General features: G+C 73.3%; 102 protein-coding genes, 3 tRNA genes, 1 other RNA gene and 2 pseudogenes (2 of these 108 cut by a window edge). 49 read left to right on the forward strand and 59 right to left on the reverse strand.

The window, feature by feature from the left end; genetic code table 11:
* A protein-coding gene (locus ACGF07_RS10575) for an aldo/keto reductase (protein ID WP_392897213.1) crosses the window boundary here: on the reverse strand, positions 1–783 show its 5' portion. Its footprint begins 171 nt before the window's first position; the window shows 783 of its 954 coding nt (coding positions 1–783); its start codon is at positions 781–783; its stop codon lies beyond the left edge, outside the window.
* Positions 784–926: 143 nt separating this feature from the next.
* Between ACGF07_RS10575 and ACGF07_RS10580 the strand changes: the two genes are divergently transcribed.
* Positions 927–1,127 carry a hypothetical protein gene (locus ACGF07_RS10580; RefSeq protein ID WP_350745392.1) on the forward strand — a complete coding sequence of 67 codons (201 nt, stop codon included), beginning with the start codon at positions 927–929 and terminating at the stop codon, positions 1,125–1,127.
* 66 nt (positions 1,128–1,193) lie between these two features.
* On the opposite strand, the gene ACGF07_RS10585 is transcribed toward ACGF07_RS10580, so the two are convergent.
* The 8 genes and pseudogenes from ACGF07_RS10585 to ACGF07_RS10620 all read right to left on the reverse strand — a co-directional run bounded on the left by ACGF07_RS10585 (position 1,194) and on the right by ACGF07_RS10620 (position 11,497).
* Positions 1,194–2,183: an endo alpha-1,4 polygalactosaminidase gene (locus ACGF07_RS10585; RefSeq protein WP_350745395.1), complete on the reverse strand. Its 990-nt coding sequence runs from the start codon at positions 2,181–2,183 to the stop codon at positions 1,194–1,196.
* Positions 2,184–2,204: 21 nt separating this feature from the next.
* Positions 2,205–2,900: a spherulation-specific family 4 protein gene (locus ACGF07_RS10590; protein ID WP_392897215.1), complete on the reverse strand. Its 696-nt coding sequence runs from the start codon at positions 2,898–2,900 to the stop codon at positions 2,205–2,207.
* The gene (locus ACGF07_RS10595) at positions 2,897–3,814 is read right to left on the reverse strand and encodes an NAD-dependent epimerase/dehydratase family protein (RefSeq protein ID WP_392897217.1); all 918 of its coding nucleotides are present in this window, start codon (positions 3,812–3,814) and stop codon (positions 2,897–2,899) included. Before ACGF07_RS10595 ends, ACGF07_RS10590 begins: the two co-directional genes overlap by 4 nt.
* A gap of 134 nt (positions 3,815–3,948) precedes the next feature.
* Positions 3,949–4,650, reverse strand: a pseudogene (locus ACGF07_RS10600) (NDP-sugar synthase); the annotation flags it as partial.
* A gap of 73 nt (positions 4,651–4,723) precedes the next feature.
* Positions 4,724–5,716, reverse strand: a complete 993-nt coding sequence (locus ACGF07_RS10605; protein ID WP_392897219.1) for an SDR family NAD(P)-dependent oxidoreductase — start codon at positions 5,714–5,716, stop codon at positions 4,724–4,726.
* An 83-nt stretch (positions 5,717–5,799) separates the two neighbouring features.
* Positions 5,800–7,356, reverse strand: coding sequence for a hypothetical protein (locus tag ACGF07_RS10610; RefSeq protein WP_392897221.1), 1,557 nt, complete (start codon positions 7,354–7,356; stop codon positions 5,800–5,802).
* Positions 7,357–7,429: 73 nt separating this feature from the next.
* The gene (pelF, locus tag ACGF07_RS10615) at positions 7,430–8,944 is read right to left on the reverse strand and encodes a GT4 family glycosyltransferase PelF (protein WP_392897223.1); all 1,515 of its coding nucleotides are present in this window, start codon (positions 8,942–8,944) and stop codon (positions 7,430–7,432) included.
* 198 nt (positions 8,945–9,142) lie between these two features.
* Positions 9,143–11,497 carry a hypothetical protein gene (locus ACGF07_RS10620; RefSeq protein ID WP_350744567.1) on the reverse strand — a complete coding sequence of 785 codons (2,355 nt, stop codon included), beginning with the start codon at positions 11,495–11,497 and terminating at the stop codon, positions 9,143–9,145.
* A gap of 417 nt (positions 11,498–11,914) precedes the next feature.
* Here ACGF07_RS10620 and ACGF07_RS10625 point away from each other — a divergent pair, with 417 nt between their 5' ends.
* Positions 11,915–12,802, forward strand: coding sequence for a tyrosine-protein phosphatase (locus ACGF07_RS10625; protein WP_392897224.1), 888 nt, complete (start codon positions 11,915–11,917; stop codon positions 12,800–12,802).
* A gap of 92 nt (positions 12,803–12,894) precedes the next feature.
* On the opposite strand, the gene ACGF07_RS10630 is transcribed toward ACGF07_RS10625, so the two are convergent.
* From ACGF07_RS10630 to ACGF07_RS10665, 8 genes are all read right to left on the reverse strand, one after another.
* Entirely contained in the window at positions 12,895–13,800 is a 906-nt protein-coding gene (locus tag ACGF07_RS10630) for an RNA polymerase sigma factor SigF (protein WP_350744571.1), read from the reverse strand.
* Positions 13,801–13,944: 144 nt separating this feature from the next.
* Positions 13,945–14,700 carry an RNA polymerase sigma factor SigF gene (locus ACGF07_RS10635; RefSeq protein ID WP_350744590.1) on the reverse strand — a complete coding sequence of 252 codons (756 nt, stop codon included), beginning with the start codon at positions 14,698–14,700 and terminating at the stop codon, positions 13,945–13,947.
* A gap of 358 nt (positions 14,701–15,058) precedes the next feature.
* On the reverse strand, positions 15,059–15,352 hold the full coding sequence (locus tag ACGF07_RS10640) for a Dabb family protein (RefSeq protein ID WP_392897226.1): 294 nt from the start codon (positions 15,350–15,352) through the stop codon (positions 15,059–15,061).
* Between the two features lie 95 nt (positions 15,353–15,447).
* Positions 15,448–15,612, reverse strand: a complete 165-nt coding sequence (locus ACGF07_RS10645; protein ID WP_167344920.1) for a hypothetical protein — start codon at positions 15,610–15,612, stop codon at positions 15,448–15,450.
* 452 nt (positions 15,613–16,064) lie between these two features.
* Positions 16,065–16,151: transfer RNA gene (locus ACGF07_RS10650), tRNA-Ser, on the reverse strand.
* Positions 16,152–16,216: 65 nt separating this feature from the next.
* On the reverse strand, positions 16,217–16,744 hold the full coding sequence (gene tadA, locus ACGF07_RS10655) for a tRNA adenosine(34) deaminase TadA (RefSeq protein WP_392897228.1): 528 nt from the start codon (positions 16,742–16,744) through the stop codon (positions 16,217–16,219).
* A gap of 26 nt (positions 16,745–16,770) precedes the next feature.
* Positions 16,771–17,328 (reverse strand): tRNA adenosine deaminase-associated protein, encoded by a 558-nt coding sequence (locus ACGF07_RS10660; protein ID WP_350744576.1) that lies wholly within the window; start codon positions 17,326–17,328, stop codon positions 16,771–16,773.
* A 301-nt stretch (positions 17,329–17,629) separates the two neighbouring features.
* On the reverse strand, positions 17,630–17,866 hold the full coding sequence (locus tag ACGF07_RS10665) for a hypothetical protein (protein ID WP_392897230.1): 237 nt from the start codon (positions 17,864–17,866) through the stop codon (positions 17,630–17,632).
* Between the two features lie 163 nt (positions 17,867–18,029).
* On the opposite strand from ACGF07_RS10665, the gene upp reads away from it, so the two are divergent.
* Entirely contained in the window at positions 18,030–18,665 is a 636-nt protein-coding gene (upp, locus tag ACGF07_RS10670) for a uracil phosphoribosyltransferase (RefSeq protein WP_350506235.1), read from the forward strand.
* A gap of 97 nt (positions 18,666–18,762) precedes the next feature.
* On the opposite strand, the gene ACGF07_RS10675 is transcribed toward upp, so the two are convergent.
* A complete protein-coding gene (locus ACGF07_RS10675; RefSeq protein ID WP_350744592.1) occupies positions 18,763–19,446 on the reverse strand; it encodes a LytR C-terminal domain-containing protein in 684 nt (227 codons plus the stop codon).
* 284 nt (positions 19,447–19,730) lie between these two features.
* Entirely contained in the window at positions 19,731–20,027 is a 297-nt protein-coding gene (locus ACGF07_RS10680) for a type II toxin-antitoxin system VapB family antitoxin (RefSeq protein WP_030273186.1), read from the reverse strand.
* Between the two features lie 193 nt (positions 20,028–20,220).
* Here ACGF07_RS10680 and ACGF07_RS10685 point away from each other — a divergent pair, with 193 nt between their 5' ends.
* Positions 20,221–21,819 (forward strand): helicase HerA-like domain-containing protein, encoded by a 1,599-nt coding sequence (locus ACGF07_RS10685; protein ID WP_392897233.1) that lies wholly within the window; start codon positions 20,221–20,223, stop codon positions 21,817–21,819.
* A 119-nt stretch (positions 21,820–21,938) separates the two neighbouring features.
* Here ACGF07_RS10685 and ACGF07_RS10690 read toward each other — a convergent pair whose 3' ends face one another.
* Both ACGF07_RS10690 and ACGF07_RS10695 read right to left on the reverse strand, forming a co-directional pair.
* The gene (locus ACGF07_RS10690) at positions 21,939–23,105 is read right to left on the reverse strand and encodes a hypothetical protein (protein ID WP_392897234.1); all 1,167 of its coding nucleotides are present in this window, start codon (positions 23,103–23,105) and stop codon (positions 21,939–21,941) included.
* An 86-nt stretch (positions 23,106–23,191) separates the two neighbouring features.
* The gene (locus ACGF07_RS10695) at positions 23,192–23,848 is read right to left on the reverse strand and encodes a rhomboid family intramembrane serine protease (protein WP_392897236.1); all 657 of its coding nucleotides are present in this window, start codon (positions 23,846–23,848) and stop codon (positions 23,192–23,194) included.
* Between the two features lie 106 nt (positions 23,849–23,954).
* On the opposite strand from ACGF07_RS10695, the gene ACGF07_RS10700 reads away from it, so the two are divergent.
* Positions 23,955–24,479, forward strand: coding sequence for a YbhB/YbcL family Raf kinase inhibitor-like protein (locus ACGF07_RS10700; protein ID WP_350744586.1), 525 nt, complete (start codon positions 23,955–23,957; stop codon positions 24,477–24,479).
* Here ACGF07_RS10700 and ACGF07_RS10705 read toward each other — a convergent pair.
* Positions 24,476–25,480 (reverse strand): YafY family protein, encoded by a 1,005-nt coding sequence (locus ACGF07_RS10705; RefSeq protein ID WP_350744588.1) that lies wholly within the window; start codon positions 25,478–25,480, stop codon positions 24,476–24,478. The two genes, ACGF07_RS10700 and ACGF07_RS10705, sit on opposite strands and share 4 nt — an antisense overlap.
* A gap of 114 nt (positions 25,481–25,594) precedes the next feature.
* Between ACGF07_RS10705 and ACGF07_RS10710 the strand changes: the two genes are divergently transcribed.
* Both ACGF07_RS10710 and ACGF07_RS10715 read left to right on the forward strand, forming a co-directional pair.
* Positions 25,595–27,073, forward strand: a complete 1,479-nt coding sequence (locus tag ACGF07_RS10710; RefSeq protein ID WP_392897424.1) for an MFS transporter — start codon at positions 25,595–25,597, stop codon at positions 27,071–27,073.
* An 86-nt stretch (positions 27,074–27,159) separates the two neighbouring features.
* Positions 27,160–27,381 carry a KTSC domain-containing protein gene (locus tag ACGF07_RS10715; RefSeq protein WP_392897239.1) on the forward strand — a complete coding sequence of 74 codons (222 nt, stop codon included), beginning with the start codon at positions 27,160–27,162 and terminating at the stop codon, positions 27,379–27,381.
* Here ACGF07_RS10715 and ACGF07_RS10720 read toward each other — a convergent pair.
* Together ACGF07_RS10720 and ACGF07_RS10725 are read right to left on the reverse strand one after the other, a co-directional pair.
* The gene (locus tag ACGF07_RS10720; protein ID WP_392897241.1) at positions 27,354–27,641 is read right to left on the reverse strand and encodes a DUF2087 domain-containing protein; all 288 of its coding nucleotides are present in this window, start codon (positions 27,639–27,641) and stop codon (positions 27,354–27,356) included. The two genes, ACGF07_RS10715 and ACGF07_RS10720, sit on opposite strands and share 28 nt — an antisense overlap.
* A 97-nt stretch (positions 27,642–27,738) precedes the next feature.
* Positions 27,739–28,380 (reverse strand): HhH-GPD-type base excision DNA repair protein, encoded by a 642-nt coding sequence (locus ACGF07_RS10725; RefSeq protein WP_392897243.1) that lies wholly within the window; start codon positions 28,378–28,380, stop codon positions 27,739–27,741.
* A gap of 502 nt (positions 28,381–28,882) precedes the next feature.
* On the opposite strand from ACGF07_RS10725, the gene ACGF07_RS10730 reads away from it, so the two are divergent.
* The 3 genes from ACGF07_RS10730 to ACGF07_RS10740 all read left to right on the forward strand — a co-directional run bounded on the left by ACGF07_RS10730 (position 28,883) and on the right by ACGF07_RS10740 (position 32,902).
* Positions 28,883–31,378, forward strand: a complete 2,496-nt coding sequence (locus tag ACGF07_RS10730; protein WP_392897245.1) for a germacradienol/geosmin synthase — start codon at positions 28,883–28,885, stop codon at positions 31,376–31,378.
* Between the two features lie 241 nt (positions 31,379–31,619).
* Entirely contained in the window at positions 31,620–32,417 is a 798-nt protein-coding gene (locus tag ACGF07_RS10735; RefSeq protein ID WP_350742700.1) for a VOC family protein, read from the forward strand.
* Complete coding sequence (locus tag ACGF07_RS10740) at positions 32,417–32,902, forward strand: DinB family protein (protein ID WP_392897247.1); 486 nt, start codon at positions 32,417–32,419, stop codon at positions 32,900–32,902. Before ACGF07_RS10735 ends, ACGF07_RS10740 begins: the two co-directional genes overlap by 1 nt.
* Before the next feature lie 45 nt (positions 32,903–32,947).
* On the opposite strand, the gene ACGF07_RS10745 is transcribed toward ACGF07_RS10740, so the two are convergent.
* The gene (locus ACGF07_RS10745; protein ID WP_392897248.1) at positions 32,948–33,733 is read right to left on the reverse strand and encodes a TetR/AcrR family transcriptional regulator; all 786 of its coding nucleotides are present in this window, start codon (positions 33,731–33,733) and stop codon (positions 32,948–32,950) included.
* Between the two features lie 261 nt (positions 33,734–33,994).
* Between ACGF07_RS10745 and ACGF07_RS10750 the strand changes: the two genes are divergently transcribed.
* From ACGF07_RS10750 to ACGF07_RS10760, 3 genes are all read left to right on the forward strand, one after another.
* Positions 33,995–35,554, forward strand: coding sequence for an MFS transporter (locus ACGF07_RS10750; protein ID WP_392897426.1), 1,560 nt, complete (start codon positions 33,995–33,997; stop codon positions 35,552–35,554).
* Positions 35,555–35,756: 202 nt separating this feature from the next.
* The gene (locus ACGF07_RS10755; RefSeq protein ID WP_392897250.1) at positions 35,757–36,176 is read left to right on the forward strand and encodes a GrpB family protein; all 420 of its coding nucleotides are present in this window, start codon (positions 35,757–35,759) and stop codon (positions 36,174–36,176) included.
* A gap of 189 nt (positions 36,177–36,365) precedes the next feature.
* Entirely contained in the window at positions 36,366–37,307 is a 942-nt protein-coding gene (locus ACGF07_RS10760) for a molybdopterin-dependent oxidoreductase (RefSeq protein WP_392897252.1), read from the forward strand.
* Between the two features lie 112 nt (positions 37,308–37,419).
* On the opposite strand, the gene ACGF07_RS10765 is transcribed toward ACGF07_RS10760, so the two are convergent.
* The 6 genes from ACGF07_RS10765 to ACGF07_RS10790 form a co-directional block, all read right to left on the reverse strand.
* Positions 37,420–38,040: a helix-turn-helix domain-containing protein gene (locus tag ACGF07_RS10765; RefSeq protein ID WP_392897254.1), complete on the reverse strand. Its 621-nt coding sequence runs from the start codon at positions 38,038–38,040 to the stop codon at positions 37,420–37,422.
* Positions 38,037–39,545: an MFS transporter gene (locus tag ACGF07_RS10770; protein WP_392897256.1), complete on the reverse strand. Its 1,509-nt coding sequence runs from the start codon at positions 39,543–39,545 to the stop codon at positions 38,037–38,039. The genes ACGF07_RS10765 and ACGF07_RS10770 overlap by 4 nt, the downstream gene beginning before the upstream one ends.
* 346 nt (positions 39,546–39,891) lie before the next feature.
* Entirely contained in the window at positions 39,892–40,689 is a 798-nt protein-coding gene (locus ACGF07_RS10775) for a transglycosylase family protein (protein ID WP_392897258.1), read from the reverse strand.
* 204 nt (positions 40,690–40,893) lie between these two features.
* Positions 40,894–42,099: a hypothetical protein gene (locus ACGF07_RS10780; RefSeq protein WP_392897260.1), complete on the reverse strand. Its 1,206-nt coding sequence runs from the start codon at positions 42,097–42,099 to the stop codon at positions 40,894–40,896.
* A gap of 92 nt (positions 42,100–42,191) precedes the next feature.
* The gene (locus ACGF07_RS10785) at positions 42,192–42,950 is read right to left on the reverse strand and encodes a DUF72 domain-containing protein (RefSeq protein WP_392897261.1); all 759 of its coding nucleotides are present in this window, start codon (positions 42,948–42,950) and stop codon (positions 42,192–42,194) included.
* Positions 42,951–43,291: 341 nt separating this feature from the next.
* Positions 43,292–44,773: an MFS transporter gene (locus ACGF07_RS10790; protein WP_392897263.1), complete on the reverse strand. Its 1,482-nt coding sequence runs from the start codon at positions 44,771–44,773 to the stop codon at positions 43,292–43,294.
* Between the two features lie 76 nt (positions 44,774–44,849).
* Here ACGF07_RS10790 and ACGF07_RS10795 point away from each other — a divergent pair, with 76 nt between their 5' ends.
* Positions 44,850–45,245 carry a MarR family winged helix-turn-helix transcriptional regulator gene (locus ACGF07_RS10795; RefSeq protein ID WP_392897265.1) on the forward strand — a complete coding sequence of 132 codons (396 nt, stop codon included), beginning with the start codon at positions 44,850–44,852 and terminating at the stop codon, positions 45,243–45,245.
* 16 nt (positions 45,246–45,261) lie between these two features.
* Here ACGF07_RS10795 and ACGF07_RS10800 read toward each other — a convergent pair whose 3' ends face one another.
* From ACGF07_RS10800 to ACGF07_RS10820, 5 genes are all read right to left on the reverse strand, one after another.
* The gene (locus ACGF07_RS10800) at positions 45,262–46,332 is read right to left on the reverse strand and encodes a TauD/TfdA family dioxygenase (RefSeq protein ID WP_392897267.1); all 1,071 of its coding nucleotides are present in this window, start codon (positions 46,330–46,332) and stop codon (positions 45,262–45,264) included.
* Positions 46,322–47,326 carry a HesA/MoeB/ThiF family protein gene (locus tag ACGF07_RS10805; protein WP_392897269.1) on the reverse strand — a complete coding sequence of 335 codons (1,005 nt, stop codon included), beginning with the start codon at positions 47,324–47,326 and terminating at the stop codon, positions 46,322–46,324. The genes ACGF07_RS10800 and ACGF07_RS10805 overlap by 11 nt, the downstream gene beginning before the upstream one ends.
* A complete protein-coding gene (locus ACGF07_RS10810) occupies positions 47,323–48,201 on the reverse strand; it encodes a hypothetical protein (RefSeq protein WP_392897271.1) in 879 nt (292 codons plus the stop codon). The genes ACGF07_RS10805 and ACGF07_RS10810 overlap by 4 nt, the downstream gene beginning before the upstream one ends.
* Positions 48,198–49,409: an acyl-CoA dehydrogenase family protein gene (locus ACGF07_RS10815; RefSeq protein WP_392897272.1), complete on the reverse strand. Its 1,212-nt coding sequence runs from the start codon at positions 49,407–49,409 to the stop codon at positions 48,198–48,200. Before ACGF07_RS10815 ends, ACGF07_RS10810 begins: the two co-directional genes overlap by 4 nt.
* A 68-nt stretch (positions 49,410–49,477) precedes the next feature.
* On the reverse strand, positions 49,478–49,798 hold the full coding sequence (locus tag ACGF07_RS10820; RefSeq protein WP_392897274.1) for a hypothetical protein: 321 nt from the start codon (positions 49,796–49,798) through the stop codon (positions 49,478–49,480).
* A 135-nt stretch (positions 49,799–49,933) separates the two neighbouring features.
* Between ACGF07_RS10820 and ACGF07_RS10825 the strand changes: the two genes are divergently transcribed.
* Positions 49,934–50,290 (forward strand): winged helix-turn-helix transcriptional regulator, encoded by a 357-nt coding sequence (locus ACGF07_RS10825; RefSeq protein WP_392897276.1) that lies wholly within the window; start codon positions 49,934–49,936, stop codon positions 50,288–50,290.
* Between the two features lie 842 nt (positions 50,291–51,132).
* Here ACGF07_RS10825 and ACGF07_RS10830 read toward each other — a convergent pair.
* Positions 51,133–51,217, reverse strand: a tRNA-Ser gene (locus tag ACGF07_RS10830).
* A 111-nt stretch (positions 51,218–51,328) separates the two neighbouring features.
* Here ACGF07_RS10830 and ffs point away from each other — a divergent pair.
* The 10 genes from ffs to ACGF07_RS10880 all read left to right on the forward strand — a co-directional run bounded on the left by ffs (position 51,329) and on the right by ACGF07_RS10880 (position 61,696).
* Positions 51,329–51,419: signal recognition particle sRNA small type (gene ffs, locus ACGF07_RS10835), an RNA gene on the forward strand.
* 80 nt (positions 51,420–51,499) lie between these two features.
* Positions 51,500–53,659: a DNA polymerase III subunit gamma and tau gene (locus ACGF07_RS10840; RefSeq protein ID WP_392897277.1), complete on the forward strand. Its 2,160-nt coding sequence runs from the start codon at positions 51,500–51,502 to the stop codon at positions 53,657–53,659.
* Positions 53,660–53,732: 73 nt separating this feature from the next.
* On the forward strand, positions 53,733–54,071 hold the full coding sequence (locus ACGF07_RS10845) for a YbaB/EbfC family nucleoid-associated protein (protein ID WP_350742434.1): 339 nt from the start codon (positions 53,733–53,735) through the stop codon (positions 54,069–54,071).
* A 343-nt stretch (positions 54,072–54,414) separates the two neighbouring features.
* Positions 54,415–55,014, forward strand: a complete 600-nt coding sequence (gene recR, locus ACGF07_RS10850) for a recombination mediator RecR (protein ID WP_350742436.1) — start codon at positions 54,415–54,417, stop codon at positions 55,012–55,014.
* Entirely contained in the window at positions 55,007–55,699 is a 693-nt protein-coding gene (locus ACGF07_RS10855; RefSeq protein ID WP_350742438.1) for a DUF5063 domain-containing protein, read from the forward strand. The genes recR and ACGF07_RS10855 overlap by 8 nt, the downstream gene beginning before the upstream one ends.
* A 432-nt stretch (positions 55,700–56,131) precedes the next feature.
* Positions 56,132–57,412: an aspartate kinase gene (locus tag ACGF07_RS10860; protein ID WP_350742440.1), complete on the forward strand. Its 1,281-nt coding sequence runs from the start codon at positions 56,132–56,134 to the stop codon at positions 57,410–57,412.
* Between the two features lie 180 nt (positions 57,413–57,592).
* The gene (locus tag ACGF07_RS10865; protein ID WP_392897281.1) at positions 57,593–58,669 is read left to right on the forward strand and encodes an aspartate-semialdehyde dehydrogenase; all 1,077 of its coding nucleotides are present in this window, start codon (positions 57,593–57,595) and stop codon (positions 58,667–58,669) included.
* A gap of 306 nt (positions 58,670–58,975) precedes the next feature.
* The gene (locus tag ACGF07_RS10870) at positions 58,976–59,521 is read left to right on the forward strand and encodes a SigE family RNA polymerase sigma factor (RefSeq protein WP_392897283.1); all 546 of its coding nucleotides are present in this window, start codon (positions 58,976–58,978) and stop codon (positions 59,519–59,521) included.
* The gene (locus tag ACGF07_RS10875; protein WP_392897284.1) at positions 59,514–60,680 is read left to right on the forward strand and encodes a hypothetical protein; all 1,167 of its coding nucleotides are present in this window, start codon (positions 59,514–59,516) and stop codon (positions 60,678–60,680) included. Before ACGF07_RS10870 ends, ACGF07_RS10875 begins: the two co-directional genes overlap by 8 nt.
* A gap of 230 nt (positions 60,681–60,910) precedes the next feature.
* A complete protein-coding gene (locus tag ACGF07_RS10880) occupies positions 60,911–61,696 on the forward strand; it encodes an SURF1 family protein (protein ID WP_350742448.1) in 786 nt (261 codons plus the stop codon).
* Between the two features lie 33 nt (positions 61,697–61,729).
* On the opposite strand, the gene ACGF07_RS10885 is transcribed toward ACGF07_RS10880, so the two are convergent.
* The 4 genes from ACGF07_RS10885 to ACGF07_RS10900 all read right to left on the reverse strand — a co-directional run bounded on the left by ACGF07_RS10885 (position 61,730) and on the right by ACGF07_RS10900 (position 66,738).
* Positions 61,730–62,467, reverse strand: coding sequence for a hypothetical protein (locus ACGF07_RS10885; RefSeq protein ID WP_392897286.1), 738 nt, complete (start codon positions 62,465–62,467; stop codon positions 61,730–61,732).
* Entirely contained in the window at positions 62,464–64,320 is a 1,857-nt protein-coding gene (locus ACGF07_RS10890; protein WP_392897288.1) for a S9 family peptidase, read from the reverse strand. The genes ACGF07_RS10885 and ACGF07_RS10890 overlap by 4 nt, the downstream gene beginning before the upstream one ends.
* A 215-nt stretch (positions 64,321–64,535) precedes the next feature.
* Entirely contained in the window at positions 64,536–66,128 is a 1,593-nt protein-coding gene (locus ACGF07_RS10895) for an MFS transporter (protein ID WP_392897290.1), read from the reverse strand.
* 232 nt (positions 66,129–66,360) lie between these two features.
* Positions 66,361–66,738: a nuclear transport factor 2 family protein gene (locus tag ACGF07_RS10900; RefSeq protein ID WP_392897292.1), complete on the reverse strand. Its 378-nt coding sequence runs from the start codon at positions 66,736–66,738 to the stop codon at positions 66,361–66,363.
* Positions 66,739–66,896: 158 nt separating this feature from the next.
* Here ACGF07_RS10900 and ACGF07_RS10905 point away from each other — a divergent pair, with 158 nt between their 5' ends.
* A complete protein-coding gene (locus ACGF07_RS10905; RefSeq protein WP_392897294.1) occupies positions 66,897–69,617 on the forward strand; it encodes an AAA family ATPase in 2,721 nt (906 codons plus the stop codon).
* A 313-nt stretch (positions 69,618–69,930) separates the two neighbouring features.
* Here ACGF07_RS10905 and ACGF07_RS10910 read toward each other — a convergent pair.
* The 3 genes from ACGF07_RS10910 to ACGF07_RS10920 all read right to left on the reverse strand — a co-directional run bounded on the left by ACGF07_RS10910 (position 69,931) and on the right by ACGF07_RS10920 (position 71,790).
* Positions 69,931–70,004 (reverse strand) — tRNA-Pro (locus ACGF07_RS10910).
* A gap of 100 nt (positions 70,005–70,104) precedes the next feature.
* Positions 70,105–71,049 (reverse strand): metallophosphoesterase, encoded by a 945-nt coding sequence (locus ACGF07_RS10915; protein ID WP_392897296.1) that lies wholly within the window; start codon positions 71,047–71,049, stop codon positions 70,105–70,107.
* Positions 71,050–71,073: 24 nt separating this feature from the next.
* A complete protein-coding gene (locus ACGF07_RS10920) occupies positions 71,074–71,790 on the reverse strand; it encodes a CGNR zinc finger domain-containing protein (protein WP_392897298.1) in 717 nt (238 codons plus the stop codon).
* Between the two features lie 168 nt (positions 71,791–71,958).
* Here ACGF07_RS10920 and ACGF07_RS10925 point away from each other — a divergent pair, with 168 nt between their 5' ends.
* Positions 71,959–72,411 (forward strand): GatB/YqeY domain-containing protein, encoded by a 453-nt coding sequence (locus tag ACGF07_RS10925; RefSeq protein WP_350742462.1) that lies wholly within the window; start codon positions 71,959–71,961, stop codon positions 72,409–72,411.
* 178 nt (positions 72,412–72,589) lie between these two features.
* Here ACGF07_RS10925 and ACGF07_RS10930 read toward each other — a convergent pair whose 3' ends face one another.
* On the reverse strand, positions 72,590–74,914 hold the full coding sequence (locus tag ACGF07_RS10930; RefSeq protein WP_392897300.1) for a transglycosylase domain-containing protein: 2,325 nt from the start codon (positions 74,912–74,914) through the stop codon (positions 72,590–72,592).
* A 423-nt stretch (positions 74,915–75,337) separates the two neighbouring features.
* Here ACGF07_RS10930 and ACGF07_RS10935 point away from each other — a divergent pair, with 423 nt between their 5' ends.
* On the forward strand, positions 75,338–75,661 hold the full coding sequence (locus ACGF07_RS10935) for a WhiB family transcriptional regulator (protein WP_030240986.1): 324 nt from the start codon (positions 75,338–75,340) through the stop codon (positions 75,659–75,661).
* A 128-nt stretch (positions 75,662–75,789) separates the two neighbouring features.
* On the opposite strand, the gene ACGF07_RS10940 is transcribed toward ACGF07_RS10935, so the two are convergent.
* The gene (locus ACGF07_RS10940; protein ID WP_392897301.1) at positions 75,790–76,917 is read right to left on the reverse strand and encodes an ArsA family ATPase; all 1,128 of its coding nucleotides are present in this window, start codon (positions 76,915–76,917) and stop codon (positions 75,790–75,792) included.
* 44 nt (positions 76,918–76,961) lie between these two features.
* Positions 76,962–78,032 carry an ArsA-related P-loop ATPase gene (locus ACGF07_RS10945; RefSeq protein WP_392897303.1) on the reverse strand — a complete coding sequence of 357 codons (1,071 nt, stop codon included), beginning with the start codon at positions 78,030–78,032 and terminating at the stop codon, positions 76,962–76,964.
* Positions 78,033–78,309: 277 nt separating this feature from the next.
* Between ACGF07_RS10945 and ACGF07_RS10950 the strand changes: the two genes are divergently transcribed.
* The 5 genes from ACGF07_RS10950 (at position 78,310) to ACGF07_RS10970 (ending at position 81,070) form a co-directional block, all read left to right on the forward strand.
* Positions 78,310–78,468, forward strand: coding sequence for a DUF4177 domain-containing protein (locus tag ACGF07_RS10950; protein WP_094743074.1), 159 nt, complete (start codon positions 78,310–78,312; stop codon positions 78,466–78,468).
* On the forward strand, positions 78,465–78,932 hold the full coding sequence (locus ACGF07_RS10955; RefSeq protein ID WP_392897305.1) for a RidA family protein: 468 nt from the start codon (positions 78,465–78,467) through the stop codon (positions 78,930–78,932). Before ACGF07_RS10950 ends, ACGF07_RS10955 begins: the two co-directional genes overlap by 4 nt.
* Before the next feature lie 63 nt (positions 78,933–78,995).
* Positions 78,996–79,919: an NUDIX hydrolase gene (locus ACGF07_RS10960; RefSeq protein ID WP_350737232.1), complete on the forward strand. Its 924-nt coding sequence runs from the start codon at positions 78,996–78,998 to the stop codon at positions 79,917–79,919.
* 147 nt (positions 79,920–80,066) lie between these two features.
* Positions 80,067–80,240, forward strand: a complete 174-nt coding sequence (locus ACGF07_RS10965; RefSeq protein ID WP_350737229.1) for a hypothetical protein — start codon at positions 80,067–80,069, stop codon at positions 80,238–80,240.
* Entirely contained in the window at positions 80,237–81,070 is an 834-nt protein-coding gene (locus ACGF07_RS10970) for an MBL fold metallo-hydrolase (RefSeq protein WP_350737226.1), read from the forward strand. Before ACGF07_RS10965 ends, ACGF07_RS10970 begins: the two co-directional genes overlap by 4 nt.
* 184 nt (positions 81,071–81,254) lie before the next feature.
* Here ACGF07_RS10970 and ACGF07_RS10975 read toward each other — a convergent pair whose 3' ends face one another.
* Complete coding sequence (locus ACGF07_RS10975; RefSeq protein WP_030288117.1) at positions 81,255–81,929, reverse strand: Crp/Fnr family transcriptional regulator; 675 nt, start codon at positions 81,927–81,929, stop codon at positions 81,255–81,257.
* A 272-nt stretch (positions 81,930–82,201) separates the two neighbouring features.
* Complete coding sequence (locus ACGF07_RS10980) at positions 82,202–83,239, reverse strand: winged helix-turn-helix domain-containing protein (RefSeq protein ID WP_392897307.1); 1,038 nt, start codon at positions 83,237–83,239, stop codon at positions 82,202–82,204.
* Between the two features lie 112 nt (positions 83,240–83,351).
* Between ACGF07_RS10980 and ACGF07_RS10985 the strand changes: the two genes are divergently transcribed.
* Complete coding sequence (locus tag ACGF07_RS10985; protein ID WP_392897309.1) at positions 83,352–84,170, forward strand: isocitrate lyase/phosphoenolpyruvate mutase family protein; 819 nt, start codon at positions 83,352–83,354, stop codon at positions 84,168–84,170.
* 201 nt (positions 84,171–84,371) lie between these two features.
* Here ACGF07_RS10985 and ACGF07_RS10990 read toward each other — a convergent pair whose 3' ends face one another.
* Complete coding sequence (locus tag ACGF07_RS10990) at positions 84,372–85,016, reverse strand: RraA family protein (protein ID WP_392897311.1); 645 nt, start codon at positions 85,014–85,016, stop codon at positions 84,372–84,374.
* Between the two features lie 196 nt (positions 85,017–85,212).
* Positions 85,213–86,004, reverse strand: coding sequence for an alpha/beta fold hydrolase (locus ACGF07_RS10995; RefSeq protein WP_392897313.1), 792 nt, complete (start codon positions 86,002–86,004; stop codon positions 85,213–85,215).
* Between the two features lie 120 nt (positions 86,005–86,124).
* Between ACGF07_RS10995 and ACGF07_RS11000 the strand changes: the two genes are divergently transcribed.
* The 6 genes from ACGF07_RS11000 (at position 86,125) to ACGF07_RS11025 (ending at position 92,479) form a co-directional block, all read left to right on the forward strand.
* Positions 86,125–87,753, forward strand: coding sequence for an FUSC family protein (locus tag ACGF07_RS11000; RefSeq protein WP_392897315.1), 1,629 nt, complete (start codon positions 86,125–86,127; stop codon positions 87,751–87,753).
* 41 nt (positions 87,754–87,794) lie between these two features.
* Positions 87,795–88,295, forward strand: coding sequence for a MarR family winged helix-turn-helix transcriptional regulator (locus ACGF07_RS11005; protein ID WP_392897316.1), 501 nt, complete (start codon positions 87,795–87,797; stop codon positions 88,293–88,295).
* 222 nt (positions 88,296–88,517) lie between these two features.
* Positions 88,518–89,573 (forward strand): endonuclease III, encoded by a 1,056-nt coding sequence (gene nth, locus ACGF07_RS11010; protein WP_392897318.1) that lies wholly within the window; start codon positions 88,518–88,520, stop codon positions 89,571–89,573.
* Entirely contained in the window at positions 89,573–90,304 is a 732-nt protein-coding gene (locus ACGF07_RS11015) for an NUDIX hydrolase (RefSeq protein ID WP_392897427.1), read from the forward strand. The genes nth and ACGF07_RS11015 overlap by 1 nt, the downstream gene beginning before the upstream one ends.
* A gap of 46 nt (positions 90,305–90,350) precedes the next feature.
* Entirely contained in the window at positions 90,351–91,535 is a 1,185-nt protein-coding gene (locus tag ACGF07_RS11020; protein WP_392897320.1) for a MarP family serine protease, read from the forward strand.
* A 242-nt stretch (positions 91,536–91,777) separates the two neighbouring features.
* Complete coding sequence (locus ACGF07_RS11025) at positions 91,778–92,479, forward strand: metal-dependent hydrolase (protein WP_350737196.1); 702 nt, start codon at positions 91,778–91,780, stop codon at positions 92,477–92,479.
* 36 nt (positions 92,480–92,515) lie between these two features.
* Here the strand turns inward: ACGF07_RS11025 and ACGF07_RS11030 are convergent, their stop codons facing one another.
* The 7 genes from ACGF07_RS11030 to ACGF07_RS11060 form a co-directional block, all read right to left on the reverse strand.
* Positions 92,516–92,725 (reverse strand): hypothetical protein, encoded by a 210-nt coding sequence (locus ACGF07_RS11030; protein WP_350737193.1) that lies wholly within the window; start codon positions 92,723–92,725, stop codon positions 92,516–92,518.
* A 144-nt stretch (positions 92,726–92,869) separates the two neighbouring features.
* Positions 92,870–93,760 (reverse strand): alpha/beta fold hydrolase, encoded by an 891-nt coding sequence (locus ACGF07_RS11035; RefSeq protein WP_392897429.1) that lies wholly within the window; start codon positions 93,758–93,760, stop codon positions 92,870–92,872.
* A 565-nt stretch (positions 93,761–94,325) separates the two neighbouring features.
* Positions 94,326–94,802, reverse strand: coding sequence for a phage holin family protein (locus ACGF07_RS11040; protein ID WP_350737190.1), 477 nt, complete (start codon positions 94,800–94,802; stop codon positions 94,326–94,328).
* 257 nt (positions 94,803–95,059) lie between these two features.
* Positions 95,060–96,496: a Na+/H+ antiporter NhaA gene (gene nhaA / locus ACGF07_RS11045; protein WP_392897322.1), complete on the reverse strand. Its 1,437-nt coding sequence runs from the start codon at positions 96,494–96,496 to the stop codon at positions 95,060–95,062.
* 462 nt (positions 96,497–96,958) lie between these two features.
* Positions 96,959–98,914, reverse strand: coding sequence for an acetate--CoA ligase (gene acs / locus ACGF07_RS11050; RefSeq protein ID WP_350737185.1), 1,956 nt, complete (start codon positions 98,912–98,914; stop codon positions 96,959–96,961).
* Between the two features lie 242 nt (positions 98,915–99,156).
* Positions 99,157–101,694: a SulP family inorganic anion transporter gene (locus tag ACGF07_RS11055; protein WP_392897324.1), complete on the reverse strand. Its 2,538-nt coding sequence runs from the start codon at positions 101,692–101,694 to the stop codon at positions 99,157–99,159.
* 418 nt (positions 101,695–102,112) lie between these two features.
* Positions 102,113–103,156 (reverse strand): ATP-binding protein, encoded by a 1,044-nt coding sequence (locus ACGF07_RS11060; RefSeq protein WP_392897325.1) that lies wholly within the window; start codon positions 103,154–103,156, stop codon positions 102,113–102,115.
* Positions 103,157–103,376: 220 nt separating this feature from the next.
* Between ACGF07_RS11060 and ACGF07_RS11065 the strand changes: the two genes are divergently transcribed.
* Positions 103,377–104,267, forward strand: coding sequence for an oxidoreductase (locus ACGF07_RS11065; RefSeq protein ID WP_392897327.1), 891 nt, complete (start codon positions 103,377–103,379; stop codon positions 104,265–104,267).
* Positions 104,268–104,665: 398 nt separating this feature from the next.
* Here ACGF07_RS11065 and ACGF07_RS11070 read toward each other — a convergent pair whose 3' ends face one another.
* The gene (locus ACGF07_RS11070; protein ID WP_392897431.1) at positions 104,666–105,490 is read right to left on the reverse strand and encodes an HAD family hydrolase; all 825 of its coding nucleotides are present in this window, start codon (positions 105,488–105,490) and stop codon (positions 104,666–104,668) included.
* Between the two features lie 800 nt (positions 105,491–106,290).
* Here ACGF07_RS11070 and ssd point away from each other — a divergent pair.
* From ssd to ACGF07_RS11110, 8 genes and pseudogenes are all read left to right on the forward strand, one after another.
* A complete protein-coding gene (ssd, locus tag ACGF07_RS11075) occupies positions 106,291–107,415 on the forward strand; it encodes a septum site-determining protein Ssd (protein WP_392897329.1) in 1,125 nt (374 codons plus the stop codon).
* A gap of 83 nt (positions 107,416–107,498) precedes the next feature.
* Positions 107,499–108,842, forward strand: a complete 1,344-nt coding sequence (locus tag ACGF07_RS11080; RefSeq protein WP_392897331.1) for a TadA family conjugal transfer-associated ATPase — start codon at positions 107,499–107,501, stop codon at positions 108,840–108,842.
* Entirely contained in the window at positions 108,839–108,991 is a 153-nt protein-coding gene (locus tag ACGF07_RS11085; RefSeq protein ID WP_392897333.1) for a hypothetical protein, read from the forward strand. Before ACGF07_RS11080 ends, ACGF07_RS11085 begins: the two co-directional genes overlap by 4 nt.
* 21 nt (positions 108,992–109,012) lie before the next feature.
* Positions 109,013–110,023: a type II secretion system F family protein gene (locus ACGF07_RS11090; RefSeq protein WP_392897335.1), complete on the forward strand. Its 1,011-nt coding sequence runs from the start codon at positions 109,013–109,015 to the stop codon at positions 110,021–110,023.
* Positions 110,024–110,292: 269 nt separating this feature from the next.
* Positions 110,293–110,892: a type II secretion system F family protein gene (locus tag ACGF07_RS11095; protein ID WP_392897336.1), complete on the forward strand. Its 600-nt coding sequence runs from the start codon at positions 110,293–110,295 to the stop codon at positions 110,890–110,892.
* Between the two features lie 57 nt (positions 110,893–110,949).
* Positions 110,950–111,222, forward strand: a complete 273-nt coding sequence (locus ACGF07_RS11100) for a DUF4244 domain-containing protein (RefSeq protein WP_392897338.1) — start codon at positions 110,950–110,952, stop codon at positions 111,220–111,222.
* Positions 111,212–111,646, forward strand: coding sequence for a TadE family type IV pilus minor pilin (locus ACGF07_RS11105; protein WP_392897340.1), 435 nt, complete (start codon positions 111,212–111,214; stop codon positions 111,644–111,646). The genes ACGF07_RS11100 and ACGF07_RS11105 overlap by 11 nt, the downstream gene beginning before the upstream one ends.
* Positions 111,647–111,803: 157 nt before the next feature.
* Positions 111,804–111,946, forward strand: a pseudogene (locus ACGF07_RS11110) (Rv3654c family TadE-like protein); its annotated part runs 274 nt beyond the window's last position; the annotation flags it as partial.

A 111,946-nucleotide genomic window follows, 5' to 3' on the forward strand; every position in this document is an offset into this window, starting at 1 on the left:
CTCGGCGGCGACCGTGTCCAGCGCCTCCAGCACCTTCGGGCCGCGCGGCTCGTCCAGGTAGCGGGCGGCGCCCTCGGCGCGGGCGCTGTCCACCTCCGGACCGCCGGGGCGGTACTTGCCGGTCAGGAAGCCCGAGGCGAGCGCGTAGTACGGGACGGTCGCGAGGCCGTGCTCGGCGACCACGTCGGCCAGCGGGCCCTCGAAGGTTCCACGGGAAACCAGGTTGTAGTGCGGCTGCACCGCGACGTACTTGGCCAAGCCCTCGCGCTCGGCGAAGGCCAGTGCCTCGGCCAGCCGTTCGGCGGAGATGTTGGAGGCGGCGACGGCCCGGACCTTGCCCTCGCGGACCAGCTCGTCCAGTGCGGTGACGAATTCCTCCACCGGGGTGTCGTCGTCCCGGTGGGTGTAGTACAGGTCGATCCGCTCCACGCCCAGGCGGCGCAGCGAGCCCTCCGCGGCGGCCTTGATGGTGGCCGCCCCCAGCCCCCGCGCCTCGGGGTGCATGCCGGCCTTGGTGGCGATCACCACGTCGTCGCGGTTGCCGCGGCTGCGCAGCCAGTTGCCGATGACGGTCTCGGACTCGCCGCCGGTGTTGCCCGGGGCCCACGCGGAGTAGACGTCGGCGGTGTCGACGAAGTTGCCGCCGGCGGCCGCGTAGGCGTCGAGGACGGCGAACGACTGCTGCTCGTCGGCCGTCCAGCCGAAGACGTTGCCGCCGAGGGCGAGGGGATAGACGGACAGGTCGGAGGTGCCGAGCGGGACTCGGCTGGGGTTTCCGGTCATGCCCGCAGTCAACCCGAAGGCGGGGCAGCGCATTCCGGGCGTTGCGAGCTGTTCACGGGACCGTCGCACGAGGGAGTGGTGTGCCCTCCGGAGGAGGGGTCCGGGGTGTGCCTGAGGTGGGCCGATTCGTTAGAGTCCGTGCCATGGCTGACAACGACTACGACCCCGCCGGTAGCACCCAGATGTTCCGGGCGTTCGTCGACGAGAGCCCGGCGCGTCAGGCACCGGGCTCCGTCTCCACCTACGGCAGCAGCAAGAGCGGCAGTCGGACCGGCGTGATCGCGCTGGTCGCGGTCGTCGCCCTGGTCGTGCTGGGCGCCGTCATCTGGCTCGCGGTCAAGTGACCCTCGCGCGGGTGGCCCCGCGCAGGGTCACCCGCGCGACGGGAAGCACCGCGCCCGGCGCTGGTCCTAGCAGGGCTTGCGCCAGGCGTTGAGGTCGAGCTTCTTCTGCATCGAACTGAATCCCAGCGCCTTGGTCTTGGCGCAGAACCGGTCCGTGTCGAGCTTGTACTCGACGTGGAACACCGCCTTGCCCGCCTTGATGAACGGCGAGACCCGGTCGCACTCGTCGAACTGCGAGCACTCCTCGTTGACCGCGAAGTCGAAGTCCGGCAGCAGCGCGGGGATCTGGTCCAGGTCGTTCTTCAGTCCGATGGCCAGGCCGCGGTCATGGGCGAGCTGCGCCAGCATCCGGTTGTACCGGAGCTGGTCGTCGGGGGTCAGCGGGAAGCCGCTGTTCTGGTTGTAGGCCTCGATGGTGTCGGGCTCGACGGCGTCGAAGCCCTTACTCCTGCACATGTCGAAGCGGGCCGCCATCAGCGGCTTCAGCTGGTCGAGCTTGCGGATGTCGAACCACTTCTCGCCCTTCCAGCCGGTGTCCGAGCCCTGCAGGGCCTTGGCGAAGGCGTTGGAGTCGGGGCGGAAGTCCTCCCAGGACCCGGCGTTGATGTAGCAGATGACCTTGCGGCCCTTGGCGTGCAGCGCGGCCACCACCGAGGCGTCGTTCTCGAAGCCGTCGATGTCGTAGACGGGCACGTCCACCGACTGGTCGACGGTGCCGCCGAGCTGCCACTGCCAGGCGAGGCCCGGGGTGGGCTGCCAGCGGGCGCCGGTCGGGGCCGGGGCGGTGGTCGCGGGCGGCGGCGTGCCGGGAGCGGTGGTGCCGCTCGGCGTGCCCGGGGCGGTGGTCGCACCGCCGGTGCCGGGAGCGCTCGGGGTGCCCGGGTCGGACGGGGTGCCGGGGGTGCTCGGCGCGGTGGCCGTGGGCTGGCTGCTCGGGCTGCCGTCGGCGGAGTCCTGGTCGTCCTCCGAACCCGAGCTGCTGCACGAGCTGACCAGCAGGGCGGTGGCGGTGGCGAGGGCCAGGGCGGCCGGCAGCAGCCGGGTACGACGGTTCACGGTGGTGGACTCCGGATCGGGTCAGGTCAGTTCGGCGGCGGTGAGGCCGTACGGCAGGGTGCGCCAGGGGTTCTCGCCGGCGCCCGGTACGGCACAGCCGACGCCGGCGCGCCGGGCGGCGATCAGTGCGGCGGCGTCCCGGGCGGCGTCGGCCGGGACGTCGTAGACCAGGTGGCAGAAGCGGGACGCCGCGTGGCGGCCGGTCCACAGCGGCAGCGTCATCCCGCGGTAGGTGTCCCAGTCGCCCTCGAAGGTGACCAGCAGGTCGGCCAGACCGACCTCGGCGTACCCCGGGTCGGGGTGCTCGCCGTGGCCGAACACCACGGTGGCGCAGCCGGCTGCCCGGGCGGCGGTGGCCAGCCGCCGGTAGTGGGCCAGTGCCCCGGGGTGGGTGGCGACCTGGTCGAGGTACACGCCGCTGATGCCGTGCCGCTGGCGGTACGTCAGGACGTCGGCGACCACGGCGGCGTGCGGTCGGCGGCCGTAGTCGGTGTCGGTGTAGCCGAGCAGCGGCAGGCCGGCCGCGCGCAGTTCGTCGGCGGCCTCGGCGAAGACGCTGTCCGGCACCTCGCCGGGACCGTCCGCGAGGTTGAGCACCACGGCGGCGATCCGGGCGGGGTCGGCGGCGGCGACCGCCTGCCAGGCCGCCGGGTCCACCGCGGGGTGGACGTACAGCGGCACCAGCAGGCGGCCGTCGGAGGTGGCCCCGGCGGTCATGCGACCACCGGGGTCCGGGCGGACTCGGCGGTGCTGAGCCACAGGTCGCGCAGGGTGTCGGCGAGGTCCGTCTCCGGGTGCCAGCCGAGTTCCCGGGCGGCGGCCGACACGTCGGCCTGCTGCCAGGAGACCGCGGCCGAGCGCTCGGAGCCCGCCCCGCTCTCGTCGATCCGGCCGGTGAACCCGGCCGCCGCGACCAGGCCGTCGGCGATCGCCCGGACCTGCCGGGCCCGCCCGGAGGCCAGGTTGAGCACCCGGGGCAGCGGACGGTCGGCGGTCACCGCGAGGCCGACGGCCCGGGCGACGTCCCGGGCGTCGACGAAGTCCCGATAGGCGGAGAGGTCCCCGACGGTGATCACGCCGTCGGAGCCCTCCGGCGCCACCCGGCGCAGCTCGGCGGCCAGCCGGCCGGGCAGCGAACCCGCCGGGGCACCCGGGCCGACGGGGTTGAACACCCGCAGCACCACCGCGTCCAGCGGCGAGCCGGCCACCGCGAGGGAGCCGGCCAGCTTGGTCGCGCCGTACACGCCGACCGGGCGGGCGTCGGCGTCCTCGGACAGCGAGCTGCCCTCGGCGCAGACGCCGTACTCGCCGGCCGATCCGATGTGCACCAGGCGGGCCTTCGGCGCGCCCAGGGACAGTGCCTCGCAGAGCACCGCCGGGCCGCGGGCGTTCACCTCGGCGAGCTTGACCGCGCTGCCGGCCACCGCGCCGGCGAAGTTGACCACCACGTCGGGGGCCAGTGCGGCCAGTTCCTCGCCGAGCGGGCCGGCCTGGGCGGTGCCCAGGTCCAGCCGGAGGTCGTGGGCGGGGCGCCGTCCGGCGGTCAGCACGGTGGCGCCGGGCAGCGACCGCAGGACGGCGGAGGCGTGACGGCCGAGGAAGCCGTCGCCGCCGAGCAGCAGGATCCTCACGCGGCCCGTCCGTCGCTCTCGGCGTCCGCCCCGGCGGACTCCCCGACCAGGTCGTCCGCGGCGGCGCGGGGGGTGCGGGCGGCCGGGACCGGCAGCTCCGCGACGCCCGGCACGGCGGCGGCCGACTCGAAGGGCATCAGCACCGGGCGGATGGCGGTGAACTCCGCGTTGGCCCGGTCGTAGTCGTCCGGGCGGCCGATGTCCAGCCAGTAGCCGCCGAAGTCGTACGCGGCCGGCGGGGTCTTCGCGGCCAGCAGGTCGAGCACCAGCTCGTCGAAGCCCAGCGGCAGGCCGGGGGTGTACTTGGCGAGCGCGGCGCGCGAGACGCCGTACACGCCCATCGACACCCGGTAGTCGATGCTGGGCTTCTCCTGGAAGCCGGTGATGGTGCCGGACTCGGTGGTCAGCACACCGAAGTCGATCTTCACCTGGCGGGCGTAGGTGGCGATGGTCAGCGGCGCCCCGGACGCCTCGTGGTGCCTGAGCACCCCGGCGAAGTCCAGGTCGGTGAGGATGTCGCCGTTCATCACCAGGAAGTGCTCCGGCAGGCGGTCCTGTATGGTGAGCAGCGGGCCCATGGTGCCGAGCGGGCTGTCCTCGACGGCGTAGCCCACCCGCAGGCCCCACTGGGAGCCGTTGCCGACGTAGGCGCGGATGATGTGGCCGAGGTGGCCGATGGCCAGGGTGACGGTCTTGAAGCCCGCGGCGGCGAGCTGGCGCATCACGATCTCCAGGATCGCGTGCTGGTCGCCGATCGGGACGAGCGGCTTGGGAAGCGCGGTGGTGTACGGGCGGAGGCGAACGCCCTTACCGCCGGCCAGGATCACTGCGTGCATGGTGTTTCCCCCACGGAAAGGATGTGTAGGTCACGAACCTCGGGTACCAGGACGGGCACGAGCGGTACGGCGGTCAGACGTTGTAGATGTCGGTCTTGTAGCGGGCCAGGTTGGCCGGGTCGCGGAAGAACTCGATGGTCTGCTCCAGGCCCTGCTCCAGGGTGAAGCGCGGCGCCCAGCCGGTCGCCTCGCGCAGCCGGGTCGCGTCCGCGACCAGGCGCATGACCTCGGAGTTGGCCGGACGGATGCGCTGCTCGTCCTCCTTCACCACCAGGTCCACGCCCATCAGCTTGCCGACCAGGGTGACCAGGTCGCCGACCGAGATCTCGCCGCCGGTGCCGGCGTTGAAGGTCCGGCCGACCACGGCCTCGGCGGGCGCGGTGCCCACCGTGCGGAAGGCGTGGGCGGTGTCCTTGACGAACATGAAGTCGCGGGTCGGGCGCAGGTCGCCGAGGGTGATCTCGGTCTGGCCGGCCGCGACCTGGGCGATCACGGTCGGGATGACGGCGCGCATCGACTGGCGCGGGCCGAAGGTGTTGAACGGGCGCAGGGTGACGACCGGGGTCTCGAAGCTGGCGTGGTAGCTGTCGGCCAGCCGGTCCCCGCCGGCCTTGGAGGCGGCGTACGGGGACTGGGTGTTGATCGGGTGGTCCTCGGTGATCGGCACGGTCTGCGCGGTGCCGTAGGTCTCACTGGTGGAGGTGTGCACCAGGCGCGGGATCTCCAGGTGGCGCACCGCCTCCAGCACGTTCAGGGTGCCGGTGACGTTGGTGTCCACGTACGAGTGGGGAGCGCGGTAGGAGTACGGGATCGCGATCAGGGCGGCCAGGTGGTACACCGCCTCGGTCCCCTTGACCAGGCCGTTGACCGAGCCCGGGTCCCGGACGTCGCCGAGGACGATCTCGACCGAGTCCAGCACCTCCTCGGACAGCGTCTCCAGCCAGCCGAAGGACGAGAAGGAGTTGTACTGGACCATCGCGCGGACGTGGTGCCCGTCGGCGACCAGGGTCTCGACGAGGTGGGAGCCGATGAAGCCTTCGGCTCCGGTAACCGCGACGCTGCTCATGCGGAATTCGCTTTCTCGATGTACGGGACGGCACGACGGTCTGTGCCGGCCGGCCGGTGGTGCCTCGGCTGAGGCGGACTTGTTCAGCGGTGTTGGGTGGTGCGGCCGAGCGCTGGCCCGGCGATGGCGGTGAGGACGATCGCGGCCGCCCCGCAGCCGATCAGCTGCAGGACGATCGGATCCGCACCGGTCAGCAGCCCGACGCTCTCGGCGGTCGCGGCGGCCAGACAGATGAGGGCGGTGCTCCAGCTGAAGCCGAAGGCGTTCAGCAGCAGCGCCAGCCAGAGCGAGCCGCCCAGGAGCAGCATCGCGCCGAGCTGCGGCACGCCGAGCGACGGGGCGCCCGGCCACAGCACGGTCGCGGCGGCGTCCAGCGCGGCCACGGTGGTGAGGTAGATGAACAGGCAGCCGAGCAGGATCCCGCCGGTGCGGCGGGTGAACTGCCCGGTGGTGTGGCTGGTGCGCAGCGCGGCCACGGCCATCGCCCGGTAGCGGAACAGCAGCCACTCGGCGAGGCCGAGACTGAGCGTCAGCGCGATCATGGCCGGGCCGGTGGGGGTGGCCTTCAGCTCCCGCCCGGCAACGGCGTGCGCGCCGCCGTGGGCGTGCACCGCGTGCGAGGCGGCGTGGACGGCCTGGTGGATGGTCTCGCCGAGGCCGGCGATCAGCGTCAGCGCGCCGCAGGCCAGGCCGAACAGCAGGTGCGGGACCTCCTGGCGGATCGGCAGCGCCGACCGGGTGCCGTCCCGTTCGCCGCCGCGCGCGGCGACCAGCAGCTCGCGGGTGCACAGGGCGACGGCCAGCGTCAGCGAGGCGAGCAGCACCACCGTACGGACCGCCTGCGGCACGTCCACCGCCAGCACGACGCCCGCACCGACCGAGGCCGGCGCCAGCGCCACCAGCAGGAACTTCTCCCGCCCGAGCACCAGCAGCGCGGTGGCCGCGCCCAGGTAGCAGGACTGCCCGGCGGCGAACCACAGCGCGTCGAGCGGGCCGCCGACCACGTACGCCGCCGCCGAGGCCAGCAGCGCGCCGACCGGTGCACCGACGGCCAGGCAGACGGCCGCCTCCCGGCGGCGCAGCCGGCCCAGCCAGCGGTACGCGCGGTGCGCCAGCGCCTGGTTGAAGCCCCAGCTGACCAGGGTGGCGACGGACAGCGCGGCCATGCCCGAGGGCAGGCCGAAACGCAACCGGGCGGTCGCGAAGAGGTTGGCGCCGAGCAGGTAGCCGAGCCCGGGCAGGGCGAACACCAGGCCGCGCACCACGCACCGCCAGGGATCGGCCCGCCAGGGGTTGGCGAACTCGGAGCTCTGGCCGGGGTAGCGGCGCTCGACCTTCTCGAACAGCTCCTCGGCGACGGTGAACGCGTCGGGGCGGCCGTACAGCAGGGCGGCCTGCTCGTCGGAGAGGCCGTCGGACTCCAGGAAGGCCGCGATCTCGTAGGGGTGGACGGCGTCTGCGCAGACGTCGTGCAGCCGCTCGGCGAGTTCGTCCAGCGGGTCGGCGGAGAGGCCGAGCTGTTCCGCGGGCTCGGGCTCGACGGGCGCGGCCGGGCGGCGGCGCTTCAGCGGCAGGGTGCGCAGCTGCATCGTCCGCTCGGCGCCGCCCTCGTCCGGCACGAGCCGGATCGGCCCACTCATGCGCCCACCTCGCTTCGCTCGGCGGCCGCTTCGCGGGACACGCACCTCTCGATGGTTCGCTCGCTCCGCTCGTTCACGCGCCCACCTCGCTCGGCTGGGCCGGGACGACGGTCAGCCGCTGGCCCCAGTCGGGGCTGGGCACCTCGTCGGTGACGGCCACCATGCCGCCGGGCATCCAGCGGGAGGTGCCGAGCAGCTCGGTGTAGATGCCCCGGAAGCCGTCGATGTTCTGGCGGAGCGTGAACTGCTCGATGACCCGCAGCCGCGCGCCCTCGCCGAGCCGGGCGCGCCGTTCGGGGTCGCGCAGCAGCTCGATCGCGGCGGCCGCCATCGGCTCGGGCTCGCGCGGGGGGACGACCAGGCCGGTGTCGCCGACGGCCTCGCGCACGCCGCCGACGTCCGTCGAGACGGTCGCGCGGCCGCAGGACATGGCCTCGATCAGGGTGAACGGGAAGCCCTCGCTGATGCTGGAGAGCATCACCACGTTGCCCGCCGCGTACGCGTCGGTGATGTCGGCGACGCGGCCTTCGAAGGCCACCGACTCGGCGACGCCGAGTTCGGCGGCCAGGGCTATGCAGCCGTCCCGGTACGCCTCGCCGCCCTTGGGAGTGCCGCCGAAGAGCCGCAGCCGCGCTTCGGGGATCTCACGCTGGACGATGGCGAAGGCCCGGATCAGCGTCTCCAGGTCCTTGATCGGGTCGACCCGGCCGGCCCAGCTGAGGGTGGGCGTCTCGGGTTCCGGTCCGGCCGGCGGGAAGGCGGCCGGGTCCACGCCGTTGTAGACGGTGCGGATGTGCGCGGACGGCGTGCCGCCGCGCTCCTCCCAGCGCCGGTTGTACCGGTTGCCGGGGGTGACGAGTGCGGCCTGCCGGTAGCTCTCCTCGGCGAGCATCCGGTAGAAGCCGAGCAGCAGCGCCTTGACCGGCCAGCGGTACGGGCCGGTGCGGTAGCCGAGGTAGCGCTCGCGCAGGTAGATGCCGTGCTCGGTGAGCAGAAACGGTACGCCGTACTGCTGGGCGGCGATCAGCCCGGGCAGGGTGGCCAGGCCGCCGCTGGCCGCGTGGGCGACGCCGTCGGTGGGCGGCTCGACCGAGAGCGGCCGCAGGGCGTGCTCCAGCAGGTCGGTGGCGTTCAGCGCGTCGTGCAGGGTGGGGCGGGAGGCGGCGGTGGGCAGGTAGTCGCGGGTCCACACCTGCTGGAGCGTGCGCAGGGCGCGCTCGCTGCGCAGCGCGGGGCTGAGCAGTCCCCGGCGGGCGAGGTCGGCGAAGCCGTACAGCTCGGTGCCGAAGTGGGTGGTGTAGACCGGGTCGAGGATGGAGTGCAGGAAGCGCTCGTACGCGTTGAGGAAGCGGCGCATCTCCTTGCCGCGCGGCGGTCGGGCGTCGGAGGCCGGGCCCCACAGCGGTGCGGTGGTGACCGACCGTACGTTGGCGGGCAGTTCCCAGGCCAGTGGTTCCTGGCCGGTTCCGGTGACGGCGATGACGTCGAAGTCGACGTCCGGCATGCCCTGGACGAGCTGGTCGCACCAGACGCTCACGCCGCCGTGCTGGTGCGGGTACGTCCCCTCGGTGAGCAGGGTGACGCGCATCTCCTGTCCCCCCTCCTGTTCTTGCGTCGGTTGCCCGGCCTGGGTGGCCGGAACGTCAGCCGTGGCGGGGGGGGGGGGGGGGGCCCGGCCCCCCCCCCCCCCCGGGGGGGGGGGGGGGGGGGGGGGGGGGGGGGTCGGGGCGGGGGGGGGGGGGGGGGGGGGGGCCCCCCCCCCCCCCCCGCCGACGGGTGGTGCGGGTTACCGGTTGCCGGAGCGTCCGGTGGTGGTGCCGTGCGAGGCCGTCCCCCCAGAGGCCTTGACGGACTGGTTGCCCTGGCCGTTCTTCGGGGCGCCGGCGCCGGTGACGACGCCCTTGCCGGGCACCGGGGTGCCGCTGCCGGGGACGAGGGACTTGGCGGGCTTGCGGGTGGTGTCGCCGGGACCGGCCGGGACCGGCGTGGCGACGCCCTGCGGCACGACCGTCTTGTCCGTCGGGGCCGGGGCCGGGACGGACTTGGCCGCGACGCTCGGCGCGACGGCGGCCGGGGCGGCCGGCGCGCTGCCGGCGGGCAGCTGCAGGACGACACCGCTCTGCAGGGCGCCCGGGGACACCCAGCCGGACAGCGTACCGGCGTAGGACGAACCGAAGGCGGTCGATCCGATGGACAGCTTCTGAGTGGTTCCGGTCGGCATGGTGGCCTGGACCTGAACACCGGCCGGCGCGTTGACCGTGACGGTGTTGCCGATCTTGTAGGCGGTCACCTGGCCGGCCGCGACGGCGTTGCTCCAGGCCGCCCGGCGCTGGAACTCCTGGCCGATCTCGCGCTCGCTGAGGTTCACGATCGGGGTGTTGTCGGCGTGCAGCGAGCGGTAGGTGCCGAGGATCTTCTCCAGCACCGGGTACAGGATGCGGTCCTCGGAGAGGTTCGACTGGTGCACGAAGTGCGGCCGCGGGTCGTTGCTCAGCACGTGGCCGAGGTCGATCCGGGCCTCCAGCGGCACGATGTACGACTGGTAGCCGGTGGTGGTGTCCAGCGGCTGCGACAGGCAGGTGGAGTTGGCGTTGTTCTCGCAGACGCCGCTGCCGCCGTTGGCCTTGCTGGTGTAGATCCAGTTGTACTCGTCGGTCTCCTCCTTCGCCGTGCCGGCGTTGTAGAAGACGTTCATCGGGTAGCGCGGCACGGTCAGCGTGGACGAGCCGACGGCCCGCTGAGCGGGCTCGCGGGAGGCGTCGCTGCCGGTGAACTTGATGCCGTTGGCGGCGAGCGCCGGCGCCAGGTTCGGGTTGTCGCTGGTCTCCTGCGGGGCGGTCAGCAGACCGGAGTGCTCGCCGGTGACGAGCGCCTGCGGGTCGGGCTTGAGGCCGTTCTTGGTGGCCCAGTCGAAGTTCTGCTTGATCTGGGTCGAGATGGTGTTCTGGTCGACCCAGACGGTGTTGCCCGAGGCGTCCTTGGTGCACTTCCACGGCACCACGCTGACGTCCTGCACGCAGCCCAGGTACGGGTGGGTGTAGGTGTGGTTCACCCAGCGGTAGCTGGTCTGGTCGGCGATCAGCTGGTTGGCGGTCGGGTCCACCGTGGTCTGGTGGTCGGACTTCCAGTCCTCGCTGCCGCCGCCGTTGAACACCATGTCCAGCGTGAAGTTGTTGGCGGCCTGCCACTGCTTGAGGTAGGTGGAGTCCTCCTGCGTCATCCGGATCGGGTTGGCGCTGTCCGGGGTGCCGGGCGGGCAGGTGACGTCGCCGGGGGTGCACTTGAGCACCGTGTCCCAGCGGTCGTCGGCGAGGAAGACGTCGTCCACGTGGGTGGCGAAGTAGTTGCGGTCGTAGCCGAGGTGGACGCCCTGGGTGATCCAGTCGACCATGCCGCGGGCCAGCAGCCGGTACTGCTGCTGGTACTGGTTGTACACGAAGGTGACGACCAGCTCCTTGCGGCCGTCGTGGGTGTACTCGCCGACCAGCGAGCCCCGGGAGGTCGAGCTCGGGATCGCCGCGTCGACCAGCGGCACGAAGGAGGCGCCGGACGGCAGGTTGGCGAGCGGGGTCGCCAGGTAGCCGTAGCTCTCACCCACGGTGGGGTCGTTGTCCTCGAACGGCACGCTGCCCTTGAGGTACCCGAACGGGCCCGAAGTTCCGGCGGTGGTGGTGGCGGCCTGGATTCCGTCGAGCGTGCCGACGAAACCGGGATTCTGCGCGTAGTTCAGGCCCACCGCGGGGCTGGCCCAGGTGTACGCGTCAATCTGCCGCACGTTGAAAGCGGCTTCGTACGTCGCGATCGCCGTCATCTCGGCGGCGCTGTTGGGGAAGGGGTTTTCGTTGGGCAGCACGATGCCCTGGTACTTCCCGCGGGGCTGCCCGTTCACCGTGTCGCTCAGGAAAGCGGCGTTGATCACGGGGCGATTGGTGTCATTGAGGCTGACGACCTTGTACGGCGTCCCCTGGCTCTTCAGCTCGGCGACGATCGCCGCGACGGACGGTCCGCCGTCGTCGACGACCAGGACGGTGAGGTCGATCCTGGGCGGCGTCGTGTCGCCGTGGGCCAGGGTGATCTGCAGGCCGCTGGCCAGCAGAACTGCCGCCGCGCACGCGGCGACTCTTCGGGTCGCTCGACCCATGGTTGATCCTCCCCTTGGGGCCGGCGCAGCGCTGCTCTGCGCTCGCCCGCCCGTGTAGCTGTTCGCGGGCAGCAGGCTGCCCGGCGCCCATCCTGGTCGAGGGTCGACCGTGCGAGGGACCAAAAGGGCGAGAGTGCAGCGAACCTGTTACCTACGTTCATGGCGAAGCCATGGCGGCGCTGATTGTGACCGTAACCGGACCGCTCACGCAAATAATGAATTGAAAATGAAGAAACGGAAGCCGAGTGCTACACCTGGTGACCGAGAGTGCGGCTCAGGGCGGTTCCGCGGGACACCTACACTGTCGTCGTCGCGCCTGACACTCTTGCACATCTTGCCGGGCCGACGGGCAGGTTCATGCAATATCGGGCACCCCTGTGCCATGTGACAGTCCGAATATGCAATGGAGGCGCGCGGGTGACCGATCGGCAGATCGAGTCCGAGCGAATCGGGGGCCCGCGGAATGCGCTCCCGGAACCGGACGGAACGGAGCTTGTCGGGCGCAGTCTCGGTCTGCGCGGTGCGCTGAACGCCCGGGATCTGGGTGGCTACCGGACGGCCGACGGGCGCGCGGTCCGCGGTGGGGCGGTCCTGCGCAGCGATGGCCTGAACCACCTCACCGCCGATGACCTCGGCCCGCTGGGCGCGCTCGGCCTGCGCCGGGTGGTGGACCTGCGCAGCGCCGAGGAGGTCCGCGAGGCCGGCCCGGACCGGCTGCCGGAGGGCGTGATCCTGCACCACGCACCGCTCTGGGCCGTTGACTTCGACATCCACCTGACGCTGCGCACCGCGCTGGCCGACCGCAGCGCGCGCAAGCAGCGCGCCCTGCTCGGCGACGGCCGGGCGGCCGCGATGATGACCGGCCTGTACCGCTGGTTCGTCACGGACGCCGGGGCCCGGGAGAGCTTCGCCGCCCTGCTGCGGCTGCTGGCCGCGCCGGACGGCGTGCCGCTGCTGTTCCACTGCTCGGCGGGCAAGGACCGCACCGGCTGGGCCGCGGCGCTGGTGCTGACCGCCCTCGGCGTGGACCGCGAGACCGTGCTCGCCGACTACCTGCTCACCAACGAGCGGTCCGCCCCGGCGGTGGCCCGGGTGCTGGAGGAGCTCGGCAGCCGCGGCCTGATGCGCGAGCCCGAGCTCCTCCTGCCGGTCTTCCGGGCGGACCGCGGCTACCTGGACGCGGCCTTCGCGGAGGTCGAGGCCGGCTGGAGCGGCTTCGACGCGTTCTGGCGGGAGGGGCTCGGGCTGGACGACGAGGTGTCGGACGGGCTGCGGGCCAACCTGCTGGACGGCCCGGCGGTCTGAGGGCCGTCCGGGGCCGGCGGGTCAGCCCGCGCCGATCGGTCTTCGCAGATCGGCCCTGCGCCGATCAGCCCTCGCTGATCGGCCTGCGCTGATCAGCCCTCGCTGATCAGCCCCTCGCGGAGCTGGGTGAGCGTCCTGGTGAGCAGGCGCGAGACGTGCATCTGGGAGATCCCGATCTCCTCGCCGATCTGCGACTGGGTGAGGTTGCCGAAGAACCGCAGCATGATGATCCGGCGCTCGCGCGGCGGCAGCTTGGCCAGCAGCGGCTTGAGCGACTCGCGGTACTCCACGCCCTCCAGCGCGAGGTCCTCGTAGCCGAGCCGCTCGGCCAGCGGCCCGTCGCTGTCCTCCTCGCCGGGGCTGGAGTCCAGGGAGCTCGCGGTGTACGCGTTGCCCACGGCGAGGCCCTCGACCACGTCCTCCTCGCTGACCCCGAGGCAGGCGGCCAGCTCGGCGACGGTGGGGGAGCGGTCCAGCCGCTGGGCCAGCTCGTCCCCGGCCTTGGTCAGCGCCAGCCGCAGCTCCTGGAGCCGCCGCGGCACCCGGACCGACCAGCTGGTGTCCCGGAAGAAGCGCTTGATCTCGCCGACCACGGTCGGCATCGCGAAGGTGGGGAACTCCACCCCGCGCTCCGGGTCGAAGCGGTCGATCGCCTTGATCAGGCCGATCGTGCCGACCTGGACGATGTCCTCCATCGGCTCGTTGCGGCTGCGGAAGCGCGCCGAGGCGTAGCGGACCAGCGGCAGGTTGAGCTCGATCAGGGTGTCGCGGACGTAGGTGTGCTCCCCGCTGCCCGGCTCCAGTGCGGCCAGCCGCAGGAAGAGCGAGCGGGAGAGCGTCCGGGTGTCCAGCCCGGAGCCGGGCGGCGTCTCGGACGGAGCTCCGGGACCGGGCGGCTCCGTGGAACCGGCCCGCTGGCGCGGGATCAGGTCCTGGGCCACCACCGTGGCCTCGGTCTGACCAGCGTGGATCTCCGCAGTGCCCAGCTCTCCGGACATGCACCCACCCCCTCGTGACTGACAGCTGAACGGGGGCCGACGCACGGAGGTTCCCGGCGGGGCCCAACCCCCTGCATACCGGAACACGGTGCACGGCAAACCCGAACGTCGCAAGATGTCACGCCGGGGTAACGCGCTGCAATCTCACTCTTCCCAGGAGTTGCCGGTGCGAAGCCTGGTCAGGATCCGCGAGAGCAGCCGGGAGACGTGCATCTGGGACATCCCCAGCTCGGTGCTGATCTGCGACTGGGTGAGGTTGGCGAAGAAGCGCAGCATGACGATCCGCCGTTCCCGCTCGGGGAGTTGGACCAGCAGGTGGCGGACCATGTCGCGGTGCTCGACCTCGGCCAGTGCGGAGTCCTCGTACCCGAGCCGGTCCAGCAGGGCGAGTCCGCCCTCGTGCTCCTGCGCGGCCTCCAGGGACGCCGCGTTGTAGGCCCGCCCGGCGTCCAGGCAGGCCCGGACGTCCTCCTCGGGGATCCGCAGGCTGGCGGCGATCTCGGGCACCTTGGGGGCCCGTCCGTGCAGCACCGTCAGTTCCTCCATGGCGCCGCTGACCTGGACCCACAGCTCCTGGAGCCGGCGCGGCACGTGCATGGTGCGGACGTTGTCCCGGAAGTAGCGCTTGATCTCGCCCAGGATGGTCGGCAGCGCGTAGGTGGGGAACTGGACGCCGCGGCTGGGGTCGAAGCGGTCGATCGCGTTGATCAGGCCGATGGTGCCGACCTGGACGACGTCCTCCATCGGCTCGCTGCGGCTGCGGAAGCGGGTGGCCGCGTAGCGGACCAGCGGGATGTTCACCTCGATCAGCGCGGCCCGGACCCGTTCCCGCTCGGGGGCGTCCGGCGGCAGTTCGGCGAGCCGCTCGAACAGCACCCGGGTCAGCGTCCGGACGTCCATGGCCGGGCGGCCGCCGGTGCCGCGCAGTCCGTCCGGGCGGAGCTCGCCGGCCGGGCTGATGATCGCAGCCAGAACGTCGTCCACGGACACGTCACCCCTCCATAGTCGACAACGGCGGGCCCTGCGGATCGGGTGTCGCGGCTGGGTCGTTCACCTCGCCATGTCCGGCAAAACCGGTCATAGCATCACAAGGTGGGCACAGGTCGGGCAAGCACCCGACGGAGGTGTGTTGGTGCGGTATTCGGCCGCTCCCGGCCCCGGCGGCGAGGCGCGGCACGGGTCGTTCCCGGGCGGAGCAGGACACCCCGCCCGGGGGCCGGGCGGGGCGAGGCGGGCCGTCCGGGGTACGGCCCGAGGATCAGACCTCGATGTCGGCGATCACCCAGGTGGCGAACTCGCGCCACTGGGACGCCGCGGCCTGGTGGGCCGGGTGGGTCAGGTAGGCCTGCAGGGACTCGCGGTCCTCGACCAGGCTGTTGATCGCGTAGTCGTACGCGATGTCCCGCTCGGTGGTGTTCCAGCCGCACTCCCACTCGCGCAGCTCGGGGATCAGCGCGCCGAGCCCGGCGAACGCCTCGGCGCCCGCGCGCACGCGCTCTTCGTCCTTGGTGACGCCTTCGTCGAGCTTGAACAGGACCAGGTGCCGGATCACGATTGCCGCTCCTCGCGGACGGGGGTAAAAGGTCCCGCACACCGTAGCCGGTGCGCCGGAGCCGGGCGCGGGCCGTCCGGTCCGTGGGTGGAGCGCTACTTGATCAGGCCTGTCATGAAGGTGCCGACGGCCTTGGCGGCGTTGGAGATGCCCTCGAAGCCGAGCTGGACGAGCTCCGCGGAGCGGGCGGGGGAAGTGATGATCGAGTAGAGCACGAAGATGAGCAGGAGGACCATGCCGATCTTCTTCGCCTGCGCCATCGCGACCTTCCTCCCTGCTGTGGGCCGCCGCCGTCCGGGTCCCCGAGCGGCCCCGCAGGGCAGCTTATCCACCGGACGGGCTATCAAGTGAGAGACGCGTTCGTCCGGCGGGACGAAGGTCCCCGCGAGTGGGGGCTTTCTCCGGGTGCCCGGACGGAGGCCGGGCGGCAGGATGGAAGGCGTACCGGGGATCTGGCAGGAATCGACCGGTACGTGGAACCGGAGCTCCCCGCTGTGGGACCGGTCGCCGCGGCTTCCCCCCCCCACGCGGCACCGGTTGTGGGACTCCGCCGGGGGAGCGGTGCGTCCCCCCGAGCCGCTCCCCCTCCTCGGGCTCCGCGGAGCCGGGCAACGGTGGTCGTCAGCCCGGGAACCCGGAGCCCTCCCGCGTCCGAGGGTGCGCGGAAACGCCGAGGGCCCGTCCGGATCGGACGGGCCCTCGGGCTTTCCAGCGGTAGCGGTGGGATTCGAACCCACGGTGGAGTTGCCCCCACACACGCTTTCGAGGCGTGCTCCTTTGGCCGCTCGGACACGCTACCGAGGGGAACTCTACCGGACGGGTGGCGCGGTCACGAAATCCGTGGCGGGCGGGCCGTCGCCGGGCTCAGCGGTGGGTGTCGAAGAAGGCGCGCAGCTGCTCGCCGCACTCCTCGGCGAGGACGCCCCAGATCACCTCGGGGCGGTGGTTGAGCCGGCGGTCGCGCATCACGTCGAAGAGCGAGCCGGCCGCACCGGCCTTCTCGTCGACGGCGCCGTAGACCACCCGGTCGATCCGGGACAGCACGATCGCGCCGGCGCACATCGTGCAGGGCTCCAGCGTGACCACCAGGGTGCAGCCGCTCAGCCGCCACTCCCCGACCTTCGCGGCCGCCTGTCGGATCGCGACCACCTCGGCGTGCGCGGTCGGGTCGCCGAGCGCCTCGCGCTCGTTGTGGCCGCGCCCGAGCACCTCGCCGTCCGGGCCCAGCACGAGGGCCCCGACCGGTACGTCACCGGTGGCCGGCGCCAGGGCGGCCTCGGCGATGGCGAGGCGCATCGGCGCCGCCCAGCGGTCACGGACCGGGTCGGGGCGGACGGGCGCGGGCAACGGGGGCACGTGCGGGACGACGAGCGGGGAGGACGCGGGCTGCATGGCATCCAGTGTCCGGCATCCGTGCGCTAGCGGACCGCCTCCAGGACCTCGCCGCAGCCCAGGGCCTCGGCGATCTCCTCCAGGGCGTCGCCGGGCACCGCGCCCTCGCCGCTGAGGGCGAGCAGCTCTTCGGAGGCCAGACCGAACTCGGTGAGCAGGTGGGCGTCGCCGAGCGGGCCGACCGGGACGCCGCCGAGGGCGTCGGCGTCCTCGTCGTCCTGCTCCTCCGTCTCCTCGGCCTCGTCCAGGAGGTGGTCCAGGTCACCGAACTCGCTCTCGCCGGCCTGGTCGACCAGTTCGTCGGTGAGGACGGAGCCGTAGGAGCTGCGGGCGGCGGCGGCACCGTCGGAGACGAAGATCCGCGGGTCCTCCTCGCCGTCCACCCGGACGATGGCGAACCAGGCGTCCTCCTGTTCGATGAAGATCAGGACGCTGTCGTCGTCCTGCGCCGAGCCGCGGGCCAGGTCGGCCAGATCGGCCAGCGTTTCGACGTCGTCGAGTTCCGTCTCGCTCACATCCCACCCGTCCTCGGTGCGAGCAAGCACTGCAGCGAAGTACGCCACCAGGGACACTCCCAAGATCATCGGTCTCGGCTGTCGGCGCGCCGGGCAACGCGGAAATCTGGCCGCCCCCGCGCCAGAGGCGGTCCGCCTGTTCGGACCGTCCCATCGGAATCGTGACAGAAAGCCCGCCCTTGCGGGGGGTGTTCGGCAGCGCGTCTTTGCAGGTCGTGTCGGAAGGACCGGGCGGCGTACGGCCGGGTCGGGCCGCGTCCCCTCCGGCGGCGGTCGAAAGTTGCTCCGAACGCCAGTCCGACGGGCGGGCCGAGCCGGGCCCCGCTTCAAACCCGGCCCAGACCCGGCCCAGACCCGGCTCGGATCCGTCTCAGATCCGGAACGTCCGCATCCGCGCCGCTTCGCGCATCCGGCGTTCCTTGGTCCGCCGGGGTTGGACCCGCTCCCTCAACTCGCGGGCCTCGGCGAGCTCACGGAGGAAGACGGCCCGCCGCTTGCGGCGCTCCGCCTCGGTCTCCGGAGGGTCGTGCGGCGGGCCGGCGCCGAGCGCCGCCCTGCCGACGGGCTCGTCCGCCGAGCCTTCCCCGGCTTTCGGGTTGCTCGTCATAAGACGTGACATTCCCAGAACGCGCGGGTTGATACCACAGCAGCCGGTTCCGTCCGGAGATCCGCGGCGCGTCACGGCGTGTCACGGTGGCGTCACCCGTGCTGGTGGGCGGCTGTGGCACGGCGTGTCGTACAGGCGTCCAGGACCGGGCTAACCTCGTTGCATGCGTCTCCACGTCGTCGACCACCCCCTGGTCGCCCACAAGCTCTCCACCCTGCGCGACGAGCGCACCGACTCGCCGACCTTCCGTCGCCTGACCGACGAGCTGGTGACCCTCCTCGCCTACGAGGCCACCCGGGACGTCCGCACCGACGAGGTGGAGATCACCACGCCCGTGGCGGTCACGCTCGGCACCCGGCTCAGCTACCCGCGCCCGCTGGTCGTGCCGATCCTGCGGGCCGGCCTCGGCATGCTGGACGGGATGACCCGGCTGCTGCCGACCGCCGAGGTGGGCTTCCTCGGCATGGTGCGCAACGAGGAGACCCTGGAGGCCTCCACGTACGCCACCCGGATGCCCGACGACCTCTCCGGCCGCCAGGTCTACGTGCTCGACCCGATGCTGGCCACCGGCGGCACCCTGGTCGCCGCGATCAAGATGCTGATCGAGCGCGGCGCCACCGACGTCACCGCCGTGGTGCTGCTGGCCGCGCCCGAGGGCGTCGAGGTGATGCGGCGTGAGCTGGCCGACCTGCCGGTCACCGTGGTCACCGCCGCCCTGGACGAGCGGCTGAACGAGAACGGCTACATCGTTCCCGGCCTGGGCGACGCGGGCGACCGGCTGTACGGCACCGCGGGCTGAGCCCCCGGCGTACGACCGGCCCCCGCGTACGCCCCCCGAACGCCCGAGAGCCCCCCGGCACCGTCTCGCCGGGGGGCTCCTGCGCGTCCGTCGGGCCTCAGCAGCTGCCGGGGGAGCTCGGGGTGGGGGACGGCTTGGTGGCCAGGGCCAGGGCGGCGGCCGCCTGGTTCTCGTCCAGCAGGGCGTTGTAGCTGTCGCCGATCACGAAGTCGACGGTGCCGTCGGTACGGGCGTCGGCGGTGACGGTGGCCCCGGCGATCTGGGAGCCGACCAGCGTGCCTGCCCCGGCGCCGGCCGGGCCCGCGATCACCTGGGCGGTGCCGGGCACCTTCTTGTCCAGCTCGGCCGGGGCGTTGCCGACCTTGCCGATGGTGAAGCCGCGCTTCTTGAGCTCCTCGGCGGTCCGCCCGGCCAGGCCGGCCTTGGTGGTGGCGTTGTAGACGTTCACCGTGACGGCCGAGGCCTGGGGGATGGCGTGCGGGTCGCCGGCGGGGGCGCCCGGGGTGCCGGAGGCCGCCGGGGCGCCCGGGCTCGCGCCCGGCGTCGGGGCGGCCAGCGGCTTGCCGGAGGGCGTCGCGCAGGCCTGGGCGGAGGCGTTGCGGCCCTTGCCGGTGAAGATGTCGTAGAGCTGCAGGCCGCCGAGCGCGATCAGGGCCAGCGCGAGCAGGCCGGCGAGGGCGGCGATCACCTTGCGGCTCTTCTTCGGGGGCCGGCCCAGCCGTGGATAGGCGTTGCCGGTGATGCGGTACTGCTTCCCCTTGAGGCCTTGGGGAGTCAACATGCTCACGGTTTGTCTCCCCCTCGTGCCGGGGCGGGGTCGGGATGACGGGTGGGCCGGGCGGGCCGGGTAGAGGTGCCCCCCACGTGCGGGCGGATCCCCTGGTCGCGGCCGTAGTCAGCAGATTAGTGCCGTACGGCTGCGAAGGTACTAAACGATCATCATCTGGAGTAGCCCGGCACCCGAAAGGAGGCACCCGGGTATGCGCGGACCGCCCTCCGCCGGGGGCGGACGGGCGGTCCGAGAGGTTTCGCAGGGCGCCCCGGGGCGTCCGGGGTGGGGCGCCGTCAGTCCATTTCGAGCACGCGGGCGTGCAGCACCTGGCGCTGCTGCAGCGCGGCCCGTACGGCCCGGTGCAGCCCGTCCTCCAGGTAGAGGTCGCCGTGCCACTTCACCACGTGGGCGAAGAGGTCCCCGTAGAAGGTCGAGTCCTCGGCCAGCAGGGTTTCCAGGTCGAGTTGGCCCTTGGTGGTCACCAGCTGGTCGAGCCGCACCGGACGCGGGGCGACGTCAGCCCACTGGCGGGTGCTCGTCCGGCCGTGATCCGGGTACGGCCGCCCATTGCCGATGCGCTTGAAGATCACACGGAAAGCCTACCGTTTGGGCGGCGGATGGCGCAGCAGCCGCGACGCCGCCACGCGCACGGGTGTGAACTGCGGATGGACGAATGCGGCTGTTTGATGGGAAATGTCGCGAACATCGGCCCGGTTCCGATCGGATCCCGGTCCGACCGTGACCCGAATCCGAAGCGTCCCGATCCGCCCAGGAGCGTGCACGATGTCCTCCGCCCCCACCCCGCCGACCGTCCGGGAGATCGCCGACGGGTACGCCTTCACCGGCCCGGCGCTCGACCTCGGAGCGGTGCTGCTGGACGGCACCGCCTACCCGGACGCCCCGGTGCGCATCCCGATCGGGGTGCTCAACCGGCACGGGCTGGTCGCCGGGGCCACCGGCACCGGGAAGACCAAGACCCTCCAGCTGATCGCCGAACAGCTCTCCGCCCAGGGCGTGCCGGTGTTCCTCGCCGACATCAAGGGGGACGTCTCCGGCGTCGCCGCGCCCGGCGCGCCGAGCGAACGCACCGCCGCCCGCGCCGCCGAGGTCGGCCAGCAGTGGACGCCGCAGGGCTGCCCCACGGAGTTCTACGCGCTCGGCGGGCAGGGCACCGGCATTCCCATCCGGGCCACCGTCACCAGCTTCGGGCCGCTGCTGCTGGCCAAGGTGCTGGACCTGAACGAGACCCAGGAGGCCTCGCTCAGCCTGGTGTTCCACTACGCCGACGGCAAGGGCCTGGAGCTGTACGACCTCAAGGACCTCACCGCGGTGATCGCCTTCCTCACCTCGCCCGAGGGGAAGGAGGAGCTGCGGACCATCGGCGGCCTCTCCGCGGCCACCGCCGGGGTGATCCTGCGGGCCCTCACCGTGCTCGAGAACGAGGGCGCCGGGGCGTTCTTCGGCGAACCCGAGTTCGACACCGCCGAACTGCTGCGGACCGCGCCGGACGGCAGGGGCGTCGTCTCGGTGCTGGAGCTGCCCGCCGTCCAGGACCGGCCGCGGCTGTTCTCCACCTTCCTGATGTGGCTGCTCGCCGACCTCTACCAGGAACTGCCAGAGGTCGGGGACCCGGACAAGCCCAAGCTGGTCTTCTTCTTCGACGAGGCGCACCTGCTGTTCCGCGGTGCGTCCAAGGCCTTCCTGGAGGCGATCACCCAGACCGTGCGGCTGATCCGCTCCAAGGGCGTCGGCATCTTCTTCGTGACCCAGACGCCGAAGGACGTCCCCTCCGAGGTGCTCGCCCAGCTGGGCAACCGGGTGCAGCACGCGCTGCGCGCCTTCACCCCCGACGACGCCAAGGCGCTCAAGGCGACCGTCTCGACCTTCCCGCGCTCCTCGTACGACCTCGGCGCGGTACTCACCTCGCTGGGCACCGGCGAGGCGGTGGTGACCGTGCTCTCCGAGAAGGGCGCGCCTACGCCGGTGGCGGTGACCAGGCTGCGGGCACCGCAGTCGCTGATGGGGCCGATCGAGCCGGCGGCGTTGCAGGCCGCCGTGGACGTCTCGGCGTTGACGGCGCGCTACCGGGACGCGGTCGACCGCGAATCGGCCTACGAGAAGCTGGCCGCGCGGGCGCCCCGGCCGGAGCCGCCGCCGGCCGACGCGGGGCAGGCCGACGCGGGGTCGGGTGCCTCCGGGCCCGCTGAGGGGCGGGGGCACGCGCCCCGGCGGGAGGCGGCGAAGGAGAAGGAGGGCGTGGGCGGGCTGCTGGGGTCGCTGCTCAGCAATCCGACCGTGAAGTCCTTCGCCCGCTCGGCCGGGAGGCAGCTCGGGCAGGAGATCTCGCGCAGCCTGTTCGGGACGTCCAAGCGGCGGCGGTGACCCGTCGGCCGACGCCGGTCCCGGCCGACACCGGTTCCGGCCGGCGTCCGGCCCCGGCCCCCGCCGTACCGGCGCGGCGGTGGGCCCCGGCCCCGCCGGCCGCCCTCGGCGGTGGTCCCTCAGCCGGTGAGGGCGGCGCCGATCCGGTCGAGCGAGGACAGCCTCATCAGCCCGTAGTGGTAGAACTCCACCTCAGGGACGCCGAGTTCGCGCAGGACGGTGAGCTTGGCGGCGAGGTTCTCCGGGCCGTCGCAGTCCGAGGCCATCGGTCGCAGGATCACCGCCATCCGGTCCGGACGGACCCCGTGCAGGGCGAAGGCGGCGAGCTTCTCCCGGACGGCCTCCGGGGTCCTCGCGTAGCCGAGGGTCTCGATCTGGTCGACGGCCTTCGCGAGGGCGGGCAGGTCGATGCCGGACAGCCAGCCCTTGCCGGGGCCGCCGCCGTCCATGAAGCTCAGCCGCATGCCGTGGTCGCGGGCGCGCCCGGCGAGGTCGGCGGCCAGCGCCGTGACGGTGGCGGCGGAGGCGTCCACGTAGGCGGCGAAGGCGCCGTCGGCGAGGGCGCTCAGGTCGGCGGGTTCGGCAGCCGCCCGCTGGTCGGCCAGCCGGTGGCGCAGCTCGGCCCGCACCGCTTCGGCGACCTCCTCGGCGGGGACTCCGGCGCCGGTGGCGGCGGCACGGCAGTGCGGGCAGAAGCAGACGCCGAGCAGGGCCTCGGCGGTCGGGCCCAGCTCCTCGAAGTAGCGCTCGTGGTGGTGGCCGTGGCGCAGGCCGTGGAAGTGCAGGGACTCGGCGCGGATCGCGTCCACGCCGTACCGGGCCAGCTCGTCGACCAGGGTCAGCGCGTAGTCGCGGACCTCCGGGGCGGCCGGGCAGAGTTCGGTGAGGTGGCGGTCGCCGAAGGCGTTGGCCGGTGCGCAGTCGGGGTGGAGGAAGCCGAGCCGGTCGTTGTGGCAGAACACCGTCCAGGCGTGCAGTTTCATGCCCCGCCGGCCGGCCTCGGCGGCGGCCTCGGCGAAGGGGTCCCGGTCGCCGATCGCGGTGGAGGGCAGGGGCGTCAGGCGGCGGCCCCGCCAGCGGGCCGGGTCGGGGCGGAAGTAGGCGGCGCCGGGCTCCAGGTAGCGGATCACCCGGCGCGGGTTGTGCGGGAAGACGTCGCGGGCCTCGTGGTAGACCGAGGCCAGGGTGACGCCGCCGACTCCGGCGCGGTCGGTGAGGTTGCCGAAGAAGGTGTCGGCGCCCTCGTCGAGCAGGTCGGTGGCGAAGGCGAGGACGGACGACTCCACGGCGCGGCTCCGGAGCTGGGGGCGGGTGCGCCGTTCACGCTAGCCGCAGGGGTCGGGAATGGTCTATACCGGGGCTCCCGGGTGGCCTACAGGCCGAGGTCGTCCAACTGCTGGAGCAGGGCCGCGTGGGAGCCGGTCGCGCCGGGGGCCGTCGGCACGGGCTCCGGTTGCGGCGGGTTGCGCAGCAGCACGGCGGCGGCCAGGCCGCCGATCAGGCCGCCGAGGTGGCCCAGCCAGCTGACACCCTGGGTCACCGGCAGTACCCCGATCAGCAGGCTGGAGTAGAGCGCGGCGACGGCGATGCCGACCGCGGCGTCCAGCACCCTGCGGTCGAGGACCCCGCGCAGCACCACGTAGCCGAGGTAGCCGTAGACCATGCCGCTGGCGCCGACCGTCACGGCCTCCGGGCGCTCCAGGAGCCAGACCAGCAGCCCGCCGGACACCATGATCACCAGGCTGGCCAGCAGGAACCTGCGCATGCCCCGGTAGGCGGCCAGGAAGCCGAGCACGAACAGCGGCCAGGAGTTGTTCGATATGTGCTCCCAACTCCCGTGCAAGAACGGCATGGTGAACATCTCCGGCAGGTCGTCGACGCGCTGGGAGCGCAGACCGTACTCCCGGGACAGCCCGTAGTCGTCCAGCCAGTTCACCACCTGCACGGACCAGATGACGGCCTGGAGGCCGAGCATGGTGACCAGGGCGCGGCGGGAATCCGCGAGCAGGCGGGTGAAGGAGGTGGCCATGACGTCGACTCTAGGGCCCGACGGATCGGACGTGCACCCCACTACAGTGATCGATGACGGCCGGGTTGGCGGCCGTCGACCGCCTGTCGAGAGGTGACTGACCCCCATGAGTGTTCGTCCGCCGCTGCCGTACGAGTTCCTGCCGCAGGTGCCGTCCTTCCCGCTGAGCAGCCGGGACTTCACCGAAGGCGCCACGCTGGGCGAGGAGTTCATCCACTCCGGCGGCAACCTGTCGCCGCACCTCGCCTGGTCGGGCGTGCCCGAGGCCACCAGGAGCATCGCCGTCACCTGCTACGACCCGGACGCCCCGACCGGCTCCGGCTGGTGGCACTGGCTCGCACTCAACCTGCCCGCCGACACCACCGAACTGCCGCGCGGGGCCGGGTCCTCGGACGGGAGCCTGCCGGGCGCGGCCTCCTTCCACGGCCGCAACGACTTCCCCGGCAACCAGTACGACGGCGCCGCCCCGCCGCCCGGCGCCCCGCACCGGTACGTGTTCGCGGTGCACGCCCTGGACGTCGAGAAGCTGGACGTCACCCCGGACACCCCGCCGGCCCAGGTGGGCTTCCACCTGACCTTCCACACCCTGGCCCGCGCGGTCCTCACCGGCGAGTACGGGGTCCCGGCTTAGGACGGGTCGGCCCGGGGCCGGTCGGGCCCGCTCCGGGCGGTCCCGTCCGCCGCCTGCGCGGCCCGCCGGGCGAGCGTGCGCAGGTGGTCGCGCAGCTCCGGCGGCTCGTGCACCTCGAAGGGGCAGTCCAGCAGCAGCAGCCCGGTCGCCAGCCACATCAGGGAGTCCGCCCGGGAGCGCAGGCGGCAGCTGTGCTCGTCGATCGGTTCGATCGTGTAGTCCCCGGTCCAGGGCATCCAGCCCTCCACCTCGGCGGCGGGCCGGTGGACGGTGGCCACCATGGTCTGCGTCGGCGCCTGGCCGCGCAGCCTGGTGGCCACGAACATCGCGGCGTCCTCCGCCGGGAGCGGGCGCGGGGCGAACCGGGCGCCGGTGGCGAAGGGCTCGCTCAGCCGGTCGATCCGGAACAGCCGCCAGTCCTCGCGGTCCAGGTCGTAGCCGATCAGGTACCAGCGGCGGCCGGTCGAGACGAGGCGCTCGGGCTCGACGTTGCGGCGGGTCTGTGCACCGTCCCGGGCCCGGTAGGAGAAGCGCAGGCGCTCGTGGTTGGTGACGGCGCCGGCGAGCACCGTGAGGTTCTCCGGATCGACGGTCGAGCCGTCCCCGGTGAGCAGCGGCACGGTGGCGGAGTTCAGCGTGCCCACCCGGTGCCGCAGCCGGCCCGGCAGCACCTGGAGCAGTTTGCCGAGGGCCCGTACCGAGGCCTCCTCGATGCCGACCACGGCGTGTCCGGCCGCCGCCCGGAGCCCGACCGCAATGGCCACCGCCTCGTCGTCGTCCAGCAGCAGCGGCGGCATCGCGGTGCCGGCGACCAGCCGGTAGCCGCCGTCCGCGCCCATGGTGGCCTGCACCGGGTAGCCGAGGTCGCGCAACCGGTCGATGTCGCGCCGGATGGTGCGGGGGCTGACGCCGAGCCGCTCGGCGAGTTCGCTGCCGGGCCATTCGCGCGGGGTCTGCAGCAGGGACAACAGGTTCAGCAGCCGGGCCGGGGTGTCGCTCATGCGGCCGCCTCGCTTCGCTCGCTCATGCCGTCCAGCATGCCCGACCAAGTGGGACAGATCCTGACCTACATCCCCCGTACCGTCGTGGACGTGCAGACGAGCGAGGAGTACGGAATGACCACGGCGGCAGCCGACCGGCGGAGGTGGATCGCGCTGGCGATCGTGATGGTCGCCTCCTTCATGGACCTGGTGGACGTGACCATCGTCAACATCGCCATCCCGAGCATCCAGCAGGACACCGGCGCCTCCTTCAGCGCCGTCCAGTGGGTCACCGGGGGCTATGCGCTGGCCTTCGCGATCGGCCTGATCACCGGCGGCCGGCTGGGCGACATCCACGGCCGCAAGCGGGTTTTCCTGCTCGGGATCGGGGGCTTCACCGTGGCCTCCGCGCTGTGCGGGCTCGCCTCCGGCCCGGAGATGCTGGTCGCGATGCGGCTGCTGCAGGGCGGAACGGCGGCGCTGATGGTGCCGCAGGTGCTGTCGATCATCCACGCGACCTTCCCGGCGGAGGAGCGCGGCAAGGTCTTCGGCATGTTCGGCGCGGTGGTCGGGCTGGGCGCGGTCTCCGGTCCGATGATCGGCGCGCTGCTCACCGAATGGGACCTGCTGGACCTGGCCTGGCGGCCGATCTTCCTGATCAACCTGCCGGTCGGGGTCGCCGGGCTGCTGCTCGGCCGCCGCTTCATCGACGAGTCCAGGGCCGAGCACGCGCTGAAGCTCGACCTGGTCGGCGTGGCCCTGGCCAGCCTCGGCCTGCTGATGCTGATCTACCCGCTGACCCACGGCCGGGAGGCCGGCTGGCCGCTCTGGGGCTACCTGTCGATGGCCGGGAGCCTGCCGGTGTTCGCGCTGTTCGTGGCGTACGAGCGGATCAAGACCCGGCGGGACGGCTCGCCGTTGGTGGAGCTGTCGCTGTTCGGGGTGAAGAGCTTCGCGGCCGGGATCTGCGTGCAGCTGGCCTTCGGGGTGGCGCTCGGCATCTTCTTCCTGGTCTGGACGCTGTACATGCAGGTCGGGCTGGGCTGGAGCCCGCTCAAGGCCGGCGCTACCGGCATCCCGTTCTCGCTCGCGGTCTCCACGGCGGCCGGGCTGTCGGTGCAGAAGCTGGTGCCGCGGTTCGGGCGGAAGGTGCTCCAGGCCGGCGCGCTGGTGATGGCGGCGGGCGTGGTCACCTACATCTGGGAGGCCGACCGCTACGGGACGGCGATCGCGCCCTGGCAGATGGCGCTGCCGCTGGTGGTGATGGGCCTCGGGATGGGCCTGATCGTCGCGCCGATCACCGACGCGGTGCTGTCCGAGGTGCCGCGCCGGCACGCCGGTTCGGCCTCGGGCCTGATCAACACCGTGCAGCAGGTGGGCAACGCACTCGGGCTCGGGCTGGTCTCGGTGGCCTTCTTCGGGGCGATGGACGACGTGGTCGCGCCGGACGCGGTCGGGACGGCCTTCGGCGGGGCGTTCACCCACGCGCTGTGGTGGGTCGCCGGGGTGCTGCTGGCGGTGTTCCTGCTGATGTTCGCGCTGCCGCGGAAGCGGGCGGCGGGGGCCGCGGCCACCGAGGACGCGGTGGCGGAGCGGGAGTCCGTCCTGGTCTGACGGCGTCCGTCCCCGGGACGCCCGGCTCCTGCGAGGGCCCCGGTCGCACTGCGCGGCCGGGGCCATCGGCGCACACTGGGATGACCATGGACCGGACGGCGGTGGTCTCCTCGGTGCTGCGCTCGGTCGGCTACGACCGGGCGCAGCGCGTGCTGGAGCTGGAGTTCCACGGCGGGCAGGTGTACCGGTACGCGGACGTCCCGGCGAGGGTGCACCGGGAGCTGATGGCGGCGGACAGCCACGGGCGGTACTTCGTCCGGCGGATCCGCGGCTGCTACGACTACCGGAGGATCCCGGCCCGCCGGTAGCTGCTGCCGTCCTTGGGGCGTGCCAGGTGCCCGGACTCGACCAGGTAGCGGCGCAGGGCCGGGGCGTCGTCGTGCACGGTGCGCAGCGCGTCGTTGACCTCCGCCTCGGTGTAGCTGCGGTCCGGCTCGAACAGGGTCTGCGCGAGGTGGGCCAGCAGCTGCTCCCGGCGGGCCGCCTTGCGGGGAACGCTGATCAGGCGGCCGTCGGAGGCGAAGAGCGCGGACACGCCCGGGGTGGCGGCAGGAACGGGTTGGGTCATGCCGGAAGCGTCGCCGGACGGCGCTCGGCGCGGCAACCGGTTTTCCGGCCCGCCGGCCCGATGGGTGTGACGTCGGCGCGCTGCGCTGCCCGTCGGTTCAACGGGCGCCGGTGACGACCTCGGTGGACGCCCGGCCCGTGGTGCGCGGCTTCGCGGCGGCCTTGGCCTCCTTCGCGGCGCGCTTCATCTCCTGCTTGAACTCCCGTACCAGAGCCAGTGATTCCGGGCCGGTGATGTCGGCGACGGAGCGGTGCGAACCCTCTTCGCCGTACACGCCGGCGGCCTCGCGCCAGCTCTCCGGCCGGACGCCGTACTGCTTGCCGAGCAGGGCCAGGAAGATCTGCGACTTCTGCTTGCCGAACCCGGGGAGGGCGTTGAGGCGGCTGAGCAGCTCCTTGCCGGAGCGGGCGTCCTTCCACAGCGCGGCGGCGTCGCCGTCGTACTGCGCGACGAGGAACTGGCACAGCTGCTGCACCCGTTTGGCCATCGCGGCCGGATAGCGGTGGACGGCCGGCTTGGCTGAGAGGAGCGCGACGAATTCCTCCGGGTTGTAGGTGGCGATCTCGTGGGCGTCGAGGTCTTTGCGGCCGAGGCGCTGGGCGATGATCAGCGGGCCGGTGAACGCCCATTCCATCGGGACCTGTTGGTCCAACAGCATGCCGACGAGCGCGGCGAGCGCACTTCGTCCGAGCAGTTCGTCGGCCTCGGGCTGCTGGGCGAGCCGGACGGTGACGTTCATGGGTGTGCCCTCCTCGGAGTTGCCGTCGGGTCGCGCCCAGTCTGGTCGAAACCGGCCGGAGTGGACATCGTCAACACGCCGTATTCGGGCAAGTCTTGGTGTTATCGGCCTTGTCGGGCGCGCATTGTTCGTTGGCGGAACGGTTATTGGGGGCCTTTCGGAGGGAACTCGGGAGAATTTTTGTCCGCCGCTCTACGGGGCTGCCGGCATTGGCGGTTGAGGTGTGGTCGGCGTGCGCCGGAGCTCGGGAAGGGGTGTGCGGCCGATGGTGCGCGCTCGGCCGCGCGGGTGGTTGTGGCGGGGTGGAGGAGGACGGAAACCGATGGTGGGAAGCGGGGTTTCGCGTGCCGGAGTCGGCTGCGGCCGAGCGCTCGGGCGGTAGTTCGAGTGAGGGTTCGAGCGGGTGGGTCATCTCATATGACTGTTCCTGTTGTGCCGGTGTGGCGACCTGACGGCACGTCATCCTTGGACCACCAGACGCGTCCAGAAAGGCTCGCCCGCCGTGACCCAGCCGTTCGAACTGCCGTCCTTCTACGTGCCGCACCCGGCACGGCTCAATCCCCATCTGGACGAGGCGCGGGCCCACTCCACCGGCTGGGCCCGGGAGATGGGAATGCTGGAGGGATCGGGCATCTGGGACCAGGCCGATCTGGAGGCCCACGACTACGGACTGCTCTGCGCCTACACCCATCCCGACGCCTCCGCCGAGGCGCTGTCGCTGGTGACCGACTGGTACGTGTGGGTCTTCTTCTTCGACGACCACTTCCTCGACATGTACAAGCGCACCAACGACCGCGAGGCCGGCAAGGCGCACCTCGACCGGCTGCCGCTGTTCATGCCGCCGCACCCGGGCACCCCGATGCCCGAGCCGGAGAACCCGGTCGAGGCGGGGCTGGCCGACCTGTGGCGGCGCACCGTCCCGGCGATGGGCGAGGACTGGCGGATCCGGTTCGCCGAGAGCACCCGCAACCTGCTCGACGAATCGCTGTGGGAACTCGCCAACATCAACGCCGGCCGGGTGGCCAACCCGGTCGAGTACATCGAGATGCGCCGCAAGGTCGGCGGTGCGCCGTGGTCCGCGCAACTGGTCGAGTACGCGGCCGACGCCGAGGTGCCCAAGGAGGTTTCGGGCTCGCGCGCGCTGCGGGTGCTGATGGACGCCTTCTCCGACGGGGTGCACCTGCGCAACGACATCTTCTCGTACCAGCGCGAGGTCGAGGACGAGGGCGAGCTGAGCAACGGCATCCTGGTGCTGGAGCGCTTCCTGGAGTGCTCCACCCAGGAGGCCGCCGACGCGGTCAACGACCTGCTCACCTCGCGGCTCCAGCAGTTCGAGAACACCGTGTTCACCGAACTGCCGGTGCTGTTCGCGGAGACGGGGCTCGGGCCGGAGGGCCGCGCCCGGGTGATGGCGTACGTCAAGGGCCTGCAGGACTGGCAGTCGGGCGGGCACGAGTGGCACATGCGTTCCAGTCGGTACATGAACGGCGGTGGCGCGGCGGCGGGTTCGGCCGGGCCGGTGGTGCCCGGGGCGGGCGGCGGGCCGGCCGGGTTGTCCGGGTCGGCCGGGGCGTCCGGAGCCGGGGCGTCCGGAGCCGGGGCGGGGCTGCCGGGGCTGCCCGCCGCCGGCAACTGGTGGGACCGGTACGCGATCGGCGGCATCGGCACCTCGGCGCTGGACATCCTGCGCAACGGTGCGGCGAACAGTGCCGCGGTGAACAGCGGTGCGGCGGGGGAGAAGGCCGCTGCGGCTCCGGCGTCCGCCGCCGGACCGGCCGTACGGCGGGCGCGCTCGCACGGCCACGTCCCCTTTCAGCCCGTCGGACCTTCCAGGCTGCCCGAGTTCAAGCTGCCGTTCGGCCTCTCGCTGAGCCCGCACCTGGACGGCGCCCGGGACCGGGTGGTCGACTGGGCCGAGCGGGTCGGCCTGCTCTCCGAGCACGCGGGCATCCCCGGCACCGGGATCTGGGACGCCGAGTCGATGCGCGACTACGACCTCCCGCTCTGCGCCGCCGGCATCTTCCCCGATGCCACCGCCGACGAACTCGACATCGCCTCCGCCTGGTTGGCCTGGGGCACCTGGGCGGACGACTACTACCCGGTGGTCTTCGGGCGCGCCCGGGACCTGGCCGGGGCCAAGGCGGCCAACGCCCGGCTGCCGCTGTTCATGCCGCTGGACGGCACCCCGACTCCCGAGCCGGCCAACCCGCTGGAGCGCGGCCTCGCCGACATCTGGGAGCGGACCGTCGGACCGATGACCGTCGAGGCCCGGGGCAAGCTGCGCGAGTCGATCGAGGTGATGACGGACAGCTGGATCTGGGAGCTCAGCAACCAGATCCAGAACCGGATCCCGGACCCGGTCGACTACCTGGAGATGCGCCGCGCCACCTTCGGCTCCGACCTGACCATGAGCCTCAGCCGACTGTCGCACGGGAAGAGCGTGCCGGAGGAGGTGTACCGGCACGGCTCGATGCGCGCGCTGGAGAACTCCGCCTCGGACTACGCCTGCATGATCAACGACCTCTTCTCCTACCAGAAGGAGATCGAGTACGAGGGCGAGCTGCACAACCTCGTGCTGGTGGTGCAGAACTTCTTCGCCTGCGACTACCCGTCGGCGGTCCGGATCGTCGATGACCTGATGCACTCCCGGCTGGAGCAGTTCCAGCACGTCGCGCAGAACGAACTCCCCGTGCTGTACGAGGACTTCGGGCTGGACGCGACCGCCCGTGAGCTGCTCGGCGGGTACGTCCGGGAACTGGAGAACTGGCTCGCGGGCGTGCTGAACTGGCACGAGGCCTGCCGGCGCTACCGTCCGGAGGACCTGGAGCGGCACTTCGGCGCCGAGCGGGACCTCGTCGGTTCGGTCCGGTCCCGGGCGGCGGCAGCCGGTGCGGCTCCGGTGACCCGGGCGGCGCCCGTGATCCCGAGCGGCCCGACCGGCCTCGGGACGGCCTCGCTGCGGCCGCGGCCGAGCGGGGCGGCTGCTCCGGTGAACTGACCCGGCTGCCCGGCTGCCCGGCTGCCCGGCTGCCCGGCTGCCCGGCAGCCTCCAGCCCGGCAACCTCGGCAGCCCGGCAGTCTCGGCAGCTCGGTGTCCCGGCATCTCGCCTCCCTCGGTACCCCGGCGCACCCGTGCGGTCAGCCCGCGCGGGTGCGCCGCGTCGTGACTAGGCTGGCGAGTCGGGGGTCGCGCACGCCTCCCGGCGCGCGCCCACATCGCCACAGACGAGGGTTGAGAGATGGCTGCGCTACCTGAGGGCACACCCTGTTGGGCCGATGCGATGTTCAGCGACCTGGAGGGTGCCAAGGCCTTCTACGGTCACGTTCTCGGCTGGACCTTCGGCGAGAGCTCGTCCGAGTACGGGAACTACACCCAGGCCTACTCGGACGGCAAGGCGGTCGCCGCGATCGTGCCGCCGATGCCCGGCTCGCAGGCGCCGTCCGCCTGGTGCCTGTACCTCGCCTCGCCGGACGCCGCCGCCACCGCCGAGCGGATCCGCGCCAACGGCGGGGAGGTGGTCATGGGCCCGATGACCGTCGGTGACTTCGGCACGATGGTGGTCGCCAGGGATCCGGGCGGGGTGGTGTTCGGCGTCTGGCAGGCGGGGGTCCACGAGGGCTTCGAGAAGCAGGGCGAGCCCGGCGCGTACAGCTGGGCCGAGATCGTCACCCGCGAGCCGGCGAAGGCCGACGCCTTCTTCCCCGCGGTCTTCCCGTACGGCGTCAAGCGGATGGACTCCGAGCAGATCGACTACCGGATGTTCCAGGTCGGCGAGCGGCCGGTGCTCGGCCGGATGGGGGCGGAGGGCGACGTCCTGCCGCCCGAGGCGCCCTCGTACGTGAGCGTCTACTTCGCCGTGGACGACGCCGACGCCGCGATCGAGCGGCTGACGGAGCGCGGCGGCACGGTGTACTTCGGGCCGATGGACAGCCCGTTCGGCCGCTTCGCGGCGGTCGGCGACCAGCAGGGTGCGGCCTTCGGACTGATCGACCTGGGCCGGACGGTGGGGGACCAGCCGCCGACCGCGGACGTCTGATGGGCGAGCGCGAGGAGTTCGTCGAGACCCTGGACAAGCACCGCGACCTGCTGCGCCGCACCCTCCGGGACCTCACCGACGAGCAGGCGGCCCGGCGCACCACGGTCAGCGAGCTGTGCCTGGGCGGCCTGATCAAGCACGTGGCCGCGGTCGAGGCGCGCTGGGCCCGGTTCATCGTTGGCGGCGCGGAGGCGATGCGCAGCGGCGGCGGGGACTGGGCGGCGCAGTTCCGGATGACGGAGGGCGAGACGCTGGCCGGCCTGCTCGACGCCTACGGGGAGGTCGCGCGCGACACCGACGAGCTGGTCCGCAGCCTGCCCGACCTCGGCCTCGCCCACCCGCTGCCGCCGGCGCCCTGGTTCGAGCAGGGGGCGAGCTGGTCGGCCCGCCGGGTGCTGCTGCACGTGATCGCCGAGACGGCGCAGCACGCCGGGCACGCGGACATCATCCGGGAGGCGCTGGACGGGGCGAAGTCGATGGGCTGAGCGCCCGGGTCGCGCCTGCGGCCCCGGGTGCGTCTCCGCCCGGGTTCAGCCGTCCCGGCGTGCCGCCCGGGTCGCTTCGATGCCGTCCAGGATCACCGTGATGCCGCGGACGAAGCCGTCGTCCCGTCCGGCGGCGATCTCCTTCGGCACCTGGGTGGTGTAGAGCCGGTGCAGTCGAGGGAAGGCCTTGGTGGCGGCCACGACGGTGGGCAGCAACTGGTCCATGACCTCCTGCTCGCTGCGGCTGGTCTTGGCCAGCGCGCTCAGCCAGGCGGCCTCCACGCAGGCCGTTCCGATGGTGTAGCCCATGACCGCGTTCATCACGTCGTTGGCCTCGGCGAGGTCGAAGCCGGCCGTCTCCATCACGGCCAGCAGGGCCTCGGAGATCCCCATCCAGTTGGGGCCCAGGTAGACCATCCCGACGTCACCGAGCACCGACACCATCCAGGGGTGGCGGTTGATGGCCGCGCGCATGCCCTCGGTGCACTCGAGGACCGCGGCGCGCCAGACCTTCGGGTCCTCGGCGCCCTCGGCCACCGGTAGCGGGAGCTCCCCGAAGACCTGGTCGACCACCAGGGCGAGCAGTTCCTCCTTGTTGGCGACGTGGGTGTACAGCGAGGTCGCGCCGGCGTTGAGCCGGGCGCCGAGCTTTCGCATGCTCAGCGCCTCGATGCCCTCCGCGTCCAGCAGCGCGAACGCCTCCGCGACGATCTGGTCCCGGCTGAGGGCCGGCTGCGTCCGGCCGCGCCGGGGGCGGTTCCACGGCGAGGGGATGCCCGGCAGCGCACCGGTGCGGGGCTCCGGCGGGGTGTCCTCCGACTTGGCCGTCATCCGGCTGTCCTTCCTCTTGTGCTCTTGCTCCCTGGTGGCGGGCGGCCCGTCCAGCATAGGGGCCCCTCCGCACACCGTACGGCATGGCGAACGGCGTGCGATCTGGCGCACGACGTACGGCGTTGCGAACACTGTGCGGTCGCCGTACAGTGTTCGGCGTGGCGCACACCGTTCGACCGGGGACGGGGGACGGTGTGCGCCGCTCCGACATCCGCGCGGCTCCGGCCGGCGCGCCATGAAACCGAAGGGGGAATCGCGGTGGTGGATCGTCACCCGCGTCGCTGGCTCATCCTGGTCGTGCTCTGTCTCAGCAGCCTGGTGCTGGTGATCGACAACATGGTCCTGACGGTGTCCATCCCGCCGATCGCGCAGGACCTCAAGGCCGGGGCGCAGGACATCCAGTGGATCATCGACTCGTACATCCTGGTCTTCGCCGGGCTGCTGCTGACCTCGGGCAGCCTCTCCGACCGCTTCGGGCGGCGGAAGGTGATGATCATCGGCCTGGCCCTGTTCGGCGCCGCCTCGCTGGTCGCGGCCGTAGCCGCCAGCCCCGGCCAACTGATCGCCGGACGCGTCCTGATGGGCGTCGGCGGGGCCCTGGTCATGCCCAGCACGCTCTCCATCCTGATCACCGTCTTCGACGGCGAGGAGCGGCCCAAGGCGATCGCCGCCTGGAGCGCGGTGGCCATGGTCGGCCTGGTGGGCGGTCCGGTGCTCGGCGGCGCGCTGATCGCGCACTTCTGGTGGGGCGCCGTCTTCCTCATCAACGTGCCGGTGGCGGCGGTGGCGATCGTCGCGGCGGCCGTGCTGATGCCGGAGTCCAAGGGGCCGTGGCGCCGGCCCGACCTGCTCGGCATGCTGCTCTCCATGGTCGGCATGACGGCCCTGGTCTGGTCGATCATCGTGCTGCCCCGGGACGGCTTCACCGACGCCGGCACCCTCGGCGCGCTGGCCGTCGCGGTGGTCGCGCTGATCGGCTTCGGCGTCCGGCAGGTCCGCACCGACTCGCCGATGGTGCCCCTCAAGCTGTTCCGCAACCGGGTCTTCACCGGCGCCAGCTTCTCGCTGGTGCTGCTGACCTTCGCCACCGGCGGCCTGATGCTGGTGCTCACCCAGTACCTGCAGTTCGTGCTGGAGTTCTCGCCCACCGACACCGGCCTGGCCTTCATCCCGCTGGCCGTCGCCTCGCTCGCCTTCAACGCGATCGGCGCCGCGCTCGGCAAGAAGCTCCAGCCGCGGGTCCTGACCTCCATCGGCATGGTGATCATCGCGGGCGGCTTCGGCCTGCTGGCCACCCTCTCGGTCGGCGACGGCTTCACCAAGGTCGCCCTGGCCATGCTCGTGCTGGGCATCGGATCCGGCCTCGGCATGCCGGCCGCCGCCAACGCGCTGATGAGCGCGATCCCCGGCGAGCACGCGGGCGTCGGCTCCGCGCTCAACGACACCATCCAGCAGTCCGGCGCCGCGCTCGGCGTGGCCGTCCTCGGCACCGTGCTGTCCAGCACCTACACCGGCGCGATGCCGTCCGGCGCCCCCGCCCCGGCCCGGCACGCCGTCACCGACGCGCTCGTCCTCTCCGCCGCCACCGGCGACGGCGCCCTGGCGAACGCCGCCCGCGAGGCCTTCAACACCGCGACCTCGACCACCTTCACGGCCGGCGGCGCCGCCGTCCTGGCGGCCGCGGCGCTCACCCTGGTCCTGATGCGCCGCAAGCCGGAGCAGGGCGAGGGGACCGCGGCCGGGGCGGCCGGGCCTGCCGAGACCGGAGACCCCGCCCGATCCCCCGACCCGGCCCGGCCCGCCACCGAGGCGGTGCGCTGAGCCCCACCGGCCGCCCCCGCGGCGGCCACCCCCACCGGCCCCGGCTGCGCGCGCAGCCGGGGCCGTCGGGCTCCCCGGGCCGGGCCGGGCGGTCCGAGCCGGGCCGGGCTCCCCGGGCCGGGCCGGGCGGTTCGGCTCGGGGGGCTTGGCCGGCCGCCCCGAAGGGACCGGACCTCCGGCCCCGCCCGTTACTCTCCCGGGCATGTCCAAAATGACGCCCGACCTCGACGAACCGGTCCACATCGTCCCCTACGACCCGGCCTGGGCGGTCCTGGGCCGGGCTCTGGTCGAGCAGTTGACCACCGGGCTGCGGGGAGTGGACCGCTACGCGGAGGTCGAGCACATCGGCTCGACCTCCGTCCCCGGCCGCGAGTACCTGCGGCGGCGATCGGGGCAGCCGGCCAACGTCCACGTGGTCGGGCTGCGCGGCCGCTTGTGGGCCGACAACCTGCTGTTCCGCCACCACCTCCGGGCCCACCCGGAGGCGGCCGCCCAGTACGCCCGGGCCAAGCGGGACGCCGCCGGGGCCACCGGCCGACTGCTCGCCTACTCGGAGCACAAGGCGGCGACGGTGGCGGAGCTGATGGCGGCGGCGCGGGCCTCCCGGGCCTCCCGGGTCTGATCGGTGGTCTGTCGACGGCCGGACCGGTGATCTGCTGGGGGCCCGGACCGGTGATCTGCTGGGTGCCCGGGTCGGGGACTGCGACTCCGCCGGGCCGGCCGCCTCCCCCGCCTCGGCCGCCCTCCGTTGTCAGTCGCTCCTTGTACCGTCGATCCCGGCAACAATGATCGCCGTACGGGGGAATGACGCATGATCAGGACCGATCCGGAGACACCCGACCTCTTCATCACACCGGTCGAGGAGGTGTTCATCCGCAACCACCTCGGCCCGGCGCCGCGGCTCGACCGGGACACCTGGACGCTCACCGTCGAGGGCGCGGTGGAGCGGCCCCTCCGGCTGGACTTCCCGGCCCTCCTCGACCTGCCGCAGACCCGTTTCACCGCCGTCCACGAGTGCTTCGGCAGTCCGCTGCGCCCCCACGTACCGACCCGTGCCGTCACCAACGTGGAGTGGGCCGGGGCCCCGCTCGCAGCCGTGCTGGCGCTGGCCGGCCCGCGCCCGGAGGCCCGGCACGTCTGGCTGGAGGGCGCCGACCGCGGTGACTTCGCGGGGGAGGGCGGTCTGACGTACCTCAAGGACCTGCCCCTCGACCAGGCGGGCGCCGAGGTCGTCCTCGCGCACGGCATGAACGGCGAACCGCTGCGCCCCGACCACGGGTACCCGGTACGGGCGGTGGCGCCCCGGATGTTCGGCACCAACTCGGTCAAGTGGCTGACCCGGATCGTGCTGGCCGCCGAGCGCCCCGACCACCTGTTCACCACCCGGCTGTACACCCGTGTGCCGCCCGGCGGGGGCGAGGCCCGGCCGGTCCGGGAGAAGGACGTCGGCAGCAAGTTGCTCACCCCGCGCGACGGCCGGTCCGTCCCGGCCGGAGCCTGCGAACTGGCGGGCTACGCCTGGAGCGCGACCGAGGTGACGGCCGTCGAGATCGCGGTGGACGACGCCGACTGGCAGCCCGCCGAGCTGGAGCGGCGCGGGCCGCACCCCAGCTGGCAGCGCTTCCGGCTCCGATGCGACCTCGCCCCGGGCCCGCACCGCGTCCGCTGCCGGGCCACCGACTCGGCCGGGCGCGTGCAGCCGCTCGCCGGCGACCGCAACGCCGTCCATGAGATAGGCGTCCTGGCGGAGTGACGGCGCCGGTGAGGCGGTGCGCCTCGACCGGTCGTCGCCCGCCAGGCCGTCGCCCGTCAGACGGTCAGGTGGTCAGGTGGTCAGGTGGTCAGGGGGCCAGGTCGCCAGGTGGTCAGGTCGTCGGGCGGCTGGCGGCCAGTAGGTCGTGCAGGAGGGGGAGCAGTTCCTCCGGACCGGCCTCGGCCAGTTCGGCGAAGGCTCCTCCGGAGCGGGCCAGGATGATCCCGGCGAAGGCCGCCGTGGCGATCTCGGCACGCAGCCGCGGGCGGTCCACCTGCTCGGCGGCGAAGCGCTGGTACAGCGGTTCGACCAGCCGCTCGTGGAGGTAGGTGCGGGCGGCCTGCTGGACCTCGGTGTTGTCGCCCGGCAGGACCGCGGCCTGGAAGGAGGGCCCGGGTCCGCGCCGCGTGACCCGCTCCACCAGGGTGCGCAGGCGCTCCTCGTCCAGCAGGTCGGCCGGCGCCGAGTCGCCCAGCTCCAGGCGCGTGGTGGCCAGGTAGAGCTGGGTCTTGCCGCCGAAGTAGCGGGCGATCAACGCCGGGTCCACCCCGGCCCGTTCGCCGATCTCCCGGATGGTGGTGCGGTCGAATCCGCGGTCGGCGAAGAGCTCCGCCGCCGCCCGGAGCAGCAGCTCCCGGCTGCGGGCGGCGTCCCGGCGCCGGGGGGTCGCGGGCTCCGGCCGTCCGTCGTCCGCGACCGCGGCTCCGTCGGCCCCGGTGGCCGCCTCGGTCACCGCTCGGCCCCGGTCCGCAGCACGGGCACGTCGCCCTCGCCGGTCACGCCGTCGGCGATGCTCTCTTCCACCATCAGCTCCTCGTCCACGCGCGGACCCCTCCGGGCGGCGGTCGCGGCACTGAGCCGCGGCAGGACGATCGTAGTCAGGCCGATCACCACCCACACGGCGCAGCCGATCAGCGCCGCGTCCCGGTAGCCGCTGTTCGCGGGCAGCAGTTGCCCCGGCGCGGTGTGCGCCTGGAGCACGGCGCCGCAGAGCGCACTGCCGGTGGAGTAGCCGACGGTGCGCAGCAGCTGGTTGAAGCTGACCGCGCTGCCGACCTCGTCGGCGGCCACCGCGTTGACGATCAGGCCCGGCATCACGGCGAAGGTGCAGCCGACGCCGAGTCCGGCGAGCCCCATCACCACCAGGAGCTGCCACAGGTGGGTGCGGGCGAACAGGAAGAACAGCATCGAGGCCAGCGACACCGCGCAGCCCAGCGGCAGGACCAGGGCGGACGAGGTGCGCCGGGCGAGGACCGGGACGACCTTGCTGGACAGCAGGCTGACCGCCGAGAACGGCAGCAGCACCAGACCGGCCACCACGACCGAGGCCCCCAGGCCGTAGCCGGTGCTGGTCGGCGTCTGGACGAAGCGGATCACCAGGGACATCAGCAGGTACATCCCGACGCCCGCGACCAGCCCGGCCACGTCCGCGGTCAGCACCACCGGGTTGGTCAGACTCCGCAGCTCCACCAGCGGGTGGGCGGTACGCAGCTCGTGCCTGACCCACCCGACCAGCAGGAGCAGCGAGACGCCGGCGACCGTCCACAGCCGGGTGCTGCCCCAGCCCCAGTCCTCGCCCTCGGTGAGCACCAGCAGCAGTCCGACCAGTGCCAGCCCGAGCAGCACCGCGCCGAGCGCGTCCAGCGGGCGCCGCTCGCGGTGTCCGGCCGGGGGCAGCACCAGGGCGGCCAGTGCCAGCGCCAACGCGCTGATCACGGCGCCGAACCAGAAGGCCGCGTGGATGCCGAAGGACTGGGCGATCAGCCCGGTGACCGGGTAGCCGAGGCCGACCCCGGCGACGGTGGTGATGGAGAGCAGCGCGACCGCCGAGCGGGAGGCCGCGGCGGGCAGGGCGTCCCGCGCGGTGGCGATGGCCAGCGGGGTGAGTCCGACCCCGACGCCTTGCAGCGCCCGCCCGGCGATCAGCGAGCCGAAGCCGAGCGGCAGGGCGGCCAGCACGCTGCCGACCACCACCATGGCGGCGGCGGTCAGCGTGACCGTACGCCGGGCCGGTCCGTCGCCCAGCCGCCCGAGCACCGGCGTGGCGACCGCCCCGACCAGCATGGTGATGGTCAGCGACCACTGCGCCTCGGCGAGCGACACGTGGTCGATGGCCGCGATGGTCGGGATCATCGGCGCCCCGAGGCTGCTGATCACCGCCACGACGGCACTGAGGAACACCAGGACGGGCACCAGGGCCCGCTTCCGCCGCTCGGACGGCCCCGCCGGGGTCTCCATGGACGCGCCCCCTTGTCAGAGATCGAAGGGTCCGACGCTGTCATCGAGTGATGTCATCGGACGATGTCATCACATGATGACATGCCCGCCAAGCCGAGCAGAAACGGCGGTGACGGTGACACGGAGATCGCGCACCAGGGCTGAAGGCTGCCGATCACCGCAGGGCGACCGACCGCGCCTGTCGCGGGGGCGTCGTCGGCGCTGTGGTTGCGGTTGGTGGGAGGCCGACGGGCGCGGTGGATCACCGGACGGGCCGCCGCAACGGGGGGCGCGCGCCAGAAGGTCACAGGGGGACGTCGATACGGACCGCAGCCGGCCGCGACCTCGGGGCGCCCGTGCGCGTGGGTCAGCGCAGGGCCAGGACCTCGCCGGGCAGGATCAGGTCGGGGTCGCCGCCGATGGTGTCCTCGTTGAGGGCGTAGAGGGCCGGCCAGCTGCCCGGGGTACCGAGCTCCTGGGCGATGCCCCCGAGGGTGTCGCCGGGACGCACGGTCCAGCTGTCCCCGGCGGCTCCGCCCGCGCCGACTGCGTCTGCGGCGGTTCCGTCCGTAGCGGCGGCAGCGGCGGCGTCGACGCTCGCGGAGGCGTCCGCCGAGTCGGTGCGTCCGGTGCCGTCGCTGCCCTCGCTGCTGTCGCTGCGGTCGGTGTGGTCGGTGCGGTCGCTCCGCGGCGCGAGCGCGGCGGGGGCGTGCGACCGGGCAGACGCGGGGCGGTGGCTGCGGGTGGGGGTGCCGGCGTCACTGCCCGAACGGACGCCGCCGTGGCCGGCCCGGGCTCCGCAGGCCGGCCACGGAGCCAGGCCGCGGCTCGCGGCGAGGTGCTCGGCCACGGCGATCTGCTGTTCGCGGGTCGCGAGGTCCGGGCGGGCGGCGTAGGCGAGGCCGCCGTTGGAACGCCAGGTCGCCGCGTTGAACTGCAACCCCCCGTAGTAGCCGTTCCCGGTGTCGGCGTTCCACCGTCCCCCGCTCTCGCAGCGGGCCAGCGCGTCCCAGTCCACCGCCTCGGCGCGGGCCCCCTCCTGGGCCACGGCGGGGAACGGCACCCCGGCCGACGACTCCTTGGCGCCGAGGAGAACGGTGACGAGAGCGAGCAGGGGAAGCAGCAGGACGACGACCGGACGACGGACCACGGACAGCGGCGACATGAACACTCCGCACCTCGAGGACAGGGACCAGGCGCCGAAGCGCCTCGTCCACTCATGCGCCACGCGAGGGCGGACGGTCGCCAAGGACACCGCGATCTCGTTCCGTCGGCGGTCCGAGACCACCCGAACGCTCCGGGCCGCCGACGGTGCGGAGCACACTTGGTTGCACGGCGGCGTCGTGGACCGCGGACCGCGGTCCGGTGCTCAGCCGCCGCCGTACGTGGCCTGGGTGACCGCGAAGACGTTGCGCCCGCCCGTGGTCTCCTGGAGCGACCACAGCAGGTCGGGATTGGTGGAGTCCTCCCAGTAGGAGAGGCTCTCGCCGCCGCTCACCCAGGCGAAGGTGGCGGGGCCGGCGGTCGGGGTCCAGTAGTAGAGCTTCTTCTGCCCCGAGGAGTTGAACCACCATCGGCCGTTGTGGGAGGCCACGCCGTTGAGGTTGTACCAGGGCAGCTGGAGCGCCTGACTGGCGGTCGTCGTCGCGGCGAACGTCGTTCCCCCGGACACGAACGGGAAGCGGACCGCCCTCGGCGGCCGGTTGGGATACCCGGTGCAGCCCGACTGGCAGGTGTACTCCGCCATCACGATCGACCCGCTGACCCGGTCGAGGGAGATCGACGACCACGCCAGGTCGGTGCCGGAGGTCGTCCGCGACGTGATCGTGCCGACCTGGGGCAGCACGTAGGCGTAGTTGTGGGCGTGGTAGACGGTCGACGACTGACGGCCGATCTGGTCGGCGGTCCCGCCGGGATCGGTGTTGAGGATCTTGCGCATGTCGAAGACGCGCATGCCGTGCCCGGTGTCGGCGACGTACAGGTAGTTGCCGTACCAGGACACGCCGCCCGCGTGAATCGGGATGTCCTTGAAGTCCGGCGCCGCGGTGGTGCCGGTCGGCTCCACCAGCAGGATCTTGCGGTACGCGTTGGGGTACGTGGCGTCCCAGTCGACGAGCGTGATCCGGCTGCGCTGCTGGGCGCCGTCGCAGCCGTCCTTGGTGTACCAGCTCACCAGCACGAGCTGATGGCCGTCGTAGTTGCCGCTGTCGGCGGTCCCCACGGCGTCCCGGCTCGTCGTGATGCCCTGCGGGAAACTCTGGCAGTCCGAGTTGTCCCCGTCATCGAACCGGAAGCCGCCGGACAGGCCGTCGACGGAGAAGGACGAGGGCAACGCCTGCCGGTCGTGGTTCGCGTGCTCCATCACCGTGTGCACCGCCGAGGTCCCCAGCGTCGAGACGAGCGCCGAGTCGAGCGCGTCGAACCGGTGATAGTCCGCACTGAGCGTGTACTCGGACGCGGGAAGGGCCGTCGGCCCCGCCGCCGCCCCCGCCGGCGCCGCACCGACGAGCGCGCCGGCGACGAGCAAGCCGGCCGCCAGCACCGCCCGTACACCGTTCCTGACATGACGCACCATCAAAACCGCCCCTCCCGCGTGAACGGATCACCGCCGTCACTCACGCTAGGTGCGCCCCGAACCAACCCGCAACACCCCGCCCCCGCCCGGGATCACCCTCCACCGGGCGCGGCTACCGTCCGGCCGGCCGTGACGGCCGCTCGGGCGAACGCGACGGCGTCCAGGGGCGCCGCACCGCCGGGGTCGTTGTTGAAGTACGCGTACACGTCGGCCTCGTCCGACCAGGCCTCGGCGACCCTGCCCATCCAGGTGGCCAGCGACCGCCGACCGTACCGGGGCGGCGGCTGCGCCAGACCGGCGTGGAAACGCAGGTAGCCCCAGTCGGCGGTCCGCCACAGCGGAGTGACCGGTCGGCCCCGCCGGTCCGCCCAGCAGAGGGCGGCGCCGCGCCGTTCGAGCACCGCCCGGATCTCCGGCACCCACCACGAATCGTGCCGGGGTTCGACGGCCACTCTCAGCCCGGCCGGGAAACAGCCCAGACAGCCGTCGAGGACATCGGCATCCGCCCTCAGGGTGGGCGGGAGCTGGAGCAGCACCGGTCCGAGCCGCGGGCCCAGCCCGGCGGCGGCCGACAGAAGCCGCCGCACCGGCTCCTCCGGGTCGTGCAGCCGCTTGATGTGCGTCAGGTAGCGGCTCGCCTTGACCGCCATCACGAACCCGTCCGGGGTCCGCTCCCGCCAGGCGGTGAACGTCTCGGCCGCCGGCAGCCGGTAGAAGGCGTTGTTGTTCTCCACCGTGGCGAACCGCTGGGCGTACTCCTCCAGCCACAGCCGCCGCGGCGTCCCCGGCGCGTACAGCCCGCCACGCCAGTCGTCGTACTGCCAGCCCGAGGTGCCGATGTACAGGGGCACACCCCCATGGAAACACGGACCGCCCGCCGACCGCTGGATCCCCTGGATCCGCCGAGCCCGACCGGGTCTCCAGCGCGAACCCAGTCCGCAACCCGAGAACGACGACGCGCGTGAAGCAGCCAGGACGCCCCGTAAGCGATTCCGGTCCGCGCCGAGCAGCTCGACGAGAGCCGTGTAGCTCACCCGCGTGCCCGGCGGCCTGGCGCAGGTGCTCACGGCCGCTATGGATATGGAGCGACGGGCCGTGGCCCGGCGCTCGGCATTCCGAAACGCGGAACGCCCGACCGACGGGGGTTCGGTCGAGCGTTCCGGGGGCCGGGGCGGCCCGGGGAAAGGAGTCGTCAGGACTCCGTGGTCTCGGTCCCGACCTGCGCGGGCCGGGTCAATCGGTGCAGGCCCACGGCGATGCAGGCGGCGAGCGCGGCGCAGATCCCGACGGCGAGGAAGCCGTTGCCGACGCCGATGGTCATCGCGTCCGGGGCGGCCGCGCCGGACTCCAGCTCGCCGTCCAACGAGGTGGCCAGGACAGTGCCGATCACCGCGATGCCGAGGGCGGCGCCGCTCTCGTTGAAGGTGTTCAGCAGGCCCGAGCCGACGCCCGACTCCTCCGGGCGGACGTGCGCGGTGCCGATCCCGTAGAGCGGGACGAAGCAGGTGGGCAGACCGGCCCCGATGACGGTCAGGGCGATGATCGCGACCGCGGTGCTGGACGGGCCGGTGATCAGGACGGCGGCGCCGGCGATCTGGGTGAGCGCGCCGATCAGGTACGTCCCGCCGGGGCCGACCTTGGCGATCAGGTTGGGCACGACCGTGGCGAAGACCAGAGCGGCCAGGCCCATCGGCAGCATCGACAGACCGGTGGCGAAGGCGCTCATGTCGTGCGCGCCCTGGAAGTAGTTGCTGGCCAGGTAGGAGCTGCCCATCATCACGATCGCGGCGAGCAGCAGGCCCAGGCTGCTGAGCCAGTAGGTCGGGATGCGCAGCAGGTGCAGCGGGAGCAGTGGGTCGGACTTGCCGAGCTCGGTGACGGCGACCACAGCGAGCAGGACCACGGACAGGCCCATGCTGATCCAGGCGGCCGGGGTGGTCATTCCGTCGTGCAGCCGGATCAGGCCGAAGGAGAGGCAGGCGAGGCCGAGGGTGGCGAGGAAGGCGGTGGGCAGCCGCAGCGGGCGGCGAACGTCGGAGCGCATCGGCGCGAGGCTGCGCAGACCGATGATCCCGGAGGCGAGGCTGATCGGGATGTTGATCAGGAAGGCCCACCGCCAGCTGGCGGCCGAGACGATCAGCCCGCCGAGGACGGCGCCGAGGATGGCGCCGATCACGCCGAGGCCGCTCCAGGTGGCGAGGGCGGCCTTGCGCTGCTCCTCGTTCTGGTAGACCGTCACCACGATCGACAGCGCGGCGGCGGACAGCACCGCCGCGCCCAGGCCCTGGAGCACACGGCCGGCGACCAGCAGTTCCTGGTTGCCCGCGACCCCGCACAGGACGGACGCGACGGCGAACAGACCCAGGCCGGACAGGAAGGACCGGCGGCGTCCGATGACATCGGCGACCCGGCCGCCGAACAGCAGCAGACTGCCGTACATCAGGACATAGGCGCTGATCGTCCACTGAAGGGCGGTCTGGTCGGCCGGGAGGTCGGTCCCGATCGAGGGCAGCGCCACGTTCACGACCGTCGAGTCCAGCATCACCATCAGCTGGGCCACGCCGACTGCAGCCATCGGCAGCCAGGAGGCCTTCGGGGTTTCCTGCCCCGGCCTCTGATCGGACTCCCGGTCGTTCTCCTGCTTGGCATCCACGAGTGAGATTGCCTCAGTCATCGGATTCTCCTTTCCGAGCGACAAGATACATGCGCATGAATCGACATGCCAGTGGGTCGGATCTAGACTGCGAAGTGTGGCGAACACTCCTCTTGCCGACCGCTGGCTGTCCCTGGTGCGCGTCTGCGCGCTGATGAACCAGCGGATCGAGCACACGCTGTCCGACGAGTTCGATCTCTGCGTGAGCGCCTACGAGATCATGGAGGTGCTCTGGGCGGAGCAGGAATGGCACCGCCCCGGGGAGGTTGCCTCCCGTACCTCGCGCAGCCAGCCCCAGGTGTCACGCCTGGTGGCGCAGATGGTCGAGGCGGGGTACGTGGACCGCAAGCCCTCCCCGGGCGACGGTCGCGGCTCCCAGATCCGTCTCACCGCCGAAGGGCGGGAGGTCTTCCAGCGGGCCGCCACGACCGTCGACGGGCATCTGAAGCAGCTCGCCGACGAGCGCCCGGAGGCGCGCGCCTGGCTGACCTGAGCCGCGCCGCGCCGTGTCAGGCGCCGGTCACGCTCGCCAGGACGCGTTCCGCGAGTGGCCGCGACATCGGTCGGTCGTGACCCGGGGTCACCGGCAGGTGGCTCCGGCCCTCGCCGAGGAACCTGTTGACCGGCCGCAGGTCGGTCACCACGAAGGATCGCCGGAGCCAACGGTCCCGGCCGTCGTAGCGAGGTGTGAAGTCGGTGCGCCCGTGCACTGCGCGGCGGTTGTCCAGGATGATCAGGTCGCCCGGCCGCAGAACCAGCCCCTTGAGCGAGTGGCGCACGGCCTCCTCCAGCCGGTCCAACGCGGCCTGGGCGCGTGGGGTGGTCGCGGTGGTGGCGTTGAAGTCCACCGTGAGGTCCGGATGCTCGGCGCTGCCGGTCAGGACCGGCATGGCCGGGGTCAGCGCGCCGACCGAGGAGTCCGGCACGAAGGAGGAGCTGAACCGGATCCTGAACTCCGGCTGCCGCAGCGCCTCCACCGTGTCCTCGTCCAGCAGCGGCAGCGCGTCGCCGATCCCCCCACTGACCGTGGCCGCCACCTCGTCGTGGTCCGACCGCAGGCAGATCAGGCTGAGGAAGTGCGGAGGGTTGGGGTGGAAGCCGTCCTCGGTGTGCAACTCCAGCAGGACGGATCCGCTGTTCTCCTGGCGTTGCTCGGCGCCACGCTTGGGGCACACGTCCTGGACCAGGCGACCGTTCTTCTCGTCGCTGTAGGAGATCGAGCGGCCCAGCACCGACATGACCATCAGCTGGCTGATGGTCGCCACCGGGACCTCCGACCAGACGGGCTCATCCTCGGTCCGGGCCGGAGTGGCGGGAAGCTCGCCGATCGGCAGGCCGGTGAGCAGCAGGCATCCGGCGGCGTTGCTCCGGTCGCGGAAGGCGATCAGGGCTCTGCGTACCGGGGCCGGCAGCGCGGCCGCTGCGAGCTCGACCGCGTGCAGCAGGCCGGCGTCGTGCAGCGAGTGGCCCCGGAAGTCCAGGGCGACCGTCAGCGCGGCGCGCGCGATCTGCTGCGACTCCTCGGCGGTCAGCGCTATGCCGTCGGTGCGGATGTCGGTGTAGGTGAACTCAACGCTCATGTGCTGTCCTCTCGATCGGCGTGCCGACGACACGCAGGGCCCATTGGCGGCGGGCTCGGTAGACCGGCGCAGGAGCGAAGCCGTTCCAGGCCTGCTCCCGCGGCAGGAAGGCAAGGAAGCGCGCCCCCTCCAAGTACCGTTGGACGTGGTCGAGAACGCGGCGCCCCGGCGTCATCGCGACACGGTGCACGTCGACCGCGACGGTCCGGGGCAGCGTCCGCCCGGAGACCAGGACATTGACCATGTGGACCGAAAGTGCGCCGAACTGCGTTGCTGCTTCGGCAAGTTGGGGGACGCTGTAGTCGGTTCGGGCCAACCCGCGGCGCAGTTCCCGGTACATCTCGCCGGGAATGCGGCCCCGCGGCGCGATCCGGAAGATGACCTCCCATGTGTCCAGCCGCTGTTCGTCGCCCGGGAGCAGCTGACCGTCGAAGATCTCCCGGACCACCCGGTAGTCGAAGCACTGGGCGGCGAGCATCCCCGCCATGTCCCATGCCGTCACCAGTGGCTTGCGCTGCCGGCAGGCCTCCCGGTGCAGGCTGATCTTCGCCGCCAGACCCGACGGAGTGGTGACGTCGACGCCGTCCACGATGACGTCCGCCTGCTCCACCAGGGCCCGGACGTTGGCCTCGGTGATGCCGTCGGGCACCACCTCGGCGTCGACGTGCGGGTTGATCCCGCGCAGCAGCCGGGCGCCGACCGAGGCCTTGTTCAGGCCGAGGTCGTCCACGGTGGCGTTCTGCCGGTTCAGGTTGTTGAGCTCGTACCGGCCGACGTCGGCCAGTACGAAGTGCCGGTAGCCCATGCGGCCGAGCGGTTGCACGGTGGCTCCGCCGATCGAACCGCAGCCGGCGATCAGCAGGCGGGCGCGACCGATCCGCTCCTGCAGTTCGTCCGGGATCAGGCCCTGATTGCGCTGGGTCAGGCAGGCGTAGAACTGCGACTCGTCCAGCTCGCGGGCGTGTGCCGGGTCGTCCACGTCGATCGCGGTCATGCTCGGGCCTCCAGGAAATCGACGAGTCGGGCGCGTACCGAGCCCTGGTGACCGGAGCCGAGCAGCTCCCGCAGGTACGCGAGCGTGGGCCTCAGCGCCCCCTCGTCCGTGAGGACGAACGGATACGAGCGCTCCTCCTGGTCCCACATGGGGGCGAACAGTTCGGCGGGGTCCGGTGGGACGGGGGTGGTGTCCAGCAGTGGCCGGGTAGCGAAGCCCAGCAACCGAAGCTGATTGACGGCGCCCTCCAGCTTGCCGTCCCCCACGACGGCCCCGTTCGGGTCGCTGTCCAGCACCTTGAGGCAACCTGCCGCCCAGGCGAGGTAGACCCACCACGGGACGGTGACCGCGGCCTGCGAGCGCGGCATCGCGAAGTCGCGGACCAGCCGCTTGCCCTCCCACACCGCGGCCGAGGAAGTCCCCGGGCCGAGGTGGTCGGCCAGGGAGAGGCCGTAGTCGCGCTCGATCACGTACGGCCGGTGGCCGGGATCGCCCAGCGAGGTCGGGACGTGGTCGCGGGCGGCGGCCAGGGTGCCGTAGCCGCGGAGCAGACCGGTGGACCGCTCGACGACCAGGGTGTGGAAGTCCCGCAGCGCGAAGTCGTCGTACGGCTCGGTGTGCAGTCCCAGCGCGGCGAGCGCGGTCTCGTTGACCCACCCGCGCCGGAGGTACTGCAGCAGGCGGAACCGGTAGACCTGCTCCAGCACCCGGGCCGGCAGCTGCGCACCGGCCACGGTCAGGACCAGCAGCCCTTCGGGACTCTGCGCGTGGAAGAGCGGATCGCCTGTCAGTACGTCTTCCAGGGCCGGCAGTACGACCTGGGCACCCTCGCGCAGGAGCTGCTCGCGGTGGCTGTCGGTGAGGGCCGCGGTCATCGGATCTCCGGCACGTCGAACAGCTCACCGGTGATCACCAGGGCGAGAGCCTCGGGGGAGCCCTCGTAGATCCGCGGCCCGTAGGCGTCCCGCAGGACCCGGTCCATGCCGTCGCCGCGCTGGAAGGCCTGGGCGCCGATCAGGGCCATCGCCGCGTCGGCGTTGTCGATGGCGGCGCGGTCGGCGACCAGCTTGGCGACGGCCGGTTCGTAGGCCGGGGTCGGCAAGATGTTGTCGGCCTTGACCACGGCGTCCAGGTAGAGCGCTCGGGAGGCGGACACCCGCGCGGCCATGTCGGCCAGCTTGCGCGCGGACATCTGGTGCTCGAACAGCATTCGCCCACCCTGCCGACGGCTTCCGCTCCACGCGACGGCTCGCTCCAGGGCGTGCCGGGCGATGCCGGTGGACACCGACGCGCAGGTCACCCGGGTCACGTTGCCGATCGCCACGTTGAGGTCCCACCCGCCGCGCTCGCCGCCGAGGACGTTCTCCTCGGGCACCCGGGCGTCGGTGAAGACCAGCTCGCCCGCCGGCGCGGTCCGGTAGCCGACCTTGTCGTGGATCTCGCCGCGGGCGACACCGGTCTGCTCGAGATCCGTGACGAAGCAGGTCATGCCGGTCGAGCCGGGCTCGCCTTCGAGGTTCGCCATGACCGTCGCGTACGTGGCCACGGGAGCGTTGGTGATGTACCGCTTGGTGCCGTTCAGGAGGAACTCGCCGCCGGAGCGCTTCGCGCTGGTCATCTCCTGGGCGTACGGAGCGTTCTGCGGGAGTACGAGGTCGGTGCCGTTGCGCTCCTCGGCCACGGCGTTGCAGGCCAGGACCGGCTCGGCACCGAGGAACTTCGGCAGGTAGCGCTCCTGCAGGCTGGTGTCACCGGAGATCAGGATCGGCGTCTGGAACAGATTGGTCGCGCCGAAGATCAGGGCCATGCCCGGGTCGGCGGCGGCCAGTTCCTCCAGGACGAGCGCGATGGCGATCTGGCTCAGCCCGAGGCCGCCCATCTCCCGCGGGATCGCCATCCGCAGCAGTCCGACCTCGTGGCCGGCGCGGACGGTCTCCCAGTCCACCTGGCCCTTCTCGATGGCGTCGCGCTCGGCGGCGCCAGGTGCCACCTGGTCCTTGGCGAAGGCCACCACGGTGCGCAGGACATCGGCCTCATGGGCGGACAGCAGCGGATGGTCGGCCGGGGTGTGAGTGATAGGCATGGGTGTTCCTTGTCTGGGTGGTGTTCTTCTGGGGGCGGAGTGGTTCCGGGCAGTCGGCGACCAGGTGGTCAGCGACCGAGGCCGAAGGTCTCCAGGGCCTGGCCGAAGGCGAAGGTCTGCATCACCGGCCCGTGGCAGGTCAGCCGGCGACCGGTGACCGAGCGCAGGAAGCTGCGGCGGTTGGCGGTGATGTCCAGCAGATCGGACCAGTTGATCCGCAGCACGTGGGTCGGGGCGGCGTCCGTCGCCTGCCCCTGCGGGTCGAGCGTCACCTCGGCGGCGGGCTCGGCGAGCACGAAGCGGACGGTGGCGCCGGCCGTCCGCCACGCGGGAGCGGCCTGGGCGGCCGCGCTGAAGGCCGCAACGGTCTGGTCGGACGAAATCGGCATAAGGAACCCCGGGAAGTAGTTGTCGTGGACGGCCCCAGTTATAGATCACCGACGTGATCCACTTCACCGTGACGACAGCACCTCCGGGAGTTATGGTTACCCTCAAGTAACAGCCGGCCCTGGGGGGAGAGCCGAATGAATGATGAGTGCCTTGCGCGACTAGTGATGGACCGTATTGGCGAGCGGTGGACGATGCTCGCATGCCAGCAGATTGCCGCAGGCGCAAGGAGATTTTGCGATCTCAAATCCGGCATGAAGGGCGTTTCGGGCAAGGTTCTGTCCGAGACCCTGGTGCGCCTGGAGCGGGACGGTTTCATTGAGCGGCAGGTCGTCGGCAGCCGGCCGCCGGCCGTAATCTACGAGCTCACGCCCATGGGGGAGAGCCTGCTGCAGATCGTCCAGGGCATCGTCGCGTGGTCGGAGCGGAACGGGCAGCACATCGCGAAGGCTCGTCAGGCGTATGCCGAGCTGGAATTTGCTGCGGCAGGATGACAGGCCCGGTACTGCCCGGAGTTGTTTCGGTTCGGGCCGTTTGCGTCGGCGCCGGAACATTATTGAAGTGTTCTTTCATATTCGCCGAGTAGTCGGGCTGCGGTTCGTCGCGCGCCCGGCTCGATCGAATTCCGAGGGCAGTCGGGGCGGCCGGCAGCCGGGGTCAATCGCCCGCTTTATCGCACCTGGGAACTTTGCGTGCTCATGCTTCTTGCCCGGGGGTTGCAATGCCGAATTGATGCTCGCCGGTCGCCGTTTCGGAAGGCGTCGAACGTGCGTCTGCCGGCCGTCCGGGGAAGCTCACCCCGGCCGCGGAACCGGTCCTCCTGGCGAAGAGGGGGTGGCGGGTCGAGCCCGACTGCGGGCGCTTCAGACCGCCTTGGGCCTGGACGACTTCGAGGGCCGTTCCTGGACCGGTTGGCACCGCCACGCCACTCTCGCTGCCTACCTCTTCGTGACCCTGGCGCGGAGCCGCCCAAGAGTGCCTGCTCCGGTATGCCCTCTACCGGGCCGTCAGAGCTCGCCAGCAGATCCTGGCCACCTGGAACGGCCCATGCCCGACCTGCCGCCGACCGATACCCGGACCAAGACCAGCCGCGACCGGACGAAGCGCTACTGGTCGCCGGGTGCCGGTGCGACTGGCTACGAGTCACCCCGGGAGACGCGCCCGGGACCCGTGTCGACGGCACCAGTGCTCTCTGCTCCCGGCGGGGGCCAGGGCCGTGCTGTTCTCTCGGTCATGGCTCGACGGGCCGGCGGGGCACAGTCCTGACCTTTGAAGCGCCGCGACCACGAGACGACGAAGGCCCCGACCGGTGAACCGGTCGGGGCCTTCGTGAAGGCGGAGGATACGAGATTCGAACTCGTGAGGGGTTGCCCCCAACACGCTTTCCAAGCGTGCGCCCTAGGCCTCTAGGCGAATCCTCCGTGGGAGAGCTTAGTACATGTTTTGGGGTGCTCGCGACCAGCTATCCCGCAGGCGGGAGGGTGGGGGTGGCCTGTGGATCGTCGGGGCCGGGATCCGGTAGTGTGGGGGTCAGCCCCTCGTGTGGCGTCATCTCTCTGAACCCCCCCAGGGCCGGAAGGCAGCAAGGGTAGGAGGGCTCTGGCGGGTGCACGGGGGGTCTTTGCGTTCCCGGGCCGGGGGAGGCAGGGGCCCGGGGTGAAGGGGCGACGCGTTTGTCGGTCCGTCCCGATATCGTCGGTGGTGTGTCCCTAGCCCTGTACCGCCGCTATCGCCCCGAGACCTTCGCGGAGGTCATCGGGCAGGAGCACGTGACCGCTCCGCTCCAGCAGGCCCTGCGCAACAACAGGGTCAACCACGCGTACCTGTTCAGCGGGCCGCGCGGGTGCGGGAAGACGACGAGTGCGCGCATCCTGGCCCGCTGCCTGAACTGCGAGCAGGGGCCGACGCCGACGCCCTGCGGGGAGTGCCAGTCCTGCCGGGACCTCGCGACCGGCGGGCCCGGTTCGATCGACGTGATCGAGATCGACGCGGCCTCGCACGGTGGTGTGGACGACGCGCGCGAGCTGCGGGAGCGGGCCTTCTTCGCGCCGGTGCACAGCCGGTACAAGATCTTCATCCTGGACGAGGCCCACATGGTGACCTCGGCCGGGTTCAACGCGCTGCTCAAGGTGGTCGAGGAGCCGCCGGAGCACCTCAAGTTCATCTTCGCGACCACCGAGCCGGAGAAGGTGATCGGGACGATCCGGTCCCGTACCCACCACTACCCGTTCCGGCTGGTCCCGCCCGGCACGCTGCGCGACTACCTGGCGGACGTCTGCCGCCGCGAGGGCATCCAGGTCGAGGACCCGGTGTTCCCGCTGGTCGTCCGGGCCGGGGCGGGCTCGGTGCGTGACTCGATGTCGGTCATGGACCAGCTGCTGGCCGGCGCCGGGGCGGAGGGCGTCACGTACCAGATGGCGACCTCGCTGCTCGGGTACACGGACTCCGCGCTGCTGGACGAGGTGGTGGACGCCTTCGCCGCGCACGACGGGGCCACGGTGTTCCAGGCGATCGACCGGGTGGTGGAGGGCGGACACGACCCGCGCCGCTTCGTCACCGACCTGCTGGAGCGGCTGCGCGACCTGGTGATCCTCGCCACGGTGCCGGACGCGGGTGAGAAGGGCCTGATCGACGCCCCGGCGGACCGGGTCGCGGTGATGCAGGCGCAGGCGGACGCGTTCGGCGCGGCCGAGCTGAGCCGGGCGGCGGACATCGTCAACACCGGGCTGACCGAGATGCGCGGCACCGCGGCGCCCCGGCTGCAGCTGGAGCTGATCTGCGCCCGGGTGATGCTGCCGGGCGCGTACAGCGACGAGCTGTCGCTGCAGGCGCGGCTGGACAAGCTGGAGCGGCGGGCGGCGGCCGGCGGGTTCGCCGCGGCTGTAGGAGGAGTGGCGCCGATGGCTGCTCCGGTTGCTGCCCCGGTTCCTCCGGTTGCTCCGGTTGCTTCGGTCCCTCCGGTGGGGACGCCGGCCCCGGCCCCGGCCTCCGAACCCGCGCCTGCTCCGGCGCCCCAGGTCGCGCCTGCCCAGGCTCCGCAGCCCGCGGCTCCCGCCGGCCCGGCGCCGGGCGCCTGGCCGATCCCGCGCAGCTTCCCGCCCGCGGGGGGCGCTCCGGCGCCCGCCGAGCCCCCCGCGGCGCAGCCGCAGTCGCAGCCGCAAGCCGCCCCGACTCCTGCGCCGGCACCGGCACCCGCCCCCGCGCCCGTCCCTGGGGCGGCCCCCGGCGGGCAGCCGTCCGCGGCCGCGCAGCAGGGTGCCGCGCAGGTCCGGCAGCTGTGGCCGCAGATCCTGGAGGCGGTGAAGAACCGCCGTCGCTTCACCTGGATCCTGCTCAGCCAGAACGGCCAGGTCGCCGGGTTCGACGGCAGCGTGCTCCAGGTGTCCTTCATCAACGCCGGAGCCCGGGACAGCTTCGTCGGCAGCAACAGCGACGACGTGCTGCGCCAGGCGCTGGCCGACGCGTTGGGCGTGGACTGGCGCATCGAGTGCATCGTGGACCCGTCCGGCGGTGCCGGCGCGGCCCCGAGTGCGCCTCCGGCCGGTGGCGGCTGGGGGGCTCCGGCCCGGCCGGCGGCCGCTGCGCCGCCGATGGCAGCCCCCGCCCCGGCGCCGGTCCAGCAGGCCCCCGCGGCTCCCGCCCCGGTACGGCCGCAGTCGCAGGCGCCGGCCCCCGCGCCGGTGCAGGCTCCGCCGTCCGCGCCGGTCCAGCAGTCCCGGCCGGTGCAGCCGGTGGCCCCCGAGGACGACATCCCGGAGGAGGACGACCCCGACCTCAACGAGGAGGCGTTCTCCGGCCAGGAGTTGATCATCCGGGAGCTCGGCGCCACGGTGCTGGAGGAGATCCACCACCGCGGCAACTGACTCCTGGTGACCGGGCGAGGACGTAGGCTCGGCGGCGACGAACGACGAACCGCATGACAGCAAGGAGTGAGCCGTGTTCCCCGGTGGCGGTCAGCCCAACATGCAGCAGTTGCTCAAGCAGGCGCAGAAGATGCAGGAGGAGCTCGCCAAGGCCCAGAAGGAGCTGGCCGAGGCGAAGGTGAACGGCACGGCGGGCGGCGGTCTGGTCGAGGCCACGGTGACGGGCTCCGGTGAGCTGGTGGCGCTGACCATCGCCCCGGACGCCGTCGACCCGGAGGACACCGAGACGCTGGCCGACCTGATCCTGGCGGCCGTCCGGGATGCCAACCAGGCTGCGCAGAAGATGCAGGCCGAGCGGATGGGCCCGCTCACCCAGGGGCTGGGCGGCGGCATCCCCGGTCTGCCGTTCTGAAACGCTTCTGAGCCGGTTCTGAGCTGTCCCGAGCCGTCCCGGGCTGTCCCGAGCCGATCTGAGCCGGTTCCGAGCTCTCCGAGCCGATCCGACGCGGCTCCGGCGCCCCCCGGTGGGCCGTGAAGGCGCAGGTCAGGGCGCTGGCCGGGCTCCGGGACGGGCTGCCGCGCGGGCTGGGGCAGGGCGTGCACCAGCGCCTGGTCCCTAAAAGCAGACACTCTGAAGTTCACGCAACAGGCCCATGTGATTTCTGTGGGAGTCGGGCGCCGGGCGGTGTGTCCGGCGCCCGATTCGTTGGATGATGGCACCGGAGCACCACCGACCATCAGAGGGAAGGCGCGACGTGTACGAGGGCGTGGTTCAGGACCTGATCGACGAACTGGGCAGGCTGCCCGGCGTCGGGCCCAAGAGCGCCCAGCGGATCGCCTTCCACGTGCTGCAGGCCGACCCGACGGACGTGCGCCGCCTCGCGCACGCGCTGCTGGAGGTCAAGGACAAGGTCCGCTTCTGCGCGGTCTGCGGCAACGTCGCGGAGGCCGAGCAGTGCCGGGTCTGCCTGGACCCGCGCCGCGACCTCAGCGTCATCTGCGTGGTCGAGGAGCCCAAGGACGTCGTCGCCATCGAGCGCACCCGTGAGTTCCGCGGCCGCTACCACGTGCTGGGCGGCGCGATCAGCCCCATCGAGGGCGTCGGCCCGGACGACCTGCGCATCCGCGAGCTGCTCTCGCGCCTCGCGGACGGCACCGTCACCGAGCTGATCCTGGCCACCGACCCCAACCTGGAGGGGGAGGCGACCGCCACCTATCTGGCCCGGCTGTGCAAGCCGATGGGCCTGAAGGTGACCCGCCTGGCGAGCGGACTGCCCGTCGGCGGGGACCTGGAGTACGCGGACGAGGTGACCCTCGGTCGCGCCTTCGAAGGGAGACGACTGCTCGATGTCTGACCGGACGACCAACCAGCAGCCCCACGGGGAGCCCTCGACCCACGCCCCGCACACCCACGGTCACGGCTCGGAGCCGGACGACTTCGCCGTGCAGATCGCCGACTCGGTGGAAAGCTTCGTGCTCGCCGTCACCGAGGTCGCCAAGGGCGACGAGCCGGGCAGCGCGGTCTCGTTGCTGCTCCTGGAGGTCTCCCAGCTGCTGCTGGCCGGTGGCCGCCTGGGCGCCATCGAGGACGTCGTCCCCGACGACCGCTTCGAGCCCGATGCCGGGCCGGAGCCGGACGCCGAGCAGCTGCGCGAGCGCCTCGCCGAGCTGCTCGCGCCGATCGACGTCTACCACGAGGTCTTCGACCCGTACGGCCCGCCGGAGAAGCCGAACGCCTTCCGGATCTCGGACGACCTGGCCGGCGTGGTCGGCGAGCTCCAGCACGGCCTGACCCACTACCGCGAGGGACGGGTCAGCGAGGCGCTGTGGTGGTGGCAGTTCTCGTACCTGTCCAACTGGGGCACGACCTGCACGGCGGTGCTGCGGGCGCTGCAGTCGCTGATCGCCCACGTCCGGCTGGACAGTCCGATCGGGGCCGTACCGGACGGTGCGGACACCGACGACGACGGGCTCACCGACGAGCAGCTGGAGCAGCAGGCGGGCGCCCTGATGGCGGCCGAACTCGGGCGGGGGCGGTGAGCGCCGGGCGGGGGCGGTGAGCGCCGGGCGGGGGCGGTGAGCGCCGGGCGGCGCGGCGGCTGGTGACACCGCACCCGGGTGTGCCCGGGGCGGCAGTGCCCCGCAGGCGGCGCGCACCGGTCGGCGGCGCCCCGTGGGCCCCCGAGCGCGGAGGTGTGACGGAAACCTCAGCGCTCCGCCCCGGAAGGGAAATCCGGCCGAGGCGGCATCCGTTCGTCCGGCGATTCTCCGTGAGAGGGGCGATCAGCCCGCAGACCTGCCGGTGCGGGCCCCTGAACCGCCGCCCACGTGCTGAAACGGGCGTCTCATCATATGGAAACCACCAGTTGCGGCACCCCTCCTCGGTAGACTGACGCCGACCGCACCCCCCTTCCATCCCGGGGGGTACGGGGGCCTCGCGCCCCCGCAAACGACCCAAGTCGAGGAGCGCACGTGGGCCTTGTCGTGCAGAAGTACGGCGGCTCATCCGTTGCGGATGCCGAAGGCATCAAGCGCGTGGCCCGTCGAATCGTTGACGCCAAGAAGGCCGGCCATGAGGTCGTCGTCGTGGTGTCCGCGATGGGCGACACGACGGACGAGCTCATCGAACTCGCGGAGCAGGTGTCACCGCTTCCTGCCGGCCGTGAGTTCGACATGCTGCTGACCGCTGGAGAGCGCATCTCCATGGCGCTGCTGGCCATGGCGATCAAATCCCTGGGTCACGAGGCGCAGTCCTTCACGGGCAGCCAGGCCGGCGTCATCACCGACTCCGTCCACAACAAGGCGCGCATCATCGACGTCACGCCGGGGCGCATCCGCACCGCCCTGGACGAGGGCAACATCGCGATCGTGGCCGGCTTCCAGGGCGTGTCCCAGACCAGCAAGGACATCACCACGCTGGGCCGGGGCGGCTCGGACACCACGGCCGTCGCCCTCGCGGCGGCCCTCAAGGCCGAGGTCTGCGAGATCTACACCGACGTGGACGGCGTCTTCACCGCCGACCCGCGCGTGGTGAAGAAGGCCCGCAAGATCGACTGGATCGCCTACGAGGACATGCTGGAGCTGGCCTCGTCCGGCTCCAAGGTGCTGCTCGACCGCTGTGTGGAGTACGCGCGCCGCTACAACATCCCGATTCACGTACGCTCGTCCTTCTCGGGTCTCCCCGGGACGATCGTCAGCAACGACAACCCGAACAAGCCCGAAGGGGGCGAGATGGAGCAGGCCATCATCTCCGGGGTCGCCCACGACACCTCCGAGGCCAAGGTCACGGTCGTCGGCGTCCCCGACAAGCCGGGCGAGGCGGCGCGCATCTTCCGCGCCATCGCCGACGCCGAGGTCAACATCGACATGGTGGTGCAGAACGTCTCCGCCGCGTCGACCGGCCTGACCGACATCTCCTTCACCCTGCCGAAGACCGAGGGCCAGAAGGCCATCGACGCGCTCGGCCGGGTCAAGGAGGGCATCGGCTACGAGTCGCTGCGCTACGACGACGCGATCGGCAAGATCTCGCTGGTCGGCGCCGGCATGCGCTCCAACCCGGGCGTCACCGCCACCTTCTTCGAGGCGCTCTCCGCCGCGGGCGTCAACATCGAGCTGATCTCCACCTCGGAGATCCGCATCTCGGTGGTCACCCGCGCCGAGGACGTCCCGGAGGCGGTCCGCGCCGTGCACAGCGCCTTCGGGCTGGACAGCGAGACGGACGAGGCGGTCGTCTACGGCGGCACCGGGCGATGACCCGTGAGCCGGGCGGACACCGGGCGATGACCCGTGAGCCGGGCGGACACCGGGCGATGACCCGTGAGCCGGGCGGACACCGGGCGATGACCCGTGAGCCGGACGGGCACCGGGCGACGGCCCGTCGGCCGGGCGGGGGTTGCGGGCGATGACCCGTGACCCCGGCGAGGGCACCGGGCGATGACCCGGCGCCCGAACCTCGCCGTCGTCGGCGCCACCGGCGCCGTCGGTGAGGTGCTGCTCGGCCTGCTCTCCCTCCGTCAGGACATCTGGGGCGAGGTACGGCTCGTCGCCTCCCCGAGCTCGGCCGGCCGTACGCCGGTCGTGCGCGGGGAGGCGGTCGCGGTGGTCCCGCTGACGGAGGAGGCCTTCGCCGGGATCGACGTCGCCGTGTTCGCCGTCCCCGACCAGGTCTCCGCCCAGTGGGCGCCGATCGCGGCCGCCAAGGGCGTCGTGGTGGTCGACGACTCGGCCGCCTTCCGCACCACCGGGGACGTGCCGCTGGTCGTCCCCGAGGTCAACGCGGCCGCACTGCGGATCCGTCCGCGCGGCATCGTGGCCAGCCCGGCCGGCACCACGCTCGCGCTGGTCGCGGCGGTCGGTGCGCTGCACGCCGAGTACGGCCTGGAGCAGCTGGTCGTCGCCACCTACCAGGCCGCCAGTGGCGAGGGCCGCGAGGGCGTCGCGGCGCTGCGCGAGCAGACCGCGCTGGTGGCCGGCACCGAGGTCGGCCGGCAGACCGGCGACCTGCGGGTGGTGATCGCCGACGACGGGCCGTTCGCCGCCCCGCTCGCCCTCAACGCCGTGCCCTGGACCGGCGGCCTGTGCGAGGGCGGTTGGGCCGCCCAGGAGCTCGGTCTGCGCGACGAGGCTCGCAAGATCCTCGGGCTGCCGGCCCTGAAGGTCTCCGCGACCTGCGTCCGCGTCCCGGTGGTCCGCACCCACGCGCTGGCCGTGCACGCCCGGTTCGAACGCGAGGTCAGCCAGGCGCACGCGCAGGACATCCTGCGCGAGACTCCCGGTGTGGTGCTCTACGACGACCCGGCGGCCGGGGAGTTCCCGACGCCGAACGACGTGGTCGGCACCGACCCGGTGTGGGTCGGCCGGGTGCGCCGGGCCCTGGACGAGCCGGACGCGCTCGACCTCTTCCTCTGCGGCGACAACCTGCGCAAGGGCGCCGCGCTGAACCTGCTGCAGATCGCCGAGCTGGTCGCCGGTGAGCTGGTCGCCGACGAGGCTGCGGCCGGGGCGGAATAGGACCCTCCGTTCGGGGACCCGAGGGGCCCTTCCACCCGTGGATGTCCGTCCCTTGTGCCCGTGGATGTCCGGACCTGTGTCCGCTCCTCGACACAATCCGTCCGGAATCCCGGGGGAATCCCCTGGAGGGCCCTTCCGCCAATGCGGAAGAATGGCCCCCGGGATGGGCAACCATGACAGGGGATCGAGTGTCCAACGGGCGTGGCGAACGCGATGGCGGGGGCAAGGACGGGCCTTGCGGCGAGAGCCGCGGTGGCCTTCCCGTCGCGCGCGCCCTGGTCTGCGAGTAGGCCGGAAGACGACCAGATGACGGCGGCCGCACCCGGTGCGGCGGACTCCGGCGCCGGTACCGACGCGGGTACCAGCGAGGACCTGCTCACCGAGACCTACCAGGCGCACTACCGCTCGCTGCTGCGGCTCGCCGCGCTGCTCCTCGACGACCTCTCCGCCTGCGAGGACGTCGTCCAGGAGGCCTTCATCCGGGTGCACGCCGCCCGGCGCCGGGTGCGCGAACCCGAGAAGACCCTGGCCTACCTGCGGCAGACCGTGGTGAACCTGTCGCGCTCCACGCTGCGGCGCCGGATCCTCGGCCTGCGACTGCTGCCCAAGCCGATGCCTGACATGGCCAGTGCAGAAGAAGGTGCCTACGATGCCCTGGAGCGCGACCAGCTGAAGGCCGCGCTCCGTGGTCTGCAACGCCGTCAGCGGGAGGTTCTGGTGCTCCGTTACTTCGTGGACATGACGGAGTCGCAGGTCGCCGACGCCCTGGGCATCTCGCTCGGTTCGGTGAAGGCCTACGGTTCCCGCGGACTCGCCGCCCTCCGGGTCCAGATGGAGGCCGGACATGGCTGACGGCGCCTGGCAGCGGCCCGGGGACGACGAGTTCCCGGGGCTCTCCTCCGAGGAACGGGTGCTGCGCGAGCTCATGCACCACGCGGTGGCCGGGATCCAACCCCGGCCCGGCGCCCTGCCCCGGATCCGCCGGGCCGTCCCGCGGCGCCGGGCCGCCCGCCGCGGGGCCTGGACTGGTGCGGCGGCGCTGGCGCTGGCCGTCGCGATCGTCCTCCCCCTCGTGCACGAGGGGGACCACCTCGGGCTCTCCGGCGGCCCCGGCTCGACCGAGGTGCAGAGCCCGGCCGCCTCACCCCCTGGCGACAGGACGACCGGCACGATCGGCGGCACCGGCACGGCCGCGCACACCGGCCAGAGCGTCACCGGGGACACCGCGCCCTCCTCGGGCACCGCCTCCGCCTCGCCGAGCCCCGGCGCGGACACCACCCGGACCGGCACCACCACCCCCGCCGGGGCCCCCGGCACCGGTGACGGCGCGATCACCCCGCTGTGCACCCGGACGGACCTCGGGCAGGGCACCGCACAGGTCGGCACGGCCGACGCACAGGGCCGGATCTTCGGCTCCTTCACGGTCTACAACGTCTCCGGACGCAGCTGCCGCCTCGGCGGCCCCGGCGCGGTGGCCGTCACCGACGTCAGCGGCACCGACCGCAGCCGCGTCCGGACGGCCGACCACGCCGCCGGCGACCCGGCGGGCAGCCTGCCCGCGATGGACGCCGAGCCGCCGGTGCTGGCGCCGCAGGCCGGGTACCGGGTGCCGTTCGTGTGGATCCCCGACCAGGGCTGCGGCTCCGCCGGCACCGCGACCGGCGCGCCCACCGCCAACCAGGCGGCCCTGACCAGCCAGGCCCCCGCGGCCTCCTCGGGCGTCCCCGCCACCGGCGCCTCGGCGGCCCCGAGCGCCAACCCGCGGGCCAGCTCCAGCCCCACCTCCGGCGCCACCTCGGCGCCCAGCCCGACGGCCACCCCGACCGGGGGGCCCACCACCGGCCCGGCCACCGCCACCATCGCCCACACCCCGGCCCCCGGCAGCCCGACGGCCGCGACCGCCTCGCTGCCGGTCGGCTGCGGGGGGACGCTCTACCGGGGCGGGGTGCAGGCGGTACAGCCCCCGGGCGGGGCGGGCGCCCAGCCGTCGGGGACGGCTGCGACGGGTTGAGCGGGCGCGGGACCGCCGCCGGCGGGGGCCGGGGGCGCGCGCCCGGCGGGGTGCGCCTGTCCTGGGCGGGGTGCGCCACTTACCGGCGGGGTGCGCCTCTCGCCGGCGGGGTGCGCCCGTCTCGGCGACTGCGCCCCTGTCGGGTGGCGGCGCCCCTGCCGGGCTACTGCGCCCGTCCCTGGCGGACCCTGTGGTCCGGAACGGTGTGAGGAATGGTTACCGTGGGGGGTGTGTACCGGTTCCTCCTGACTCCGCGCTGGCTGGGCGGCACCGCACTGGCCGTGGCGGCCGTGGCGGTGTGCGTTTGGTTGGGCACCTGGCAGCTCGGCCGGTTCGAGGACCGCGTCACCACGCACCAGGAGACCAAGCAGTCCCTCACCGCCACGAGTGACGCCAAGCCGATCGACTCCCTGCTCTCCCCGGCCGCCCCGCAGGTGACCACGGAGACCGTCGGCAAGCCCGTCACGGTGACCGGCAGCTATGACACCGAGCACCAACTCCTCGTCCCCAACCGGGTGGTGGACGGCAAGCAGGGCTACTACGTGCTCACGCCGCTGCGCACCGCCGACGGACACGCCGTCGCCGTGGTGCGCGGCTGGGCGCCCGGTTCCCCGTCCGGGGCCGTCGCCGAGCCTCCGCCGGCCGGGCAGGTGACCGTCACCGGGCGGCTCCAGGCCAACGAGTCGGTCGGCAGCAACGGCGCGGTGGCGGGCGGCCTGCCCGCCGGGCAGCTCGGCATGATCAACCGGGCCTCGCTGCTGAACGTGCTGGCCTACGACGGCTGGTACGACGGCTGGGTGGCCGCCGACCAGGTGCCCGCCGGACTGACCGCCGTGCCGACCGTCCAGCCGCAGGGCGGGGACGGCCTCACCCTGCGCGCCTTCCAGAACCTGGGCTACACCCTGGAGTGGTTCGTCTTCGCGGGCTTCGTGGTCTTCATGTGGTTCCGCCTGCTGCGCCGTGAGGCGGAGGCGGCGCAGGACCGGGCCCTCGGACTGGACCCGGTCCTGGACTGACCCGCCGACCTCCGGCGGCCCTACCGCGTGGGCCTACCGCGTGGGTCTGGCGGGCGCGGGCGCGAGCGCCGTCGGCTTCGCCGCGGGCGGGGTGGGGGCCGGTGTGGGCGCCTGGCCCGGCTGCTGGCTCGGGCTCTGATCCGGGGTTCGGTCGGGCGCTTGGCCCTGGGGCCGGTCCGGAGTCTGCGAAGGGGCGCCCTGGTCGGCACCACCGAACGGCGTCGACGTGTCGTCGTCCCCCTCGGGGGTCGTGTCGCGGCAGTGGCTACGGCTGCCGGTGCCGCTGCCGGTGCCGTTCGAGTCGTAGTGGTCGATGTGGTGGTGCACCGTGCGACCCTTCGACCCGCTCGACCCGCTCGACCCGCTCGACCCCTTCGAACCCGACGAGCCCTTGGAACCGCTCGACCCCCTCGATCCCTTGGACCCCTTGGCCAGCTCCACCGTGCCGTCGCCCGGGCGGTACACCGCCGGGACGGCGAACGATCCGGCCCCCGCTCCCGCCTCGCCAGCCTTCGACGCCGTACCGGCCTTCGTCGGCCTCGGCGTCGGGGCGGTCGTCATCGGTGCGGTCGCCGTCGGGGTGGTGGCCGTCGGAGTGGGGGCCGTCGGCGCCGGCGCGGCCGGCCCGGTCGGCACCGCCGCCGTGGAACTCGGCAGGGCCGGGCCGACCGGCGGCGGGCAGGCCGCGTCGTCGCCCTGCGAACCCGAGCAGCCGCTGAGCACCAGCGCCCCGGCCACCGCCGCCCCCGCGAGCGTCAGCAGACGTCTCACTCAGCCCCTCCGTCGACCCCGCCGGGCATCCCGAGGTGCCGCCGGACGAAGTCGATCTCCAGCCGCAGCTGCTTGATCCGCTCCTCCACCACCAGCGAGCCGTGCCCGGCGTCGAACCGGTACACCTCGTGCGGCTTCCCGAGCCGCTCCAACTGCTGGACGTAGTTGTCGATCTGCCGGATCGGGCAGCGCGGGTCGTTCACCCCGGCGCTGATGTAGACCGGCACCCGCACCTGCTCGACGTAGGTCAGCGGCGAGGAAGCGGTGAAGCGCTCCGGCACCTCCTCCGGGGTGCCGCCGAAGAGCGTGCGGTCCAGCGACTTGAGCGCCTCCATCTCGTCCGCGTACGCGGTGTGGTAGTCCGCGACCGGCACGGCGGCCACGCCGAGCGACCAGCTCTCCGGCTGGACGCCGAGGCCCAGCAGGGTCAGGTAACCGCCCCAGCTCCCGCCGGTCAGCACCAGGCGCCGCGGATCGGCCAGTCCGCTGGCGACGGCCCACTCCCGGACGGCGGCGATGTCCTCCAGCTCGATCAGGCCGACCCGCTCGTGCAGCGCGTCCGTCCACGCCTGCCCGTAGCCGGTCGAGCCGCGGTAGTTGACCCGGACGACCGCGAAGCCGTGGTCCAGCCAGGCGGCCGGGCCGGCCGCGAAGGAGTCGCTGTCGTGGTGCGTCGGCCCGCCGTGGATGTCGAAGACGGTCGGCAGCGGTCCGTCGGCCGGGCCGCTGCCGACCGGGCGCTGCACCAGGGCGTGCACCCGCCCGCCGGGGCCGTCCACCCAGACGTCCTCGACCGGGACGGAGCCAGGGGGCACCGGGCCGGGGGCCCGCAGCACGACCGTGCCGGCGGTGGAGCGGACGGCGGAGGGCTCGGCGGCCGAGGACCACAGGTACTCCACGGTGCCGTCCGGGCGCGGGGTCGCGCCGCCGACGGTGCCGCGCGGGGTCTCCAGACGGGTGAGCCGGCCGTCCGCGAGCGAGTACGAGAACAGCTCGCTGCGCGCCTCGTACTCGTGCTCGACCAGCAGCGCCCCGGCGCCGGGGCGCCACTGCGCGGAGACGTCGCCGGGCAGCTCGCGGCCCTGCTCGTCGCGCAGCGGGAGGGCCGTCTCGGTGCCGGTGGCGACGTCCCAGATCATCGGCTCCCAGCGGCCGGTGCGCTGGTGGGCGACCAGCATGCGGGTGTCGCCCTCGACCGGGGCGAAGCCCAGGCAGGCGACGCCGCGCGGTTCGTCCCGGCCGGTCACCTCGTCCAGCTCGGCGACGGTCTCCACGCCGTCCCCGGTGAGACGGACCACGCGCAGCGCGGCGTGCATCGCGTCGCCGTGCTCGGTGTGGTCGATGGCGAGCAGGGTGCCGTCGTGGCTGAGGTCCCCGACGCCGCCGTACTCCTCGTGCCGGTAGATCTCGACCGGTTCGGCAGCGCCCGGGCGGAGCAGGTGCAGGGTGGTGCCGTCCTCGTCGGTGGAGCGGCCGACGACCACGGTGCCGTCGCGGCCGAGGGCCAGCCCGGCCGAGTAGGAGGGGGCGAGGCCGGGCACGGCCTCCTCGTCGGGGCCGCCTGCGAAGGGCTGGCGGCGCCAGACGCCGAACTCGTCGCCGTCCTGGTCGTCGAACCACCAGATCCAGGCGCCGTCCGGGGACAGCTCGGCGTCGGTGGTGCCGTTCGGGCGGTCGGTGACCTGACGGTGGGTGCCGGTGGCGCGGTCCCAGGCGTAGACCTCGTAGGTGCCGGTCGCGTTGGACACGTACAGCGCCCGGTCGGGCGCGTCCTCGGCCCAGTCCGGCAGCGACACCCGTGCCGCCCTGAACCGCTGCTCCCACGCCGGTACGGCGCTCTTCTCCTCGCTCATCCGACCATCCAACCCGATCGGGGCGAGGGAACGGAACGGGCGGGTGGGGATCGCCCCACCCGCCCGTTCCGTTCCCCGGTGCCGGCCGGCCCGTCCCGGGTGTCGGCAGGGCCCGTCCCGGGTGTCGGTCGGCCCCGTCCCCGGCGTGGGCCGGCCTCGTCCCGGGTGCAGCGGGGCCCGGCGCCCCGTGTCGCCGGGCCCCGCCGCCTGAAGGTTCACGGACGCCGGGTCGTCCGCGGCAGCAGCCGGACCAGGCCCACGAGCACCAGCTCCAGCACCGCGAGCGCCGTCACGCTGCGGCCGAAGGCGGCCGTCGCGTCGCCCGCGCCGTAGTAGACCAGGCCGATCAGCGCGACCCCGACGGCGCCGCCGACCTGCTGCACGGTGGACACCACACCGGCCGCCGAACCGGCCAGCCCCGGTTCGACGGCCGCCAGGGCGACGGTGGTGACCGGGGCGATCACCAGGCCCATCCCGAGACCGTCGACGAACAGCCCGGGCGCCAGCCACCAGACGCTGCCGTCCGCCGCGCCGTAGGCGGTGAGGGCGAGCAGGCCCAGCCCGGCGGCCATCAGCAGGCCGCCGACGGTGATCGTGCGCGGCTCGCCGAGGCGGGCGGTGACCCGGTGGGTGGTGTTGGAGGTGATCAGGTAGCCGAGGCCGATGGCGGTGAACACCAGTCCGGCGCCCAACGCGTCCAGGCCGCGGCCGAGCTGGAGGTGCAGGGCGAGCACCAGGAAGAAGGAGGCCTGGCCGAGCCAGAAGGCGAGTTGGGCGAGCAGGCCCGCGCTGAAGGCGCGGCTGCGGAACAACCGGGTGTCGACCAGCGGGGCGGCGGGGGCGGGGGCGGGGGCGGTTCCGGTGCCGGGGGCGGAGGCGGTTCCGGTGCCGAGGGCGGAGGCGGCTCCGGTGCCGGGGGCGGTGGGCGCGCTCGTGGCGGTCGTGCGCGGGGCGGCGGCGGCTCGGACGGCGGTGCCCGTGGTGCGGTGCTGGTGGACGGCGAAGGCGGCGAGCAGCACCAGCGAGGCGGTGAGGCAGAGCCCGGTCCACAGCGGCCAGTCGAGCCCGGGCCCCTGGATCAGCGGCAGCACCAGGGCCGTCAGCCCGAGGGTGACCAGCAGTACGCCGACCGGATCCAGCCCCGGCCGCTGCGGAGCGCGCGACTCCGGCAGGCAACGGCGGACCAGGGCGAGCGCCACCAGGCCGATCGGCAGGTTGATCAGGAAGCAGCTGCGCCAGCCGAGGCCGAGCAGGTCCGCGCGGATCAGCAGCCCGCCGATCAGCTGACCGAACACCGCGCCGACGCCCATGGTCAGCCCGTACCGGGCGAAGGCCCGCGCCTGCGCCGCACCGCTGAACGCCGTCCGCAGGATCGCCAGCACCTGGGGACCCATCAGCGCCGCCGCCAACCCCTGGGCGACCCGGGAACCCACCAGGGCCCCGGCGGTGGGGGCGAGGCCGCAGGCGGCGGAGGCGAGGGTGAACAGGGCCAGGCCGAGCGCGAACACCCGGCGGCGGCCGTAGCGGTCGCCGAGCCGGCCGGCGGTGACCAGCCCGGCCGCCAGGGCCAGGCTGAACCCGGCCATCACCCACTGGACGGCCGCGGGGCCGGCCCCCAGATCGGCTTGCAGGGAGGGGACGGCGACGTTGACGACGAAGACGTCCAGGGCGGTCATGAAGGTGGCCGTCAGGATGACCGGCAGCAGGCCCCTGGGGGCGGTTGCTGCCGTCGCGGCTGTTGCGGCCGACGTGGCCGACGTGGTCGACGTGGGTGGGGCGGACCGTCGGGCGTCCACGGAGGTGCTCATCTCGGGCTCTCCTCGAAGGGTTCGGGGCTCGGGCGTCGGGGCGCTGGGGTTCGCCGTGGGGGCTGACGCAGGGAAGCGGTGCCGGGGCGAGGCGGTGCGGGGCGGTGCGGAGCGTCGGTGCGGGGCGAGGCGGTGCGGGGCGTCGGGGCGGGACGCCGGGGGGCGAGGGCCGCCGTCGCCGGGACGCCGTCCGGTGCCCCGGCGACGCCCCGCAGTTGCCCGGGGACGCGGCTCAGGCGCCCGGGACGCGGTCCAGGAAGCCGTACACGGCGCCGATCCGGCCGTCCGGGGTGGCCGCGAGCACGTCGAAGCCGATGACCACCGGCTCGGCGCCGGCCGGCCCGAGGTTCCAGGTGAACCGGGCGATGTCGTGGTGCGCGTCCACCGGGCCGAGGGTGAACTCCAGCCCCGGGAACTGGGCCTGGGCGGCACCGATCAGGGCGTCGATCGCGTCCCGGCCGACCACGGCGGCCAGCGGGTCGGTGTAGTGGCCGTCCTCGGCCCACACCTCGTCGATCAGCTTGCGGCGGGCCGCCAGGTCGGTCTCGTTCCACACCGCGAGGTAGCGCTCGGCGAGCTGCTGGAGGGCGGCGACGGTGATCTCGGTCATGGTTGTCTCCCGTGTTCCGGTGGGTGGTCGGGCGGGTCGTTCCCGCTGCTCAACCACCGTATGGACGGGGCTCGGCGACCGAATCGGTCACGTATAGGCATGGCCCTACGTACCTTCCGCCCGCGGGCGCGGCGGGGCGGCTGGGTAGGGTCGGGGGCATGCTGTACGGGAGGGAACACGAACAGGCCGCCGTGGACGGACTGTTGGCGGCGGCGGGGGACGGGCGCAGCGGGGTGCTGCTGCTGCGCGGCGAGGCGGGGATCGGCAAGACCGCGCTGCTGGACGACGCGGTGGCGCGGGCCGGGGCCCGGTTCCGGGTGATCCGCGCGGCGGGCGTCGAGTACGAGGCCGAACTGCCCTTCGCCGGGCTGAGCATGCTGCTCGCCCCCGGCCTGGACCGGCTGGACGCCCTGCCGGGGCCGCAACGGCGGGCCCTGGAAGCGGCGTTCGGGCTCGGCGACGCCTCGACCGCCACCGCGGACCGGTTGCTGGTCGGTCTCGCCACCCTCGGGCTGCTCGCCGAACTGGCGTCCGATCGGCCGCTGTTGTGCGTGGTCGACGACGTGCAGTGGCTGGACCGCGCCTCCCTGGACGCCCTGCTGCTGGCCGCCCGCCGGCTCCAGGCCGAGGGGGTCGCCCTGCTGCTCGCCGCCCGCACCGAGGGCGGCACCTCGGCGGAGCGGCGACTCGGACTCCCCGAACTGCCGGTCACCGCCCTCGCCGAGGCCGACGCCACCCGGCTGCTGGCCGACCGGGCCGGCCCTGACCTGCCCGCCGCCGCCCGCGACCGGCTGCTCGCCGAGGCCGCCGGCAACCCGCTCGCCCTCACCGAACTCCCGGTCCCCGCCGGGCCGCAGACGGACGCCGCGGGCGGCCTGCCGCTGACCAGCCGGCTGCTGATCGCCTTCCACGGCCAGGTCACCGGCCTGCCGTCGGCCACCCAGACGCTGCTGCTGGTCGCCGCCGCCGAGGAGAGCGGCGAACTGGACGTCGTGCTGCCCGCCGCGGCCGCGCTCGGCGTCGGCGCCGAACACCTCACCCCGGCGGAACAGTCGGGCCTGGTGACGGTCACCGCCGACCGCCGGATCGCCTTCCGGCACCCGCTGCTGCGCTCCGCGATCCTGCAGCGCGCCCCGCACCACCAGCGGCTGACCGTCCACCGCACCATCGCCGAGGTGCTCCCCGAGGGCGACCGCCGCACCTGGCACCTCGCCCTGGCCGCCACCGCCCCCGACGCCGCCCTCGCCGACGCGCTGGAGCGCACCGCCGTCCGCGCCGAGCGCCGCGGCGGCCAGGGCGGCGCGGCCGCGTACGAGCGTGCCGCGCGGCTCACCCCCGACCGCGACGGCGCCACCCGCCGGCTCGTCCTCGCGGCCGAAGCCGCCACCGAGGAAGGCGACTTGGCGCGGGCCGAAGCGCTCGCGGACGAGGCCGGGGGCCGCACCGACAGTGCGCTCGCGCACGCGCTGCTGGACCAGGTCCGGGCGACCGCGCACTTCTGGCGCGGCTCGTACCCGACGGCGTACCGGCTGCTGCTCGACGCCGCCGGCACCGGCATCGAGCGCCCGCACGCGGCCCGGATGCTGTTCCAGGCCTTCCACGCCGCCTGGTACGCGGGCGAGGAGGCGGTGGTCGCCGTGCTCGACCGGCTCGCCGCCCTCCCGCTGGCCGACGACGACCCGCTGGCGCCGCTCGCCCGCCACCTGCCCGCCGCCGTCCTCCCGGCCCTCGGCAGGTCCGCCGCGGCGCCGCCGCCCGTCCGGGAGACGGCCGAGGCCGCCCGCCGGGCCGGCGCCGAGACCCCCGTCGACCTCGTCCAGCTCTGCGGCGCCACCCTCATCCTCGGCCGCGACGACGAGACCGTCGAACTCGGCGGTGAACTGGTCGCCGAGGCCCGCGCCAAGGGCACCGTCGGGGTGATGCCCACCCTGCAGTTCTTCCTCGCCGAGGCCGAGCTGTTCCACGGCCGCCACGCCGACGCCGAAGTCACCGCCACCGAGGCCCTCGCCCTCGCCCGGGACACCGGCCAGCACCAGTGGGTCAGCCAACTCAGCGCGCTGCTCGCCCTGCTGGCCGCCCTGGACGGCCGCGGCGACCACTGCGCCGAACTGGCCGCCACCGCGCTGGCCACCACCGGCCCGCAGACCGCCGCCCCCGCCGCCGGCCACCCCTGGGCCGTGTGGGCACTCGCCCTGCTCGACCTCGGCCAGGGCCGCGCCGGCGGCGCCGCGGACCGCCTCCAGCTCCTCACCACCGGCCCGCACCGGCACCACGTCGGCGCGACCCGGGCCGTCCCCGACCTGGTCGAGGCCGCCGTCCGCCTCGGCACCCCGGACCGCGCCGCCGAACCCTACGAACGCTTCGCCCGCTGGACCGCCGCCGCCGACCGCCCCTGGGCCGAAGCCCTACGCCTGCGCTGCCAGGCCCTTCTCGGCCCCGACGAACTCGCCGAGCCCGCCTACCGCGCCGCGCTCGACCTCCACGCCACCGCCCACCGGCCCTTCGAACACGCCCGCACCGCCCTCCTCTACGGCGAATGGCTCCGCCGGAACCGCCGTCGCAGCGACGCCCGCCCCCACCTTCACTTCGCCCTGGAGACCTTCGACCGCCTCGCCGCCCACCCCTGGGCCACCCGCGCCCGCACCGAACTCTCCGCCACCGGCACCCCCGCCCCCGACACCCCCGCCGGCCCGTCGGCCCCCCTCACCCCGCTGACCCCTCAGGAACTCCAGATCGCCCGCCTGGCCGCCCAGGGCCTCACCAACCGCGACATCGCGGCCCAACTCTTCCTCAGTCCCCGCACCGTCGCCCACCACCTCTACAAGGCCTACCCCAAGCTCGGCATCACCTCCCGAACCGACCTCACCACCGTCCTCTGACCCGCCGCGAACCGCGCACCACACGCCCGAGGGCCCATCGGATCTCTCCGATGGGCCCTCGGGACTGGGTCCGGCGGCGGAAACCAAATGCGCTTGCCCACCTGAAGAGCGCCTCCGGACGGCGCGGTAACCAGGACCTCGACAGTCCTTATCGTCGCTGGCCAGAGGCGTTTTTTCGCACAGGGGATCAGCGGACCGGCGCGACGGTCATGGACGCCCTGTCCCCACCGGACCTGAGGCCCAGTCACTCCGCGAGTCGCGCACCAACGCCAGAGGGCCTACCGGATCTCTCCGATAGGCCCTCTGCACTGGGTCGGGGTGGCGGGATTTGAACCCACGGCCTCTTCGTCCCGAACGAAGCGCGCTACCAAGCTGCGCCACACCCCGGTCTTGCGGTTTGTCGCTCCGTCTCCGTCGCAACGAGTAGAACTCTACCGGACGCTCGCCGAGACACGAAATCCGGTTTCGTGCGGGCGTCCGGTGCTGGTCAGCGGGGGACCGGGGTGAGGGTGAGGAGGGTGGCCTCGGGGGGGCAGGCGAAGCGGACGGGGGTGTAGCGGTTGGTGCCGCAGCCGGCCGAGACGTGGAGGTAGGAGCGGTGGCCGCCGGCCTGGTGGGTGGAGAGTCCCTTGACCCGGCGGGTGTCGAGGTCGCAGTTGGTGACCAGGGCGCCGTAGAAGGGGATGCAGAGCTGGCCGCCGTGGGTGTGGCCGGCCAGGATCAGCGGGTAGCGGTCGGCGGTGAAGGCGTCGAGGACGCGCAGGTAGGGGGCGTGGACGACGGCGAGCGAGAGGTCGGCGTCGGGGGAGGGGCCGCCGGCGACCTCGGAGTAGCGGTCGCGGCGGATGTGCGGGTCGTCGAGGCCGGTGAATTCCAGGTCGAGGCCGGCGACGGTGAGGCGGCCGCGGGTGTTGGTGAGGTCGAGCCAGCCGGCCGCGTCGAAGCCGTCGCGGAGCTTCTCCCACGGGTTGTGGACGGCGCCGGTGATGCCGCGGCGGGCGGTGCCGTCGGGGTTGTTCATGCCGTGGGCGCCGGTGCGCATGGCCTGGAGGTAACGGGCCGGGTTCTTGCGGGCCGGGCCGTAGTAGTCGTTGGACCCGAAGACGTAGACGCCGGGGAACTCCATGAGCGGCCCGAGCGCGTCGAGGGTGGCGGGGACGCCGAGGGGGTCGGAGAGGTTGTCCCCGGTGTTGACCACCAGGTCGGGGCGCAGACCGGCCAGGCTCTTCAGCCAGCGCTGCTTCTTGCCCTGCCCGCTCACCATGTGGATGTCGGACACTTGCAGGACCCGGACGGGCTTGGCGCCGTGCGGGAGGACGGGGACCTCGATCCGGCGGAGGCGGAAGGCGCGCACCTCGTACCCGACGGAGTAGGCGAGGCAGGCGGCGCCGGCGGCGGCAACGCCGAGGGGAACGGAGTACAGCGGTCGCATCAGCCCATGCTCTCAGACGGTGGATCAGCTGGTGAACGTCCGGTGGCCCGGTACGGATACGGGCGCCGGGGCCGGACGGGCGGACGGTCGGGGGGACGGATCAGGGGACGGTGCCGCCCCCGGTGCCGGTTCCGCGGCGTCCCGCCGGGCGCGCAGGGCCCGGACCTTGTGGCGGTTGCCGCAGCGTTCCATCGAGCACCAGCGCCGCCGCCCGGGCCGCGAGGTGTCGACGAACAGCAGTTGGCAGTCGGGGGCCCCGCACTCGCGGATCCGGTCGGCGTGCGGGCCGGTGAGCAGGGCGATCGCGTCCCGGGCGAGGGTGGAGACCAGTTGCGCCCCGTCGGCGGGCAGCGGGGCGGCCGGGGTGCCGTCGGGGGCGATCTGGGGGACGAGCGGCGGGTGGGCGGCGGACCGGTTGAGGACGGCGTGGTCGTCGGCGGGGCCGGCCGTGCCGTGGGCGCGGGCGGCGGCGAGGCGCCAGAGGGCGTCGCGCAGGGTGCGGGCGGCGGTGAGGTGGTCGGCGGAGATCCGTACGGCGTCGGCGGGCAGCCGCAGCCGGGACCGGGCGAGCCAGTCGGCGAGGTCGGACGGCTGGTGCAGCACCTCGTACCGGGCGTAGGGACCGGGGCCGCCGGTGGTGAGCAGTTCGAGGCAGAGGGCGCCCGGGTCGAAGTGGAAGCTGACGCCGCCGGGGGTCGTGAGGACCAGGCCGGTCGCCGCCTCGCGCTCTCCATCGGTCATGTAACCAGGATAAGGAGTTACGGAGCGTTGCGAGAGCGGGCGGGCAGCCGGCCGACCGGTCGACCAGCGGTAAGCCGCCCGGCCGCCCCGCACCGGGCCGGCGCCGGGTCGGCGCCCTGCCCGGTTAATGGCAAGCGACCGTACTCCGCAGGTGGGAGACTCGTGCCCATGACCACGCTCAAGGAGCAGCTGCAGGAGGACCTCACGGCTGCCATCAAGGACCGGGACGAGCTGCGCTCGTCCACCATCCGGCTCACGCTGGCCGCCGTCACCGCCGAGGAGGTGGCGGGCAAGGAGAAGCGCGAGCTGTCCGACGCCGAGGTGCTGAAGGTGATCACCCGCGAGGCCAAGAAGCGCCGCGAGGCGGCCGAGGCCTTCGACAAGGGGGACCGGCCCGACCAGGCCGAGCGCGAGCGCGCCGAGGGCGAGGTGCTGGCCGGGTACCTGCCCAAGCAGCTCTCCGACGAGGAGCTGGCCTCGATCGTGGCCGCGGCGGTGGCCGAGAGCGGGGCGAGCGGCCCGCAGGCGATGGGCGCCGTGATGAAGCTGGTCAAGCCGAAGGTGGAGGGCCTGGCCGAGGGCGGCCGGGTGGCTGCCGCCGTGAAGGCCGCCCTGGCCTGAGCCGGCACCGCGCCGCACCACGACGGCGAAGGGGCGCCCCCGGAATCACCGGGGGCGCCCCTTCGCCGTCCTGCTGTCCTGCCGTGCTGCCGCGGTGTCGTCCTGTCGCGGTGCCGTGCTGTCGTGCTGCCCTGGTGCGGCGGCGCGCGGTCACCCGCGCCGCACCGCGGACGGCCCGTCAGCCGTTGCCGCCGCCGTGCTTGCCGCCGTTCCCGTTGCCGCCGCCGATGAAGCCGGGCGGGAGGGTGAACCCTCCCCCTATCACCCCACCGGGGTTGCCGTTGGGCGGGGGCGGCGGGTTCCCGGCCGGCGGCTGCGGCTGCTGCTGCTGGGTGTTCGGGTCGGCCGGCGGGGCGGTGTTCGCCGGGGGCGTGGCCGGCTGCGGGTCCGGGATGTTGGTGGTCTGGATCGGCTCCAGCGGGGTGCCCTTGAGCGCCTGGTTCATCGCCATCTGCCAGATCGGGCCGGGGCCGGTGGCGCCGAACACGTCGTCGAAGTGCTTGCCGCCGATGTTGATGTTCTTCATCTTGACGCCGCCGGCCGGGCCGCCGAGCCAGACCGCGGTGGCCAGCGACGGGGTGTAGCCGTCGAACCAGGCGGCCTTCTTCTCGTCGGTGGTGCCGGTCTTGCCCGCGATCTTGCGGCCGTCGTCCAGGCCGAGCGCGGCCGCGGTGCCCTTCTCGGTCACGTTGAGCAGGACGGTGTTGAGCGAGTCCGCGGTCTGCTCGGAGAAGGCCTGGCTGCACTGGGACTGCGGGACCTTGATGTCCTTGCCGTCCACCGTGGTGATCTTGTTGATCGCGATCGGGGTGCAGTACTTGCCGCGGGCGGCGAAGGTCGCGTAGACGTTCGCCATGGTCAGGGGGGAGAGCTCCATGGTGCCGAGCACCATCGAGGGCACCTCCTGGAACGCGTCGCCCCTGGCGGACTGGGTGATGCCCAGCTTGTTCGCCATCTGCTTCATCGCGCAGAGGCCGACCTGCTGCTCCATCTGCACGAAGTAGGTGTTGACGGAGCGGGCCATGGCCTCCTTGAGCTCGTACGGCCCGACCTCGCTGTCCTGCTCGTTCTTCACCGTGGCCTTGGGCTTGTCGGTGTTCTTCCAGGTGCCCGAGCAGGTGGACATCTGGGGGTACTCGATCTTGTTCTGGGACGGGAACGACTGGGTGTTCGACATGCCCGCCTCCAGCGCCGCCGCGGCGAGGATCGGCTTGAAGGTCGAACCGGTCTGGAAGCCGTTGCCGCCGCCCATCGAGGCGTCGACGTTCAGGTTGACGACGGTCTGGTTCTTGTTCGGGTCCAGGCCGTACGGGCGGGTCTGGGCCATCGCGAGGATCTTGCCGGTGCCGGGCTCCATCATGGTCGCCGCGGCCGACACCTGGTCCGTCACGTTGACGTTCTTGGTGACGGCGTTCTGGGCGGCGGCCTGCTTGTCCGGGTCCAGCGTGGTGTAGATGTTCAGGCCGCCGGTGTCCCAGAGCTTCTTGCGCTCCTCGGCGGACTTGCCGAAGGCCGGGTCCTGCTTGACCACGTGGCGCACGTAGTCGCAGAAGAAGCCCATGCCGGCCTGGGCGGTGATGCAGCCGTTCTGCGGGTCCTTGTACTTCAGGCCCAGCGGGGCGGCCTTCGCCTCCTTCGCCTGGTCGGCGGTGATGTGCTTGTTCTCCAGCATCTTGTCGATCACGACGTTGCGGCGCTTGACCGTGTTGTCGGGGTAGCGCACCGGGTCGTAGGACGACGGGTTCTGCACTATCCCGGCGAGGGTGGCGGCCTCCGCGATGGTGAGGTCCTTGTTGCTCTTGCTGAAGTAGCGCTGGGACGCGGCCTCGACCCCGTAGGCCTGGTGGCCGTAGAAGGTGATGTTGAGGTAGTTGGTGAGGATCTGATCCTTGGTCAGGTCCTCCTCCAGCTTGATCGCGACCTTCAGCTCCTGGATCTTGCGGCCCAGGGTCTTGCGCTGGGCCTCCAGGACGGCCGCCTGGTCGTCGCCGGCCTTCTCCACGTTGACGTTCTTCACGTACTGCTGGGTGAGCGTGGAGGCGCCCTGGGAGGCGGTGCCGCTCTCCGCGTTCTTGCTGAGCGCCCGCAGCACGCCCTTGAGGTCGACGGCGCCGTGCTCGTAGAAGCGGGCGTCCTCGATGTCGACCTGCGCCTGCCGCATGTACGGCGACATCTGGTCGGCGTTCAGGACGGTGCGGTCGCGCTCGTAGACCTTGGCGATCAGGCCGCCCTTGGCGTCGAAGATCTGGGTGGCCTGGGTGAGCGGCGGGGTCTTGAAGTCGTCGGGGATGTTGTCGAAGCTCTCCGCCGTGTCCTTGGCGGTCAGCCCGATGGCGCCGACGGCGGGCAGGGCGAGGCCTGCCAGCAGGACTCCGGAGAGCACGCTGACGCCCAGGAACTTCACGCCGTTGCCGACGTGGTCGAACGGTGATCCGCTGCTCCTGCGGCGCGGAGCTCCGGCGTTGCCTGGGGGCTGGGATGCCTGTGGGCGCTTCGGTGCCATGAGGAGAACCCTACGTCCCCGATTCCCGCACATAGGGGCAGGTGTTCGCCTAGGCTTGTCACAAGCTTGCGACAGCTTCGGTGCGTCAACATCGTTCACTCTTGTGAGTGCGGAGAGTTGCCCGAATTGCCCGCTACGCCCGGGTTTTGAGGCGGCTGAGGTGTGCTGTGCCCGGGTGGACGGTAGCGCTCCGTGATGACACCTGTGGCGAGAGTGGGTGCGTCGAACGTGGCAAGGCTTGCGACCTGCGATCACTCCAACGAGTGAGATGGCCGATACCCATAGTCCGATCGGGTCATTCGAGATTGAGCCCGAAGGGGCTGTTGCGCGCTGTCGTTCTTCCGTAACGTCCTCAACTGGCAACGGTGAATATGCCGTTGCCGCCGTGGGGGAGCCTCGATTACGGGAGAGGACGGCGCCGGCATGGGCTGGGTTGACGACTGGAGTGCGCAGGCCGCCTGCCGCACGAGTGATCCGGACGAACTGTTCGTCCAGGGGGCGGCACAGAACCGCGCGAAGGCGGTGTGCAGCGGCTGCCCCGTCCGTACGGAGTGCCTCGCGGACGCCCTGGACAACCGGGTGGAGTTCGGTGTGTGGGGCGGGATGACGGAGCGCGAGCGGCGGGCCCTGCTGCGCCGGCGCCCGACGGTCATCTCGTGGCGGCGGCTGCTGGAGACGGCCCGCACCGAGTACGAGGAGTCCCTCGCGACCGGCGTGATACTGACGGACTACGCCCAGGCCGGCTGACGGGGGAGCCCCCGTCGGGGAGCCCCCGCCGAACCGGCCGAGCCTGAGCTCGCCCGGAGCCCGCGCCTTGACCTGAGCCCGAGCCCGAACCGGCTGCGCCCGGACCGGCCGCGCCCGGACCGCGGTGCCTACGCCGCGCCGCTCAGCCGGTCTCCGATGGCGCGCAGCCCGTCCAGGTCGTGCACGTCGCCCGGCAGCGCCGGGACCTCGACGATCGGGACGTCCGGGTACACCGACACGAAGCGGTCGCGGGTGCGGCGCTCCCGCCCCATGATCTGCATCCGCTCGGCGTGCAGCCGCAGCAGCCCGGCCGCGAGCAGCTCCGCCTCGGGCGACGAGTGCTCCGAGCCGTTCTCCTCCAGGGCCTCGGCGGCCGCCAGCGCCCGCTCCGCGCTGAGCTGCGGCGCGCCCGTGCCGTGCACCCGGTTGAGCACCAGGCCGGCCAGCGGCATCCGGTCCGCGGCGAGCCGGTCCACGAAGTACGCGGCCTCGCGCAGCGCGTCCCGCTCCGGCGCGGCCACCACCAGGAACGCGGTGCCGGGGGCCTTGAGCAGCTGGTAGGTGCGGTCCGCGCGCTCGCGGAAGCCGCCGAACATCGAGTCCATCGCGGTGACGAAGGTCTGCACGTCGGTGAGCAGCTGGGCGCCGAAGATCCTCCCCAGGGTGCCGGTGAGCAGGCCCATCCCGGCGTTGAGGAACTTCATCGCGCTGCGTCCGCCGACCTTGGCCGGCGCGGTCAGGATGCGGATCACCCGGCCGTCCAGGAAGGACCCGAGCCGGTTGGGGGCGTCCAGGAAGTCCAGCGCCGAGCGGGACGGCGGGGTGTCCACGACGATCAGGTCCCACTCCTCGGCCGAGCGCAGCTGGCCGAGCTTCTCCATCGCCATGTACTCCTGGGTGCCCGCGAAGCCGGCCGACAGGGACTGGTAGAACGGGTTCTCCATGATCGCCCGGGCCCGCTCGGGTTCGGCGTGGGCCAGCACGACCTCGTCGAAGGTCCGCTTCATGTCGAGCATCATGGCCTGGAGCTCCCCGTCGCCGGTGACGCCCTTGACCACCCGGGGGGTGTTGTCGAGTTCGGTCAGGCCCATCGACTGGGCCAGCCGCCGGGCCGGGTCGATGGTCAGCACCACGACCTTGCGGCCCCGCTCGGCGGCTCGCAGGCCGATCGCCGCCGCGGTGGTGGTCTTGCCGACGCCGCCGGAGCCGCAGCAGACGATGATCCTGGTCTCGGGGTCGTCGATCAGCTCGTCCATTCCGAGCCGCCTTCCGGTACCGCGCACGCCGTCCGATGAGTTCGTCACGCCGCCCCCTGCCGCTTCAGTTCGCCCGCCAGCCGGTACAGCCCGCTGAGGTCCACGCCCTCGCCGAGCAGCGGGAGTTCGTACGTCGGGAGCCGCAGCTGCTGCAGGTCGGCGCGCTGCTCCCGCTCCAGCTCGACCCGCTCGGCGTGCTCGCGGGCCTGTTCCAGCAACGGGTCGAGCAGCGGGTCCACCGCCGCCCGGACCGCCTCCGCCCTGCGCGAGCGGCCGCCCAGCCCGGCCTCGCCGAGGGCCGCCGCGACGTCCTCGCGGTGGTCGCCGTCGACCGCCGTCACCGCCGCCGCGTCCAGCACCGGCGGCCGGACCATGTTGACCATCACGCCGCCCACCGGGAGCTTCGCCTCCCGCAGCTCCCCGATGCCGTCGACCGTCTCCTGCACCGGCATCTCCTCCAGCAGGGTGACCAGGTGCACGGCGGTCTCCGGTGACTTCAGCACCCGCATCACGGCCTGCGCCTGGGTGTGTATCGGGCCGATCCGGGCCAGCCCGGCGACCTCGGAGTTGACGTTCAGGAACCGGGTGATCCGCCCGGTCGGCGGGGCGTCCATGACCACCGCGTCGTACCGGCGCCGGCCGTCCGGGCCCTTGCGGCGGGTCGCCTCGCAGGCCTTGCCGGTGAGCAGCACGTCCCGGACGCCGGGGGCGATGGTGGTGGCGAAATCGACGAAGCCGACCTTCTGCAGCGCCTTGCCGGCCCGGCCGAGCTTGTAGAACATCTCCAGGTACTCGAGCAGCGCCTGCTCGGTGTCGATGGCCAGCGCGAAGACCTCGCCGGGCGTGCCCTCCCCGGGCAGCCCGAGCTGGGGGCGGGCGACGGAGGCGATCCGGCGCTCCTCGTACGGCAGGGCGGCGATGCCGAACAGCTCGGCGATGCCCTGCCGCCCCTCGACCTCGATCAGCAGCACCCGTCCGCCGTCGGCGGCCAGCGCAAGCGCCAGCGCGGCGGCCAGGGTGGTCTTCCCGGTGCCGCCCTTTCCGCTGACCACGTGCAGCCGGACACCCTCCCAGTCGGGGTCGCGCCGGGCCGCCTGGCCGGGGGTGCGTGCCACGCTCCGTCTCCGTCCGTTTCCGTCCTGCGGGCGTCCCCTCCGCGGAGGATGCCCCTGTGACGAGGGTGCCCCCACCGACGGGGGTGCCCCTCACGGGGGTGCCCGCTGACGGGGTGCCCCTCACGAGGGTGCCCTCTCGCGAGGGTAACCAGGGAGCGCGCCCGATGCCCGGAGCACCAGGGGTGCCGGGACCGAATCATGCCCCCTTTGTGCCCCACCTCACACGCCGGTCGCCGGGCGGCGGCGGTCGCCGGGACGGCTCGTCTAGAGTCTGGCCATGACCAAGTGGGAATACATGACGGCGCCCCTGCTCGTGCACGCCACCAAGCAGATCCTGGACAACTTCGGCGAGGACGGCTGGGAGCTCGTCCAGGTCGTGCCCGGCCCCAACCCGGAGCAGCTGGTGGCCTACTTCAAGCGGGAGAAGAACGCGTGAACACCGTCGAGTCGAAGCTCGCGGAGCTGGGCCTGACCCTGCCGCCGGTGGCCGCCCCGGTCGCCGCCTACGTGCCGGCCGTGCAGTCGGGCGAGTTCGTGTTCACCTCCGGCCAGCTGCCGGTCGTCGACGGCAAGCTGGTGAGCACCGGCAAGGTCGGCGCCGAGGTGTCCCCGGAGGAGGCCAAGGAGCTCGCGCAGATCTGCGTGCTGAACGCGCTGGCCGCCGTCAAGTCGGTGATCGGCGACCTGGACCGGATCGAGCGGGTCGTGAAGGTCGTCGGCTTCGTCGCCTCCGCCGCCGACTTCACCGGCCAGCCCGGTGTGGTCAACGGCGCCAGCGAGCTGCTGGGCAAGGTGCTGGGCGACGCCGGCGTGCACGCCCGCAGCGCGGTCGGCGTCGCGGTGCTGCCGCTGGACGCCCCGGTCGAGGTCGAGCTCCAGGTGCGCGTCAAGACCGGCTGAGTGTGATCGCGGAGGCGGGGTCGGCCCTGTCCAACCCCGCCCCCGTGCGCTTAGCATCCGGGCATGGACCATCGAGCGACGACGCTGCCGATGCCGCCCGGCTGGCCTGCCCGGATCCGGGCGGTCGACTCCGGCGCGCTGACCCCGCCGGTGCCCAGGCTCGCCGCGACCGTCGTGCTGCTGCGCGACTCCGCCGCCGGGCCGGAGGCCTACCTGCTGCGCCGGCGCACCTCGATGGCCTTCGCGGCCGGGATGTACGCCTACCCGGGCGGTGGGGTGGACCCGCGCGACGCCGAGGTCGAGACGGGCTGGGCGGGCCCGACGCCCGAGGAGTGGGCGCACCGGCTCGGGGTCGACGTCCGGACGGCGCGGGCGGTGGTCTGCGCGGCGGTGCGCGAGACCTTCGAGGAGGCCGGCGTGCTGCTGGCCGGCCCGGACGCCGACAGCGTCGCCGCGCCGCGCGACTGGTCCGCCGAGCGGGCCGCGCTGGAGGCGCACGAGCTGTCCTTCGCCGAGTTCCTCCGCGACCACGGCCTGCTGCTGCGCAGTGACCTGCTGGGCGGCTGGGCGCGCTGGATCACTCCGGAGTTCGAGGAGCGGCGGTACGACACCTGGTTCTTCGTCGCCGCCCTGCCGGCCGGCCAGCTCGCGGCCCTGGAGGTCGGCGAGGCCGACCGGGTCGCCTGGCTGACGCCGACCGAGGCGGTCCTGGGGTACCAGGAGGGCCGCTTCGGGATGCTGCCGCCCACCGTGACGGTGCTGCGCGAACTGTCGCCGGTGCGGACCGCCGCGGAGGCGCTGGCCGCGGCCGCCGACCGGGTGCTGGAACCGGTGCTGGGCCGGGCCGAGGTCCGGGGCGACCGGATGACGGTCCGCTGGCCTGGGTATGACGAGCTGACCATCGACGGGGAGTTCCCCGTGGAACCTCCGGTCGGTCCGCACTCGACCGCCGGGGACTCCGGACCCCGGAACGCCGGAGCCTCCTGAGGCTCCCGGAGTCCCGTGGACCTCCCCGGAACCCCCTGCCCCCCGGAACCTCGGAGCCCCCAAGGACTTCCGACCGCACGAGCGACCGCACGAGCGACCGTACGAGCGACCGCACGAGAGATGCCGACGAGAAAGGACCGACACCCGATGGACCACAACGACGTGGCTCGCCGGACGGCCCCCGAGCTGCCCGGCCGCCGACTGATCCCCCGCTCCGTGGGCTGCGACAGCCAGGTCCCGTTCGTCGAGGTCGCCCAGCGCGCCCTCGTCCGGGCCCTGCCGCTGCGGGCCCTGCACCGCGACGGCGAGCGCGGCCGGTGAGCGGACTCCTGCCGGGTGACCCCGCCGCCGCGATCGGCGGCGAGGCCACTCCTCGGGCGCTGTGCGTGCTGGCGCCGAACCCGTCGCCGATGACGCTGGACGGCACCAACACCTGGCTGCTCTCCGAGCCCGGCTCGGACCTCGCGGTGGTGATCGACCCCGGTCCGCTGCACGAGGCCCACCTGCGCCGGGTGGTCGAGCTCGCCGAGGAGCGGGGCAAGCGGATCGCGCTCACCCTGCTCACCCACGGCCACGCCGACCACGCCGAGGGCGCCGTCCGCTTCGCCGAGCTGACCGGCACCGAGGTGCGGGCCCTGGACCCGGCGCACCGGCTCGGCTCCGAGGGCCTGGTCGGCGGTCAGCGCCTGGACGTCGGGGGCCTCGACCTCCGGGTGGTTGCCACCCCCGGCCACACCTCGGACTCGTTGACCTTCCACCTGCCGGACGACGGTGCGATCCTCACCGGCGACACCGTGCTCGGCCGCGGCACCACCATGGTCGCCCACCCCGACGGCCGGCTCGGCGACTACCTGGACTCGCTGCGCCGCCTGCACACGATGGCCTCCCACCACGGCGTACGGACCGTGCTGCCCGGCCACGGGCCGGTGCTCGCGGACGCGCTCGGTGCCGTCGACTACTACCTGGCCCACCGGGCCACCCGGCTCGCCCAGGTGGAGACCGCGGTGGAGGCGGGCTGCCGGACGGCCGCCGACGTGGTCGCCCGGGTCTACGCCGACGTGGACCGGGCACTCTGGCCGGCCGCCGAGCTCTCGGTGCGGGCCCAGCTGGAGTACCTGGAGGAGCACGGGCTCATCCCGGGCCAGGACTGATCCGCCGCGGTTCCCGGTCCTGGCCGTTCCCGGTCGTCCGGGGCGCCCGGGTCGTCCGAGGCGTCCGGCGCGCCCGGGCGGGGCCCGATCCGGGCCGCAGCGGGGCGCGGAGGCCGCCCGCGCCGGAACGACGCGAAGGCCCGTCCGGACCGACCGGACGGGCCTTCGCGGTGCTCGGAGGGCGTCAGCGCGAGCGGCGCGACAGCCGCTCGACGTCGAGCAGGACCACCGCGCGCGCCTCCAGCTTCAGCCAGCCGCGGCCGGCGAAGTCGGCGAGCGCCTTGTTGACCGTCTCGCGGGAGGCGCCGACCAGCTGGGCCAGCTCCTCCTGGGTGAGGTCGTGGGCGACGTGGATGCCCTCCTCGGACTGCACGCCGAAACGGCGGGAGAGGTCCAGCAGGGCCTTGGCGACGCGGCCGGGCACGTCGGAGAAGACCAGGTCGGACATCACGTCGTTGGTCCGGCGCAGTCGGCGGGCGATGGCCCGCAGCAGCGCGATGGAGACCTCCGGGCGGGCGTGCAGCCACGGCTGGAGGTCGCCGTGGCCGAGGCCCAGCAACTTGACCTCGGTCAGCGCGCTGGCGGTGGCGGTGCGCGGGCCCGGGTCGAACAGCGACAGCTCGCCGATCATCTCGCTCGGGCCGAGCACGGCCAGCATGTTCTCGCGGCCGTCCGGCGAGGCACGGTGCAGCTTGACCTTGCCCTCCGCGACGACGTACAGCCGGTCGCCCGGGTCGCCCTCGTGGAACAGCGACTCACCACGGGCGAGGGTGACCTCGGTCATGGAAGCGCGCAGCTCGCCGGCCTGTTCGTCGTCGAGTGCCGCGAAGAGTGCGGCGCGCCGCAGAACGTCGTCCACGTGCTTCCTCCTTCTCGGCCGTCCGGCGGTGGGCCGCCGTCGGGCGCAAGTTCCGTTCAGTGTTCTGCATCACCAAGCATGGCGCATGTCGCTCCGATCATATGAGGAGGGGGTGTATCAGGGTGCGCCGTGCGCGGCCATTCGTACCGGCGGATCATCGGGCGGAGCGGCGTTCGACGGGCGTAGCGGCGGATCAGCCGGCACACCAGGGATCAGCGGGTATACCGGCGGATCAGCGGGCGTAGCGGCGGATCAAGGGGCGCACCGGAGGATCAGCGGGCCGGCCGCCCGGCGGGCGCCGGGGTGTCGAACGCCCGGCCGTCCGGGTCGAACAGCGAGTCGCCCACCGCCGTCCGGGCGGAGAGGACGGTGTGCCCGGCCCGGTGGGCGCTGGTCAGGCCCGCCGTGCGCAGGGCGGTGAGGTGCTGGGAGACGGCCGCCGCGGACAGCCCGGTGCGGCGGGCCAGCTCGGTGGTCGAGGCGGGGGAGTCCAGCTCGGCCAGCAGCCGGGCCCGGGAGCGGCCGAGCACGGCGGCCAGTGCGTCGGTGCGCGCCGAGGTGCCGGGGCGTTCCTCCCACAGGGTGGCCGCCCCGCGCGCCGGGTACATCAGCTGCGGCGGGTCCGGCGGCAGCACCCGGGTGAGCACCCGGGGCCAGGCGAAGGCGGAGGGCAGGAGCAGCAGCCCGGCTCCGGCGTTCAGCCGGGTGACGGCGCAGTGCCGGCGCGCCAGCTGCAGCGCGGTGCCGTCCCAGCGGACCGTCTCGTGCAGCTCGTCCAGCATCCGGGCGGTGCCGTGCTCGGCTGCCTGCCGGGAGCGGTGGAAGACGTCCGCGGCCAGCAGCGCGCGGATCCGCGCCCAGTACGGGGCGAGCGCCAGCTCCCAGTACGCCGCGATCTCGGCGGCCAGCCCGGGCAGCCGGGCCGCCGGATCCCGGTAGAGCGGTTCCAGGGAGGCCGGCAGCCGGCCGCCCGCCTCGGCGGCCACGATGTCGAGGTCGGCCCGGACCTGCCCGGCGCCGGTCGCGGCGATCGCGGCGAGTTCCTCGGCGAGCGTCGGGGAGAAGCCGGCCGGCGTCGGGTTGAGGAAGTCCGGCAGGTGGCCGTCGGGCGGGACCATCGCGGCCAGGCGCGCCCAGTCCGGTCCGGAGGCGGCCAGCCGCTCGCGCACCTGCCCGGCCCAGCGGCGGTGCAGCGCGGGGGCGGGTGAGTGGGCGAGCGCGCGCAGACTGGTCACCACCTCCTGCATCGGGCTGACGGCGAACCGGGTCAGCGCCAAGTCCTGGGCGGAGAAGTGGAGTTCCGTCCGCATGCGCGGCCCCCTTCGGAAGATTCGGCCCCAGCTTAAACACTGGTGGCCCTTCCGGTGGTGGGCGCACGATGCCTGGGTCCCCACTGATCCGTACGAAAGCCGGTGACACCTCATGTCCACCACCACCCCGGCCCGCGAGCGGGCGCTGCGACTGCGCGGGCTCGTCGAGGAGGGCGTGCTCGTCCTGCCCAACGCATGGGACGCCGGCAGCGCCGCGGTGATCGCCTCGGCCGGCGCGCAGGCGATCGCCACCACCAGCGGCGGTGCCTCCTGGTCGCTGGGCATGGGTGACGGCCAGCGGATGGACCGGGCGACGGCGGTCGAGGCGGCCCGGCGGGTCGTCGCGGCGGTGGACCTGCCGGTCACCATCGACGCCGAGGGCGGGTACGGGCCGCTGCCCTCCGATGTGGCCGCCACCGTGACCGCGCTGGTGGGTGCGGGCGCAGCCGGGGTCAACCTGGAGGACTCGACGGCCGTCGGCGGTCCGCTGTTCACGGTGGCCGAGCAGGCCGAGCGGCTGCGCGCGGCCCGCGCCGCCGCGGCCGACGCCGGCCTGCCCGAGCTGCTGGTCAACGCCCGTACCGACGTGTTCCTGTTCGGACTGGGCGGCCTGGACGACGTGCTGGTCCGGGCCGCGGCCTACGCCGAGGCGGGCGCGGACGGCCTGTTCGTCCCCGGCCTCCTGAACCTCGACGACCTCGCCGAGCTGTGCAAGCGGACCCCGCTGCCGGTGAACGTGATGGCCGTCGCGGGCGGGCCGACCGTCGCTGAGTTCGCCGCCACGGGGGTACGGCGGATCAGCGTCGGTACGGGCCTCGCCCAGCTCGCCTACACGGCGGCCCGCCGTGCCGCTGCCGAGCTGCTCGACGCCGGGACGCTGACGGAGCTCGACGGGGCGCTCGGTTTCGGGGACCTGAACGGGCTGTACTGACCGGGCGTCCTACCGGGCTGCCGGGCCGCTGTCCTGCCGCCCGCGCCGCCGGGCTGCCGGGCCGCTGTCCTGCCGCCCGCGCCGCCGGGCTGCCGGGCCGCTGTCCTGCCGCCCCCGCCGCCGGGACTGCCGGGCCCTCGGGAAGGGCGGACCTCGGCCGGCCGGCCGGCCGGGCCGCGACCGCCGGCGCCGGGGTCGGTGTCAGCCGGTGAAGCCCAGCTCGGCGAGGCCGCGCTCGATCCTGGCGCGGTGGGCGGCCTCCCAGTCGTCCAGGGTCTCGGCGGCCTCCTTGGCCAGCTTCGCCCGGGCTGCCGCCAGGACCTTCGCCCGGTCGGCGGCTGGCACCGCCACGACCCCCTCCTCGTCGGCCACCACGATGTCGCCGGGGGCCACCAGCACTCCGCCGCAGCGCACCGGGGCACCGTGGGTGCCCAGCTGCTCCTTCGAGCCGGGGATCGGGATGACGCCCCGGGCGAAGACCGGGAAGCCGAGCTCCCGCACCTCGCCGAGGTCGCGGATCAGGCCGTCGGCCACGAACGCGGCGACGCCCCGGCGCTGCGCCACGGCACAGACGTTGCCGCCGGCCAGCGCGTAGTCGAGGTCACCGGACTCGACGACGATCACCGAGCCGGGCTCGGCCCGGTAGATCGCCGCGTGCAGCATCAGGTTGTCGCCGGGCGGGCACTGCACCGTGAAGGCCGGTCCGGCCACCCGGGGCATGCCCGCCCACAGCGGGCGCAGGCCGATGTCCATCACCCGGGCACGGCCCAGGACGTCGGCCAGCGTGGTGGTGGGGATGTCCCGGAAGTCCGTGACGTCCTGTTCCGTCGTGAAGTCCTCGGCCATGGCGGCTGGTTGCTCCCTCGGTCGTCGAAGATGATCGGATGACGGGAAGACTAGGGCGGGGCGGGTAGCGCGGGTTCACCGGCTCCGGCCGGTGCCGTTCCCGGGCCGCCCGCCGCCCGCTGCCCGCCGCCCGCTGCCCGCCGCCCGCCGCCCGCTGCCCGTTCCCGGGCCTCCCGCCACCCGGCCTCTCCGCGCCTCAGGCGTAGAACTTCAGCAGCTCCGGCACCAGCACCTCGGTCGCCACCTCATGGGTCTGGTCGGCCAGCGTCCGGTACTCGGCGCCCGGCACGGCCGCCGCCACCGCTCGGGCGGGAGCCCGCAGCAGCTCCGGGCTGGCGCCGCCGTCCAGGACCAGGGTCGGCACGGTGATCGTGGCCAGGAGGTCGACCGGGACGGTCGCCCCCGTGCGCGCGCCGAGCGCTGCCGCGTCGTACGCCAGGGTCGGCGCGACCGCCTCGAACACCGGCCACACCGGGGCCGAGCGCATCCCCTCCACCATCTCGCCGGGCATCCCGACGAAGGTCATGAAGGCCGCGACGGCGTCCCCGCGCCGTCCCTCGGCGAGTGCCGCCTCCAACTCGGTGACGTACCCGACGAAGCGCTCGCTCTGCGTCTCCTCCGTGCTGAACGGCGGCTCGTAGACGGCGAGTCGGCTGATGCCGACGCCCGCGGCGGCGGCCCGCAGGGCCAGTGCGGCGCCCGAGGAGATGCCGAACACCCGGGCCGCGCCGCCGGCCGCCGCGATCACGGCGGCCAGGTCCTCGATCTCGCGCTCCACCGCGAAGGGCGCCGTGTCCCCGCTGCCGCCGCGGCCGCGCCGGTCGTAGGCCCACACGGTGTGGTGGGCCGAGAGCTGCTCGGACACCGCCACGCCCGGGTCGAAGGCGCGGTGGCCGATCGCCCCGTCCACGAGGACGACGGCCGGGCCGGAGCCGGTGACGGTGCAGGCGATGGTGGTGCCGTCGGCGGAGATCACGGTGGTGGTCATGGCGGTGTTCCTTCGGTCGTCCGAGTCGGTCGCAGGGGTAGACCGGGGTTCGCCGCAGAACTCATCGCTGTTTCGGAAAGTCATATGCTTCACGGGTAAATTACCTGTTAATCTTTTTCCATGGCCTCCCCCGCCCAGCTCCGCCAGGTGCTCCGGGTCGGTCCGCCCGGAGACGGCTGGCACCGGCCCGCGCTCAGCGCCGTCCTCACCCTCGGCACCCTCAACCTCGCCCTGCTCGCCCTCGGCCGGCTGGACCTCGCGCTCTACACCTCGGTCGGCGGCCTCGGCGCGCTCTTCGGGCACGGCCTGCCCTACCGGGCCCGGGCCCGGACGCTGGCCGGCGTGCTGCTCGGTGCCGTCCTCAGCGCCGGCGCCGCCCTCACCGCCGCAGCGCTGACCCGCGACGCCGTCGTCCTCGTCGCGGTGGCGGCCGTGCTCGCCGCCCTGCACAAACTGCTCTGCGACGCCGCCCGGGTCGGCCCGCCCGGCGCCCTGATCATCACCTTCACCACCGCCGGCTGCGCCTTCGTCCCCCAGCGGCTCGCGGACCTCGCACCGCACCTGGCGCTCGCCGCAGTCGGCGCCGCACTGGCCTGGCTGGTCTGCATGGCTCCCGCGCTGTGGCACCCGTACGGACCGGAGCGCACCGCCACCGCCCGTGCGCTGGAAGCCGCCGCCCGCCTGCTGCGCACCGACCCCGGCGCACCGGACGCCGCTGCCCGTACCGCCCTGGTCGGCGCGGTCGACGCGGCCCGGCGCAGTCTCGCGCTCTCCTCCCCGGCCCGGCAGCGCGCCCTCGGCGAGGAACCGGAACGGCTGCTCGTCCATGCGGAGGCCGCCCTCGCCTCGCCCGTCGATCCGGCGGCCGCCGAGCGCTACGCCGCGTGGGCCCGGGACCTGCGGCGCGGCCGCCGCCCCGTGCCGTCGCCGGAACTCACCGAGGCGGAGGCCGCCGACCTGCGCGCCCTCCCGCCCGTCCGCCGGCTCCCGCTGCGCGCCGTCCTGCGGCCCGGCTCGGCGCTGCTGCCGATCGCCCTGCGGGTCGCGGTCGGCTGCGCCGCCGCCGGCTGGCTCTCGCTGGCACTCGGCGTCGGCCGTCCGTACTGGGCGGTGGTCACCGCGGCCTCGGTGTTCCAGGCCAACAGCACGCTCTCCTGGCAGCGCGCTGTGCAGCGGGTCCTGGGCAACCTCCTCGGCCTGGCGCTCTTCACGGCCGCGGTGCCGGTCGCCCGCTGCGGCCCGGTGGCGCTGATCGCGCTCGGACTGCTGTGCCAGTTCGGCGCGGAGGCCATGATCGCCCGCAGCTATTGGCTGGCCACGGTGTTCGTCACCCCGATGGCCCTGCTGATGACCGAGTTCGCCGGCCCGCAGCCCGCCCGGATGCTGGTGGCCGACCGCTGGCTGGACACCTGCGTCGGCGCGCTCACCGGTCTGGTCGCCTGCCTGCTCGTCACCAACCGCCGGACCGCCGCCCGGCTGTCCCGGGCCGTGGCCGGCGCCGAGACCGCCACCCGCGCCGCCCGGGCCGCGCTGGCCGTACTGGCCGCCGACCGGACGGGGTCGACCGCCGCCGACCGGGCCGCACTGGCCGCCGCCCTGCTCGAACTGCGCGAGGCCGCCGACACCGCGACCGGCGAGTGGCGCCGCCCGACCCTCCCCCACCAGCACGCCGCCGACACCGAGCGGCACGCCCACCACCTGCTGACCGCCCTCCTGGAGCACCGGGGCGGCGGAGCGCGCGCCGTCTAGGATCGACCGAACGGGTCGGTCGCGGAACGGGAGCAGCGCACGTGGAGGACGTCGTCGCAGGGGTGCTGCGCCAGTGGGAGCGCGCCTACCCGGGCCTGGACACCGGCCCGATCGCCGTCCTCGGCCGGATCAACCGCTGCGCCGCGCTCCTCCAGCAGACCCCCGACCCGCTCACCCGGGCCGGCCTCACCCGCGCCGAGTTCGACATCCTCGGCGCCCTGCGCCGCCTCGACCGCGAGCTGACCCCGACCCAGCTCGCCCGGGAGAGCTTCGCCTCGGGAGCTGCCGTGACCAAGCGGCTGCGACTGCTGGAGGAACGCGGTCTGGTCAGCCGCCGCACCGACGACCGCGACCGCCGGGTCGCCCACCTCTCGCTCACCGACACCGGCCGGGAACTGGTCGACGGCCTGATCGAGGAACTCGTCGCGTACGACCGCGAGCTCCTCTCCGGCCTCACCCCGGATGAGCGGACCCGCCTCGCCGAGGCGCTGGCCGGGCTGCTCAACACCCTCGAGGGCACCATCGGCCGCACCCTGCGGTAGCGGCGCCGGCCTCCTCGGGACGGCTTCCCCAGCCTCCTCGGCCTCCTCGGCCTCCTCGGCCTCCTCGGCCTCCTCGGCCTCCTCGGCCTCGACGGCTGTCCGGTCCTGATTCGCCGCGTGCGCCCGGGCCGGCCGCCCTTCCGGACAACAGCCGTCCCCGCAGGGCCGCTTCCGTTGCTTGATCGGCCCCGGGCGGTGCGCCGCTCGGCGTAGCCTTCGTGCATGGCAGAGAGCAAGGCCCGGAAGACGGCGACCAGGACCGCGACCAAGGCGGCGGCTCAGAAGCCGACCGCGGAGGCGGCTGTACAGGGCACCGCGACGGCGGCCGTGGCACCGGCTGCGAAACCGACGACGAAACCGACTGCGAAGGCGCCCGCGAAGGCGCCCGCGAAGGCCCCGGCGGAACCCGCCGCGAAGCGGGCGGTGAAGCCGCCCGCGAAACCGACCGCGAAGCCCGCCGTGAAGCCCGGGAAGCCGGAGTCGCACCTGGCGATGGTGCGGCGGGCCCGGCGGATCAACCGCGAGCTGGCGGAGCTGTACCCGTACGCCCATCCGGAGCTGGACTTCGAGAACCCGTTCCAGCTGCTGGTGGCCACCGTGCTGTCGGCGCAGACCACCGACCTGCGGGTGAACCAGACCACCCCGGCACTGTTCGCCCGGTACCCGACGCCCGAGGACATGGCGGCCGCCAACCCGGAGGAGCTGGAGGAGATCATCCGCCCGACCGGCTTCTTCCGGAACAAGGCGAAGTCGCTGATCGGCCTCTCGGCCGCGCTGCGGGACGAGTTCGGCGGTGAGGTCCCGGGCCGGCTGGCCGACCTGGTGACCCTGCCGGGCGTCGGCCGCAAGACCGCCAACGTCGTCCTGGGCAACGCCTTCGGGGTGCCCGGCATCACCGTGGACACCCACTTCGGGCGGCTGGCCCGGCGGTTCGGCTGGACCACCGAGGAGGACCCGGTGAAGGTCGAGCTGGCCGTCGCCGAGATCTTCCCGAAGTCCGAGTGGACGATGCTCTCGCACCGGGTCGTCTTCCACGGCCGGCGGATCTGCCACTCGCAGAAGCCCGCCTGCGGAGCCTGCCCGATCGCACCGCTCTGCCCCGCGTACGGGGAGGGCGAGACCGATCCGGAGAAGGCGCGCAAGCTGCTCAAGTACGAGATGGGCGGCCAGCCCGGCCAGCGGCTGAAGCCGCCGTCGGACTTCCCCGGCGAGGCGGCCGCCCGGGCCGACGCCGCCGCCCACCAGGGCCGGGTCGCGGACCTGGCGGTGGAGGCGTGATCCGCGGGGCGATCGAGCGGGACGGCCTGCCGAAGTGGCTGGAGCCGGTCCGGGACGCGGCCGAGCGGGTGCTGCCGGAGCAGCTGAGCCGCTTCCTCCCGCCGACCGACGGCGGTCGGGCGGCGGCGGTGCTGATGCTGTTCGGTGAGGGGCCGGACGGTCCCGACCTGCTGCTGATCGAGCGGGCCCGCTCGCTGCGTTCGCACGCCGGCCAGCCGTCCTTCCCCGGTGGCGCGCTGGACCCGGAGGACGGCGACCCGGACGGCCCCGGCCCGATCGCGGCGGCGCTGCGCGAGGCCTGGGAGGAGACCGGGCTGGACCCGGCCGGGGTGCAGGTCTTCGCCGAGCTGCCCCGGCTGTACATCCCGGTGAGCCGTTTCGTGGTCACCCCGGTGCTCGGCTGGTGGCGCGAGGAGTCGCCGGTGCACCCGGTGGACCAGGCGGAGACCGGCGCGGTGTTCCGGGTGCCGATCGCCGACCTCGCCGACCCCGCGAACCGGGTCCGGCTGCGGCACCCGTCCGGGCACGTCGGGCCGGCCTTCGCCGTCGCCGGGCGACTGGTCTGGGGGTTCACCGCCGGGGTGATCGACCGGGTGCTGCACCACAGCGGCCTGGAGCTGCCGTGGGAGCCGTCCCGGGTCGTCGACCTCTCCGACGACGCCCTCGCGCTGGTCCAGGGCGACCTCGAGCACTCCCGCGCCCTGCCGGGCGGCGACGCCGGGGCCCCGTGACGGTCCGTCGGCGCGGTCGGTCCGCCAACCGTGGGAGGGTGTCCGAGTGAACGTCCTGGATGTGCTGCTGGTCCTCGCCGCCGTCGGATTCGCCGTTTCGGGCTACCGGCAGGGCTTCGTGGTGGGCGTCCTGTCGCTCGTCGGCTTCCTCGGCGGCGGCCTGCTGGCCGTCCAACTGCTGCCCCTGCTGCTCGACCAGCTCAGCCCGGGCACCGCGTCCTCGGTGGTGGCCGTCGTGGTGGTGATCGTCTTCGCCGCGATCGGCCAGGCGGTCACCGCGCACTTCGGCTGGAAGCTGCGCGGGCACATCGACCGCCGTCCGACCCGGGTGCTGGACGCGTCCGGCGGCGCGGTGGTCAACGTGATCTCGATGCTGCTCGTCGCCTGGCTGATCGGCTCCGCGTTGGCCGGGACGTCCCTGCCGACGGTCTCCCGGCAGGTCCGGTCCTCGGCGATCCTCGGCGGCGTCCAGAACGCGCTGCCCGACGACGCGCCGAACTGGTTCTCGGACTTCTCCAAGGTGCTCGCCCGCAACGGCTTCCCGCAGGTCTTCAACCCCTTCGAGCACGAGCCGATCACCCAGGTCGACACCCCCGACCCGGCACTGGCCGGCAGCGCGGCGGTGGCCAGGGCCCGGCAGAGCCTGGTCAAGGTGGTCGGCACCGCGACCTCGTGCGGCAAGACCCTGGAGGGCAGCGGCTTCGTCTTCGCCCCGCACCGGGTGATGACCAACGCCCACGTGGTCGGCGGCGTCGACGAGCCGACCGTGCAGATCGGCGGGGTCGGCCAGCTGTACGACGCCACGGTGGTCCGCTACGACTGGCAGCGCGACATCGCCGTCCTGGACGTGCCCAAGCTGAACGCGCCCCCGCTGACCTTCGCGGGCGAGGCCAGGACCAACGACAGCGCGATCGTCGCGGGCTTCCCCGAGAACGGCGCCTTCAACGTCCAACCGGCCCGCATCCGCGGCCGGATCCAGGCCAACGGCCCGGACATCTACCACCGCGGCCAGGTGGTGCGCGACGTCTACTCGGTGCGCTCGCTGGTCCGCCAGGGCAACAGCGGCGGGCCGCTGCTCACGCCGGACGGCCAGGTGTACGGGGTGGTGTTCGCCAAGTCCCTGGACAGCGCCGACACCGGGTACGTGCTGACCGCCGCGGAGGTGCGCGAGGACGCCCAGGCGGGCAGCACCGCGAACACCCGGGTGGACACCCAGGGCTGCGCGCTGTGACGTCGGCCGAGGCGGTGGGCCGGCAACTTCTGATGTCGGCCGAAGCGGTGGGCCGGGCGGCCTGACGTCGGCCGAAGCGGCGTCGCCGGTCGCGCGGGGGCTCGGCCCGACGCGCTGCCGGCTGACCCCGCACAAGATCCGTCAGGTCGTCAGCCCGCCCTGGTAGCCTCGGCCGCGCTCACCCGTTCGGCTCAACCGGGCGCCGTCCCGGAGTGAGCTCAAGGGGAGGTCGTGGCAGTCCGATGATGGGTCATTCGCACGCGGTGAGCGGGGCGATGCTGTACGCGGCGTCCGCCCCGTTCCTGCCCCCGCTGCTGCTGCACACCAAGCTGGAGCCGGCGGACATCCTGATGGGCACGGTGCTGTGCGCCGGAGCGGCCCTGCTGCCGGACCTCGACCACCACGACGGCTCGATCGCCAACTTCCTCGGGCCGGTCTCCAAGGTGCTCTGCCGCTTCGTGGCCTGGGCCTCCGGCGGCCACCGGCACGCCACCCACTCGCTGCTGTTCGTCGCGCTGATGGGCGCCGGCACCTGGGCCGGCATCACGTACCTGGGCCGCTACTTCACCCTCGGGCTGACGTTCTTCCTGTTGGCGCTCGCGATCCGGGCCCTGCGGCTCTGCCCGCCGAGCAACGGCCCCGAGGCGTGGATCACCGTGATCGGCCTGTCCGCGCTCGGCACGTTCGGGATGAACACGTGGATGCCCAACTCGCCCGGCTGGCTGCCGTACGCGGTCGCGCTGGGTACGCTGGCGCACCTGCTGGGCGACTGCCTGACCAAGAAGGGCGCGCCGTTGCTGTGGCCGCACAAGGAGCGCTACGAGATCGTGCTGATCAAGCGCAGCGGCAACAGCGTCGAGACCAAGGTGCTGGTGCCGATCATGTCGGTGGCGACCTTCGTCCTGCTCTGGTTCACCGCGCTGTCGCCGACCATCGTGAACTGATTTCCACCGTTCGGCGGGACGAAGCGGCGCGAGGCCTCAGGTCTCGCGCCGCAGTCGTGCGCCCACCCACCGGGCGCGTCGGCCGAGGATGCGCGGGATGCCGAGCTGCCGTTGCACTCCGCGCCGGTGGCCGTCGAGACCGTCGAAGCCGAGGTCCTCGGCCCGGTCCGGGCGGGGCGTGGAGCGCTGGGGGCTGTTGTGGCGTCGGCCGTGCGGGGCGCCACCGCGATCGGGCATCCAGGTCATACCGGAATGGATGCCCGTGGGCCGGTGGGGGTAACCGCCCGGGCTTTGCCGAAGTTGGCCTATGCGCTTGTCATATGAGCGTCACAATAGCGGAGTTGGGCCGCTGAGCCCCGCGCTCCGACCGGCCCGACCCACCCCGGACGATCACTCCTTGTGGCGACCCACCCAGTCCAGCAGCTCGGCGGTGAAGTCCTCCGGCGCCTCCTCGTGCGGGAAGTGCCCGACCCCCGCCATCAGCCGCCAGCGGTACGGAGCCGCCACGTACTCGCCGCCGCCGAGCGCGGTGTGCGACAGCAGGACCGGGTCCGCGGCGCCCTGGACCTGCAGCGTCGGCGCGGTGATCGGCTTCTTCATCCGGCGCGCGAACTGGATGCCGTCGGGACGGGCCATCGAGCGCAGCAGCCAGCGGTACGGCTCGATCGAGCAGTGCGCGGTGCTGGGGATCCGGATCGCCTGCCGGTACGCGTGCACGGCCGCCTCGTCCAGCTTGGTCGGCCCCGTCCACTCGTCCAGGTACCGGCCGACCAGCGCGGCGTCGTCGGCCACCAGTCGGCGTTCCGGTATCCAGGGGCGCTGGAAGCCCAGCACGTGCTCGAAGGCGGCCATCTGCTTGCGGTCGGTCAGCAGCGCCCGGCGCAGGTCCCGGGGGTGGGCGGCGGAGACCACGGTGAGGCTCTGGATCACCGACGGGCGCATGACCGCCGCCACCCACGCCAGGGTGCCGCCGGAGGCGTGCCCGACCAGGTGCGCCCGGCGTTCGCCGAGCGAGCGGATCACGCCGGTGATGTCCAGGGCGAGGTTGCCCGGGTCGTAGCCGCGCGGGGTGCGGTCGCTGCCGCCGATGCCGCGCAGGTCGAGGGCCACCGCGCGGTAGCCGGCCTCGGCGAGCGCGGTCAGCTGGTGGCGCCAGGCCCACCAGTACTCGGGCCAGCCGTGCACCAGCAGCACCAGCGGACCGGCGCCCAGCTCGGCGATGTGGAAGCGGGCGCCGTTGGCCGCGAGGTCGCGGTGCGTCCACGGACCGGACTGCCGGATGCTCCACGGCTCCTCGGTGACGCCGCCGCCGTGGCGTCCGAGTCCCGGAGCACCGGCGGTGGCGGTGGCGGTGGCGGTGTGCCGGCCGGTCTGGTGCACGGCTTGCTGTCCGGCTTGCTGTCCGGTCTGGTGTCCGGGCTGCTCTTCGGTCCCAGGCCCCGTCGCAGGGCCGTTCCGAGGCCCGTTCCCAGGCCCGTTCCCAGGGCCGTTCCCAGGGCCGTTCCCAGGTCCGGCGGTGTCCCGCTCCGGGGCCTGCTCGGGGCTGGAATCGGCGGACGGCTGCGCGGCAGCGGGCTTCTGGTCAAGCGGCATACCGAGAGCGTGTCACATCCGTGTGCCGGACACGTGCCCGGCACTCGCTGTCGGCGGGTCGGCGTACGTGTCCGGCGGGGTTGTGGGGGATGCTGATCGGTTACGGCGAACGCTGTCGGTTGCGGAGAACGCCGTCGGTTACGGGGGACGCCGTCGGTAGCGGGGCCGCTCACCGGTTACGGAAGCGATGGCCGGTCACGCGGACGCCGATCGGTCACGGGACCGCTCACCGGTTACGGGGGCGTCGACCGGTCTACGGGATGCGGCCGAGGCCCCGGTCGATCTCCTCCTGGGTGGCCGGGCGCGGCCGGGCGTTCTTCAGCACCTCGGCGGTCTTCTGGACGCCCTCGATGGTGCGCTCGGGCTTCTGGATCTTCTTGATGAAACGCCAGGCCACGAACCCGACCAGCGCCGCGAGGATGAGGTGGACGGTGGCCGAGAGCACGAAGGACCAGCCCAGCGGCACACCCAGCCAGTGGAAGAAGAAGGCGATCGCGATGCTCACCATCGGGATCGCAGCCATGGCGAGCACCCCGGCGACGGCGAAGAAGACGCCGCCGGAGACACCGCGCTTGACGTCCGCCTTGATCTCGGCCTTGGCGAGCGCGATCTCGTCGTGGACCAACGCGGTGAGGTCGGCGGTGGCCGCCGCGAACAGCTGTCCCACCGAACGCTCGCCCTCGTAGGGCGCCCGGCCGTTGCTGGACGGGTCTGCGGCTCCTGTGGGCATCAGCGGTTCTCCTCTGCGGCTGTTGCGGCGTGACGCCGTCGCGGGTGCGGTTCCGGTGCCGGTGGGGGTCCGGGGGCGTCAGTGGGTTGTCGACAGCTCAGAATCATGCCCTTACCGGTCAGTCGGACACCACTCCGGGGCCCCGCCGGAGGGACGTGTCACGGCTGCGGCAGGTGGTTCGAGGCCTTCGCAGGGCCTCGGAGCGAGCTTCGGCGCGGGCCTCGGAGCCGAGCCTCGGAGCCGAGCCGCCGGGAGGTTCAGTTTCCCGTCCCGGGCCGCTCGCCGGGCCGGGGCCGGGTGGAGCCGGCGGCCCGCTCCCGTCCGGCCGGGCCGTCGCCCTGGCGGACGTCCCCGTGGTGGCCGTCGCCCTGGTGGAGATTCCCCCGGTGGAGGCTCTCCTGGTACACGTCCGGCACGCCGTCGCCGTCCGTGTCCCGGTCCTCCTCCTCGCACAGTTCGCGGTAGTGCCGGTTGCGCAGCTTGAGCAGCACGGTGGCGAGCAGCGCGCAGAGCAGCGAGCCGACCAGCACGGCGGTCTTGCAGCGGTCGGCGAGCGCGAGGTCGTCCTGGAAGGCCAGTTCGCTGATCAGCAGCGAGACGGTGAAGCCGATGCCGGCGAGCACCGAGACGGCGAACATGTCGGCCCACTTGAGCTGCGGATTCAGTTCGGCGCGGGTGAACCTGGCGGCCAGCCAGGTGCCGCCGAAGATGCCCACCGTCTTGCCGACCAGCAGTCCGATCACGATGCCGAGCGGAGCGGCCTGGGTGAACACCTCGCGCAGCGTCGAACCGGAGATCGTCACCCCGGCCGCGAACAGCGCGAACACGGGGACGGCCAGCCCGGCGGAAAGCGGACGGACCAGGTGCTCGATGTGCTCGCCGGGGGACTCCTGCTCGTCACCCTCCCGGTGGCAGCGCAGCATCAGGCCCATCGCGACGCCCGCCACCGTGGCGTGGACACCGCTCTCGTGCATCAGCGCCCAGATCACCAGGGCCAGCGGCACGAACAGGTACCAGCCCTTCACCCCGTGCCGGTGCAGGAACCAGAACAGCACCAGGCCGACGAAGGCCAGACCGAGCGCCCAGAACTTGATGCCGGAGCTGTAGAAGATCGCGATGATCAGGATCGCGATCAGGTCGTCGACCACGGCCAGGGTGAGCAGGAAGGCCCGCAGCGCCGAAGGCAGGTGACTGCCCACCACGGCCAGTACGCCCAGCGCGAAGGCGATGTCCGTGGCGGTCGGAATGGCCCAGCCACCCGGGTGACCGCCGCTGCCGGAGTTGACCAGGGAGTACAGGATCGCGGGCAGGGCGACGCCGCAGACGGCGGCGACCACCGGTAGCAGCGCGGCGCTCGGGGTGCGCAGCTCGCCCGCGACGAACTCGCGCTTGAGCTCGATGCCGGCCACGAAGAAGAAGATCGTCAGCAGGCCGTCCTTGGCCCAGTCGCCCAGGGTGAGGTCGAGGTGGAGCGGGGCCGACGGGCCGACGGTGTGGTCGAGCACGCTCTCGTAGCTGTGCGGCCAGGCGTTGGCCCAGATCAGCGCGACCACGGCGGCGGCCAGCAGCAGCACGCCGCCGACCGTCTCGGTGCGCAGGGCATCGGTGATGAAGGTGCGCTCGGGCAGGGGCAGCCGGCCGAGAAGCTGCCGGCGGAGGGGCGTCGGCTCGTGGACGGGCGGCTGGTCGGTCACGCGGGACCTCCTGAGGGGCTGGGAGCGGCAACGGATGCACGGGTGGTGCAGTGCCGACCAGACTTCCCGGCGCGCCCTGTGACGCCCGGACTCCTGCTCAAGGATCTAGATGCGTCCTTAACAGCTTAACGGGGCGTCCGGGATGACTTCCGGATCGTCCTGATTAAGGACTTAAGCCCTGCCGGCCGGTTTCCGCACCCTTGGGAGGGGCCGACGGGCGCCCGGACGGCCTCAGCCGCGCGCAGTCGGGTGAACGGCCGGGGGGCGTAACGCCGAGGGGAGGGGAGAGCGACGGGGGTGCGATGGAGCCGACGGTGGCCGACGGAACGGGCGACGGAAGCGGGCGGCGGGAGGGTGGTGGGGACCGACGAGGCCGGCGCGTGAGACGGCGGGGCCCCGGGCGGTGGTGTCCGCCCGGGGCCCCGGTCGCTGCTACGGCTTGTTCCGCCGGAGCTCAACGCCTCAGCTGTTGCCACCCGACGGCGGCAGCTGGGCCTGGATCTGGCTCATCACCGAACTGTCGGCGAGGGTGGTGGTGTCCCCGACCTCGCGGCCCTCGGCGATGTCGCGCAGCAGGCGGCGCATGATCTTGCCGGAGCGGGTCTTCGGCAGCTCGCCGACCACCTTGATCTGCTTCGGCTTGGCGATCGGGCCGAGCGTGCGGCCGACGTGCGCCCGCAGCTCCTCGACCAGTTCGGGGGTCTCGGTGACGCCGCCGCGCAGGATCACGAAGGCGACGATGGCCTGGCCGGTGGTGGCGTCGGCCGCGCCGACCACGGCGGACTCGGCCACCGAGGGGTGTCCCACCAGGGCGGACTCGACCTCGGTGGTGGAGATGTTGTGGCCCGAGACCAGCATGACGTCGTCCACCCGGCCGAGCAGCCAGATGTCGCCGTCCTCGTCCTTCTTGGCGCCGTCACCGGCGAAGTAGCGGCCCTCGAAGCGCGACCAGTAGGTGTCGATGTAGCGCTGGTCGTCGCCCCAGATGGTGCGGAGCATGGACGGCCACGGCTCGGTGAGCACCAGGTAGCCGCCGGAGCCGTTGGGGACCTCGTTGGCGTTGTCGTCGACGACGGTGGCCGCGATGCCCGGCAGGGCGCGCTGGGCGGATCCCGGCTTGGTCTCGGTGACGCCCGGCAGCGGGCTGATCATGATGGCGCCGGTCTCGGTCTGCCACCAGGTGTCGACGATCGGGCACTTCCCGCCGCCGATGTGCTCGCGGTACCAGATCCAGGCCTCGGGGTTGATCGGCTCGCCGACGCTGCCCAGAACCCGCAGCGAGGACAGGTCGAACTTCGCGGGGATGTCGTCGCCCCACTTCATGAAGGTCCGGATCGCGGTGGGCGCGGTGTAGAGGATCGTCACGCCGTACTTCTGGACGATCTCCCAGAAGCGGCCCTGGTGCGGGGTGTCCGGGGTGCCCTCGTAGATGACCTGGGTGGCGCCGTTGGAGAGCGGACCGTAGACGATGTACGAGTGGCCGGTGACCCAGCCGATGTCGGCGGTGCACCAGTAGACGTCGGTCTCCGGCTTGAGGTCGAAGACCGCGTGGTGGGTGTAGCTGGCCTGGGTGAGGTAGCCACCGGAGGTGTGCAGGATGCCCTTGGGCTTACCGGTGGTGCCCGAGGTGTAGAGGATGAACAGCGGGTGCTCGGCGTCGTGCGCCTCGGGGGTGTGCTCGGTCGACTGGCGCGCCGTGATCTCGTGCCACCAGACGTCACGGCCCTCGGTCCAGGCGATCTCCTGCTCGGTGCGGCGGATCACCAGGACGTGCTCGACGCCGTCGACCTTGGTGAGCGCCTCGTCGATGGCCGGCTTGAGGGCGGAGGCCTTGCCGCGGCGGTAGCCGCCGTCGGCGGTGATGACGAGCTTGGCCTGGGCGTCCTGGATCCGGGAGGCGACGGCGTCGGCGGAGAAGCCGCCGAAGACCACCGAGTGGGTGGCGCCGATCCGGGCGCAGGCGAGGATCGCGACGACTGCCTCGGCGATCATCGGCAGGTAGACCGCCACCCGGTCGCCCTTGCGGACGCCGAGCTCCAGCAGCGCGTTGGCAGCCTGCGAAACCTCGTCCTTGAGCTGGGCGTAGGTGATCGAGCGGCTGTCGCCGGGCTCGCCCTCGAAGTGGATGGCGACCCGGTCGCCCAGGCCGTTCTCGACGTGGCGGTCGACGCAGTTGTAGGCCACGTTGAGCTTGCCGTCGGCGAACCACTTGGCGAAGGGCGGGTTGGACCAGTCGAGCGTCTCGGTCGGTTCGACGGCCCAGGTCAGGCGGCGGGCCTGCTCGGCCCAGAAGCCCAGACGGTCCTCGGAGGCCTGCGCGTACGCGGCCGCGGTGACGTTGGCGGCTTCGGCGAGCTCTGCCGGCGGGGCGAAACGCCGCTCCTCCTTGAGCAGGTTGGCCAGGCTCTCGTTGCTCAACGCGCACTCCTCATCGAGTCATGATCTGGGGCGATCCCGTGCGTGGGGATTGTCCCGTGTGTCCCAGCGCACAGCTCACCAGGCGAGAGGGGCAGTTGACAAGAGGCTCTTGGGAATTGGTGTAGACCTTTGACCGATCACCGAACGGCAGACTCTGTGCCCCGCCGCGCCGGGGCGGCAGGACGCACAGTGGCAGGTGGGCCCGTGCCCCGGCCCGCCCGGCGGGGACACGGGCCCGGCTCTCAAGCGGCCAGCTGAGGGCCCTCCTCGCCGCCCTCGGCCGCGACCCGGTCGTCCTTTCTCACCCGTTCGGCCGAAACCCCGTCAGGGTCGGCCCCGGTGCCGGGGGGATCGCCGACCGGGGCGTCGCCCAGGGCGTCGCGCCGGGTCTGGCTCGGGGTGTCGGCGGGGGCCGTCGTACGGGCCTCGGCGCCGTTCTCGGTCCTGGCCTCGGCGCGGGCGCCGACCCCGGCCTCGGCGCGGGCTCCGACCCCGGCCTCGCTGCGCGCCTCGACCGGGCTGAACGTCCTGGTGGCGCGGTCCAGGACGTAGGCCTGGGCGGTGGCGAAGTCGAAGTACATCCCGACCAGCCGCAGCGTGCCCTCCTCGACCCTGCGCTCCACCGCGGGGTTGGCCATCAGCTGGTCCAGCTGCTGCACGACATTGGTGATGCAGAGCTGCTCCGCGAGGTCCACCACCGGCCGGTCGGCGAACTCGGCCGGGGCCCGGCGGAGCCGGTCCAGCGAGCCGCGACCGTTGCGCAGCCAGCGGGTCAGCGGGGTGGGCGGACCGGGGCGCTCGTGCACTCCGTCCAGCAGGGCCTTCATCGCGCCGCAGCCGGAGTGGCCGCAGACCGTGATCGAGCGCACCTCCAGCGCCTCGACCGCGTACTGCACCGCGGCGGCCACCGAGTCGTCGGCCGCGCCCGGCTCGAAGGGGGCCGGCACCAGGTTGCCCACGTTGCGGACCGTGAACAGGTCGCCCGGGCCGCTGTTGGTGATCATGCTGGTGACCATCCGGGAGTCCGCGCAGGTCAGGAAGAGCTGGGAGGGTGTCTGCCCCTCCCGGGCCAGCCGGGCGAGTTCGGGCCGGATCAGCGGGGCGGTGTGCTGCTGGAACACCCGGACGCCGTCCAGCAGCCGGCCGTGCGGGTCCTCCTGCTGCTCGATGCAGTGGTGGCCGACCCAGGGCGTCCAGGCGCGGCAGCGGTGCGGACCGGGTGAACTGCCCGCGCGGACCGTGCCGTCGGGGTCGAGCACCTCGTCCTCCCGGCGCCGCGTCACCATCGAGACCTGCCCGCCGGTGGCCTGGTGCCCCGCCCGCCAGCTGTGCAGCGTCTCGTACGCGGCGTGGTCCAGGAAGGAGCCGTCGTGCACCACGGTGACCTCGGCGTCCGCGGGGATCGAGGCCAGCGCCCGGCTCAACCGGGGTACGGCGGTGAAGGTGAGCGGTCCGTGGGTCCGTACGGTGACCGAGCCGTCCGGGTGGGTCTCGACGTCCACGTGGGCGCGGGTCAGCCGGTAGAGCGCGAGCAGCACGGCGGTGCCCGCGCCGAGCCCGACGCCCCACAGGACCCCGAAGGCGACCACGGCGAGCAGCGTGATCAGGTAGACCGGGAACTCCCGATGCCGGTGCACCTTGCGGATGTGGGCGAAGCTCACCATCTGCAGCCCGACCACCAGCACCAGTGCGGCCAGTGCCGCCAGCGGGATCCGGCGCAGTCCGCCGGTCAGCGCGAGGGCCGCGGCCAGGACCCAGACGCCGTGCAGCACGGAGGACCACTTGGTCCGCCCGCCGGCCCGGACGTTGGCGGTGCTGCGCACGGCGCCGCCCGCGATCGGCAGTCCGCCGACCAGGCCGCTGACCATGTTGGCGAGGCCCTGCCCGCGCAGCTCGCGGTCGAGGTCTCCGGTGCGCTGGGACATCCGGTCGACGGCGACGGCGGACAGCAGTGACTCCACGCTCGCGACGGCGGTGACGGTCAGGACGGCGGCGAGCACGGCGGAGGGCGAACCGTGCGGCAGCGCGGGCACGAGCGACTGCGGCTGCCAGGCGGGCAGTTCGATGTGGGCGAGCCGCAGCCCCAGGGCGAGGGCGAGCGCGGTGGCGACGGCGACGGCGGCCAGCGGACCCGGCACCTTGCTCAGCCGACGACCCAGCTCACCCGCACGACCGGGGAGTCGGCCGAGCCTGGGCCAGCCCAGCAGCACGACCATGGTCACCATGCCGACGAGCAGCGCCGGCGGATGCGGTCCGGCCAACTGACCCGGCAGCGCCAGGATGTTGGCGATAGCGGAGCTCTGCGGGGAACCGCCGAGGACGACGTGCAACTGGGCGATGGCGATGGTGAGTCCGACGCCGGCCAGCATGCCGTGCACGATGGCGGGCGAGACGGCGAGCGCCGTCCTGGCCACCCGGCGTACGCCGAGCAGGAATTGGAGCAGTCCGGCGGCGACGGTGACGGCGCAGGTGGCCTGCCAGCCGTACTGACCGATCAGCCCGGCGGTGATCACGGTCAGCGCGGCCGAGGGGCCGCTGACCTGGAGCGGGGTGCCGCCGAACAGCCCGACCACGATGCCGCCGACGGCCGCCGCGGCGAGCCCGGCGGTGAGCGGCGCGCCGGTGGCCAGCGCGATGCCGAGTGAGAACGGTACGGCGATCAGGAAGACCACCAGCGAGGCGGAGAGGTCCTGGATCCAGTGCGATCTGGGCTCTGGGCCCGGTGGCGCGTGGTCGGTGGTGTCGGAGGCGATGGGGGCGCTGGAGATGTCGAGGGTCATTGTCTTCCCGTCTGTCCGGGGGAACGAACGCAGTCAGGTCCGGCGGTGAGTCCGGGGTGGGCTCCGGGGCGGATCGGCTGTCGTGGGTCGCGACGGTGTGGCGGGATGGCGTGGGCGCGGCGGGGAATGCGGGTGTCACCGGCCGGCGTCGACCATCAGGTCCGCCAGGCGCCTGGGCGAGCTGCGGGATGTCTCACCGAGGGCCGTGGGGACGGACCGTCAAGGCTCGGTAAACCGAGAGTAATGAAAGTTTTGCACGACGTCCTGCTCGGTGGGAAGCCGAAATCCCCTGATTCACCCCATTGGGTGGTGTCCGAACGGGCGGGAATCTGCTGGTGGCGCCGCGGGGCCGACATGGCGAACGGGCCGCCGTCCTCCCGGGAGGGGAGGACGGCGGCCCGTTCGGTTCGTGGCGGCGTCAGGCGGTGACCCCCGCCGGTGCGGCCCGCCCGCCGCCCGCCGCGAATCCGTCCGTCAAGCCGTCCGCGAAGCCGTCCGTGCACTCGCCCAGCACGAAGTCCTCGTCCACCTGGGTCGCGAGGTCGACGCCGACCTTGGCGTTGGCCCAACTCTCCGCGTTGCGCCGGTGGAAGAGCGCCGCCTGCTCGGAGTACCGCCGCGGGTCGCGCCGCCCGTACGCCGCCTCGGCCTCGGTCTGCAACTGCGCCAGCACGGCCCGGTTGGCCGGCTCCAGCGACTTCAGCGGGGGCTCGGCCCCCTGCTCCAGGCGCCGCACCCAGTCGGACTGCCCGAAGGTGGTGAGCAGGTCGTCGCCGACCTCGCGGCGCAGGAAGGCCAGGTCGTCGAGGCCCTGCACCTTGTTGCCGATCACCCGGAGCTGCACGCCGAAGTCCCGGGCGTAGTCCCGGTACTGGCGGTAGACGGAGACGCCCTTGCGGGTCGGCTCGGCCACCAGGAAGGTGAGGTCGAAGCGGGTGAAGAGGCCGGAGGCGAAGGAGTCGGAGCCCGCGGTCATGTCGGTGACCAGGTACTCGTCCGGGCCGTCCACCAGGTGGTTGAGCAGCAGCTCCACCGCGCCGACCTTGGAGTGGTAGCAGGCCACCCCGAGGTCCTCCTCGGTGAAGGCGCCGGTCGCCAGCAGCCGGACCGAGCCCTCGTCCAGCGCGATCGGGCGGGCGCAGGAGGCGTAGACCGGGTTCTCCTCGACGATCCGCAGCAGGCGCGAACCGCGGCCGGGCGGCGTGGTCTTGATCATCTCGTCGGCCGAGCGGATCCGCGGGTTGCTGCCGCGCAGGTACTCCTTGATCTCCGGCAGGTGCGCCCCGAGCGAGGGCAGCGCGGCCGCCTGGGCATCCGTCAGGCCGAGTGCGGGGCCGAGGTGCTGGTTGATGTCGGCGTCGACGGCGATGACCGGCCGGCCGACGGCGGCCAGGTGGCGGATGAACAGTGCGGACAGCGTGGTCTTCCCGCTGCCGCCCTTGCCGACGAAGGCGATCTTCATCTGGGGCTCCGGCTTTCGCTCTGGGCCCTGCGGCGGGCCGGGTGCTCGAGGGCGAGGCTGTTGCGACTGGCGCCTCTATTGGAAATCGTTATCGTCTCCGATAGTGGCCATGCTAGCCAAGGTTTGGGCTCCGGCGGGGGAGGGAAGTGAGGATTGCCTCTAACGGGTGATGCGGGGTTGCTGTTCCGGGAGGGGCGACCCGTTCATTACTCTCGGGTAGGTGAGCACTGGAACAGATCCCCTCGCCCCGCTGGCCCAGCTTCCCGGGGTCCCCGACGCGGTCGCCGAGGTGCGCAAGGCCGTCGACCGGCTCTACGGCCACCGGGTGATGCGGCGCCGCGCGGCCGAGGTCACCTCCGAGTCCGCGCTGCGCGGCGCCCGCGCGTCCGCGGCCGTCGCGGGGGCCGACTGGCCGCTGGAGGAGGTCCGGCGGCGCACCGACTTCGGCGCGGACGACGAAGCCCGCACGGTCGGTGCGGCCCTGCGGATCACCGCCGAGGCCGGCCAGCTGCTGAGCGTCTGGCGGCACTCGCCGCTCCAGGTGCTGGCCCGGTTGCACCTGCTCGCGGTCGGCGACGCCGACCCGGCCGCCGGTCGGCCGCGGCGGGCGGGGGAGCGGGCCGAGGAGCTGTTCCCGCTGGAGCTCAAGCCGGTGGACAGCGTCGAGGTGGACGCCGCGGACGGACCGCTGCCCGCGCTGCCCCCCGCGCCGGACGCGGAGGAGGTCGCGGCCCGGCTGGACCAGCTCTCCCGGCTCCTGGTGGCCCGCGCCGAGGGCCAGGGCGTGGGGACGCCCGCCCTGGTGGTCGCCGCCGTGGTGCACGGCGAACTCCTCGCCCTGCGGCCGTTCGGCGCGTACAACGGGGTGATCGCGCGGGCTGCCCAGCGGATCGTGCTGATCGCCGAGGGCCTCGACCCGAAGTCGATCTGCCCGGCCGAGGTCGGCCTGGCGGAACTGGGCACCGACACCTACCGGAGGGCCCTCGCCGGCTACCTGGGGGGCACGCCGGAGGGCATGGCGGCCTGGATCGGCCACTGCGGGCGGGCCCTGCGGCTCGGGGTGCGGGAGAGCACGGCGGTCTGCGAGGCGATGCAGCGCGGGATGGCCTGAGCGGGGCGCCCGCAGACACGCGGAGGGCGCCTGCGGACACGCGGGGGCGCCTGCGGACGCGTGGATGCGGCGGCACCTGATCCTGCATGGTGCCGCCGCTGGTGCAGACACCGGGTGACCAAGCATGCACCGGAAGTGCCGATCAGACGGGGATCCTGCCCGTTCGTCTGGTCCGGCGGCCCGACAGCGGGTCGGCTGCATGTGGGTGCCCGGATATCTGTACGCGCGGTCCGTGGGGCCTGAACTGCGTTGTCGGTTTGACCTCTTCGGTCCTGACCGGGTCTCGCGGGCCGTGCTTCATTTGTATCGCGTTTCGGCCGAAAGGGGAACCCGAATCGAGAAGTCTGTACCGATTGCCCGTTTCGGCCCGATCGGTGTTCCCGGGCCGGTCCGAGGCCTCAGGTGACGGGGCGCCGCCGCCGAGCCAGGTACCAGATGACCGCGCCGGTCACCAACGCCGTCCCGACCGCCACCGCGGTCAGCACCGAACCGCTCGGCGCGGAGAACTCGGGCAGCCGGCGCCGCAGTTCCACCGGCCGGTCGAAGACCAGCACGGGCCACTCCCGTGCCTGCGCCTCCTTGCGCAGCGCGCGGTCGGGGTTGACGGCCGAGGGGTGCCCGACCGCCTCCAGCAGCGGCAGGTCGGTCGACGAGTCGCTGTAGGCGTACGACTCGGCCAGGTCGTAGCCCTCCGTCCGGGCCAGCTCCCGGATGGCGGCGGCCTTGTTCTCGGCGTAGGCGTAGTACTCGATCTCGCCGGTGTAGCAGCCGTCCTCGACCTTGAGCCTGGTGGCGATCACGTGGTCCGCGCCGAGCAACTCGCCGATCGGCTCGACCACCTCGGAGCCGGAGCTGCTGACGATCACCACGTCCCGGCCGGCCGCGTGGTGCTGCTCGATGAGCGAGGCGGCCTCGTCGTAGATGATCGGATCAATCAGGTTGTGCAGGGTCTCGGCGACGATCTCGCGGACCTGCTGGACGTTCCAGCCCCGGGTCAGGGCGGAGAGGTACTCGCGCATCTTCTCCATCTGGTCGTGGTCCGCGCCGCCGACCAGGAAGACGAACTGCGCGTACGCGCTGCGCAGGACGGCCCGACGGTTGATCAGGCCGCCTTGGTAAAACGGCCGGCTGAAGGCCAACGCGCTCGACTTCGCGATGATGGTCTTGTCGAGGTCGAAGAAGGCGGCCGTGCGCGGTCCGCTCGGCCGGGGACGGGCGGGCACGCCGCGCTCCTCGGGCCCGGTGGTCTCGTCCTCGGACTCGTCGGCGTGGTCGTCGGCGTTCTCGGTGGTGTCCACGGGAACCGAGGATAGAGGGAGCCGCAAAACACCCCGCCATTCGGCGTACTCGCGGGCGTGCGGGTTTGTGTTTCTGGCCGCTCGGGTACACCATGGAAGTCACGGATCGTTCGCGACCGTGCTAACCCGGTCCGGCTCCTCCCCCCCGAGTCGGGCTGTGGATAGACGACCCCCGCTCTCCCCCCCGGCGGGGGTCGTCGCACGTCCGGGGCCATTTTCAGGGCTTGAAAGCCTCTTGCGGCGGCTGCCGCGACCGCCCCGCCGACGGTGTACGGGGGGTGTCGACAGCCTGGTCCATCCCCCACCTTTCGTCACTCTGCGTTGCTGGTTGCTCATGCCGAGCCGCCCGTGCGGCCCGCGCCCGACCGGTGCCCGCCGAACCGGTCCGGTGGGGTGCGGAAGGCGGAGACCGGCTGCCTGGAGGAGTGCTCGGCCGGGGGGTGAGTGATCGGCCGGTTCATCTCGGTGACCCCCTTTCGTCAATTCCTCGCCGAATAGCCCCCCGCCCGGGTGAACGTTTTCATCCACAGCCCCCGAGTTATCCACAGGCAATCGGAACGCGGATGACGTAATCCGGATCTCCCCCCACCGTGATGGTCGGCGGCGGTCGCCGGGCAGAGCCTCATCCCCTTCCTCTCCGGAGGTCTGCCGGGCGGCCGTCCGCCGGCACCGTCCGACGCGCGCCCCGGCCCCTGTGGTCGGCGGCGCAGAGGGGAGAGAGCACCATGTCGACGCCGATCGCCGACCACGTCACCGCCGAGGGCCCGGCGGCCGCCGGGCCGCTCGTCGTCACCGAGGACGAGGGCCTGGCCGAGCACCTGCTGCGACTCTGCGCGGCAGCGGGCACCGAGCCGCGGCTGATCCGCGGTGCACCACCGCCGCGCGAACTTTGGGAGGGCGCCCCGCTGGTCCTGGTGGGGGACGACCAGTCCGAACGCTGCGCGGGCCTGAGCCGGCGCGGCGGGGTCCTCCTGCTCGGCCTGGACCTCGATGATCCCGGGGTATGGGTCCGAGCCGTCCAACTCGGCGCCGAACACGTGCTGTTCCTTCCCGACGCCGAAGCCTGGCTGCTCGACCGGATCGCCGACGCGGCCGAGGGCGCCGGCTCCCCCGCGGCCACCGTCGCCGTCATCGGCGGACGAGGCGGCGCCGGGGCGTCGACCCTGGCCTGTGCCCTCGCGGTCGCCGCCGCGCGCACGGGCCGGCGGACCATGCTCATCGACGGCGATCCGCTCGGCGGGGGCCTGGACATCCTGCTCGGCGGCGAGACGGCCCGCGGACTGCGCTGGCCCGACCTCGCCGGTTCGCGTGGACGGGTCAGCGGGGCCGAGTTGGCCCGGGCCCTACCGGCCCTCAAACGGCTCTCCGCGCTGTCCTGCCTCTCCTGGGACCGGGGAGACACCCTGACGGTGCCGGCGGAGGCCATGCGCAGCGTGCTGGCCGCCTCCCGGCGACGCGGCGGCCTGGTGGTGGTCGACGTTCCGCGCCACCTCGACGCGGCCGCAGGACAGGCGCTGGAGCAGTCCGACCTGGCGCTGCTGGTCGTCCCCGCCGAACTGCGCGCGGTGGCGGCCGCCGACCGGGTGGCCGCGGCGGCCCGGATGCGGATCGGGGACGTCCGGGCGGTGGTCCGGCCGGTCCGGGCCGGCGGGCTCCCGGCACACCGGATCGCGCGCGGGCTGCGACTGGAGCTGGCCGGGGAGCTGGAGCCGGAGCCGGGCCTGGCCGAGGACGTCGAGAACGGCGTTCCGCCCGGCCTCCGGGAGAACGGCCCGCTCGCGCGCTTCTGTGCGGCCTTCCTGAACCGGGTGCTGCCGCCGGTGCCGGCGGTCGGAGGAGGTGTGTACTGATGGTCCGTCTGCGCAGGACAGGTCCCCGGGGTGGCGCCCCGGGCGCGGGCGACGGTGCGCGGGAGCACCGTCCGCTCAGGAGCGTGCCGCCCCCTGGCGGGCCGCCCCGGGCCGGACACGGGCCCTGCCCGTACGGCCGAACGGCCCGCGAGGAGCGGACGGCGGAGCTGGTGGACGCGGTCCGGCTGCGGCTGGCCGAATCCGGGGCCGCCCCCACGGCGGGCTCGGTCGCGGCGGTGCTGCGGGCCTCCCGGCCACCGCTCGGTGGTGACGAGGTGCTGGACACCGTGCGCTCGCTGCGCGCCGAACTGGTGGGTGCGGGCCCGCTGGACCGGCTGTTGGCGACGCCGGACGTCACCGACGTGCTGGTGAACGGTCCGGACGAGGTGTGGGTCGACCGTGGTGGCGGCCTGCACCGGGCCACCGGGGTCCGCTTCGCCGACGCCGAGGCGGTGCGGCGGCTGGCCCACCGGATGGCCACCGCCGCCGGGCGGCGCCTGGACGACGCGCGGCCGTGGGTGGACGCCCGCCTGCCGGACGGCACCAGACTGCACGCGGTGCTGCCGCCGATCGCCGCCGGCTGCACGCACATCTCGCTGCGGGTGTGCCGGCCCCGGCCGTTCACGCTCGACGAGTTGGTGGCGGGCGGGGCACTGCCGCCGGAGGGCGCCGACCTCCTGGCGGGCATCGTGCGGGCGCGGCTGTCCGTCCTGGTCTCCGGCGGGACGGGATCGGGCAAGACCACGCTGCTCGCGGCGCTGCTCGGACTGGTCGGGTCGGACGAGCGGATCGTGGTCGCCGAGGACTCCGCCGAACTTCGACCGGCCCACCCCCACGTCGTGCGGTTGCAGAGCAGACCGCCGAACCAGGAGGGGCTGGGCGAGTTCACCCTGCGGGACCTCGTCCGGCAGGCGCTGCGGATGCGGCCGGACCGCCTGGTCATCGGCGAGGTGCGCGGGGCCGAGGTGTCGGACCTGCTGGCGGCGCTCAACACCGGTCACGAGGGCGGCTGCGGCACGGTCCACGCCAACACGGCGGCGGACGTGCCGGTCCGGCTGGAGGCGCTGGGCTCGCTCGCCGGGCTCGACCGGCCGGCGCTGCACAGCCAACTGCGGGCGGCACTCGACGTGGTGGTCCACCTGGTCCGGGACCCGGGCTCGGGGCGGCGCCGGGTGGCGGAGGTCCACACGCTGGCCGGGGACCGTGACGGGTTGGCCGTCACCATCCCGGCGGTGGCCTTCCCTGCAACCGGCGGGCTGGTGACCGGCGCGGGCTGGGAACGGCTCGTGGGACTGCTGGCGGCGCGCGGGGTGGCGCTGGGAGGCGCGCCGGGCGTGGCGCCGGGAGGCGCGTCGGGCGTGGCGCCAGGAACGGCGCCAGGACCGACGTCGGGCGCGGCAGCGCCGCCCGGATCGGGGCCGTCGTGAGTGCGGTGGCGATCGTGGCGGCGGCGGTGTCGGCCGGTGAGGCGGCGCGGGAGCTGCGGTGGGTGGAACTCGGCTTCGCCGGGCTGCTCAGCGGCTGCGCCCTGACCGCGCTGGCGCTGCTCGGGACGTGGCGAGGAGGAGGGCGATGACATGGGAGAGGTGGTGAGGTGATGCGGGACCAACTGGCGCTCTGGTGGACGGCGGTGCTGTGCCTGGTGGCCGTCGCCGCGTGGCGGGCCGTGCAGGAGCAGCTGCCGGGCGGCCGGCGGTCCCGGCTGGTGCTGGCAGGCAGCGGTCCTCCGGTGCGCGGGCCGGCCCCGGAGCCGACCGGGCGACTGCGTGGAAGGCTCCCGGAGCTTCTGGCGCCCGAACTGCTGCTCCTGCCGGTCGGCGTGGCCGCCGGGCAGGCCGCCTCGTCGCCGGTGCCGGTGCTCGCGGCCGGGCTGGCCGTGCTGCCGCTGCGAAGGTGGCGGCTCCGGCGGCGCCTGACGGCGGAGGCGGGGCAGCGGGCGGCGGCCGTGGTGGAGCTCTGCGCCGCGCTGGCCGGTGAGTTGCGCGGCGGCTCGACGCCTGAGCAGGCACTCCACCTGGTCACCGCCAGGCTCGCGGTGGACCCGGACGGGCTGCGTCGGCTCGGCGAGGAGCCGGTCGCCCGGCTGGCGGCCGGCCGCTACGGCGGCGACGTCCCCGCTGCGCTCCTGCTGCTGGCAGCGTTGCCGGGCGGCAGTGGGGCGGCGGCCATGGCGGCCTGCTGGCGGGTCGCCTCCGACGGCGGCTCGGGGCTGGCCGCCGCTCTGGACCGGGTCGCGGAGGCGCTGCGCGCCGAACGGGCGCTGGCGGAGGAGATCGCGGGGGAGCTGGCCGGGCCCCGGACGACGATCGCCGTCCTGGCCGCCCTGCCGGGTGCGGGGCTGTTGCTGGGCGCCGCGATCGGCGCCCGTCCGGTGGACGTGCTGCTGCACACCTCGGCGGGGCTGGGCTGCCTCGCGGTGGGAGTGGCCCTGGAGGGGCTCGGTGTGCTCTGGACGGATCGGATCGTCCGGGCGGCGGGCCGGGGCGCACTGGAGCCGCTAGGGACCCCTGGCGGTGGTCCTCCGGCCGCGGAGGTTCGGGAGCGCGGCGGTGCGCGCCGAGGGCTCCTGCGGATGCGGGCGCTCGGTGGGGGAGCGGAGGCCCGGTGATGAGGGGACATGCATGGGCGGCTGCCGCCCTCGCGAGGTCGATGCCGAGGCGGGTGCCGGGACCGCTTGCGGTGCCGGTGGAGCCGCCGGCTGTGGCAGGGGCGGCGGTGGCAGCGGTGGCGGTGGCGGTGCTGGCGGTGCTGGTTGTGCTCGTGACGGGGTTGTCGCGGGGCCGGGTCAGCCGGCGGGCGTTCTTCCGGGCGTCGGGGCGGGAGGACGCCCGGAAGCGAACGTCGGTGTGGCGGTGGCGCGTTGGGCCGGGTCGGCGCGTGGTGCCGGCGGTCGGCGCCGGGCTGACCGTGGCGTTGCTGTTCGGCGGCCTCGTCGGGGCGGTGATCGGCGTGCTGGCAGCAGTGGCCGTCCACCGGTGGTCGGCCCGCGCGAAGTCTTCGACGGAGCTCCGGGCGGCTCGTGAGGAGGAGCTGCTGGCCAGGCAACTCCCTCTGACGACCGAGCTGTTGGCGGCCTGCCTCAGCTCGGCGGCGCTGCCCTCGGCGGCGGTGTCGGCGGTGGGTCGGAGCGTGGGTGCGCCGCTGGGGCCGCTATTGGTGGCGATCGGAGCCGAACTCGCTCTGGGGGCTCCGCCGGAACTGAGTTGGAACCGGTTGGGCGAGCAGCACCCCGCGCTGGCCCCGCTCGGGCGCTGCCTGGTCAGGGCGAGCCTCAGCGGGGCGCCCGCAGCCGAACCGCTGATCGGGCTGGCCCAGGCGCAGCGGACGGCCACCGCCCGGGCGGCCCACGCGAGGGTCCGCAGGGCCGCCGTGCTCGCCACTGCACCGCTCGGGCTCTGCTTCCTCCCGGCCTTCGTCCTGATCGGGGTGGTGCCGGTGGTGATCGGCCTCACCAGCCGCTTCGCGCAAGCAATGTGAGTGAACGCCGGCTCCGGATCCGCCGGGGTCGAGGAACGGAACGGACAGGAGAGATTGATGACCGCAGTGATCGCGATCAGGCCCGGTGCCGGGCGACCGATCCGGCAGTTGCTGGGCAGCTGGCGGCGGAAGAGCCGCTGGGCGGCCGGGTGGGCGCGCTTGGCGCCCCGGCGACGGTGCCGGTCGGACGCCGGGATGACCACGGCCGAGTACGCCGTCGGAACGTTGGGCGCCTGCGCCTTCGCCGCCGGGCTGTACAAGGTGGTGACCAGCGCGACCATCACCGGAGCGCTGACCGACATGCTGGAACGCGCTTTCCATGCCACGTAGGACGGCGGACAGCGGTGCACCGCCGTGGTCGCTGCGACCGAGCCGACGCTCCGACGGAGGCTTCGTCACGGCGGAGACGGCGGTGGCCCTGCCCGCGCTCGTCCTGCTCGCGGCGATGCTGATCTGGGGCGTGCTCGTGGCGGCCGCGCAGATCCGCTGCGTGGACGCGGCTCGGATCGGTGCCCGAGCGGCCGCTCGTGGTGAGGCGGACGCCGCGGAACTCGCCCGGGCGGCCGCCCCGCCGGGGGCGGAGATCCGGCTCGTGGTCGCGGCGGACACGGTGCGGGTGGACGTGGACGCTCCCTGCGCGGGGCCCGGCAGGCTCAGCGGTCTGCTCAACGTGCGGCTCGCCGCCCGGGCGGTGGCGGCTCGGGAGGACGTGCTGGGAAGCGGGGCGGGAGGTGGCGCTGCGCGTACCTCCTGAGCCGGCGAGGCGAGATGCAGTGAGACGAGAGGGCACCGCGCGGCGGCCCGGCCGTAGCGGGGTCGGTGGGCGCGCGCGGCTGGTCGCGAGGTGGGCTCCCGGGCCACCGGGCCTGCCGGCCTGCGGGATGAGGGCGGTGAGGAGGAGGTGGTGGTGCATGGCGCGGCTGAGGAGCGCTGGTCGGGCGGTGGAGCGGCTGGTGCGGGCCCGGGCGGCTCGGACCGTCTCTGGAGCCGGCCGGGGGCCGGATGCGGGCTCGGCGACGGTGTGGTCGCTCGCGCTGGCGATGCTGGGTGTGGC

The organism is Kitasatospora sp. NPDC048194, from assembly GCF_043202455.1.
Classification (GTDB): domain Bacteria; phylum Actinomycetota; class Actinomycetes; order Streptomycetales; family Streptomycetaceae; genus Kitasatospora.

Excerpts from the sequence above, each read along its gene's own strand:
- ACGF07_RS10815 (WP_392897272.1), bottom strand. The coding sequence starts at position 49,409 with ATGCCTATCACTCACACCCCGGCCGACCATCCGCTGCTGTCCGCCCAT.
- ACGF07_RS10810 (WP_392897271.1), bottom strand. The coding sequence starts at position 48,201 with ATGACCGCGGCCCTCACCGACAGCCACCGCGAGCAGCTCCTGCGCGAG.
- ACGF07_RS10920 (WP_392897298.1), bottom strand. The coding sequence starts at position 71,790 with ATGACCGATGGAGAGCGCGAGGCGGCGACCGGCCTGGTCCTCACGACC.
- ACGF07_RS10985 (WP_392897309.1), top strand. The coding sequence starts at position 83,352 with ATGTCCACCACCACCCCGGCCCGCGAGCGGGCGCTGCGACTGCGCGGG.
- ACGF07_RS11030 (WP_350737193.1), bottom strand. The coding sequence starts at position 92,725 with ATGACCTGGATGCCCGATCGCGGTGGCGCCCCGCACGGCCGACGCCAC.
- ACGF07_RS10675 (WP_350744592.1), bottom strand. The coding sequence starts at position 19,446 with ATGTTGACTCCCCAAGGCCTCAAGGGGAAGCAGTACCGCATCACCGGC.
- ssd (WP_392897329.1), top strand. The coding sequence starts at position 106,291 with ATGTCGACGCCGATCGCCGACCACGTCACCGCCGAGGGCCCGGCGGCC.
- ACGF07_RS11090 (WP_392897335.1), top strand. The coding sequence starts at position 109,013 with ATGCGGGACCAACTGGCGCTCTGGTGGACGGCGGTGCTGTGCCTGGTG.
- ACGF07_RS10720 (WP_392897241.1), bottom strand. The coding sequence starts at position 27,641 with ATGACCCAACCCGTTCCTGCCGCCACCCCGGGCGTGTCCGCGCTCTTC.
- ACGF07_RS10925 (WP_350742462.1), top strand. The coding sequence starts at position 71,959 with ATGACCACGCTCAAGGAGCAGCTGCAGGAGGACCTCACGGCTGCCATC.
- ACGF07_RS10800 (WP_392897267.1), bottom strand. The coding sequence starts at position 46,332 with ATGAGCGTTGAGTTCACCTACACCGACATCCGCACCGACGGCATAGCG.
- upp (WP_350506235.1), top strand. The coding sequence starts at position 18,030 with ATGCGTCTCCACGTCGTCGACCACCCCCTGGTCGCCCACAAGCTCTCC.
- nth (WP_392897318.1), top strand. The coding sequence starts at position 88,518 with ATGGCAGAGAGCAAGGCCCGGAAGACGGCGACCAGGACCGCGACCAAG.
- ACGF07_RS10770 (WP_392897256.1), bottom strand. The coding sequence starts at position 39,545 with ATGGAGACCCCGGCGGGGCCGTCCGAGCGGCGGAAGCGGGCCCTGGTG.
- ACGF07_RS10605 (WP_392897219.1), bottom strand. The coding sequence starts at position 5,716 with ATGAGCAGCGTCGCGGTTACCGGAGCCGAAGGCTTCATCGGCTCCCAC.
- ACGF07_RS10780 (WP_392897260.1), bottom strand. The coding sequence starts at position 42,099 with ATGGTGCGTCATGTCAGGAACGGTGTACGGGCGGTGCTGGCGGCCGGC.
- ACGF07_RS10740 (WP_392897247.1), top strand. The coding sequence starts at position 32,417 with ATGGGCGAGCGCGAGGAGTTCGTCGAGACCCTGGACAAGCACCGCGAC.
- ACGF07_RS10895 (WP_392897290.1), bottom strand. The coding sequence starts at position 66,128 with ATGAGCACCTCCGTGGACGCCCGACGGTCCGCCCCACCCACGTCGACC.
- ACGF07_RS10635 (WP_350744590.1), bottom strand. The coding sequence starts at position 14,700 with ATGGACGTCCGGACGCTGACCCGGGTGCTGTTCGAGCGGCTCGCCGAA.
- ACGF07_RS10775 (WP_392897258.1), bottom strand. The coding sequence starts at position 40,689 with ATGTCGCCGCTGTCCGTGGTCCGTCGTCCGGTCGTCGTCCTGCTGCTT.
- ACGF07_RS10905 (WP_392897294.1), top strand. The coding sequence starts at position 66,897 with ATGCTGTACGGGAGGGAACACGAACAGGCCGCCGTGGACGGACTGTTG.
- ACGF07_RS10900 (WP_392897292.1), bottom strand. The coding sequence starts at position 66,738 with ATGACCGAGATCACCGTCGCCGCCCTCCAGCAGCTCGCCGAGCGCTAC.
- ACGF07_RS10700 (WP_350744586.1), top strand. The coding sequence starts at position 23,955 with ATGAGTGTTCGTCCGCCGCTGCCGTACGAGTTCCTGCCGCAGGTGCCG.
- ACGF07_RS10630 (WP_350744571.1), bottom strand. The coding sequence starts at position 13,800 with ATGTCCGGAGAGCTGGGCACTGCGGAGATCCACGCTGGTCAGACCGAG.
- ACGF07_RS10725 (WP_392897243.1), bottom strand. The coding sequence starts at position 28,380 with ATGAACGTCACCGTCCGGCTCGCCCAGCAGCCCGAGGCCGACGAACTG.
- ACGF07_RS10660 (WP_350744576.1), bottom strand. The coding sequence starts at position 17,328 with ATGATCTTGGGAGTGTCCCTGGTGGCGTACTTCGCTGCAGTGCTTGCT.
- ACGF07_RS10715 (WP_392897239.1), top strand. The coding sequence starts at position 27,160 with ATGGACCGGACGGCGGTGGTCTCCTCGGTGCTGCGCTCGGTCGGCTAC.
- ACGF07_RS10930 (WP_392897300.1), bottom strand. The coding sequence starts at position 74,914 with ATGGCACCGAAGCGCCCACAGGCATCCCAGCCCCCAGGCAACGCCGGA.
- ACGF07_RS11060 (WP_392897325.1), bottom strand. The coding sequence starts at position 103,156 with ATGAAGATCGCCTTCGTCGGCAAGGGCGGCAGCGGGAAGACCACGCTG.
- ACGF07_RS10665 (WP_392897230.1), bottom strand. The coding sequence starts at position 17,866 with ATGACGAGCAACCCGAAAGCCGGGGAAGGCTCGGCGGACGAGCCCGTC.
- ACGF07_RS11040 (WP_350737190.1), bottom strand. The coding sequence starts at position 94,802 with ATGCCCACAGGAGCCGCAGACCCGTCCAGCAACGGCCGGGCGCCCTAC.
- ACGF07_RS10685 (WP_392897233.1), top strand. The coding sequence starts at position 20,221 with ATGTCCTCCGCCCCCACCCCGCCGACCGTCCGGGAGATCGCCGACGGG.
- ACGF07_RS10645 (WP_167344920.1), bottom strand. The coding sequence starts at position 15,612 with ATGGCGCAGGCGAAGAAGATCGGCATGGTCCTCCTGCTCATCTTCGTG.
- ACGF07_RS10990 (WP_392897311.1), bottom strand. The coding sequence starts at position 85,016 with ATGGCCGAGGACTTCACGACGGAACAGGACGTCACGGACTTCCGGGAC.
- ACGF07_RS10820 (WP_392897274.1), bottom strand. The coding sequence starts at position 49,798 with ATGCCGATTTCGTCCGACCAGACCGTTGCGGCCTTCAGCGCGGCCGCC.
- ACGF07_RS10995 (WP_392897313.1), bottom strand. The coding sequence starts at position 86,004 with ATGACCACCACCGTGATCTCCGCCGACGGCACCACCATCGCCTGCACC.
- ACGF07_RS10960 (WP_350737232.1), top strand. The coding sequence starts at position 78,996 with ATGGACCATCGAGCGACGACGCTGCCGATGCCGCCCGGCTGGCCTGCC.
- ACGF07_RS10610 (WP_392897221.1), bottom strand. The coding sequence starts at position 7,356 with ATGAGTGGGCCGATCCGGCTCGTGCCGGACGAGGGCGGCGCCGAGCGG.
- ACGF07_RS10590 (WP_392897215.1), bottom strand. The coding sequence starts at position 2,900 with ATGACCGCCGGGGCCACCTCCGACGGCCGCCTGCTGGTGCCGCTGTAC.
- ACGF07_RS10735 (WP_350742700.1), top strand. The coding sequence starts at position 31,620 with ATGGCTGCGCTACCTGAGGGCACACCCTGTTGGGCCGATGCGATGTTC.
- ACGF07_RS10855 (WP_350742438.1), top strand. The coding sequence starts at position 55,007 with ATGTCTGACCGGACGACCAACCAGCAGCCCCACGGGGAGCCCTCGACC.
- ACGF07_RS10875 (WP_392897284.1), top strand. The coding sequence starts at position 59,514 with ATGGCTGACGGCGCCTGGCAGCGGCCCGGGGACGACGAGTTCCCGGGG.
- ACGF07_RS10805 (WP_392897269.1), bottom strand. The coding sequence starts at position 47,326 with ATGACCGCGATCGACGTGGACGACCCGGCACACGCCCGCGAGCTGGAC.
- ACGF07_RS10705 (WP_350744588.1), bottom strand. The coding sequence starts at position 25,480 with ATGAGCGACACCCCGGCCCGGCTGCTGAACCTGTTGTCCCTGCTGCAG.
- ACGF07_RS11000 (WP_392897315.1), top strand. The coding sequence starts at position 86,125 with ATGGCCTCCCCCGCCCAGCTCCGCCAGGTGCTCCGGGTCGGTCCGCCC.
- ACGF07_RS10710 (WP_392897424.1), top strand. The coding sequence starts at position 25,595 with ATGACCACGGCGGCAGCCGACCGGCGGAGGTGGATCGCGCTGGCGATC.
- ACGF07_RS10760 (WP_392897252.1), top strand. The coding sequence starts at position 36,366 with ATGATCAGGACCGATCCGGAGACACCCGACCTCTTCATCACACCGGTC.
- ACGF07_RS10915 (WP_392897296.1), bottom strand. The coding sequence starts at position 71,049 with ATGCGACCGCTGTACTCCGTTCCCCTCGGCGTTGCCGCCGCCGGCGCC.
- ACGF07_RS10940 (WP_392897301.1), bottom strand. The coding sequence starts at position 76,917 with ATGGACGAGCTGATCGACGACCCCGAGACCAGGATCATCGTCTGCTGC.
- ACGF07_RS10980 (WP_392897307.1), bottom strand. The coding sequence starts at position 83,239 with ATGCGGACGGAACTCCACTTCTCCGCCCAGGACTTGGCGCTGACCCGG.
- ACGF07_RS10825 (WP_392897276.1), top strand. The coding sequence starts at position 49,934 with ATGAATGATGAGTGCCTTGCGCGACTAGTGATGGACCGTATTGGCGAG.
- ACGF07_RS10965 (WP_350737229.1), top strand. The coding sequence starts at position 80,067 with ATGGACCACAACGACGTGGCTCGCCGGACGGCCCCCGAGCTGCCCGGC.
- ACGF07_RS10580 (WP_350745392.1), top strand. The coding sequence starts at position 927 with ATGGCTGACAACGACTACGACCCCGCCGGTAGCACCCAGATGTTCCGG.
- ACGF07_RS10695 (WP_392897236.1), bottom strand. The coding sequence starts at position 23,848 with ATGGCCACCTCCTTCACCCGCCTGCTCGCGGATTCCCGCCGCGCCCTG.
- ACGF07_RS10890 (WP_392897288.1), bottom strand. The coding sequence starts at position 64,320 with ATGAGCGAGGAGAAGAGCGCCGTACCGGCGTGGGAGCAGCGGTTCAGG.
- ACGF07_RS10755 (WP_392897250.1), top strand. The coding sequence starts at position 35,757 with ATGTCCAAAATGACGCCCGACCTCGACGAACCGGTCCACATCGTCCCC.
- ACGF07_RS10935 (WP_030240986.1), top strand. The coding sequence starts at position 75,338 with ATGGGCTGGGTTGACGACTGGAGTGCGCAGGCCGCCTGCCGCACGAGT.
- ACGF07_RS10865 (WP_392897281.1), top strand. The coding sequence starts at position 57,593 with ATGACCCGGCGCCCGAACCTCGCCGTCGTCGGCGCCACCGGCGCCGTC.
- ACGF07_RS10870 (WP_392897283.1), top strand. The coding sequence starts at position 58,976 with ATGACGGCGGCCGCACCCGGTGCGGCGGACTCCGGCGCCGGTACCGAC.
- pelF (WP_392897223.1), bottom strand. The coding sequence starts at position 8,944 with ATGCGCGTCACCCTGCTCACCGAGGGGACGTACCCGCACCAGCACGGC.
- ACGF07_RS11055 (WP_392897324.1), bottom strand. The coding sequence starts at position 101,694 with ATGACCCTCGACATCTCCAGCGCCCCCATCGCCTCCGACACCACCGAC.
- ACGF07_RS10745 (WP_392897248.1), bottom strand. The coding sequence starts at position 33,733 with ATGACGGCCAAGTCGGAGGACACCCCGCCGGAGCCCCGCACCGGTGCG.
- ACGF07_RS11100 (WP_392897338.1), top strand. The coding sequence starts at position 110,950 with ATGACCGCAGTGATCGCGATCAGGCCCGGTGCCGGGCGACCGATCCGG.
- ACGF07_RS11025 (WP_350737196.1), top strand. The coding sequence starts at position 91,778 with ATGATGGGTCATTCGCACGCGGTGAGCGGGGCGATGCTGTACGCGGCG.
- ACGF07_RS11105 (WP_392897340.1), top strand. The coding sequence starts at position 111,212 with ATGCCACGTAGGACGGCGGACAGCGGTGCACCGCCGTGGTCGCTGCGA.
- tadA (WP_392897228.1), bottom strand. The coding sequence starts at position 16,744 with ATGCAGCCCGCGTCCTCCCCGCTCGTCGTCCCGCACGTGCCCCCGTTG.
- ACGF07_RS10790 (WP_392897263.1), bottom strand. The coding sequence starts at position 44,773 with ATGACTGAGGCAATCTCACTCGTGGATGCCAAGCAGGAGAACGACCGG.
- ACGF07_RS10950 (WP_094743074.1), top strand. The coding sequence starts at position 78,310 with ATGACCAAGTGGGAATACATGACGGCGCCCCTGCTCGTGCACGCCACC.
- ACGF07_RS10620 (WP_350744567.1), bottom strand. The coding sequence starts at position 11,497 with ATGGGTCGAGCGACCCGAAGAGTCGCCGCGTGCGCGGCGGCAGTTCTG.